Annotated in this window: 90 protein-coding genes and 4 tRNA genes; 61 read left to right on the top strand and 33 right to left on the bottom strand. The window is 35.0% G+C overall.

What is annotated here, in order from left to right:
- Positions 1-206 precede the first annotated feature (206 nt).
- From ruvX to JF259_RS12435, 7 genes are all read left to right on the top strand, one after another.
- Positions 207-617, top strand: a complete 411-nt coding sequence (ruvX, locus tag JF259_RS12465; RefSeq protein ID WP_199115662.1) for a Holliday junction resolvase RuvX — start codon at positions 207-209, stop codon at positions 615-617.
- A gap of 64 nt (positions 618-681) precedes the next feature.
- Complete coding sequence (locus JF259_RS12460; protein WP_199115661.1) at positions 682-1278, top strand: T9SS type A sorting domain-containing protein; 597 nt, start codon at positions 682-684, stop codon at positions 1276-1278.
- 119 nt (positions 1279-1397) lie between these two features.
- Positions 1398-1988, top strand: a complete 591-nt coding sequence (def, locus tag JF259_RS12455) for a peptide deformylase (protein WP_199115660.1) — start codon at positions 1398-1400, stop codon at positions 1986-1988.
- Positions 1989-2045: 57 nt separating this feature from the next.
- On the top strand, positions 2046-2471 hold the full coding sequence (locus tag JF259_RS12450) for a DUF5606 family protein (protein WP_199115659.1): 426 nt from the start codon (positions 2046-2048) through the stop codon (positions 2469-2471).
- 298 nt (positions 2472-2769) lie between these two features.
- Complete coding sequence (locus JF259_RS12445) at positions 2770-3450, top strand: Crp/Fnr family transcriptional regulator (RefSeq protein WP_199115658.1); 681 nt, start codon at positions 2770-2772, stop codon at positions 3448-3450.
- A 65-nt stretch (positions 3451-3515) separates the two neighbouring features.
- The gene (locus tag JF259_RS12440; protein ID WP_199115657.1) at positions 3516-4382 is read left to right on the top strand and encodes an anti-sigma factor; all 867 of its coding nucleotides are present in this window, start codon (positions 3516-3518) and stop codon (positions 4380-4382) included.
- Positions 4383-4497: 115 nt separating this feature from the next.
- Complete coding sequence (locus tag JF259_RS12435; RefSeq protein ID WP_199115656.1) at positions 4498-5070, top strand: TlpA family protein disulfide reductase; 573 nt, start codon at positions 4498-4500, stop codon at positions 5068-5070.
- 9 nt (positions 5071-5079) lie between these two features.
- Here the strand turns inward: JF259_RS12435 and JF259_RS12430 are convergent, their stop codons facing one another.
- Genes JF259_RS12430 through JF259_RS12410 form a run of 5 tightly spaced genes read right to left on the bottom strand, consistent with a single transcriptional unit; the run spans position 5080 to position 9484 of the window.
- Positions 5080-5769, bottom strand: coding sequence for a lycopene cyclase domain-containing protein (locus tag JF259_RS12430; RefSeq protein WP_199115655.1), 690 nt, complete (start codon positions 5767-5769; stop codon positions 5080-5082).
- Positions 5770-5772: 3 nt separating this feature from the next.
- Positions 5773-6222 (bottom strand): sterol desaturase family protein, encoded by a 450-nt coding sequence (locus JF259_RS12425; RefSeq protein WP_199115654.1) that lies wholly within the window; start codon positions 6220-6222, stop codon positions 5773-5775.
- 9 nt (positions 6223-6231) lie between these two features.
- The gene (locus JF259_RS12420; RefSeq protein WP_199115653.1) at positions 6232-7071 is read right to left on the bottom strand and encodes a phytoene/squalene synthase family protein; all 840 of its coding nucleotides are present in this window, start codon (positions 7069-7071) and stop codon (positions 6232-6234) included.
- A 4-nt stretch (positions 7072-7075) separates the two neighbouring features.
- Positions 7076-8539 (bottom strand): phytoene desaturase family protein, encoded by a 1464-nt coding sequence (locus tag JF259_RS12415; protein ID WP_199115652.1) that lies wholly within the window; start codon positions 8537-8539, stop codon positions 7076-7078.
- Positions 8540-8584: 45 nt separating this feature from the next.
- A complete protein-coding gene (locus JF259_RS12410; RefSeq protein WP_199115651.1) occupies positions 8585-9484 on the bottom strand; it encodes a MerR family transcriptional regulator in 900 nt (299 codons plus the stop codon).
- A 201-nt stretch (positions 9485-9685) separates the two neighbouring features.
- Here JF259_RS12410 and JF259_RS12405 point away from each other — a divergent pair, with 201 nt between their 5' ends.
- The 12 genes from JF259_RS12405 to JF259_RS12350 all read left to right on the top strand — a co-directional run bounded on the left by JF259_RS12405 (position 9686) and on the right by JF259_RS12350 (position 25700).
- On the top strand, positions 9686-11959 hold the full coding sequence (locus JF259_RS12405; RefSeq protein ID WP_199115650.1) for a tetratricopeptide repeat protein: 2274 nt from the start codon (positions 9686-9688) through the stop codon (positions 11957-11959).
- A gap of 403 nt (positions 11960-12362) precedes the next feature.
- Positions 12363-13433 (top strand): endonuclease/exonuclease/phosphatase family protein, encoded by a 1071-nt coding sequence (locus JF259_RS12400; RefSeq protein ID WP_199115649.1) that lies wholly within the window; start codon positions 12363-12365, stop codon positions 13431-13433.
- 213 nt (positions 13434-13646) lie between these two features.
- Positions 13647-14723 (top strand): endonuclease/exonuclease/phosphatase family protein, encoded by a 1077-nt coding sequence (locus JF259_RS12395; RefSeq protein ID WP_199115648.1) that lies wholly within the window; start codon positions 13647-13649, stop codon positions 14721-14723.
- A 259-nt stretch (positions 14724-14982) separates the two neighbouring features.
- Positions 14983-16053: an endonuclease/exonuclease/phosphatase family protein gene (locus tag JF259_RS12390; protein WP_199115647.1), complete on the top strand. Its 1071-nt coding sequence runs from the start codon at positions 14983-14985 to the stop codon at positions 16051-16053.
- Between the two features lie 181 nt (positions 16054-16234).
- Positions 16235-18619, top strand: coding sequence for a glycoside hydrolase family 95 protein (locus tag JF259_RS12385; protein ID WP_199115646.1), 2385 nt, complete (start codon positions 16235-16237; stop codon positions 18617-18619).
- 569 nt (positions 18620-19188) lie between these two features.
- Positions 19189-20091 carry a sugar phosphate isomerase/epimerase family protein gene (locus JF259_RS12380; RefSeq protein ID WP_199115645.1) on the top strand — a complete coding sequence of 301 codons (903 nt, stop codon included), beginning with the start codon at positions 19189-19191 and terminating at the stop codon, positions 20089-20091.
- A 23-nt stretch (positions 20092-20114) separates the two neighbouring features.
- A complete protein-coding gene (locus JF259_RS12375; protein ID WP_199115644.1) occupies positions 20115-20381 on the top strand; it encodes a hypothetical protein in 267 nt (88 codons plus the stop codon).
- A 131-nt stretch (positions 20382-20512) separates the two neighbouring features.
- Complete coding sequence (locus JF259_RS12370) at positions 20513-21247, top strand: ankyrin repeat domain-containing protein (protein ID WP_199115643.1); 735 nt, start codon at positions 20513-20515, stop codon at positions 21245-21247.
- Positions 21248-21429: 182 nt separating this feature from the next.
- Positions 21430-21678: a transposase gene (locus tag JF259_RS12365; RefSeq protein ID WP_199115642.1), complete on the top strand. Its 249-nt coding sequence runs from the start codon at positions 21430-21432 to the stop codon at positions 21676-21678.
- Positions 21679-21882: 204 nt separating this feature from the next.
- Positions 21883-22659, top strand: coding sequence for a sugar phosphate isomerase/epimerase family protein (locus JF259_RS12360; RefSeq protein ID WP_199115641.1), 777 nt, complete (start codon positions 21883-21885; stop codon positions 22657-22659).
- Between the two features lie 332 nt (positions 22660-22991).
- Positions 22992-24068 carry a metallophosphoesterase gene (locus JF259_RS12355; RefSeq protein WP_199115640.1) on the top strand — a complete coding sequence of 359 codons (1077 nt, stop codon included), beginning with the start codon at positions 22992-22994 and terminating at the stop codon, positions 24066-24068.
- A 402-nt stretch (positions 24069-24470) separates the two neighbouring features.
- Complete coding sequence (locus tag JF259_RS12350) at positions 24471-25700, top strand: class I SAM-dependent rRNA methyltransferase (RefSeq protein ID WP_199115639.1); 1230 nt, start codon at positions 24471-24473, stop codon at positions 25698-25700.
- Positions 25701-25736: 36 nt separating this feature from the next.
- Here the strand turns inward: JF259_RS12350 and JF259_RS12345 are convergent, their stop codons facing one another.
- Positions 25737-26201, bottom strand: a complete 465-nt coding sequence (locus tag JF259_RS12345; protein WP_199115638.1) for an Lrp/AsnC family transcriptional regulator — start codon at positions 26199-26201, stop codon at positions 25737-25739.
- Positions 26202-26582: 381 nt separating this feature from the next.
- Here JF259_RS12345 and JF259_RS12340 point away from each other — a divergent pair, with 381 nt between their 5' ends.
- The 12 genes from JF259_RS12340 (at position 26583) to JF259_RS12285 (ending at position 45086) form a co-directional block, all read left to right on the top strand.
- Positions 26583-27125 (top strand): RNA polymerase sigma factor, encoded by a 543-nt coding sequence (locus JF259_RS12340; RefSeq protein WP_199115637.1) that lies wholly within the window; start codon positions 26583-26585, stop codon positions 27123-27125.
- Positions 27126-27397: 272 nt separating this feature from the next.
- The gene (locus tag JF259_RS12335) at positions 27398-28339 is read left to right on the top strand and encodes a FecR family protein (RefSeq protein ID WP_199115636.1); all 942 of its coding nucleotides are present in this window, start codon (positions 27398-27400) and stop codon (positions 28337-28339) included.
- Positions 28340-28413: 74 nt separating this feature from the next.
- On the top strand, positions 28414-31854 hold the full coding sequence (locus JF259_RS12330; protein ID WP_199115635.1) for a SusC/RagA family TonB-linked outer membrane protein: 3441 nt from the start codon (positions 28414-28416) through the stop codon (positions 31852-31854).
- Positions 31855-31874: 20 nt separating this feature from the next.
- Positions 31875-33356, top strand: coding sequence for a SusD/RagB family nutrient-binding outer membrane lipoprotein (locus tag JF259_RS12325; protein ID WP_199115634.1), 1482 nt, complete (start codon positions 31875-31877; stop codon positions 33354-33356).
- A gap of 230 nt (positions 33357-33586) precedes the next feature.
- Entirely contained in the window at positions 33587-36133 is a 2547-nt protein-coding gene (locus JF259_RS12320; RefSeq protein ID WP_199115633.1) for a phosphocholine-specific phospholipase C, read from the top strand.
- A 627-nt stretch (positions 36134-36760) separates the two neighbouring features.
- On the top strand, positions 36761-38080 hold the full coding sequence (eat, locus tag JF259_RS12315; protein WP_199115632.1) for an ethanolamine permease: 1320 nt from the start codon (positions 36761-36763) through the stop codon (positions 38078-38080).
- A 3-nt stretch (positions 38081-38083) separates the two neighbouring features.
- Positions 38084-39442: a glutamine synthetase family protein gene (locus JF259_RS12310; RefSeq protein WP_199115631.1), complete on the top strand. Its 1359-nt coding sequence runs from the start codon at positions 38084-38086 to the stop codon at positions 39440-39442.
- Between the two features lie 8 nt (positions 39443-39450).
- The gene (locus JF259_RS12305; protein ID WP_199115630.1) at positions 39451-40602 is read left to right on the top strand and encodes an iron-containing alcohol dehydrogenase; all 1152 of its coding nucleotides are present in this window, start codon (positions 39451-39453) and stop codon (positions 40600-40602) included.
- A 10-nt stretch (positions 40603-40612) separates the two neighbouring features.
- On the top strand, positions 40613-41350 hold the full coding sequence (locus JF259_RS12300; protein ID WP_199115629.1) for a gamma-glutamyl-gamma-aminobutyrate hydrolase family protein: 738 nt from the start codon (positions 40613-40615) through the stop codon (positions 41348-41350).
- Positions 41351-41394: 44 nt separating this feature from the next.
- Positions 41395-42768 carry an aldehyde dehydrogenase family protein gene (locus JF259_RS12295; RefSeq protein WP_199115628.1) on the top strand — a complete coding sequence of 458 codons (1374 nt, stop codon included), beginning with the start codon at positions 41395-41397 and terminating at the stop codon, positions 42766-42768.
- A gap of 190 nt (positions 42769-42958) precedes the next feature.
- Complete coding sequence (locus tag JF259_RS12290; RefSeq protein ID WP_199115627.1) at positions 42959-43906, top strand: NAD(P)H-dependent flavin oxidoreductase; 948 nt, start codon at positions 42959-42961, stop codon at positions 43904-43906.
- Positions 43907-44069: 163 nt separating this feature from the next.
- Entirely contained in the window at positions 44070-45086 is a 1017-nt protein-coding gene (locus JF259_RS12285) for a fasciclin domain-containing protein (protein ID WP_199115626.1), read from the top strand.
- A gap of 94 nt (positions 45087-45180) precedes the next feature.
- Here JF259_RS12285 and JF259_RS12280 read toward each other — a convergent pair whose 3' ends face one another.
- A complete protein-coding gene (locus tag JF259_RS12280) occupies positions 45181-45561 on the bottom strand; it encodes a RidA family protein (protein ID WP_199115625.1) in 381 nt (126 codons plus the stop codon).
- 123 nt (positions 45562-45684) lie between these two features.
- Complete coding sequence (locus JF259_RS12275; RefSeq protein WP_199115624.1) at positions 45685-48435, bottom strand: putative LPS assembly protein LptD; 2751 nt, start codon at positions 48433-48435, stop codon at positions 45685-45687.
- Between the two features lie 173 nt (positions 48436-48608).
- Here JF259_RS12275 and JF259_RS12270 point away from each other — a divergent pair, with 173 nt between their 5' ends.
- The 7 genes from JF259_RS12270 (at position 48609) to bshA (ending at position 58367) form a co-directional block, all read left to right on the top strand.
- A complete protein-coding gene (locus JF259_RS12270; protein ID WP_199115623.1) occupies positions 48609-49721 on the top strand; it encodes an N-acetylmuramoyl-L-alanine amidase family protein in 1113 nt (370 codons plus the stop codon).
- A 50-nt stretch (positions 49722-49771) separates the two neighbouring features.
- On the top strand, positions 49772-50713 hold the full coding sequence (locus tag JF259_RS12265; RefSeq protein ID WP_199115622.1) for an MlaD family protein: 942 nt from the start codon (positions 49772-49774) through the stop codon (positions 50711-50713).
- A gap of 6 nt (positions 50714-50719) precedes the next feature.
- Positions 50720-52027 (top strand): (Fe-S)-binding protein, encoded by a 1308-nt coding sequence (locus JF259_RS12260; RefSeq protein ID WP_199115621.1) that lies wholly within the window; start codon positions 50720-50722, stop codon positions 52025-52027.
- A 112-nt stretch (positions 52028-52139) separates the two neighbouring features.
- Positions 52140-52934, top strand: coding sequence for a (Fe-S)-binding protein (locus JF259_RS12255; protein WP_199115620.1), 795 nt, complete (start codon positions 52140-52142; stop codon positions 52932-52934).
- A 52-nt stretch (positions 52935-52986) separates the two neighbouring features.
- Positions 52987-53472: an ABC transporter ATPase gene (locus JF259_RS12250; protein WP_199115619.1), complete on the top strand. Its 486-nt coding sequence runs from the start codon at positions 52987-52989 to the stop codon at positions 53470-53472.
- Between the two features lie 359 nt (positions 53473-53831).
- A complete protein-coding gene (locus JF259_RS12245; RefSeq protein WP_199115618.1) occupies positions 53832-56750 on the top strand; it encodes a glycoside hydrolase family 3 N-terminal domain-containing protein in 2919 nt (972 codons plus the stop codon).
- A gap of 480 nt (positions 56751-57230) precedes the next feature.
- Entirely contained in the window at positions 57231-58367 is a 1137-nt protein-coding gene (gene bshA, locus JF259_RS12240) for an N-acetyl-alpha-D-glucosaminyl L-malate synthase BshA (protein ID WP_199115617.1), read from the top strand.
- Positions 58368-58383: 16 nt separating this feature from the next.
- Here the strand turns inward: bshA and JF259_RS12235 are convergent, their stop codons facing one another.
- A complete protein-coding gene (locus JF259_RS12235) occupies positions 58384-58755 on the bottom strand; it encodes a TfoX/Sxy family protein (RefSeq protein WP_199115616.1) in 372 nt (123 codons plus the stop codon).
- Between the two features lie 69 nt (positions 58756-58824).
- Between JF259_RS12235 and JF259_RS12230 the strand changes: the two genes are divergently transcribed.
- Genes JF259_RS12230 through JF259_RS12220 form a run of 3 tightly spaced genes read left to right on the top strand, consistent with a single transcriptional unit; the run spans position 58825 to position 62177 of the window.
- Entirely contained in the window at positions 58825-60192 is a 1368-nt protein-coding gene (locus JF259_RS12230) for an alanine/glycine:cation symporter family protein (RefSeq protein ID WP_199115615.1), read from the top strand.
- A gap of 7 nt (positions 60193-60199) precedes the next feature.
- Positions 60200-60457, top strand: a complete 258-nt coding sequence (locus tag JF259_RS12225; RefSeq protein WP_199115614.1) for a DUF4212 domain-containing protein — start codon at positions 60200-60202, stop codon at positions 60455-60457.
- Between the two features lie 19 nt (positions 60458-60476).
- Entirely contained in the window at positions 60477-62177 is a 1701-nt protein-coding gene (locus tag JF259_RS12220) for a sodium:solute symporter family protein (RefSeq protein ID WP_199115665.1), read from the top strand.
- A gap of 165 nt (positions 62178-62342) precedes the next feature.
- On the opposite strand, the gene JF259_RS12215 is transcribed toward JF259_RS12220, so the two are convergent.
- The 5 genes from JF259_RS12215 to JF259_RS12195 all read right to left on the bottom strand — a co-directional run bounded on the left by JF259_RS12215 (position 62343) and on the right by JF259_RS12195 (position 66017).
- Positions 62343-62774 carry a hypothetical protein gene (locus tag JF259_RS12215; RefSeq protein WP_199115613.1) on the bottom strand — a complete coding sequence of 144 codons (432 nt, stop codon included), beginning with the start codon at positions 62772-62774 and terminating at the stop codon, positions 62343-62345.
- Between the two features lie 49 nt (positions 62775-62823).
- On the bottom strand, positions 62824-63444 hold the full coding sequence (locus JF259_RS12210) for a hypothetical protein (RefSeq protein ID WP_199115612.1): 621 nt from the start codon (positions 63442-63444) through the stop codon (positions 62824-62826).
- A gap of 243 nt (positions 63445-63687) precedes the next feature.
- The gene (gene murA / locus JF259_RS12205) at positions 63688-64995 is read right to left on the bottom strand and encodes a UDP-N-acetylglucosamine 1-carboxyvinyltransferase (protein WP_199115611.1); all 1308 of its coding nucleotides are present in this window, start codon (positions 64993-64995) and stop codon (positions 63688-63690) included.
- An 8-nt stretch (positions 64996-65003) separates the two neighbouring features.
- Entirely contained in the window at positions 65004-65654 is a 651-nt protein-coding gene (locus JF259_RS12200; protein WP_233164252.1) for a DUF4290 domain-containing protein, read from the bottom strand.
- A gap of 69 nt (positions 65655-65723) precedes the next feature.
- On the bottom strand, positions 65724-66017 hold the full coding sequence (locus JF259_RS12195; protein WP_199115610.1) for a DUF493 family protein: 294 nt from the start codon (positions 66015-66017) through the stop codon (positions 65724-65726).
- 224 nt (positions 66018-66241) lie between these two features.
- Here JF259_RS12195 and JF259_RS12190 point away from each other — a divergent pair, with 224 nt between their 5' ends.
- From JF259_RS12190 to JF259_RS12170, 5 genes are all read left to right on the top strand, one after another.
- Entirely contained in the window at positions 66242-66784 is a 543-nt protein-coding gene (locus JF259_RS12190; RefSeq protein WP_199115609.1) for an AAA family ATPase, read from the top strand.
- Complete coding sequence (locus JF259_RS12185; protein ID WP_199115608.1) at positions 66784-68688, top strand: RecQ family ATP-dependent DNA helicase; 1905 nt, start codon at positions 66784-66786, stop codon at positions 68686-68688. Before JF259_RS12190 ends, JF259_RS12185 begins: the two co-directional genes overlap by 1 nt.
- A gap of 84 nt (positions 68689-68772) precedes the next feature.
- Positions 68773-69720, top strand: a complete 948-nt coding sequence (gene fmt / locus JF259_RS12180; RefSeq protein WP_199115607.1) for a methionyl-tRNA formyltransferase — start codon at positions 68773-68775, stop codon at positions 69718-69720.
- Between the two features lie 189 nt (positions 69721-69909).
- Positions 69910-70182 carry an HU family DNA-binding protein gene (locus JF259_RS12175; RefSeq protein WP_199115606.1) on the top strand — a complete coding sequence of 91 codons (273 nt, stop codon included), beginning with the start codon at positions 69910-69912 and terminating at the stop codon, positions 70180-70182.
- Positions 70183-70305: 123 nt separating this feature from the next.
- The gene (locus JF259_RS12170; protein WP_199115605.1) at positions 70306-70866 is read left to right on the top strand and encodes a YqgE/AlgH family protein; all 561 of its coding nucleotides are present in this window, start codon (positions 70306-70308) and stop codon (positions 70864-70866) included.
- On the opposite strand, the gene JF259_RS12165 is transcribed toward JF259_RS12170, so the two are convergent.
- Positions 70863-71705, bottom strand: coding sequence for an aminotransferase class IV (locus JF259_RS12165; protein ID WP_199115604.1), 843 nt, complete (start codon positions 71703-71705; stop codon positions 70863-70865). The genes JF259_RS12170 and JF259_RS12165 overlap by 4 nt on opposite strands.
- Positions 71706-71773: 68 nt before the next feature.
- Positions 71774-72163 (bottom strand): START-like domain-containing protein, encoded by a 390-nt coding sequence (locus tag JF259_RS12160; RefSeq protein ID WP_199115603.1) that lies wholly within the window; start codon positions 72161-72163, stop codon positions 71774-71776.
- A gap of 146 nt (positions 72164-72309) precedes the next feature.
- On the opposite strand from JF259_RS12160, the gene JF259_RS12155 reads away from it, so the two are divergent.
- Positions 72310-72383: transfer RNA gene (locus tag JF259_RS12155), tRNA-Met, on the top strand.
- Positions 72384-72420: 37 nt separating this feature from the next.
- Here JF259_RS12155 and JF259_RS12150 read toward each other — a convergent pair.
- A complete protein-coding gene (locus JF259_RS12150) occupies positions 72421-72756 on the bottom strand; it encodes an ISAon1 family transposase N-terminal region protein (RefSeq protein ID WP_199115602.1) in 336 nt (111 codons plus the stop codon).
- A gap of 777 nt (positions 72757-73533) precedes the next feature.
- Here JF259_RS12150 and JF259_RS12145 point away from each other — a divergent pair.
- Both JF259_RS12145 and JF259_RS12140 read left to right on the top strand, forming a co-directional pair.
- Entirely contained in the window at positions 73534-74100 is a 567-nt protein-coding gene (locus JF259_RS12145) for a hypothetical protein (protein ID WP_199115601.1), read from the top strand.
- Positions 74079-75896 carry a hypothetical protein gene (locus JF259_RS12140; protein ID WP_199115600.1) on the top strand — a complete coding sequence of 606 codons (1818 nt, stop codon included), beginning with the start codon at positions 74079-74081 and terminating at the stop codon, positions 75894-75896. The genes JF259_RS12145 and JF259_RS12140 overlap by 22 nt, the downstream gene beginning before the upstream one ends.
- 214 nt (positions 75897-76110) lie before the next feature.
- Here the strand turns inward: JF259_RS12140 and JF259_RS12135 are convergent, their stop codons facing one another.
- The 4 genes from JF259_RS12135 to JF259_RS12120 form a co-directional block, all read right to left on the bottom strand.
- Complete coding sequence (locus tag JF259_RS12135; RefSeq protein ID WP_199115599.1) at positions 76111-76332, bottom strand: Arm DNA-binding domain-containing protein; 222 nt, start codon at positions 76330-76332, stop codon at positions 76111-76113.
- Between the two features lie 244 nt (positions 76333-76576).
- A tRNA-Lys gene (locus JF259_RS12130) sits at positions 76577-76649 on the bottom strand.
- Positions 76650-76882: 233 nt separating this feature from the next.
- Positions 76883-76967: transfer RNA gene (locus tag JF259_RS12125), tRNA-Leu, on the bottom strand.
- A 52-nt stretch (positions 76968-77019) separates the two neighbouring features.
- Positions 77020-77092 (bottom strand) — tRNA-Lys (locus JF259_RS12120).
- Positions 77093-77225: 133 nt separating this feature from the next.
- Between JF259_RS12120 and JF259_RS12115 the strand changes: the two genes are divergently transcribed.
- The gene (locus JF259_RS12115) at positions 77226-77750 is read left to right on the top strand and encodes a shikimate kinase (protein ID WP_199115598.1); all 525 of its coding nucleotides are present in this window, start codon (positions 77226-77228) and stop codon (positions 77748-77750) included.
- Here JF259_RS12115 and JF259_RS12110 read toward each other — a convergent pair.
- Together JF259_RS12110 and JF259_RS12105 are read right to left on the bottom strand one after the other, a co-directional pair.
- Positions 77739-78242 (bottom strand): phosphoribosyltransferase family protein, encoded by a 504-nt coding sequence (locus tag JF259_RS12110; RefSeq protein ID WP_199115597.1) that lies wholly within the window; start codon positions 78240-78242, stop codon positions 77739-77741. The two genes, JF259_RS12115 and JF259_RS12110, sit on opposite strands and share 12 nt — an antisense overlap.
- A gap of 30 nt (positions 78243-78272) precedes the next feature.
- A complete protein-coding gene (locus JF259_RS12105) occupies positions 78273-78644 on the bottom strand; it encodes an RNA-binding S4 domain-containing protein (RefSeq protein WP_199115596.1) in 372 nt (123 codons plus the stop codon).
- A gap of 167 nt (positions 78645-78811) precedes the next feature.
- Here JF259_RS12105 and JF259_RS12100 point away from each other — a divergent pair, with 167 nt between their 5' ends.
- Positions 78812-79846 (top strand): FKBP-type peptidyl-prolyl cis-trans isomerase, encoded by a 1035-nt coding sequence (locus JF259_RS12100; RefSeq protein WP_199115595.1) that lies wholly within the window; start codon positions 78812-78814, stop codon positions 79844-79846.
- Positions 79847-80497: 651 nt separating this feature from the next.
- Here JF259_RS12100 and JF259_RS12095 read toward each other — a convergent pair.
- The 4 genes from JF259_RS12095 to prfB form a co-directional block, all read right to left on the bottom strand.
- On the bottom strand, positions 80498-82939 hold the full coding sequence (locus JF259_RS12095; RefSeq protein WP_199115594.1) for a TonB-dependent receptor domain-containing protein: 2442 nt from the start codon (positions 82937-82939) through the stop codon (positions 80498-80500).
- Positions 82940-83315: 376 nt separating this feature from the next.
- Positions 83316-83657 (bottom strand): arsenate reductase (glutaredoxin), encoded by a 342-nt coding sequence (arsC, locus tag JF259_RS12090; protein WP_199115593.1) that lies wholly within the window; start codon positions 83655-83657, stop codon positions 83316-83318.
- Positions 83654-84274 (bottom strand): HAD family hydrolase, encoded by a 621-nt coding sequence (locus tag JF259_RS12085; protein ID WP_199115592.1) that lies wholly within the window; start codon positions 84272-84274, stop codon positions 83654-83656. The genes arsC and JF259_RS12085 overlap by 4 nt, the downstream gene beginning before the upstream one ends.
- Positions 84271-85381, bottom strand: a protein-coding gene (gene prfB, locus JF259_RS12080; protein WP_199115591.1) for a peptide chain release factor 2 whose coding sequence is annotated in 2 segments (ribosomal slippage) — positions 84271-85317 and positions 85319-85381 — 1110 coding nt in all. Because the reading frame shifts where the segments join, the coding sequence is not laid out codon by codon here. Before prfB ends, JF259_RS12085 begins: the two co-directional genes overlap by 4 nt.
- Positions 85382-85533: 152 nt before the next feature.
- On the opposite strand from prfB, the gene JF259_RS12075 reads away from it, so the two are divergent.
- Positions 85534-86565 (top strand): threonine aldolase family protein, encoded by a 1032-nt coding sequence (locus JF259_RS12075; protein WP_199115590.1) that lies wholly within the window; start codon positions 85534-85536, stop codon positions 86563-86565.
- A gap of 290 nt (positions 86566-86855) precedes the next feature.
- On the opposite strand, the gene JF259_RS12070 is transcribed toward JF259_RS12075, so the two are convergent.
- Positions 86856-87179 (bottom strand): YbaB/EbfC family nucleoid-associated protein, encoded by a 324-nt coding sequence (locus tag JF259_RS12070; protein ID WP_199115589.1) that lies wholly within the window; start codon positions 87177-87179, stop codon positions 86856-86858.
- 143 nt (positions 87180-87322) lie between these two features.
- On the opposite strand from JF259_RS12070, the gene JF259_RS12065 reads away from it, so the two are divergent.
- The 3 genes from JF259_RS12065 to JF259_RS12055 all read left to right on the top strand — a co-directional run bounded on the left by JF259_RS12065 (position 87323) and on the right by JF259_RS12055 (position 92034).
- Complete coding sequence (locus JF259_RS12065) at positions 87323-89392, top strand: S9 family peptidase (protein WP_233164250.1); 2070 nt, start codon at positions 87323-87325, stop codon at positions 89390-89392.
- A gap of 81 nt (positions 89393-89473) precedes the next feature.
- A complete protein-coding gene (locus JF259_RS12060) occupies positions 89474-90514 on the top strand; it encodes a PLP-dependent cysteine synthase family protein (RefSeq protein ID WP_199115587.1) in 1041 nt (346 codons plus the stop codon).
- Positions 90515-90774: 260 nt separating this feature from the next.
- Positions 90775-92034 carry an aminotransferase class I/II-fold pyridoxal phosphate-dependent enzyme gene (locus JF259_RS12055; RefSeq protein ID WP_199115586.1) on the top strand — a complete coding sequence of 420 codons (1260 nt, stop codon included), beginning with the start codon at positions 90775-90777 and terminating at the stop codon, positions 92032-92034.
- A gap of 61 nt (positions 92035-92095) precedes the next feature.
- On the opposite strand, the gene JF259_RS12050 is transcribed toward JF259_RS12055, so the two are convergent.
- Entirely contained in the window at positions 92096-93217 is a 1122-nt protein-coding gene (locus JF259_RS12050; RefSeq protein WP_199115585.1) for a GTP cyclohydrolase, read from the bottom strand.
- A gap of 30 nt (positions 93218-93247) precedes the next feature.
- Positions 93248-94228, bottom strand: coding sequence for a transporter (locus tag JF259_RS12045; RefSeq protein WP_199115584.1), 981 nt, complete (start codon positions 94226-94228; stop codon positions 93248-93250).
- Between the two features lie 49 nt (positions 94229-94277).
- Between JF259_RS12045 and JF259_RS12040 the strand changes: the two genes are divergently transcribed.
- The 4 genes from JF259_RS12040 (at position 94278) to JF259_RS12025 (ending at position 99944) form a co-directional block, all read left to right on the top strand.
- Positions 94278-94670, top strand: coding sequence for a DUF4834 family protein (locus JF259_RS12040; protein WP_317192082.1), 393 nt, complete (start codon positions 94278-94280; stop codon positions 94668-94670).
- Between the two features lie 30 nt (positions 94671-94700).
- Positions 94701-97127 carry a YfhO family protein gene (locus JF259_RS12035; protein WP_199115583.1) on the top strand — a complete coding sequence of 809 codons (2427 nt, stop codon included), beginning with the start codon at positions 94701-94703 and terminating at the stop codon, positions 97125-97127.
- 79 nt (positions 97128-97206) lie between these two features.
- On the top strand, positions 97207-98487 hold the full coding sequence (locus tag JF259_RS12030; protein ID WP_199115582.1) for a glycosyltransferase: 1281 nt from the start codon (positions 97207-97209) through the stop codon (positions 98485-98487).
- Positions 98487-99944, top strand: a complete 1458-nt coding sequence (locus JF259_RS12025; RefSeq protein ID WP_199115581.1) for an oligosaccharide flippase family protein — start codon at positions 98487-98489, stop codon at positions 99942-99944. Before JF259_RS12030 ends, JF259_RS12025 begins: the two co-directional genes overlap by 1 nt.
- A 196-nt stretch (positions 99945-100140) precedes the next feature.
- Here JF259_RS12025 and JF259_RS12020 read toward each other — a convergent pair whose 3' ends face one another.
- Positions 100141-101373, bottom strand: coding sequence for a hypothetical protein (locus JF259_RS12020; protein ID WP_199115580.1), 1233 nt, complete (start codon positions 101371-101373; stop codon positions 100141-100143).
- Between the two features lie 216 nt (positions 101374-101589).
- Here JF259_RS12020 and JF259_RS12015 point away from each other — a divergent pair, with 216 nt between their 5' ends.
- Complete coding sequence (locus tag JF259_RS12015; protein ID WP_199115579.1) at positions 101590-102645, top strand: bestrophin family protein; 1056 nt, start codon at positions 101590-101592, stop codon at positions 102643-102645.
- Between the two features lie 83 nt (positions 102646-102728).
- Here the strand turns inward: JF259_RS12015 and JF259_RS12010 are convergent, their stop codons facing one another.
- Entirely contained in the window at positions 102729-103421 is a 693-nt protein-coding gene (locus JF259_RS12010; protein ID WP_199115578.1) for a hypothetical protein, read from the bottom strand.
- Between the two features lie 211 nt (positions 103422-103632).
- On the opposite strand from JF259_RS12010, the gene JF259_RS12005 reads away from it, so the two are divergent.
- Positions 103633-104706: a DUF3667 domain-containing protein gene (locus JF259_RS12005; protein ID WP_199115577.1), complete on the top strand. Its 1074-nt coding sequence runs from the start codon at positions 103633-103635 to the stop codon at positions 104704-104706.
- Between the two features lie 23 nt (positions 104707-104729).
- Here the strand turns inward: JF259_RS12005 and uvrA are convergent, their stop codons facing one another.
- Positions 104730-107525, bottom strand: coding sequence for an excinuclease ABC subunit UvrA (uvrA, locus tag JF259_RS12000; protein WP_199115576.1), 2796 nt, complete (start codon positions 107523-107525; stop codon positions 104730-104732).
- Positions 107526-107726 lie beyond the last annotated feature (201 nt).

Here is a 107726-nt window from a genome sequence, read left to right as displayed (position 1 = left end):
CACTTTTGACAAAACACCTATAAATGAGTTGTTTATGGAAAATAAAATCAATCAAAAATTCAAAGAACAACCTAATTTATTCAATAACAATGAATTATAAACGCATCACTACTAATTGACCATAATAAATTTTAGGATTTTGAATTTGAAGAGGCTGCCTTAAGGGCAGTCTTTTTTATTTCCCTATTTTTGCTTAAAAATTATATATGGGGCGCATTTTAGCGATTGACTATGGTATGAAACGCACAGGTATTGCGGTAACTGATGAATTGCAAATTATTGCGTCTGGGCTTACTACGGTGCCTACAAAAGAGCTGATTTCTTTTTTAAAGGATTATACGGCTAAAGAAGCAGTGGAGTTGTTTTTGGTAGGAGAGCCTAAACAAATGGATAATACAGCTTCGGAAAGCGAAGTGTTGATCGTTCCTTTTTTGGCTAAACTGGAAAAGCAATTCCCAAAGATTCCTGTAAAACGAGTTGATGAGCGCTTTACGTCCAAGATGGCATTTCAAACAATGATTGATAGCGGATTAAGGAAGAAGCAACGAAAGAATAAAGCATTAATTGATGAAATTAGCGCAACACTTATCTTACAAAGTTATTTGTATTCAAAATAATACGAAAAAAATATTTATTGGTAAGAAAAATGCTTATTTTTAATGCAGTTAAAATCAATCCACTATGAAACAAATTTACTTATTACTTATTGTTGTTTTTTTTTGCATTACAGAGGTTAATGCACAGTTCTGTCCGCCTGAAGGCTATATTAATGGCAGTGGTGATAGAATTATATTTTATTACGAACCGAGTACAGAATTTTGTGGGAATAGACCCAATGAAATTACTGTTGAAGGAAGGACTTTTGAAAAAGATGGTAATTGTTATGATACAACCCAACAATACGATTTAGCTAGTGGAGAAACGCCATTATCAGGAGCCGAGTTGGATAACTTTACAGTAACTAGCGGGTTTAATAATGATTGTACCTATGATAGCTATGGGACATTACCAACTGAAGATTTTGAGTATCTAAGTAAAAGGCTTAGGGCATACCCTAACCCTTTAAAACAAGGAGATAAAATAGAATTTGGCTTTGGTAAAAGAATAGATGCTAAAGTTGGTGTTTACACAGTTACGGGAAAAAAAGTGTTGTCTGCCAATGTAAATAATGAAGCTATAAAAGCTATTGATGTATCTGGCTTATCGAATGGTTTGTACATGGTTAAGTTTACAACAGACAAGTTTTCTGTAGTGCGTAAAGTAGCTATTTCTAGATAAACCATTAAATAACAAAATTAAAGCTCCTTAACTGTTTAAGGAGTTTTTTATGTTTTGTAGTGATACTAAATAATTATAGTATTGTATTTTTGCAATCTGAAATTTGATAATACACAGAAATGATTTTACCTATAGTTGCCTACGGTGATCCGGTTTTAAAGAAACAAGGAGCAGATATAACAAAAGATTACCCCAATTTTGATACGCTTTTATCTAATATGTTCGATACCATGTATAATGCCTGTGGTGTTGGTTTGGCTGCGCCACAAATAGGTTTGCCTATACGGGTGTTTTTAGTAGATACAGCGCCTTTTTCTGAAGATGACGACCTCTCGCAAGATGAACAAGAAATTTTAAGGGATTTTAAACGTGTTTTTATTAATGCTAAAATATTAGAAGAAGAAGGTGATGAATGGGCGTTTAGTGAAGGTTGCCTAAGTATACCAGACGTTAGGGAAGATGTTTTTAGGAAGCCCACAATAACAATGGAATATTTAGATGAGAACTTTAATAAACATACGGAAGTGTTTGAAGGTCTCATAGCCAGGGTAATACAGCATGAATACGATCATATAGAAGGTATATTGTTTACCGATAAATTGTCTTCGTTAAAGAAGCGTTTAATTAAGGGGAAATTGACTAATATCTCCAAGGGGAAGATTAATGTGGATTATAAAATGCGCTTTCCAAACCAAAAAAAGAAGCGATAATGCTTGCAATGCATTTGGAAACAAATGATATTTGTGCCTTTCAAAAAAAAGTAAATTATGAGTTTAGATACTGTATTGTCGATATCTGGAAAACCAGGACTGTATAAGTTGATTACGCAAACACGTGGTGGTTTTGTTGCTGAATCATTAATTGATAATAAGCGCATTTCGGTTAATGCACAACAAAATGTTAGTGTTTTAAGCGAGATTGCTATTTATACGCTAACAGAAGAAGTGCCTTTAAAACAGGTTTTTCTGAATATTAAAAATAAGGAAAATGGAGCTCTGGCAAGTGTGGGGCCAAAAGATAGCAAGGATAAGTTAGAAGAATACTTTTTTGATGTTTTACCAGATTATGATGAAGATAGGGTATATGCCAGTGATATTAAAAAGGTAATTCAATGGTACAATTTATTACAAAAGCACAATATGTTGGATCAGTTGGAAGACAACGATGAACAAGAAACGTCGGAAGAAGAATAATTATAAGTGAAGTCATTTGGACTTTTCTATAGATACTATTTTAAAACCTCTTTTTTAAGAGGTTTTTTTATGCTTTTTAGTAAGATTTTTTATAATTTACGACTTTACCTTAACGAACTCATCTTGACTTTTTTGATTGAAGTGAAAATTAGCCATTTTGAGCTTGATGGAAGGCATTTTTAAGTTGCATAGCAGGGCTACGGAATGAGAAAATGACGAAAAGCAGGCTCAAAAGAGTATTTTTTTAACCAATTGGAAAAAGTCAAGATGAGTTCAACTAATAATAATCGAGTTTTTAATGAATTCTCTTTGGTTTTTTGAAGATGTAAACCTCTTTAATATACTTTGTCCGCATAAATTCAAAGCGTATAAGGCCAGTCATGATTTTGATGTTTACAGAAAAAAAGATTATATCTATTTTGAGGAAGATTCGGCTAACAAAGTGTATTTGATAGAAAAGGGTAAAGTTAAAATTGGCTACTACAGTGAAGAGGGGGAAGAGGTTGTAAAAGCGATTTTAACACGAGGGGAATTGTTTGGTGAAACTGCTATTCTTGGAGAATCCAAGCGAAATGAATTTGCGCAATCTATAGATAATACAACCTGTATTTGTCCTATTGGAGTTGAAACGATGTATGATTTAATGCGTAATAATCAATCGTTTAGTTTTAAAGTATATAAGTTTATAGGTTTCAAGTTTAAAAGGCTTGAAAGACGCCTTAAACTACTGTTATTTAAAGACACCAAGACCCGATTGATTGAATTTTTGGAAGATTTATGTGCCGATTATGGTTATGACTGTGAAAAAACTGGCGTTAAGATTATCAAGCACCCTTATACCCAAAAAGATATAGCTTCACTAATTGGTACTTCTCGACCTACACTAAACGTTTTGCTAAACGAATTAAAAGATGAAAAGCTAATTGAGTTTAGCAGAAAAGAAATAAAAGTACATAAAGAAGCTTTTAATGTAAGCTAGCTAACATTTTAAAAATGATAGATCATTTATTTTTGAATTAGAAATAATTTTAAAAAATAAATGTTATGATAAAAAAAATGTTTTTAGCTGTAATGGTTGTAAGTGCTTTGGTTTCTTGTACAAAGGGGAATATTGGGAATCCGAGTTCAAATCTAACCTTACAGCTTTCAGGTTTAGAATCATTGGGAGACGATTTTGTTTATGAAGGTTGGTTAATTGTCAATGGGGCACCTGTGTCAACAGGAGTTTTTTCTAGCGTAGAGTTCCCTCAAACTTTTTCGGTAAAGCCAAGCACGTTGCATAGAGCGACAAAATTTGTACTATCCATTGAACCGGCAAATGATGTCGATCCAGCACCTTCCATGACTAAAATTTTAGTGGGAGATTTTACTGGTAATGTTGCTTCTGTTAGTTCTAATGGTGTTGTGGGCGATTTTACAAATGCTTCGGGGCAATATATTTTGGCAACGCCAACAAATGGAGGTGACACAGACGAACTAAGTGGTATTTGGTTTCTGGATTTATCAAGTGGAGCCCCAGAAGCTGGATTAGATTTGCCTGTTTTGGAAAGCGGATGGAAGTATGAAGGTTGGGTGGTTATTGATGGAATACCTGTAAGTACGGGAACTTTTAGTGACGTAGCCGATTTTGATGATAATGCGATGACATCACCATTTAAAGGAGATATGGGAGATGGCCCTGCTTTTCCGGGTGAAGATTTTCTTCAAAATGCACCATTAGGGCTTACCTTTCCATTGGATTTAAGAGGCTATGCAACAGTTATTTCGGTAGAGCCTTATCCGGATAATAGTCCAGCGCCATTTACTTTAAAACCGCTATTGCACATAATACCCGAAAATACTGATGATCATGTTACAATACCTATGGGGGATGGCCCTTTAGCAGAGTTAACAGGGACAGTTGTTAGGTGATTTTAAGTAAGTAATGTATAAGAGAGCCTAACATTGAAAAATTGTTAGGCTTTTATGTTTGTATCTAGAAATGTTTTGTTATCATTATCTAGGGAATAATTAGTTTATAAATAAAATGTTTAAAAGGATAAAAGGGCAGTTAAAAGTTAGTAATGTCATTTTTTTTATAGTAATCGCATTATTGGTAATTCCGGTAACAAGACAGCCAATACAAGTTTTTATAAATAAAGGATTGGCTTTGTTTAGTCCATCGACAATCAAAAAAGAAAAGAGGAGGCAATTAAAAAATTACGATTGGCAATTAAGGGATACGAATGGACGTATGTACGACTTTGAATCAGCCAAAGGGCGTGTGGTTTTTGTAAACTTTTGGGCAACTTGGTGTCCGCCATGTATTGCTGAAATGCCTAGTGTACAAGCCTTGTATAAAGATTATAAAGACAGGGTATCGTTTGTTTTGGTATCTAATGAAGCAGTAGGTGATATAGTTCCTTTTTTAGATAAGTACAACTACGATTTTATAGTGTATAACCCTATTACGGACTTTCCAGAGTTGTTTGATGTTACAAGCATTCCGAGAACATTTTTAATCGATAAGGGAGGGAATGTGGTAATGGATAAAGCGGGAGCTGCCAATTGGAATAGCGATAATGTTAGAGAAGTTATTGAAAAGCTGCTGTTGGAATGACAAAGTATGTCATTTAACAGAATGTTTGCGAAGTAGTTCTATAACGAATAAGTTTACAAGTATAAGTGAGAAGGCATAGGCTACATCTTCTATTGGAATTGTGAATAAGCGAATGTTTAGGTTTTCTAAATTGTTGTACCAAACCACTTCATGGGTTATAAAGCTACCTGTTAGTATACCATTTACAACAAAAAAAGGAATTAGCATCACAAGAAAAGTAAGGTAATAGCTTCTCAGGAGTTCTGGGGTTTTCAATAGGGCAATACCACTTATAATTGATGCAAGTAAAAAGTTTATAAGTGTATACCATTTGTCTAAGTTGTTAAAAGCTATGAATAGAAAGAATGGAACTAAGAAATAACTAATAGTTCTAGTTGCTTTTATTGATAGTTTTTTTTCTGGAAAATATTCAAGTAAGGCATAGTGGGTAAATACACAGGCATACGGTATACAAATAAAAAAGAGCCATTCTTCTAATGGTAAATAAAATAGTCTGATATTAAAAAAATAATCAGCATTAAAGCCCCAAATACCATTTGCTGTAAAAATGATATCCCAAGGAATGAATATAAGAAAGCTTATAAAAAGTCCAACACTTAAGGGTTTCCAGTAGTTGTAAAATTTTAATCTAGGGTGAAAACTGAATATTAAGGGAATGAACAAAGAACCTAAATTGAGTAGAAGGTATAGGCTTTGCATGGCTTATTTTTTAAAATATTTAAAAGGCACCAATAGCATGCCGAAACATTCTCCATCTTCTTTGTCTAGATGTTTATGATGTATTTTGTGAGCACGCCGCAAGCCTTTTGCATACCAGTTGTTAGTATTTCTTAAAAGCTTAAATCGCTGATGGATAAATATGTCGTGTACTATAAAATAGGATAGTCCATAAGCAAAAATACCTAAGCCTATGGGTAAACCGGGCCAAAAGTTTGTGTATTTCCATAATAAGAAACAGCCAATACTTACAAGGGCGTAGAAGATGAAAAACGTATCGTTACGTTCAAACCAGCTATCATGATCTTTTTTATGATGGTCCTTGTGAAGCGTCCATAAAAAGCCATGCATAATATATTTGTGGGTAAACCAAGCCATAAACTCCATTGTACAAAAGGAGCCAATAAAGACGAATATCCATAAAGCGGTTTGCATAACTTAAAATTACATTAAATTTAATTGATACTTGATATAACTACGCATTAAAAGTTCTATCTTTTTTGGGTTAGACACGCGTATTCTGGTTCGTTTAATTTGTAGAGCAGGCGTTTTTTTTAGTTTCTTCAATAGTTGTTTATAGTAGCGGTAAGCCACAAAAACACCAAATTTTGCTTCTATAGGCAGTTTTTTTATGCCATTTCTTCCTATTTCAAAATCCCTTTCAATAGCATCGATAATTTGTTTTTTTGATATCTCGTTTAAGTTGTTTAAATCAATATTGGGGAAGTAACTTCTGTTTAGTACATCATGATCGGTTTTTAGGTCTCTCAAGAAATTAACTTTTTGAAATGCAGATCCCAAAGCCATTGCAGAATCCTTTAAATTGTTAAATCTTTGTTGGTCACCTTTTACAAATACTTTTAAGCACATGAGTCCAACCACATCGGCAGATCCATATATGTAAGTTTTAAAATCTTCTTCGGTCAGATAAGTTGTTTTATAAAGGTCTAGGCGCATACTTCTCATGAAAGCATTTACGAATTCTTTGTCAATAGCATATTTATGAAAAGTATATTGAAATGAATTGAGTATCGGATTAAGACTTATTTTGTCTTGAAGCGCTTGTTCTAAATCATTTGAAAATTTGTTAAAAAGTGTCTCTTTGTCGTAATCATGAAAGGAATCTACTATTTCATCTGCAAAACGTACAAAACCATATATGTTGTATATGTCACTTCTAATAGATTTGTATAACAACCTTGTGGCTAGCGAGAATGAAGTGCTATAAATGTTTGTTACAAGTTTACTACATTGGTATGAAGCCGTATCAAAATGTGCTTTCATGATTCTAACGATTGTGTTTGATTACTAAATCTGCTACTAATTTCCCAGATATCAATGCTGGAGGTACTCCAGGACCAGGAACAGTTAATTGTCCGGTAAAGAATAGATTTTTTACTTTTTTACTTTTTAGCTTAGGCCTAAGAAAGGCTGTTTGCTTTAGGGTATTGGCAAGTCCATAAGCATTTCCTTTATATGAATTGTAATCTTTAATAAAGTCTGTGATGCAAAATGATTCTTTAAAAAGTACGACGTCTTTAACTTTTTGGTTGGTAAGGAGTTCAAAACGGTCTAATACTTTGTTGAAATAGGTTGCCCTAAGTTCGGCAGTGTCCGTTAGCCCTGGAGCTATCGGAATCAGAAATATGCCAGCTTCTTTTCCTTCAGGAGCGGCATGGCTATCTGTTATGCTTGGGAAACTTGCATAAAAGAGTGGTGCTTCTGGCCATTTAGGATGGTTGTAGATTGCTTTGGAATGTATGTCAAAATCTACATCAAAGAATAGTGTATGATGGTTTACATGCTTTAATTTTTTGTCAAAGCCCACATAAAATAGGAGGGCAGAAGGAGCAAACGTTTTTTTGTTCCAGTAGTTTTCGGAATATTGTCTAAAAGGCTGTTTTAATAATGTTTCGGTATGATGGTAATCGGCTCCACTAACTACAATATTTGAAAGGTATGTGTCTCCGTTAACCTTTAACCCTTTTACAGTTCGCTTGTCAACTATAATTTCTTCTACAGCAGCATTCGTTTCAATTTTTACACCAAGGGATTTTGCTAATTTCTCTAATGCGAGAATGATTTGGTACATGCCCTTTTGGGGGTGGAATGTTCCCAGTCCAAAATCGGCATAATTCATAAAACTGTAAAAAGATGGCGTGTCACTGGGTTTGGCGCCTAAAAACAACACGGGGAATTCAAGTATTTTAGCCAGTCGGTTATTTTTAAATTCCTTTCTAATATCTCTTTTAATAGAGCTAAAGAATAGATTTAATTTTGTTATAGTTGTAGGTGTAATAAGTTCAAGAGGGGAAACACCAGGGTTATACACCAGATCCTTTATTGCAATATTGTAATGGTTTTCAGCTTTTTTAATAAATTTTTTTAGCTTTATACCAGCCCCGGGTTCTTCTTTTTCAAACGTAGTAGCTATTTTATCTAAGGAGTTTTCAATGCTTATAAAATCATTTTTACCAAAATATACGCTATAAGCCGGATTTAATTTTTCAAGCGTGTAATAATCTGAAGGAGATTTGTCGAAATCAGAAAAAAAACGCTCAAATACGTCGGGCATCCAATACCATGTTGGGCCAATGTCAAAAGTAAAACCGTCTTTAATTAATTGTCTTGCCCTACCACCTATGGTATTATTTTTTTCAAATATTGTAACGGAATAACCAGCTTGTGCTAAATAGCAAGAAGCAGATAATGATGCTATTCCCGAACCTATTATAGTTATGTTTGATTTCATGATGTTTAACAAATATATTAAAAAATTAAACAAAATAAAAATCAATTATACTTCCTGAGCCAATCTTTTTATTGAAGTATAAATTTTTACTTGTTTAGGAAGGTTGGTAGCATTATAGTTTAATAGTTTTTTTCCTAGTAAAAACAGGTTGGTGCTTTCCTTTTGTAACAACAGTTTATTAAAATCGTTAATGTAGTTGCTAATGCTAGTTTCTTCTGGGTAAATTGTAAAATAGGAAATAAAGGTTATTTCTTGAAAGAAAGAAAGTAAGTCTGTTAAGCTTTCCATTGGCACACTTTCTCCAAGAAATATGGTATGATATCCTTTACTTCTTAATTCGTAGTTAATGTAGAGTAAGCCAATATCGTGTATTTCATTCTCTGGTAAAAACAGTATATATGTCCTAGAAACAGGTTTTGGCTCTAGTATTTGCAACCTTTCAATGTTTAAAAGTATTTTTTGTTTTATATGAATCGATAAGAAGTGTTCGTGTGCTGGTGTAATGGTATTGGTTTGCCATAATAACCCAATCTCATTTAGCAAAGGAAGGAAGACCGAATAGAATATTTCGTTAAAGCTTTTGTTTTCAAGAAGGGTATTATACGTATTATAAAAAAGGACTTGATCAAAATTAACCATAGCTATTTTTAAAGCATTTATAGCATGGTCTTCTACTTTGGATCGAGATACTATTTCCCTAACTTTAATAGGTATTTCATCCTCTTTAAGTGCTGCTATTTTGGATATTTTAAAGCCATTGTTGTTTAAAAAAGCAATATTTAATAGCTTTTGTAAGCTAGTTAAACTGTAACTTCTAATATTGGTGTCAGACCTGTTAGGGCTTAATAAATTATAGCGTTTTTCCCATATTCTTATAGTATGTGCTTTAATACCCGAAAGATTTTCTAGGTCTTTAATACTAAAATCAACTTTAATATTGTTCATTTAAATTTAATTTATGTTAAACAAAAATATGTAATTTATTGGTAATTTGCTAATTTATTGATTTTGCTTTCTTAAAGTCTTTTGCAAATTAAACTTAGGAGAAAGTTTTTTACGAACTACTTTATTGGTGTTTTTAAAGGTTGGTATTGTGTGAATATCAACTATATTAGCACAGCTATTTATTTGAAAAAAAGAAGAAAATTGAACTATTTACCTTTCGGACTAAAAGCGAATCGCATATTGTTCTTGTTATTGACATTGGTTTTCATTTCATGCAATAAAAAAGAAGCTAAGTACATTTCAATAACGGAAGAAAATAAAAATATTTTTACTTCAACAGAAATCATCCCAGATAGTTTGTTTGTTGGTGATCAAGCTTGTAAAGAGTGCCATAAAGAGGCATTTAAAGACTGGAAAGGGTCACATCATGATAAGGCAATGCAGGTTGTGTCGGATTCAAGTGTTTTAGGGGATTTTAATAATGTAAAGTTCAGGAGTCAAGGTGTTACTTCTCATTTTTATAAAAAAGGAGGTGATTTTTACGTGAATACTGAAGGACCTGATGGAGAGAACCATGATTATAAAATAGAGTATACTTTTGGCGTTAAGCCGCTACAACAGTACATTGTCAAATTTCCCAATGGGCATTATCAATGTCTAAGAACAGCATGGGACACCGAAAAGAAGGTTTGGTTCGATTTGTATCCCGATTTTAAAGTGGTGCATTCCGAATGGTTGCATTGGTCTAGAGGTGGTTTAAACTGGAATAATATGTGCGCAGATTGTCATTCGACAAACGTTAGAAAAAATTATAATGTGAAATCCCATAGCTACGATACAAAGTATGCCATTATTAATGTTAGTTGTGAAGCATGTCATGGACCTGGTAAAGAGCATGTAGATGAAGCAACCAAACTAGGAGAACGTTATATAGCTAAAGGAGATATGAAGATGACTTCAAGGGTAGCTCCCAAAGCATTGGTAGATCAATGTGCCAGGTGTCATATGCGAAGAGAACAAATATCCGAGCATTATAATTTTGAAGGCACAATGTTAGATCACTATTTCCCCCAATTAATTACGGAAGGAATATACCATCCAGATGGGCAGATTTTGGATGAGGATTACGTATATGGTTCGTTTGTGCAAAGTAAAATGTATCATAATAATGTAACCTGTATCCATTGTCATAACCCACATTCCTTACAATTAAAATTTGAGGACAACAAACTGTGCACACAATGTCATGAACCAAAACAATTTGATACACCCTCGCACCATTTTCATTTAGAGAATACAGAAGGCGCAAAGTGCATTAATTGTCATATGACAGGTAAATTTTATATGGGTAATGATTTTAGACGCGATCATAGTTTTAGGATACCCCGACCAGATTTAAGTTTAAAATACGGAACGCCCAACGCTTGTACCCAATGCCATACCGATAAAGACGATACATGGGCTTGGGAAAGCTTTAAAGAACGACATGGTATGCCAAAAAATAAACATTTCTCGGAGTTATTAGCACCTGGATTAACAGGTGAAGATAATGGATTGGAGGCCTTGCTTAGTTTGGCAAAGGATACAGCTTATCCAGCTATTGCAAGGGCATCGGCTGTGCGGGGAATGAGTATGTATTTAGATGCTAATGTTATAGATAAAACATTGGTTTTTTTACTAGACCATGAACCTTTGGTAAGAGGTGCTGCTTTAGATGTGTTAGGGGAAGTTAACAGTAATGCCTATGCTAATTACTTTTTACCACTCTTAAAGGATGATAAGCGTTCGGTAAGAGTAAAGGCTTTTTTTGCACTTGGAGGTTTAGACGAACTGCAAATACCAGAAGCTTATAAGTCCGCTTATAAAAAGGTGAAAACGGAGTTTAATACAAACTTGGCCATCAACGCCGATTTTGTTGGAGGCAGGGTAAAAAAGGCTAATTTTTATTTAAAGAAAGAAAATCTGTTAGAAGCTATTAAAGGCTATGAAAGTGCTTTGGAAATAGATGCAATGAATAATGTGGTTAGAACAAACTTGGCTAACCTATATTATAGAAATGGTGATATGGATAAAGCCGAAGCAGCATTTAAAACCATTATAGAGCAAGAACCCAAATACGGTGATACCTATTATTCTTATGCGTTGTTATTAGCAGAACGCAACAGACAAGAAGAAGCTATAGAGCAAATAAAAAAGGCTATTCATTATATGCCAGATAACATTAGATTGTATTATAACTTAGGTTTAATGTATACAAAGGTAGGCGATTTTATTAAAGCAGAAGAGACTGCTGTAAGTGGCCTAAAAAGAGCTCCAAAAAATGATAGGTTGCTGTATATATTGGCCTATGTGTATTCGGAAGGTGGGCAAAATGAAAAGGCAAATAACATTGCAGCTAGATTGGTGGAATTGTATCCTAATAATTCCGAGTACCAAACATTTTTTAATCAGTTAAAGCTTCAAGTGAATAAGTAAACAACCTTCTATTTTAACAGCAATTCTTTTTCAAATAATAGAAAAAAAGCTATACCAAGTTGGCTCTCAACTGTTTTCACAGAAACGTTAAGGTATTTGGTTATTTCAGTGTAGGTTAAACCTTCTTTTTTGCTTAATAAAATACCTCTTTGCATTTGGGAGGTAGTTTTCAATTACTTTTTTATCAAGTCCATCACCCAATCCAATTCCACTATAATAAAGTTAACAAATTAGAACCCATATTGATGAAACGTCACCACTTCGTCAATGACTTAAGTTAAAGAAGCATATAATTCGTAAAATATCTACCTTCATTGCTAAAAATATCCCCATAGTTATTAATAAAAAATACTTTACTTGCTCTTTTAAATTAAATATAAAAAAATATACAAGACTTATTATTATGAATAAAAAATTCAAACAAACAAAAGTCCCTATTCTATTATTATTGATAGCATTTTCCTTGGTGTTATTTTCTTGTAAAAATAATAGTAATAAAGATGGTCAGCCTGACAGTTTATCGGACACCTCGTTGAAAAGCATGTCTGACCTTTCTCCAGACGGTAAGTTTAGAGTACTGGCTTACAATACATTTTGTGGCAGTATGTTTCCTCTAGATAATGGTGGCGCCCCAAGCCCAGGTAATTCTAGTCAGAATGTTAAAAACAGGATCCCAAATTTTGTGAGACTGTATAACGCATTTAAACCAGATATCATGTCCATACAAGAGGCATGGGTTCACCGCGACAGTACATTGGCAACCGAAGCTGGTATAGTGAGGTATATTGATAAAATGACTTCGGGAAAATGGTATTCTGCTTCCAACAAAGTCCAAAGGCAACTGGTGCTTAGTAAGTATCCAATTAAATGGTCTCAGAAATTATCTCTCTCACTAGCCGTTTTGATTGATCTTCCTGATAACATATCAAAAGAAGATCTATTAATGTTCAATGTGCACTTGCCATCCTCACCTCGGGAAGGACGCGCTGAGAACGCCAAACTTGTGGTAGACCTCATAAACAAAGTTAAGAGGGGAGAAGTGCCCGAGGTTCCTTCAAACTCGATGGTTTTGGTAGCTGGTGATTATAATACCTCATACAACGGCCATCCTTATAAAATCCTTAGCTCCCTTGACCCAACAATCGGAGAATCTGATTTGTACGAGCCAAAATTAAAGGATCTAAGACCCTATCAATTAGAGGGAGATAATCGTATTACTTGTGGTTCTGCAACGTTCCAAGGTGATTCAATAAATAATATTTTAGGAGAGTCAATTGATCATATGCTGTTTTCTGGGGGTGCATTTGAAATGACCAATAGTTTTATATTGAACACCCTGATTTTAGACCAAAAAACACTCGATGAATTTGGTTTAAAACGCAATGATGTTGCTAAGGATCCCAATCAACCACTTGATGGCGAAGTGGATTTTGACCATTTGCCCGTGGTATCTGATTTTGAAATTAAAAATTAATTAATGGTTAAGTTGACTCAACTTAAAACTAGTGAAGTTTATGTATTTACTCGGACGTAAATCTAAGACTATTTAATAGAAAGAATTTCTTGGTACTCGGTATTGGAGGTTCCTTTAAAATGGATTTTTGTAAAAGCAGAAATCTAAATAACGGAATTTCGATGACTTTTGCAGGGGAGTTCATTTAAAATAACTTATAAAAACTTATTTATTATGAATAAAAAAAACACACATTTAAAAGGTTCTGTTCTATTATTAATTTTAATAGCATTTTCTTTATTTTTATCATCTTATCAAAAAAGCGATAATAAAGATAAAGATAGCCAATTAGACAATTCATCGAACATCTCATTGGAAAGCTTATCTGAACTACCTCCAGACGGTAAGTTTAGAGTACTGGCTTACAATACATTTTGTGGCAGTATGTTTCCCCTAGATAATGGTGGCGCCCCAAGCCCTGGTAATTCTAGACAGAATGTTAAAAACAGGATCCCTAATTTTGTAAGACTGTACAACGCATTTAAGCCAGATATCATGTCCATACAAGAGGCATGGGTTCACCGCGACAGTACATTGGCAACCGAAGCTGGTATAGTGAAGTATATTGATGAAATGACTTCGGGAAAATGGTATTCTGCTTCCAACAAAGTCCAAAGGCAACTGGTGCTTAGTAAGTATCCAATTAAATGGTCTAAGAAGCTGTCTCTCTCTTTAGCCGTTTTGATTGACCTTCCTGATAACATATCAAACGAAGATTTGTTAATGTTCAATGTGCACTTGCCATCCTCACCTCGGGAAGGACGCGCTGAGAACGCCAAACTTGTGGTAGACCTCATAAACAAAGTTAAGAGGGGAGAAGTGCCCGAGGTTCCTTCAAATGCAATGGTTTTGGTAGCAGGTGATTATAATACCTCATACAATGGCCATTCCTACAAAATCCTTAGCTCCCTTGACCCAACAATCGGGGCATCTGATTCATACGAGCCAAAATTAAAAGATCTAAGACCGTATCAATTAGGGGGTGATAATCGTATTACTTGTGGCTCTGCAACAATCCAAGGTGAATCAATAAGCATTTCAGGAGGGTCAATTGATCATATGCTGTTTTCTGGGGGCGCATTTGAAATGACCAATAGTTTTATATTGAACACCCTGATTTTAGATCAAAAAACACTCGATAAATTTGGTTTAAAGCGCTATGATGTTGTTAAGGATCCAAATCAACCACTTGATGGTAGAGTATCTTTTGACCATTTGCCCGTAGTGTCTGATTTCGAAATTAAAAATTGAAAGTGGTTTTTAAAAGTATTACAATAAGGCAATGAGTTCAAAGATTTCCAGATGTTAAGGTAATATGATATAAGTTTTGTTTTGTGGCTTTTATGTAAATACAGTTGGACAATATTCAAAACAAGGGTGTAATTAGAGAATATGTAAAAAATCAAGGTATAAAAAATGCATTCAGATTTATTAACATTGTTTTGATACCTCGATGGTTACTCGTCCTCGTGAGATTTAATTAGAGTTACTCAATAAAAACATATTTCTTATGAATAAAAAAAACAATCATTTAGAAGGTTCTGTTCTATTATTATTTTTAATAGCATTTTCCTTGGTGTTATTTTCTTGTAAAAATAACAATAATAAAGATGGTCAGCCCAGCAATTTATCGAACACCTCATTGAAAAGCACGTCTGACCTTTCTCCAGACGGCAAGTTAAGGGTACTGGCTTACAATACATTTTGTGGCAGTATGTTTCCACTGGATAATGGCGCCCCCCCAAGCCCAGGTAATTCTAGGCAAAATGTTAAAAACAGGATCCCTAATTTTGTGAGATTGTACAATGCATTAAAACCAGATATCATGTCCATTCAAGAGGCATGGGTTCACCGCGACAGTACATTGGCAACCGAAGCTGGTATAGTGAGGTATATTGATGAAATGACTTCAGGAAAATGGTATTCTGCTTCCAACAAAGTCCAACGGCAACTGGTGCTTAGTAAGTATCCAATTAAATGGTCTCAGAAATTAGCTCTCTCTTTGGCTGTTTTGATTGATCTTCCTGATAACATATCAAACGAAGACCTATTAATGTTCAATGTGCACTTGCCATCCTCACCTATTGAAGGACGCGCTGAGAACGCCAAACTTGTAGTAGACCTTATCAACAAAGTTAAGAGGGGAGAAGTGCCCGAGGTTCCTTCAAATGCAATGGTTTTGGTAGCAGGTGATTATAATACCTTATACGATGGCCATCCCTACAAAATCCTTAGCTCCCTTGACCCAACAATCGGGGCATCTGATTCGTACGAGCCAAAATTAAAGGACAGAAGACCCTATCAATTAGAGGGTGATAATCGTATTACTCGGGGATCTGTAATATTTCAAGGTGATTCAATAAGTATTTCAGGGCGTTCAATTGATCATATGCTGTTTTCTGGTGGCACATTAGAAATGACCAATAGCTTTATATTGAACACCCTGATTTTAGATCAAAAAATACTCGATGGTTTTGGATTAAAACGCAATGATGTTGCTAAGGATCCCAATCAACCACTTGATGGCGAAGTGTCTTTTGATCATTTACCTGTAGTATCTGACTTCGAAGTTAAAAATTAGAAGTTGTTGTACGCACGCAATAATATTAGTTAGAAATTAACAAAGATTAAAGAGGCTATTATGTGGCTAGTAAATTTAACAGATTTGAACTGTTCATATTGAACCCCCTTATCGTTTATAATGGTATTGATACCCTCTAAAAATTACCGTTTATTAAAATACTAGAAATATATTATCTAATATGAAATATTTTCAATTATTTCTATTCTCACTTTTTTTTGCATCAAGTTTTGCTCAAGAGAACCTATTATGGTACAATACACCTGCTAGTAATGAAGGAAAAGCTAGTTGGTTAAAAGAAAGTCTTAACAGAAGGCATAAAAATAATCCTGATAAAGCTTGGGAGAATTTTGCCTTGCCAATTGGAAATGGTTCTATTGGAGCAATGATATTTGGAGGTATAGAAGAGGAGCGAATTCAATTTAATGAAAAAACCGTTTGGGAGGGCGGTCCTCGTGTTAGAGGGTATCATCCTTCTGACAAAACAGGTGGTTGGGAACACTTACGAGCCATAAGGAAATTGGTTTTCGAAAAAAAATACGATGAAGCAGAAGCACTTGCTTCTGAGCATTTAAAAGGAACTTATGAGAATAGTGATATAGACAATCCATTTTATGGCAAGTATCAAACCTTTGGAGAATGCTATTTTAAAACCGGGATAGAGGAAAGTAAAGTAACAGACTACAAGCGGTTTCTAGATATTGGTAATGGTATATCTGGTGTCGATTTTAAATATAATGATGTCATTTTTTCACGAAGATATTTTGTTTCTTATCCAGACCAAGTCATGGTTCTAAAGTTTTCAGCAAATAAAGCGGGGCAACAAAACATCGTTTTTAGTATGGATTCCCCGCATAAGAATAAAACAACTTATTTAAAAGATGAGATCCTATTTGAAGGAAATTTAGAGCATAATAATATGCCTTTAGTATGTAGAATAAAGGTGAAAATAAAGGGAGGAAATGTAATAAGTGTTGGTGATGAAATACAAATAACACAAGCAGATGAAGTTGTCTTTATATTAAGTTCAGATACCGATTACCAATTAGCTCCTCCATCCTATTCTGGTGAAAATCCAATGAAGAATACAAGAAAAACAATCTCAAAAGCTACTAAAAAAACCTATCAAAAATTACTTGAAAATCACTTAGCAGATTACAGTAGAATATACAACAGAGTAAAGCTAAATTTAAATGGAGAAGATAAAAGTAATATACCTACAGATGAAAGATTAGAAGCCTATGAAAAAAATCCTATAGATAAAGGACTAGAGGAATTATACTATAATTATGGAAGATATTTGCTTATTAGCTCATCTAGAGAAGGCAATTTACCTGCAAATCTTCAAGGAATATGGAGTAACGAAATAGTTCCTGCATGGCAAGCAGATTATCATTTAAACATAAACCTTCAAATGAATTATTGGAATGCAGAACAAGCAAACCTAAGTGAATGTAATATACCAATGCTGAAATTTATTGAAAATTTGAGTAAAGAAGGAAGAAGAACTGCAAAAGCATATTTTAATGCAGATGGTTGGAACTCTAACATCACTACAAATGCTTATGGATTTACAGCCCCTAATAATGGCAATTATATGTTTTGGTCATATTTTCCGTTGAGTGGAGCGTGGTTAACGCAACATATTTGGGATCATTATGAATTTACAATGGACAAGAAGTATCTAAAAGAAATAGGGTATCCCATTTTAAAAGGTCAAGCACAATTTTTGTCTGATTATTTGGTAGAAGATCCTGAAGATGGCACTTTAGTTTCAAATCCATCTTGGTCTCCCGAACATGGTAAAGTTTCTGTTGGCGCAACCATGGATCACCAAATGGCAAGAGGGGCTTTACGATTTGCTTCTAAGGCAGCTTCCGTTTTAAAAGTAGATTTTGATCTTGCAAAACAATGGGAGAATATGTCTAAAAGGATTAGTCCAGACCGCATAGGACAATATGGACAGTTACAAGAATGGAAAGAAGATAGAGATGACCCAAAAAACCAGCATAGGCATGTTTCGCATCTATTTGGAGTATATCCAGGTAGACAAATAAATCCTACAATAACGCCTAAATTAGCAAATGCCGCTATTAAATCACTTGAGTTTAGAGGAGATAAAGCTACAGGATGGAGTATTGGTTGGAAAATAAACTTATGGGCTCGATTCTTAAAGGGTGATAGAGCACATAAATTGTTAGAAAATATGTTACGATACAGAACAGCAAAAAATTTATTTTGCCTTCACCCACCTTTTCAAATTGATGGAAATTTTGGGGCAGCAGCAGGAATAACCGAAATGCTATTGCAATCACAAAATGGAGAAGTTCATCTATTGCCAGCACTTCCTAAGATTTGGGATAAAGGTTCAGTAAAAGGTTTAAAAGCTAGAGGTAATTATACAATTGATATAGAATGGAATGAAGGGAAATTATTATCTGCCAAAATTAAATCAAACACTAGTGGTGTTTGTAAAATACGTTACAAAGATAAAATAGTACAGATTAAAATGAACTTTGATGAAGTAATAACACTAGATGAAAATTTAAATGGATTATCCAAATAACGTAGGTTCTCAATATAAAAACCAAAGACGCGAAATAGATATTTAGTATTTGTGTTATATAAAAAAAACTATATAGCATTAGCCTTTAAAAGGGATAACTTGTCATTGAGCATTTCTAAATACAATTTTAAATAAATAATAGCTCTAATCTTTGGATTACTTAAGTTACAAAAATTAAAACCTTGTGATTTGGTAACACACCGTACTGTGCCATAATCAAAATCAGAGAAGCTTAAAATTTCTACCCTTATTGCCAAAAAAGTCACCATAAATATTAGTGAAAAATATTTTACTTGGCTCTTAATTTAATTTAGTACTTGAATAGTAGGTATTATGTTATAAATCCTGATATCGGAATTACATTGTAGGAGAAGAGATTCGTGAATTTAAGGATAGAATAATTTTCAGAATGTGGTAAACCAAAACGGACAGATGGATAGTGGAAGATTTCAGCACTGATAAAGGGATTATGAGATATGGCAGTAAGTGATATTTAAAAAAATCCGATTGGCTTATAGTGAATTTAAATAATTTAATTAATAATAAATTTCAACTAAAAAAATGTAATTATGAATAAAAAAATATGTATTAAGGTGTTATTAGTGAGTGTTTTACTGTTTTCGTCATTTAGTTTTAAATCGGTAAACGATAAAATAAAAACTGTTGAAAGTTGGCGGCTTGGTACGTCTACAAGCCTAATGAAAATGGACGAAAAGACAGTAGCAGAGTTAAAAAATGCAGGATTTACAGATGTTGAGTTTGGTATTGGAAGGATTAGAAACGATGAAGAACTTCAAAAGATATTAGCTAAAATTGATTTTGTAGTGCCATTACTAAAAAAGTACAATATCAATGCATGGTCTGTACACATACCTTACGGAGATGGCATTGATGTTTCCCATACAGATGAGACTACAAGAAAAATAGCTATAGAAGAAGTCACTAGAATTATGGATGCCTGTAAGAAATTAGAGCTTGAAAAATTTGTTATGCACCCTGGTTTTGGAAATGTGTCCGATGAGGATAGGGATGCAAAATTAGCAGCCTGTAAAAAATCACTTAAAAAATTGGTAAAGCATGCCGCTAAATATAACGCCAGATACACCATTGAGTGCATGCCAAGGGAATGTCTCGGTAACACCAATCAGGATTTGTTATTTCTTTTAAAAGTTAAAGGCCTGCAAGTATGTATTGATACAAACCATTTACTGCATGATACCCATGAACAGTTTGTTGAAGAGATAGGACCTTATGTAGCTACCATGCATGCAGCAGATTATGACCGTGTCAACGAACGTCATTGGTTGCCAGGAAAGGGAGTTATAAATTGGAATGAGCTAATTGATGGTCTGGTCACTGTTGGCTATGACGGACCGTTCCTTTTTGAGTCGGCAGGTACCTTTAAGGAAAAAGCGGAATGTTGGAAAGGATTAAAAGCCAATTATAAGCGCTATTTAGAGCAAAAAAAGTAAGTTTTATAAAAAAGAATTAAATTATGAACACTAATAAAAAGGTGAAACATTTAAAAACGCTCTTTGATGCATTATTTTTAGTTGCCATCACCGTATTGCTATGTTTTTACTATCAAAAAAATGATATTTTAAATATAGTTGGCCAGGCCAACTCATTGTTGGGTAGCCAATTTGATAAAGAGCCTGACTTACCAACAAACGACAAGCTTAGAGTTATGGCCTACAATACATTTTGTGGAAGCACATTTCCTTTGAAACAATACGACCTGTTTCCGTCTACAGCAACATAACAATTTAAAAAACAATACAAAGCTCTTGGAATCGGTTTCGCATAATCTTAATCCAATAATAATTAAGAGTATTTTAAAACCTCAACCAGCGGTTGTATAAATATTAGCTTTAATAAACTAAATATATAAAAATGAGAAGTATACTTAAAATCCCTATTGTCTTACTATTTGTTAGTTCAAGCCTATTTGGCCAAGATATTTTTGAATTACTTGAGAAAAAAGACCACCAAAGATTAGAACAAGAAATCAAGAACGGCCTAGATATCGAAAAGCAAACCAGAAACGGGCTTACACCCCTTTGGATGGCTGTATTCAAAAATGACACTACTGCGGTCAACCTACTTTTGAGTAATGGCGTGGACGTAAACGTACCGAACAGATCTGGCGTGCCTGCCATAGTAGTGGGCTGTATGACAAACTCAGTAGAGAGTGTAAAGATTTTATTGGAAAAAGGTGCCGATGTAAATTGGAAATCAAAAGTAGTATGGGCGATAGACCGGCAACCTATAAGGTATGCTTCTCAAGGAGGTTCCGTAGAGTTGGTTAAATTATTGCTTAGCTATGGTGCCGACATGGAATCTACTCCTTACGATATGAAAACACCATTGTTGATTTCATTACGTGCCAGAAAATATGATATTGCCGAGTTTTATTTTAAAAATGGGGCAAATGTAAATGCCGTTGGCAAAAATGGAAAATGTGTAATCCATGAGGCTATCAAAACAAAGAATCCTCGCATGGTAGAACTTGCCTTGAAATACAATGCACCGCTTGATTTACTTGATCCTGAAGGAAGAACTACTTGGCAATTGGCAAAAAGAAGTAAGGTGCCTGAAATCAAGGCCATGATAAAGAATGCTTTATAAAGCACCAAGGCCAGCATAAGTTTTCCTATCTACCCTAAGGGTGTGTGATACCTTGATCGATAGGATGTGTCAAACACGTTTTAATTTTGAGGACAAAAAATCTTGGCGAAAAAAGTTGGACTTACTATATTTAACTGGACATTAGGTTAAGGGAATTATAGCACATAATTTACCTTTGAATTATGTCAAAACGCAAAAGAAATTACACCACAGACTTTAAGAAAAAAGCTATAGAATTAAGTTATTCTAGAGGCAGTATAGCCCAAGTATACAGAGAATTAGATATTCCTTCCTCCGTACTGAGTCGCTGGCGAAGAGAATTTAGTGAATATGGTAAAAACAGTTTTCCAGGACGCGGCAAGCCAAAATTAATAGAAGAACAACGTGAGATTGCAGCGTTGGAGAAAGAATTACGAGATATGACTATATAATATCTTAAAAGAGGTGATCGGACTCTAGTAAATTTAAATAATATACTAATATAATTTTAACTAAATAATGTAATTATAAATAAAAAAAATCAAATTAAGGTGTTGTTAGTGAGTGCTCTACTGTTTTAGTTGTTCGGTTTTAAATCGATAAAAGATAAAATAAAAACTGTTGAAAGTTGGCGGCTTGGTACGTCTACGAGCCTAATGAAAATGGACGAAAAGACAGTAGTAGAGTTAAAAAATGCAGGATTTACAGATGTTGAGTTTGGTATTGGAAGAATTAGAACTGATGAAGAACTTCATAAGGTACTAGCTAAAATTGATTATGTAGTGCCATTACTAAAAAACAATAATATTAATGTATGGTCAGTTCATATACCATACGGAAATGGGATTGACGTTTCCCATAAACGTAAATCAATAAGGAAAATAGCTATAGAAGAAGTAACTAGGATTATGGCGGCTTGTGAAAAGTTAGAACCACAAAAATTCGTTATGCATCCTGGTTTTGGAAATGTATCCGAAGAGGACAGAGGTGAAATATTGGTAGCATGTAAAAAATCACTTAAAAAATTGGTGAAGGTAGCTGCAAAATATAACGCTCAACTAGCTATTGAGTGTATGCCAAGACAATGTCTTGGAAATACCACGGTTGATATGTTGTTTCTTTTGGATGGTATTAAAGGTTTGGGAGTTTGTTTTGATACAAACCACTTACTTCATGATACTCATGAAAAATTTATTAAAGAAGTCGGTCCTTATGTAGTTACAAAGCATACAGCAGACTATGATCGTATTAATGAACGTCATTGGTTGCCTGGAGAAGGTATCATAGATTGGCCTGAGCTGATTGATGGATTGGTTACTGTTGGATATAACGGCCCATTCCTTTTTGAGTCAGCTGGTACCTTTGAGGAAAAAGCTAAGCGTTGGATTAAATTAAAAGCTGACTATAAATATTTTTTAGAGCAAAAAAAGTAAATTTTACAGTAGTGTCCGATAAATATTTTAAAAGCGGGATTCCTTATGGGCTTTCCCGCTTATTTTATTTTGGTTTTTTACACAAAACAGATATGTGAACAAAAATAACAACTTTAGCAGATAGCTAATTGTCAAGTAAGCTGAATTTGATTTAAAAATTATTGATTATCAGAATCTTACTTTTTTTTGTTGCAAATTTATGACACCCTGATCGTTGATGGTGTTTTGACAGGATCAAGTAAAAATAAACATACGGAATTATTGTTATTTCATTAGTAAGAAGCATCTTATTTTATATTTTTAAAGTGTAAAACTAAAATCATATAAAAAATATGAACATTCCAAAGGGTATTGTTGTGCTACTATGCATTCTTTTTATAAAGAATATAGCTAGTGCGCAAAATGGGTATATGGCACCTAAACTTTCAAATAAAGATTCATGGTCACTAATATTGTTGCCAGATCCACAAACTTATATGAAGTTTGGAAGAAACCAAGGCATCTTCGAACTCATGACGGGATGGATTGAGGAAAATATTGAAACTTTGAATATTAAAATGGTTTTATGTACGGGTGATTTGGTAGAACAGAATGAGTTGTTGGTGGCCGATAAGATTAATGGTAATAGACCAAGTAGGGAGCAGTGGCAGACCATCTCGAAAGCATTCGACAAGCTCGATGGAAAGGTGCCTTATATTTTAGCTGCCGGTAATCACGATTTTGGTTATAAAAACATTGAAAACAGAAAATCAAATTATAACACTTATTTTCCTGCGCATAGAAATTTATTAAATGCAAAACTACTTAAAGAAGTTACGAATAATATTGATGGTTTACCAACCCTTGAGAATGCCGCTTACGAATTTATTTCCCCTCATGGACGTAAATTCCTTTTTCTCAATTTAGAGTTTGCACCAAGGAATGCCGTTATAGATTGGGCAAAAAAGGTTTCCGAAAAAGAAGCATATAGTGATTATACTTTAGTGGTACTAACACATTCCTACTTAAACGCTAAGAATGAACATATCGAAAAAGAAAATTATCCTATTGATGATGGTAATTATGGAAAAGCCATATGGGAAAAACTGGTACACCCATCGTCAAATATTCAAATGGTGTTTTCAGGACATATTGGAGCCCCCAACGATTTTAAAAAGCATGTAGGATATCGTGTGGATGCAAATTCTGCAGACAAAAAGGTAAATCAGATAACGTTTAATGCACAGGCATTGGCAGGCGGTTGGCATGGCAACGGAGGTGATGGTTGGTTGCGAATCCTCGAATTTTTGCCTGACAAAAAGACTGTGAATATGCACACATTCTCCCCTTTATTCGCTATTTCTCCAGAAACACAAGAAAAAGCATGGAGCAAAGAACCTTATAATGATTTTTCATTTCAATTGGATTAACCGAAAGAGTTTCTCGAAGTGCAGCCTCGGGGTTTCGATTGGAGTTGTTATTCCCATGACTTCTGCTGAATTTATTTCAGTAAAACGCGAATCTAAATAACAGAATTTAATGAAACGAAATTCTTTATTTCGTATCGTTACTAATTTAAATGCCGAGCTTAGAAGGTTTTTTTACTAATGAAGTGATTTAAACTTTTACAAATTGGCTAAAAAATTGCCGTTTAGCACCCATATTTTGTCTTTTTATCGTCACGTAGCCCTGCTATGCGACTCAAAAAAGCCTTTATCTGGTCACAAACCCATCAATTTTCGCTTCAATCCAAAAAGTTTAAACTACTTCAATCTTAAAACGTTTATGATTAGGTATTAAAATCATACTTTTGAGCGATCATAAACAGTATCATGACATTTTCTCCGAAATTAAAATCAAATTATACTCCTAAACGTTTAGCCATTAAATTAACGGCAAAGGGAGAGCAGTCCGTTTTAAATGGACATCCCTGGGTGTTTTCAAATAGTATTTTAAAGATAAACGATGATGCAAAAACAGGGGATCTAGCTATTGTTTTCAGTAAGAACAAGAATAAGGTCATAGGCTTAGGACTGTACGATGCGCATTCACCTATACGGATTAAGATGTTGTATAGTGGATACAAAAGTGTTCAAATTAATTCAGATTTCTTTTTAGAAAAGATTCAAGAGGCATTTAAAAAAAGGCAACAGCTACTGCAAACCAATACCAATAGTTATCGTTTAATATTTGGTGAAAATGATGGGTTTCCCAGTTTGATAGCCGATGTGTATGCTTCTGTTTTGGTCGTCAAATTATATTCAGAAATATGGTTGCCCTATTTGGAAATTATCTTGCCACAATTGCGAGAAATTTCAAAAGTAGAAACTGTAGTTATTCGGTTGAGTAGAAGTTTACATAAAGCTTCACTGGACCATTTAAAGGATGGAGAAGTTGTTTATGGTAATTTAGAAGATGAGGTTGTACAATTTGTTGAACATGGCGTAAATTTTTCAGCAAATGTCATAAAAGGACATAAAACGGGGTATTTTTTAGATCATCGAGCTAACAGAAAACAAGTAGGTGAGTGGAGTAAAGGAAAAACGGTATTGGATGTGTTTTCCTATGCTGGTGGTTTTTCGGTTCATGCATTATACAATGGGGCTAAAGAAGTGATTAGCCTTGATATAAGTAAACAGGCATTAGAGATTGCCGTTCAAAATGGAAAACGCAATGCATATACTGGTAAGCATAAAATTATTATAGGTGATGCATTTAAGGAGCTTAAAGGCTTAGTAGACCAAAAGGTTACTTTTGATGTCGTTGTAATCGATCCGCCAAGCTTTGCTAAGAGTGCATCAGAAATAGAACTTGCTAAGAAAAAGTATGCCCAACTAGCAGTTTTAGGTGAAAAGCTAACCAGTAAAAAAGGTTTACTAGTTTTAGCTTCTTGTTCGTCTAGGGTCACTTCACAAGCCTTTTTTGATATTAACAGTCAAAGTTTAGGTGCTACAAAAAGAAATTATGCGATACTATTAAAAACACAGCATGATATAGATCATCCTATTGCATTTCCCGAAGGTGCCTATTTAAAATGTGGGTATTACCGGTTTTTAGATTAAATTCTGAAATTTATTTAGCCCAAAAATAAGCATGTTCTATATAAATAATGGTAAACTGGTAGTGTTTACCACTTCCTTCATAACAAAATGACTTTCCATATGTCTAATGTTCTTAATGGCAGCCAGTTTTTTGAAATTGAATTCATGATAATGATCAATGTCCCTGGCATATACTTTTAGCTGAAAGTCGAAAGCTCCCGTAACGTGAAGGCATTCAACGATCTCAGGTATTTTTTTTACTTCATTCATAAACATCAATGCATCCTCACCAGAGTGCTTATCTATACGTACCGATACCAGTACCATAACATTTAGTCCTAGCTTTTTTCTGTTTAATAAATACACCTTTTTTTTGAGTAGTGATAGCGCGTTCAATTTTTTGATACGTTCGTAAACAGGTGTAACAGAAAGGTTTGTGATAGAAGCGATAGCTTTGTTGCTTATGTTGGCATCCTCTTGTAACAGGTTGAGAATAGTTAAGTCTTTATCATCTAGTTTCATAATGCAGTAGTTTTTAACTATAAAAAATAATATTGCAATGATAAACAAAAAAAATATACTGTAATAATTTTAAAATGTGGATTTATTTTTTGAAATAATAAATTTTGCAGATAAATATGATTGTATAATTGTAAATTAAAGTAGCTTTATGTCAAATCGATTAAGGCTATCAGTAAGGTTTTATATGCCGGTGTTGGTTGTTTATTAGGCATTAAATATATGTAGAATAGTAATAATTGAGAACAAAGAAAACCAGAGTAAGGTCTGTCAGAGCATGGGTATGGTATAGTTGTTATTTAAAGTATACTTTACATAAAGATAATACAAAGTGTAAGGTATAAAGCTATGAAAGAAAATATTTTTGTAATGACATAAAAGAAAATGATTTTGGAATCAGATTGTAAATTACTAGACTCAATTAAAAAAGGCGATGCAGTTGCCTTTAATACATTATATACCAAATATTGGGAGCGTTTGTTTTCTTTTGTTTACAACATGTCAAAATCGGAAGCACTATCTAAGGATATTGTTCAGGAAGTTTTTATTTCCTTTTGGGAAAGACGTGAAACACTTAAGGTTGTTAATGCAGAAGCCTATTTGTTTCAATGTGCTAAGTTTTCTTTCTTTCAAGCTTATCGAAAGAAAAAGTTCAATACAGAAACCTTGCATAGCGCATTTGAAAATCACTTAATTGATTACGTTACTGAAGAAAATCCAGAAATGGTCAATTCCCTGATGCATTTTATAGAAGCATTACCAGAGCGAAGGAAAGAAATCCTGTATTTAAGTAAGTTCCAAAACTTTTCAATTAAAGAAATAGCTTCAGAGCTAAATATTTCAAACCAAACTGTTAAAAATCAAATGGGCTTGGCTATAAAGCAATTGAAAGCATCATTGAAAAAGGCAGCCTTAACTTTATTCTAATCTAAATTTTAGATTCCTAGCATTTGCAGAATGGTAATTTTATCGAATTAAGATAATTCTTTTAAGTTTGAGTCTTGATTGTCAAGTAGATTTCAAGTTTAAGGCCATCATGACTTATTCTTTCTAAAATTTAAAAACTCTTTTGTAGCCGGTCTTTATGAGGCTTTTGGGATCTGCTTTTATGCTTAGTTAACATAGTTTTAAAAATAATTAACAAATTAGAATGGTACTTTTTTTCATTTTCTACACTTATTAGTGAAAGAAACGTATAAATGAAGGAAAAAGAGATACATCCATTCGAATTATTGGTTAATAAATATTTAGATGGAACAATTACGCCTGAGGAAGAAAAGCTTTTATCAAGCTTTTTAGAGACGTATAAGGAGGAAGGACTTTGGGATTTGGAGTTAGGTAGCAAGTATGAAATTAGAGATGCCATAGCGAAATCTATAAATAGTAAGTTGTCACGTTCCAAGCCAAAATATGGGAAGTATTATATGGTAGCTGCGTCCTTAATTTTACTAATAGGGATCTTTTGGGGTTTAAAATGGCAAGATGGTATAAATGGCGATATGCAAATGGTGACAACCAAGTCTCAGCAAGACTCCCTTTTATTGGCAGATGGAAGTATGGTTTATCTTAACAGGCATACAACATTTAGATACCCTAAAACATTCAATGACAATCAACGTCAAGTAGAACTTAAAAAAGGAAGTGCCTTTTTTAAAGTCACAAAAAATCCAAATAAGCCTTTTATTGTTAAAACGGGAGCGTTAAAAACTAAAGTGTTGGGAACTTCCTTTAATGTAATTAATAAAGATACCCTAATAAATGTAAGTGTATCCACAGGAAAAGTAGGGGTTTGTTTGGGCGATCAGTCAGTTAATTTACTTCCTAATGAGCAAGCTAATTGGACTCAAGGCGGAAACATTGTAAAGAGAAAGGGAAATGCTAGTTTATATGATAATTGGATTCATAAAACCATCGATTTTGAAGATGTTTCATTAGGAGAATTGTCTACGCTTTTTGAATTGCGTTTTGGGTATAATTTTCATTTCACCCATTCTGAATTAAAGGATTACCGTGTTAGGATATCCATTCTTAAAGTAGATACTATTAAATCCTTAGTAGAAAAGTTAAACTATATAACCAACGTAAAATTTAAAATAAAAGACAACTATGAGATACAAATAACACTAGACCAACAAATGTAAACAAAACAGGCCTGCTGGCACAGGCCTGAATAATCAAAGCATTAAACTACAAATTATTAATCACATTTAACACTATGAAATTTTATAAACAAAAAAATCGAATACTACTTTTACTGGTGTTTTGTTTTAACACACTTATTTACGCTAGTCCAAATACCGGTTCAAAAATTTCCTCAAAAATAAGCATTAATGTTAATAGGGCGACTTTAAATGAAGTATTTTCCATTCTAGAGGATAAATCGGCATTGCATTTTAATTATGGAAGCGATATTTTAAATGATAAAAGAACATTTGATTTTCAATATGCAAATAAAGAAGTCAAAACTATTTTAGACGATATAGCTATAAAAGCTAAAATAGTATACAGTATTTCGGGAGAGACGGTACTTATAAAAAAAGAACTAGAAACAACTAAAAAAATACAACAACCTATAAAAGTTACAGGACAAGTAGTATCCTCAGTAGATGGAGAACCTTTACCAGGTGCTTCAATTGTTGAAAAGGGGACGACCAATGGTGTCTCAACAGATTTTGATGGTAATTTTAATATAACCGTATCTGGTTCAGATGCTATTTTGTTAGTTACTTATATTGGTTTTGTAAATCAAGAAGTTAAAATTCCAGCAAATGGCATGCTAACCGTTACTTTGTCTGAGAACATGCAAGGTTTGGATGAAGTAATTGTAACAGCTTTAGGTATCACCAGAGCAGAAAAAAAGGTGGGTTATGCTACGCAAGGTATTGAAACAGCTACTATCGAAGAAGTAAAGGCTCCTAACGTAGGAAGCTTGTTTTCAGGTCAGGTTGCCGGACTTACAGTAACAAACCCAACAGGACTTTTTCAATCTCCTTCTTTTTCTCTTAGAGGTAAAAAACCATTAATTGTTATTGATGGAATTCCTGTAGATACAGATTTTTACGATGTATCTTCTAACGATATAGCCGAGATAAACGTCTTAAAAGGAACTACCGCATCTGCTTTATATGGATCCAGAGGTAGGAATGGTGCTATATTAATAAATACCAAAAATGCAAAAACAGAAGGTTTAGAGGTAACACTTTCTCATAGTACCTTGTTTTCGGCAGGTTTTACAGTATATCCCGAGTATCAATCCGAATACGGTAACGGTTCCAATGGAAAATACGAATTTTGGGATGGTAAAGATGGTGGTATTTCTGATGGCGATATGATTTGGGGACCAAAATTTGAACCGGGTGTTATGATTCCTCAATGGAACAGTCCAATTTATGACAGCCAAACAGGAGAAACCATACCTTGGTGGGGTGATGTGGCAGGAACACAATATGATGATAAATCGCGTTATTCAAGAGTACCCATTCCATGGGAGCGTCATGATAATCTTCGAGATTTCTTAGAGTTGGGATATATTTCAACTACAGATTTTGCAATCGCCCATAAAGGCGAAAAAGGATCTTTTCGTATATCGGGTATGTTTACAGATCAAAAGGACAGAGTGCCTAATGCCAGTTTAAAAACAGGGAGCTTAAGCTTTAAAGGGACTACCTTTTTAACAGATAAGCTTACCTTAAACAGTAAGTTGGCATACAACAAAGTATACTCACCAAATTACCCCAGACACGGGTACGGGCCTAAAAACCACATGTATACTATTTTAGTATGGATGGGTGACGATGTAAATGGTAAAGACCAAAGAGCACATTTATATGTGCCAGGACAAGAAGGTTACAGACAAGCGAACTGGAATTATGCCTGGTATAATAACCCTTATTTTGCAGCCTATGAATTAAATCAAAAGTATGACTCCGATATCGTAAACGGACAGTTAAAATTAAACTATGCTGTAACAGAAGACTTGAATCTTCAAGCGCGCGGTTCGGCTGTTATAAAAGATAATTTTGAAGATAGGGAAAGCCCTAAGACGTATCTTAACTATGGAGACCCTAGAGAAGGAGACTATAAAACATGGAATAGAAACTGGACGACTATCGATTTAGATGTTTTAGCAAGTTACGACAAGGCTTTTAGCGATAATTTTGGGGTCAACATAAATGCAGGAGCTGCTACTTACTATCATAAGTTTCAGGAAGAGTACAATGCTACCGATGGATTAATAGTACCATTCGTTTACAGTCTCAACAATACTCAACGTAATGTAAAAGCTACCACGCTGTTAAGGGAAAAGGCAACGAATAGTGTGTATGCTACCCTGGGAGTAGATCTGTTTGATGCGGTTTTTTTAAACTTTGCAGCTAGAAATGACTGGTCATCAACCTTGCCGGTAGAAAACAGATCGTATTTTTATCCTTCTTTCTCAGCAAGTACCGTGGTGTCTAACTTAATAGAGATGCCGCGAGCAATAGACTTTTTAAAAGTTTATGGTTCTTGGGCTGAGGTTTCTAGTGATTTAGATCCGTATCAAATATCTTCTTATTATAATAACAATGGTAATTTTGGAGGTTTAACAAAGCTTACCTATCCCGAAGGAATTGTAAACCCCAATATCCAACCAGAAAACTCAACTTCCTACGAATTTGGGCTTAATTCTTCGTTCTTAAAGGGCAGGCTTAAATTTAACTTCACATACTATAATGTGGTGGATACAAACCAGATTATAGACTTACCAACTTCTATAGCTTCAGGTTTTGAGGATAGAAAAGTAAATGGTAATGAATATACAACAAACGGTTATGAAGTTGTAGTAGGAGCCATACCGATTCAAACAGCAGACTTTAAGTGGAACTTAACGGCTAACTGGAGTAAGTTTGAGAAGAAGATCACCGATATATATGGCGGACAAGAACGTTTTGGGGATTTATTCTTGAATGATAGGGCAGATAGTTATTATGCTACTGTTTGGCAAAAAGCACCAGACGGACAATTGATATTGAACAGTAATGGCCTACCAATAAGAGACAATTATAAGAAATTGTTAGGTAACAAGTTACCAGATTGGAGACTAGGTTTACAAAATAGTTTTAGGTATAAAAAGCTAAGTTTAGACATAGGCATTGATGGCTCATGGGGAGGTGTTATGCGATCGCTTACTGTAGAAAAAATGTGGTGGGGCGGTAAGCACCCTAACTCAACAGAATTCCGTGATGCAGAATATGCAGCAGGCCAACCAATATATGTGCCAGAAGGGGTTAATGTTGTTAGTGGAGAACTGGTGCAAGATGTCAATGGAAACATTGTTTCAGATACACGTGTTTTCCAACCCCATTCAACACCGGTAAGTTGGCAAACTTGGAGTCAGAACTATCCGTATAGAGCACAGGTAACAACCGAAGAAAATAAAAAGTTTGCCAATGTGTTTGACCGAAGCTTTTTTAAGCTACGCTCAGTAACTTTTAAATACAACTTGACCGAGTTGTTAAACATTAAAGGGATTAAGCACATCGACGCAGCTTTAAATGGATACAATCTTTTAGTGTGGAAAAAAGCAGATATCATTGATCCCGATTTTGGTGATGATAATAACCTTCAGGATCCTTCTACGAGATATATTGGAATGGGGTTAAACGTGAAATTTTAATCAAATAAAAAAATATAGACATGAAAATATTAATAAAGTTCTTTGTACTGCTACTTTTGGTCTCATTAAGTGCATGTAGCGATTTAACCAGTATTAATGAGAATCCGAATAATGTAAGTGAAACGCACCCACAACTATTATTGACACAAATAGCCCACAGTGCTTTTAGTGTGCAAGGGAGAAGTGCTATGTATGCATCTAGGATGATAGTCCAAACCGATGGAGAGAATGCAGAACAGTATTACAGATGGAACCGAGGCAGTTTTGGTGATTACAACAGGCTTCGCGATGTAACCAAAATGATGGAAGAAGCAAATCGAATCGATAATGACGTTTACAGAGCAATTGCCAAATTTTTTAGAGCCCATTATTTTTACGAATTAACTTTAACGTTTGGAGATATTCCTTATAGTGAAGCATTGCAAGGTGAGTTAACAGAATTGTATAATCCTAAGTATGATACTCAAAAAGAAGTGTTTAAAGGTATTTTAAACGAATTGGCTGAAGCTAATACATTGTTAGAAAGTAATAATGACCTTATCGCAGGAGATATTATTTATGGAGGCAATCCTGCCAAATGGAGAAAGTTGGTGAATTCCTTTAGGTTAAAGGTCTTAATTTCCCTGTCCAAAAAAGAAAGTGACACCGATCTTAATGTAAAATCGGCCTTTGCATCAATTTATAATAACCAACCAATATTTGAATCCAACGCAGATAACGGTCAATTGGTTTTTGTCGATCAAGATGGGAGCCGTTACAATGAATTTAATTCCAGTAGCTACGGTTCTGGTTTATATATGGATTCAACCTTTGTAAAACGATTACAAGATAGAAAAGATCCGAGACTATTTATCTTTTGTTCACAAACAAGAAATGCAAAAGAAGGTGGCTTAGCAGAAAGTGATTTTGATGCCTATGAAGGCGGTGACCCATTAGCACCATATGCAGAGGTTAATGATAAAGCAGCACAAGGAGATGCTTCAAAAGTAAACTTGCGCTATACTACAGATCCAACAACAGAGCCACATAATTTACTTAGCTATGCAGAGTTAGAGTTTATTTTAGCAGAAGCAGCATTAAGAGGATGGATTGCCGCAGATGCTAAAATGCTTTATGAAAATGGCGTTAAGGCTTCTTTTGAATTCTATAATATGCATGCAAAAGGTTATGAGGGCTATGTTACCCAAGCAGCAGCAGATACTTATTTGATGGAAAATCTGGTAGATTTAGACAATGCCTTAACCACAGAGGCAAAATTAGAACGCGTTATGACCCAAAAGTATTTTACTGCGTTCCTGCAATCAGGTTGGCGTATGTACTTTGACCAATTAAGAACAGGGTATCCCTATTTTGAACATAACGCTGGAGAAACGCCACCGACACGTTGGATCTACCCAGAGAGTGAATATTTGCAAAATTCAGAGAATGTTTCGGCTGCCATAACGAGTCAATTTGGAAGTGGTAACGATAAGATTCGCGAAATCCCATGGTGGTTACAGTAAAAAAAATAAATAAGATCGTTTTTGAAATACATACTTGGAATTATAAAAAGAACAGTTGATTTGTTTTGAGTTGAGTTAGTTTTTTTTCAATTTTGATTAGCAAAGGTGGGGAGTTTAACTTTATCACCTTTGCTTTTTCGCTTCATAGAAATGAGGCTATGCCAGGGTAAAAAACTTTAATAGATTTTGATGATATTAAATATTATTTTAGACAAACATTAATAGATAAAATGAGTACAAGAAGAGATTTTTTAAAACAAGCGGGCATGTTAACCGGAGGTCTTGGTGTTATGGGGACATTGCCAGCGTCCATTCAACGCGCATTGTCTATAGATCCAGAAGTAGGCAGTAGTTTTGAAGATGCCGAGCACATTGTATTGTTAATGCAGGAAAACCGATCGTTCGATCATTGTTTTGGAACCTTACAAGGTGTTAGGGGCTTTAATGATCCGAGGGCTATAACATTGCCAAATAAGAACCCAGTTTGGTTACAGTCCAATAAAAAAGGAGAAACATATGCGCCATTTCGGTTGAATATGAAAGAAACCAAGGCTACATGGATGGGAGATTTGCCCCATTCATGGGAGAACCAAGTGGATGCACGAAATAATGGCAAGTATGATAATTGGTTGGAAGCTAAAAAGATGCATCGTAAAGCCTATCAGCATGTACCTTTAACCATGGGCTACTACAACCGAGAAGACATTCCTTTTTATTATGCCTTTGCTGATGCCTTTACGGTATTCGATCAACATTTTTGTTCCAGTTTAACAGGTACAACATCTAACAGGCATTTTTTCTGGTCTGGAACAATTAGAGAGACTCCTACTTCAACACCTTGTGTGCGTAATTCTGAGAGCTATTACAATAACGAAGCTAAATGGAAAACATTTCCAGAACGCTTGGAAGAGCAGGGTATTTCTTGGCGCGTTTATCAAAATGAAATTAGTCTTCAAACCGATCTAGAAGGGGAAGATGCTTCGTTATTGGCTAATTTTACCGACAACAATTTGGAGTGGTTTTCACAATTTAATGTGCGTTATAGTAAAAGCCATCGAACTTTTTTGAAAAAGCGATTTACCGAACTTCCCGACGAAATAAGCGAATTAGAGCGCAATATTAAAGAGCAGCCTAAGCAATCCGTGCAGAAGTTAAAAAACAAATTAGAACAAAAGAAGCAGCAGCTCATAAAAATAGAGAGGGAATTAGAACTATGGAGTCCTGAGAATTATGAAAGGCTTAGTGAATTTCAAAAGAACCTACATAAAAAGGCCTTTACGACCAACAGTGGCGATCCACACTATCATGAAACAGAAACCATGACCTTTGATGATAATGGTGAAGTACGCAGCATGAAAGTGCCTAAAGGTGATATCCTCCATCAGTTTAGAGAAGACGTTAATAATAGTGAATTACCAACCGTTTCTTGGTTAGTAGCACCCCAAAAGTTTTCCGATCACCCTAGTGCCCCATGGTTCGGAGCGTGGTATGTATCAGAAGTATTGGATATCCTAACGAAGAATCCCGAGGTATGGAAAAAAACAATATTTATCCTTACTTACGACGAAAATGATGGTTATTTTGATCATGTACCACCATTTGTAGCCCCAAGTCCAAAGCAGAAGAATAAGGTGTCAAAAGGTATCGATACTACTTCAGAATACGTAACTTTAGAAGAAGAACTCAAAAAAGAAGGTATGAAGTCAGAAAATGCTAGGGAGAGTACCGTAGGCTTAGGATATCGTGTTCCTATGGTCGTGGCATCACCATGGACTCGAGGAGGCTGGGTGAATTCCGAAGTCTGTGACCTTACCTCGACCTTGCAATTTATGGAAACCTTTTTAAGAAAGAAAACAGGAAAGGTGCTTAAGGAAACCAATATTAGTAGTTGGCGAAGAACAGTAACAAGTGATTTAACATCGGCTTTTAGGCCATTTGAAGGTTCAAACTTTAATTTTTCGGAGTTTGTAAACAGAAATGAGTTAATGCAAGACATCTTTAAGGCGAGTTTTAAAGAGCCACCCGTAAATTTTAAACCATTGATCGATGAAGAAGTAGGACAAGTGCGTAAAGGAAACGATATACTTTCCTTTATGCCTAAACAGGAACCGGGTATTAAGGATTCCTGTGCTTTGCCCTATGAATTGTACATACACGATACTTTAGACAAAAACAGTGGTTCAATACAATTGTCCTTTCAAGCTTCCAATGCCGTTTTTGGTGATAAAACGTCCGGAGCCCCTTTTAATGTGTATGCACCTGGAAATTATTTACAAGAAGATGCCGCTGGCATAAAGAGTTTTCAACCGGTGAAAACATGGTCGTTTGCAGTAGCAGCCGGAGATACAATATCCGATACATGGCCTTTAGGTCGTTTTGAGGACAATAATTACCATTTACGAGCTTACGGGCCTAACGGTTTCTATAGGGAGTATAAAGGAAGCTATACAGATCCAGAATTAAAGATTGTTTGTCATTACGAAAAAGCAGGACGCTTTTTAAAGAAGCTATCAGGGAATATTGAGTTAGAAATAACCAATAGTTCAGCAGAGGATTATATCGTAGAGATTGTCGACCACGCCTACAATGCCCCCGAAGTGAACAAAAGCGTAGCTAAGGGAGCTATAAGTCGTATAGTGTTGAAGACAAGTGAGAGCTATGGTTGGTACGATTTTTCTGTGAAGGTAAAAGGAGTTAAAAACTTTGAAAGACGTTTTGCAGGCAGGGTAGAAACGGGCAAGGCATCGAAAACAGATCCATTTATGGGACGTGTTTAGTGGAAGAATCTTCGAGGTGCTGACTGGGGGGGCTATTAAACTGTTATGACATGAAACGAGCATTAAGAAATTTTAAAAATTACTTCACAAAAGGAAATGTTTAAAATTTTTAATGTGAGAACACGTGTAAGGAGTGGTTGCACACGTTCTTAATTTTATTATTACAATAAAATCAATTAATTACTAAAATTTAAACGTGTGAAACATAACGATAATTTTTGATCTAGTAGATTTTGACTATAAATAATAATATCATAATCATAAACCATAAAATAAAACTGTTTATATTTTATTTAGTGTATTTATTTATTGAAAACATAAATTTGATAGGTTTTTATGATTAAATAATTATTATTTACAATAATTTTATACCAAAGTGGTTTAGGCTTTTTGGATTGAAGCGAAAATTGATGGGTTGGTGACCAGATAAAGTTTTTTTTGAGTCGCATAGCAGAGCTACGTGACGATAAAAAGACAAAATATGGATGCAAACCGACAATTTTTTAGCCAATTTGTAAAAGTTTAAATCACTTCATCAAATGAAAGGTTCGGATTGTCAATTTTTGAAGCTGTTTTTATAATAGCATAGAGATAAATAAATAACTGAAGTAAAATAAAGAATAAATTATGAGTGATGATAAATTAAAAAAAGTACTTAGCCCTTTAATGCTATGGGGCTTAGGAGTAGGTTACGTAATATCCGGGATGTATTTTGGGTGGAATTTAGGACTGGCAGAAGGCGGAACCTATGGCTTGGCAATCGCAACTTTTTTTATTATTATCATGTATGTTACTTTTACTTTTAGTTATACCGAGATGGCTTGTGCCATACCTAAGGCTGGAGGTGCTTTCGAATACGCAAACAAAGGATTGGGAAAACATTTGGGGTTTATTGCTGGAATTGCCCAAAACATCGAATTTGTATTTGCCCCTCCGGCTATAGCAGCTGCCATTGGAGCTTATTTAAATTTGTTGTACCCAACCATAAACCTTATGGTCTTTGCTATAGGAGCGTATGTTATTTTTACCGGCATTAATATTTTAGGTGTCAAGCTAGCTGCCTCATTTGAATTGGTTGTTACCGTTTTAGCTGTTATAGAGCTTCTTATTTTTGCCGGGGTAACCCTTCCTGAATTTGAGTTTAATAATTTGCAGTTAAATCCAATGCCTAATGGTATTTCGGGGATATTCGCTGCCATTCCGTTTGCCATTTGGTTTTTTCTGGCCATCGAAGGGGTGGCCAATGTAGCAGAAGAAGCAATAAATCCGCAACGCAGTGTACTTATTGGTTTTGGATCGGCGATTTTAACTTTGGTCATTTTATGTATTTTAACCTTTGTATCTGCAGTAGGTGTAGCGGGATGGGAAGCCGTTGTGTATCCTGTAGGTAGTACAGTTGCATCCGATTCGCCATTACCGTTAGCACTATCAAAAATTATTGATAGTGGGCATGTGCTTTATAAGTTATTGATTGGGATAGGACTTTTAGGTTTGGTCGCTTCCTTTCATGGAATAATCCTTGCAGGGGGACGGGCTACTTTTGAATTCGGTAGAGTAGGTTATGCCCCGAAATTATTAGGAAAAGTACATCATAAGTTTAGTACACCAGCAAATTCGCTTGTTGTTAATATGTTAGTAGGTATAGTCGCTTTAATAACAGGAAAAACAAGTGAAATTATTACTATAGCTTGTTTTGGAGCCTTATCATTATACATTGTTTCTATGCTATCCTTTTTTGCATTACGAAAAAAGAACCCCGAAATGGAACGCCCTTTTAAAGTACCTATGTACCCATTATTTCCAATGGTTGCACTTATAATAGCAACAATTGCACTTATTTCGATGTGCTATTACAATCCAATGATCGCTTTAATATTTATAACTATTGTTGGATTGTCTTATTTATACTTTTTAGTATTCCTTAATAAAAAACATAACATTCAATAACCTATGGACAAACAAGAAGTAATTAAAAAATTAAAAGAAAGTAAGCACACCAAGGTAAAAGTAGCTGTTACGGATATAGATGGAGTCCTTAGGGGTAAACTAATGCATGTGGATAAGCTTATTGCAGCATTAGAAAGTGGTTTTGGGTTTTGTTCGGTTGTATTTGGATGGGATGTAGGTGATTTTGCTTATGATAACACAAAATTAGTAGGTTGGCATACTGGATATGGTGATTTTGATTCGTATCTCGATACCAATACTTTTAGAGTCATCCCTTGGGAAAACGATACCCCATTTTTGTTGGGAGATTTTAGTAATAAAGCATCAAAAGATGTTCCGGTATGTCCACGAAGTTTATTAAAAAGAACCATTGCCAAAGCTAACGATATGGGATATAACCCCATGTTTTCACAAGAATTTGAATGGTTTAATTTTAGAGAAACATCGCAATCCTTGGATGATAAAAACTTTCAAAATCTAGAAGCATTAACGCCAGGTATGTTTGGATACTCTATTCTTAGAATGTCTGAAAACAGTGATTTTTTTCAAGATCTGTTTGAACTTTTGGAGGCATTCGGTGTGCCGTTAGAAGGTTTACATACCGAGACAGGCCCAGGTGTTACCGAAGCAGCTATTCAGTATAGTGCTATATTGGAAGCGGCAGATAGGGCAACTTTATTTAAATCAGCCGTAAAAGAAATTGCTTGTAAACATGGTATTATTTCTAGTTTTATGGCAAAACAAACAAGTAAGCTTCCTGGATGTAGCGGACATGTACATCAAAGTCTTTGGGATTTGGAAAATAAGAAAAACTTATTTTTTGACTCTGAAGCCTCCGATAATATGAGTAGCATAATGAGAAGTTATGTAGCCGGTCAGCTTTATTGCTTACCTTATATATTGCCCATGTTTGCTCCAACAATCAATAGTTACAAGCGATTGGTTGAGGGGGCTTGGGCACCTACAACGCTTACTTGGGGACATGATAACAGAACCACAGCGTTACGAATTTTAGCTTCATCAAGCAAAGCTGCCCGTATAGAGCATAGAGTAGTTGGATCCGATGTTAATCCCTATTTAGCAATGGCAGCCTGTTTGGCAAGTGGTTTATATGGTATAGAACATGGCTTGGAACTTGAAACATCAGAAACCATTGGTAATGGTTATGAAGATTTGAGTAATGGAGTATTACCAGCTAACTTATTAGAAGCATCTAACAAAATGAAAACTTCAGATGTTGCCAAAAAACTTTTTGGAGAAGCCTTTATTGAGCATTTTACAAAGACCAGAGAGTGGGAATGGCGACAGTTTTCCACAGCAGTAACCGATTGGGAAACAAAACGATATTTTGAAATTATTTAATACAAACAATGATAGACATAACAAAAATCTATGGGTTTAATTTCCCGACACCTATTCGGTTTGGTGCTGGCGTAATTAATGAATTGGTCGGTTATTTAAAAGCAAACGACCTTAAAAGACCATTGTTGGTAACCGATCCCAATGTGGCAGAATTAGCGTTTTTTAAAAAAATTAAAAACGATATTGAACAAAGCGGGTTGAGTGCAGAAGTATTTAAGGACATGCATAAAAACCCAGTTAAGTCGGATGTTATTAATGGAGGGGACATTTACCATCAAACTAATAGAGATTGTGTTATCGGAATTGGTGGTGGTGTAGCTTTGGATGTGGCCAGGGCTATTGTTTTACGTATTAACCATACAAGGGACCTTTTTGATTATGATGATTTAATTGGAGGTGATAAATATGTAACTGAGGATGTGCCGCATTTTATAACCGTTCCAACCACGGCAGGCACAGGAAGTGAAGTAGGGAGGAGTGCTATCATATCTGAAGATGATTCAAAGAAGAAAAGAATACTTTTTAGCCCAAAACTAATGGCTAAAATTGTATTTGCAGACCCATTATTAACTATGGAGTTACCACCTTTTATTACAGCAGCAACCGGTATGGATGCCTTAACGCATAATCTGGAGGCCTATTTGGCTAAAGGGTTTCATCCAATGTGCGATGGCATTGCACTAGAGGGGATGGCTCTCATAGCACAGTCTATAGAAAAAGCAACCCACAACCCCAATGTAGAATCACGGGCAAAGATGTTATTGGCCTCACTAATGGGAGCAGTAGCTTTTCAAAAAGGACTAGGCGTTGTACATAGTTTAGCCCACCCATTGTCTAGTATGTTGGACACGCATCATGGTTTGGCAAATGCAGTAAATCTTCCTTATGGAATGAAATTTAACTACAACGGATTTGAAGATCGATTTGATAGCATGGCAATGGCTCTGGGATTAGGAAATGATGCTGGAGATAAAGTAATTGATTATTTATTTGATATGAATACCCGATTAGAGCTTCCTTGTAAGCTATCAGATATCGGTGTAAAGGCATCACATGTAGAGGCGCTTTCAGCTTTGGCAGAAGCCGATTTTTGTCACCCTTCCAATCCGAAACCCGTGAGCAGGGCAGATTTTAAAAAGTTATACGAAGAAGCATTATAGTTATAAGATTATGATAAAAATAGGTATATCATCTTGTTTTATGTATCCCGATAAGAATCGTACCGTTTTTGGACCGAAAACCTTGAGTTATCTCGAAAACGATATGGCTAATTATGTAACCAGAAAAGGTATTTTACCCGTATTGATCCCTGATGTTAACGCCGATTGTTTAAATGATATTTTAGCCGAAATGGATGGTTTTGTGCTTCAAGGAGGCACCGATCTAGCACCAGAAACATATGGGGAAAAACCTATTGGAATCTGGAGCGGAGACCCATATAGAGATCAATACGAATTAAAGATTTTAGATTATGCCATCAAAAACAAAAAACCTGTATTGGGAATATGTAGAGGATTTCAGTTAATGAACGTTTATTTTGGAGGAACCCTTTTTCAAGATACACTTACACAAAAAACAGATGCCGAAGATCACCGCTCGGCAGAATTGTACGATACCATTAAACACCCTATACAGTTTGTAAAGGATAGTTATTTTGACAAACTGTACGGACATGAGGAACAACCACAGGTAAACTCTGTACATCATCAAGCTATAAAGGACTTAGGAAAAGATTTGGAAGTTTATGCGCTGTCTGATGACGGACTTATAGAGGCCTTTGGGTATACCAAAGAACCACAGGGCAAGGTAATGGCGGTACAATGGCATCCGGAGTTTTTTCATACCATTAAGGATCATTTGATTGATGCCGATGTGCTATACGAGGCCTTTTTACAGCATTTAAAATGAGACGTGCTATGTGTGACAATTAAAAAGCAATTATACAGAAACAGATGGAACTAAAAATAAAAAACCCTGCAACGGGGAAAACTATAACAGAATTGCAGGCAGATACGAAGCTTGATGTGCAAGTAAAGTTAAATACTTTGCGAAAAGGACAAAAGGAATGGGCTAGAAAACCATTGAAGGCACGTTTGGATTGTATTGTTAAGTTTGGAGAGCTAATTAAAGAAAATAGTGAAGCATTGGCGGCTATTTTAACAGAAGAAACAGGTAAGCCAATTCAGCAGTCACGTAACGAAATAAATGGAGCGCAAAATAGAATTGACCATTTAAGTCAATATGCAGCGCGATGGCTTTCTGATGAGGTTCTTGTTGATTCAGGAGCTACACATGAGAAAATAAGTTATGAGCCGCTTGGCGTTATAGCCAACATATCGGCATGGAATTTTCCATATAATGTAGGTTATAATGTGTTTTTATATGCTTTGGTTGCAGGTAATTCGGTCATGTACAAACCTTCAGAATATGCAGCCTTAACCGGAAAGCAGTTTGAAAAGTATTTGCACCTGGCAGGTGTTCCAGAAAATGTATTCCAATGTGTTATTGGTGATGGTAGTTTGGGACAAACACTTTTAGAAAATAATTTTGATGGTTACTTTTTTACGGGATCCTATGCAACGGGGAAGCATATAGCCCAATCGGTTGCACATAAGTTGGTACCGGTACAATTAGAACTAGGAGGTAAAGATCCTTTGTTTGTTACAGACGATGTCTTAGATATTAAACAGGCAGCTATTAATGTGGCCGAAGGAGCCTTCTATAATAACGGACAAAGCTGTTGTGCTGTTGAGCGTATTTATGTGTCCGAAAGTATTTATGACGCTTTTGTCGATGCCTTTGTAGAAGAAGTAGTATCCTATAAAATAGGAAACCCTATGCATGATGCTACCTTTATTGGACCATTAACACGCGGGCAGCAGATAGAATTTTTAGATAAGCAGGTAGCTGATGCTGTATCCAAAGGAGCCGTCTTAAAATTAGGAGGCCAGTCATTGGAAGAAGAAGGTAATTATTATAAACCAACAGTACTCGTTGATTGTAACCATGACATGAATGTTATGGTAGACGAGTCCTTTGGACCTATTATAGGTATCCAAAAAGTAGGATCAGATCAAGAAGCTATAGCTTTAATGAAAGATACAGCATACGGATTAACAGCAGCGGTGTTTTCTACTAGTGAACAACGTGCTATGGATATCTTACGTGACATGGATACGGGTACTGTTTATTGGAACTGTTGCGATCGGGTAAGCCCTAACGTACCTTGGTCGGGAAGAAAGAGTTCAGGTTTGGGCAGTACCTTGTCCTCACAAGGAATTAGGGCATTTGTACAGCCTAAGGCATATCACTTAAGAGTATTATAAATAGAGAACAAGTTACAATATTAACCTCAATACTACTTTTGTTTAAAATGTTGTGTTGGGGTTTTGTTAAAAATACAACTGCTCTACTCCAAAACGAAGGAATAAATTAAAGTATGTAATACCTAAGGTATTATATTTATTTTCTATGCACGCATAATAAATTTGGCTATATTTGAAAAAATATAGTAAAATGGAAACAGCTCTCACTCGGTTATTAAATATTAAGTATCCCATTATTCAAGCTCCCATGTTCCTGGTATCAAATACAGCCATGGTTATAGAAGCAATGAAAAGTGGGATTGCAGGCTGCATTCCAGCATTGAATTATAGAACATTGGAGGAATTAAGGGCATCCATTAGAGAACTTAAAGCAGCAAAAGTAGAAGGAGGTGCTTATGGCTATAATTTAATAGTTAATAAGTCTAATTTGAAATATAAAGATCAGTTACAGGTACTTTGTGAAGAAGGTTGTGATTTTATTATTACGTCTTTGGGAAGCCCACAAGAAACCATTAAAAAAGCCCATAAAGCAGGAATTAAAGTATTTTGTGATGTTACCGATTTACATTTTGCCCAAAAAGTGGAAGGTTTAGGAGCCGATGCAGCAATAGCTGTAAATAACAAGGCAGGAGGACATAGAGGGGAGTATTCACCAGAGGAATTAATTACACTATTAAAAAATAATTTATCCATACCAATTATTTCGGCTGGAGGCGTAGGCTGTAAGGCAGATGTAGATGAAATGTTACGTTATGGAGCAGCCGGTGTATCGGTTGGCAGTCCTTTTATAGCCTCTGTTGAAGCTGCCGTTACAGACGAATATAAACAAGCTTGTGTCGATTATGGAGCTGATGATATTGTTATGACCGAACGTATCTCAGGAACACCCTGTACGGTTATTAATACCCCTTACGTTCAAAAGGTAGGAACAAAGCAAACATGGTTGGAGTCCATTCTAAATAAAAATAGAAAGCTTAAAAAATGGGTAAAGATGATTCGATTTGCTATTGGAATGAATGCTACAAAGCAGGCTGCAACTAAAGTTACCTACAAAACAGTTTGGGTTGCAGGGCCAAGTATTGAGTACACTAAATCTATTTTACCTGTAAAGGATATTGTACGGCGCTTAATAAGTTAAACTTCTTATTTTTAATTTTTTACACTATTTTGATTACTATTTAACGTATTTCAACGGTATTTTTATGCATTTAATCGTTTTGTTTAAGTTTTTTACTAAATAATTAAACAAAAACATTATGTTTGATAAAAATAAAAATAAGTTAAACAAAAAAACGAATATCATGAGAACAAGAACTAAAAGCCCCCAAATTAGTATTGTAACAAATTTGAGAATCATAGCATTCCTTGTTTTGTCATTAATTGTTTTATCTTGTAGCACAGATGAAGCGGTTAATATTGAGCCTAGTAGTAGCGATATGTCTATAGTGGAAGTCCTTAAGAATTTTAATTCGGTAGACGTTACTTCTTCAAATGCTATTGTCAATAAGAATTCCAATAAAGGAAATAAACCTACTTTTAGGACACTAAGTGTAGCTTTAGCTCGAACAGGTTTGGCGGGCACTGTATCATCTAACATGTTAACAGTGTTTGCACCAAGTGATGCCGCTTTTGCTAAGTATGATCTCGATCAAACTAATATCGCATCAGTTCCAAATTTAGAGGCAATTTTGTTATATCATGTATTGGCCGGAAAAATTTATAGTAACCAATTGGCTAATGGTTTCTTTCCAACTTTGAATGAAGCTGCTATAGAAGTGAATTTGGATCAAGGTGTTATGGTTAATAGTGCTAATGTTGATGTTAATTTCGTCGATATTAAAGCTAGAAATGGTGTTATACATGTTATTGATGATATTTTATTTCCTCCAACTTCAAATTTGGTTGCGTTAGCTATAGAAAGTTTTGGAATGGAATCATCTATTGTTAAGGCTGTGATTAAGGCTGATTTAACCAGTACACTGGCCGAGGGCGGTCCCTTCACCGTTTTTGTGCCAACAGAACAGGCATTTACCGACTTAATAATGGAACTTAATGATCCAGCTATAAATTCAGTTGACGATCTTCCGGCGGATTTACTGGGAGCAGTTTTAATGTATCACGTGGTAGAAGGTCGTGTTTTTTCAAGTGATTTGTCTAGTGGGGCGATAGAAACCTTAAATGGAACATTTGATTTAAACCTTGGTACATTAACCATTACAGATGCCAATGGCAGGGAATCTATGTTGGTTGCCAACGGCTTAAACATACAGGCTACAAATGGCGTAGTACACTTGATTGATAAAGTGCTTTTGCCATAAGGGATTTTAAACAGTCTCTTAGGTTAAAGGTTGGTTGGTTTGTAAGAAGGCCCGGTACATATGTTCATGTATCGGGCCTTTTTTAAAAACGCACTTATTTTACTGCAATCATACTAATTTCCACATTTACATTTTTTGGCAAACGGGCTACTTGTACTGTTTCTCTAGCAGGCGCATTAACTTCATTGAAGTAACTGCCATAAATAGCATTTATTTGGGAAAAATCATCCATGTTGCTTATAAATATAGATGATTTTATAACGTTATCGAAAGTCATATCAGCAGCTTCTAAAACCGCTTTTAAATTAGACATTACCTGAGTGGTTTCGGCTTTTATAGAGTCTAGGACAAGATCTCCCGTTTCAGGATTTAGTGCTATTTGACCAGAGGTATATAAGGTATTTCCGCTTAGTATAGCCTGACTATAAGGTCCAATTGGAGCGGGCGCATTTACTGTTGTAATAACTTTTTTCATCTGTTTAAATTTTATTGTTTTTCATAGGTCAGATGTAATTCGCCAATAATCATCTCGGTGGGTATCAAGATTTGTTATGGCTCATTTCATATTATAGGATTTTATGCTTAAGAGCGAACGTTTTTAAAGTCGTTGATCGGGTTGTCTACGTTTCTCATATTTAAGATCTTTTAAGATGCTCGACTTAATACCAATAAAGAAATTCCATGATGATCGGCTGCTAAAAGGTATCCAGCTAAAATTCATGCGCCAACTCAATAGGTCGCGTTCAAAACGCAATTGCGTATAGGTAAAACCAGCATTTTTTAAATCGTAACCAGATGACGCACCAACAGACCATTTGGGTGATAACTCTAATTCTCCAGAAAACATCAACGAATGCGAAGATATTTCATTCTGGCGTCTGGAGTTGGAATAATTAACCGCATAGGCAATGCGCAAACTCCAAGGAATTGGACTATTGTAAAGCGCGCTAGGGGTCTCTTCTTCCTTATCATCTTCATTAAGCTTGCTATTGGCAAAATCTTCAGAAACCCCAAATAAATCATCATCACGACCACCACTTCTTACGTTTTCTTCAATACCCTTTGATTTCTTATCTTTTTTGTCTCCTTTCTTACTGGAAAGAGACCAAATTGTTGTTAGATTGGCACTGGTTAATCTAAACAAGCTACCGCCATTGTCAATATTGAATTTATCAATTCTATTATTGTTGTTGTCCAATGCATACGGATCCATTGTAGCACCAAAATTAACGTTCATCTTGTTGTTAAAGAGCTGTGTGCCACCACTCATTCTAACAGGGCTCCATTGGAGTGAATCCCCTGCAAAATTGTAGGATGTCGAAAAATTCAGGTTGTTAAGGATGGTAATCTTTTTAGGTTTTGTAGCAGTACTATCCCTGTCACGAACTTTAGCTTCAATGTTATTAGAAACCGAAATCCCCATTGAGCTGGAGAAATTTTTATTAGGAGTTCCAAATACACCACTTTCAAAGCGGCTATATTCCACATCACTGGTAGTAAGACCGTCGGCACTTATAACTTCATAACTGTCATAATACTTGTCGAAGGCTGGGTTAATATTATAACTTATAGAAGGTCTTATAACATGGCGAATAGCCTGTATCTTACGGTCTTTTCCCTCCTTTTGAAAATCGAACATACCATAAATAGTTGTCCCTAAGCTCGTACTAAAATTATAAGTTCTAAAAGAATCAAAACCGTTAACATCTTCAACGACCTCCCTTCTTTCAATTGGGTCAAAGGATTTATTGATGGTTTTAAAAGTCCAAACCTCATTATAGTTAGTACTAGCACTTAAACTAAAATACTTAAACAGTTTAAAGTTAGTACTCAAAGGTATACTGTGTTGGAAACCTGCCCGGGCATCGTCAAACATTTCCTTTTTAAAGAAAAGGGAATCGGTTGTTTGTATTCTGTTTTCCCCTCTTACATTGTACTGGAGGTTTACGTTTTGAATGATTCCTTTTTTAGAACCGGTTTTTGATGCAAAAGGGTACATTCTACCAACGCTTCCCTGAAACGTAGGGAGTGTCATATTTATTTGTTCCGTATTGGTATTCTGTGAGTGCGTGGCCGTTAGGCTAAAGTTAACTTGAGGTTCTCCATGAAAGGTTTTTGAATACGAAACAGATGACGATAACGTGTTATTTAAAAAAGCCCCCGTATTAATTTGGTTAATGGACGAGCGGTAATAAGTACTACTACCTAAGTTAACCGATGCCGAAAAACGCGAGTTCGGATTGGATTTAGAATCCTGACTATGCGACCAACGGATGTTGTAAATCGTGTTTTTTGAATAATCGGGGAATCCACGTTCACTGTTTATCAAATTTTCATAACGAAAACCGATATTTCCCCTAAACTTATAGCGCTTGGAATAGGTGCTTTCCATACGCATACCATAACTGCCATTGGTATAATAATCACCCAATACAGCCAAATCTATATAATCATTTATGGCAAAATAGTAACCTCCATTTTGTAAAAAATAACCCCGATCGTTTTGTTCCCCAAAACTAGGTATAATCACACCTGAAGTATGTTTTTCCGTTTGAGGAAAAAAACCAAACGGTAAGCCTAAAGGGGTTGGTACATCATAAAAAAACAAGTTAGCCAATCCGGTAACAATTTTTTTACCAGGTACAATTTTGGCTTTTCTTAGTTTGATATAATACTCAGGGTCTTCAAGGTCTTCCGCTGTAGTGTATTTGGCATTTTTTAAAAAATAAACAGAATCGTTTTCTTTTTTTGTAATGTTGGCTATTACAGTCCCTTCACCTTGTTCGGTCTTAGAATTGTATATAAGTGCCTTTTGTGATTTAGTGTTAAAAACAATGGAATCGGGCTCTACCACATTACTGCCCTGCGTAAATACCGGGGCTTGTGTATAAGTGCCAACAGTGTCTACAATACCTCTAGCATATACGGTATTGGTATTGTAGTCTACAATAATGCTTCCAGCTTTTATGTTCATATCCCCATAATCAATAACAGCTTCGTTGTAGAGATAAAGTTTGTGCTTTTTTTGGTTGAATTTGGTTGTGTCTGTGGCACTATACTTCACAATGTACTCCAACAATTCTTTTTTAGGTTTTATAGAATCTGTTTGGATGGAGTCCTGTTCCTTTTCGCTTATTTGGGGAGCCAGTAGGCTATCATTTACCTTGATAACCTTTGTATCTCTAACACGCGGTTTTATAGAATCTTGCTTTGTCGGAATATCTTGGGCAAAGCTTAACGTGTTAATAAACACTGTAAAACTTAATGCAAAAAGTATTTTAAAGTTGTTTGTATGCAACGCTTTTAAATGTATTTTTGTAAAAGTATGGCTCGGTTTTTGAAAAGCCAAAATTACATATATTTTTCTGGGATTGATTTATTATTTAACGAAAAATTTAAAATTAAAATAAACCTATATTTTAAGTCGTTAAGAATGTTTATGGAAATCCATTTATGTAGCATTTGTTCATTTTGGAGCTTGATTTACAGTTTTAATTGGCTTAAATATTTTTGATATACCTCATGAAAACGCACAAAGCATTACGTTTCGTATCTCTTATCTCATTATTAACATTTTTAATCTTTATTAATGTTGGTTATGGACAGGACAGTGACAAGTTTATTGTTGTACTGGATGCAGGTCATGGTGGAGATGATCCAGGTAATTTGGGAAACGGTTTTAAAGAAAAAGATATAGCCCTAAAGATTGTTTTGGAAGTTGGTAAACAGCTAGAGCAAACTCCAGGTGTAAAAGTGATATATACGCGTAAATCCGATGTATTTATAGGATTGAAAGATAGAGGTAAAATTGCAAACAAAGCAAATGCCGATTTATTTGTTTCTGTACATTGTAATGCACACGGCTCTCAGGCTCATGGAACCGAAACATTTGTTTTGGGAACGCATAGGAATCAAACAAATTTTGAAGTAGCCAAGCGGGAGAATTCAGTAATTTTTTTAGAAGACAATTATGAAGAAAACTATGGTGGTTTTGACCCAAACTCTCCCGAATCTGTGATGAGTATATTATTGAGCCAAGAGGAGTTTTTGGATCAAAGTATTATGCTGGCTAGTTTGATCCAAAAAAAGTTTACTGAAAAGTTGAAACGAAAAAACAGAGGTGTTAAACAGGCAGGTTTTGTGGTTTTACATCAAACAGTCATGCCCAGTGTTTTAGTAGAAACAGGGTTTTTAACGTATAAGAACGAAGGAAGTTATCTAAATTCAAAAAAAGGGCAATCGGAAATCTCTGCCGCAATAAGCAAAGCTGTTTTGGAATATAAAAAGTCATTGGACAATAATGTAGGTGATGTGACTTTTGTTGAAACACCTGAAACAGAAGAAACTGGGCTGCAAAGCGAAATTTTGAGTGATATCATTTTTAAAGTGCAAATAGCAACAGGATCGAAAGCTTTGGAACCTAAAGCCTACAATTTTAAAGGCTTGCAGGATGTGTCTCGGGTTAAAGAAGGCACTTTGTATAAATATTATTACGGAGAAACTTCCGACTACAATAAAACAAAAACCCTGTTAGAAGTAGCTAAAAAGAAAGGCTATGCTTCTAGTTTTGTTGTCGCTTTTAAAAATGGTAAAAAAGTGGCTTTAACCGAAGCGATAAAAACAGCTACAAATTAGGCTTATTCTTGTTAAAATTATTTTAAATTTGTGGCTTAAACATATGTATTTTGAAAATATCAAAAGAAGTTAAAACCGGCGTATTAGTATTATCAGGCATTCTCCTTTTTATTTTTGGGTTTAATTATTTAAAAGGCCAAAATTTACTCGGTACCACCCGAACGTATCTGGTCGTTTACGATAATGTGGAAGGCTTAACATCTTCGGCTCCAGTCACAATCAATGGATTAACTGTTGGAAAAATTACCGAAATTAATTTTAAAGGTGATGGTTCTGGAAAGTTACAAGTAAAATTACTGATTGATAGCGACTTTCAATTTTCTAAAAATAGCAAGGCAGAGCTGTATGAAACAGGACTAATAGGAGGTAAGGCTATTGCTATTGTACCAGCATTCGACGGTGCCGAAGAAGCCCAAAACGGCTCTTATTTGGACGGAACAATGAAGGCAGGTTTAACCGAATTAGTTAACCAGCGACTAACACCACTTCAAGAAAAAATAGAACGGGTCATGGCAAGTACAGATGTGCTGTTAGCTAATTTGAATGACGTTTTTGACGAAGAAACTAAAGGAAATTTAAAAACAGGTATAGCGGGTTTAAGCGAAGTAATAACTAATTTTAAAGCAACATCAAAGTCTATAGATAGGCTTGTTGTTAGTAGTGAGGACAAATTAAAGAATACCTTGTCTAATGTCGATAGCATTTCAGGTAATTTGTCGAAAGTAACAGAGGCTTTAGCAGATGCAGACTTAAAGCAAATCACAAATAATTTGGAAACGACCCTTAAAAGTTTTGATGTCATATTGGCTGGTTTGGAAAAAGGAGAAGGCTCGATGGGCAAGTTGTTAAAGGACGACGCTTTATATAATAACCTTACAGGAGCATCCAAAGAAATGGAAGCACTTTTAGAAGATATTAAACTGCACCCTAAGCGTTATTTTAGAATTTTGTCAAAAAAAGAAATTCCTTATACAGCGCCACAAACCAATTAATTGATCATGGGATATTTACCTAATATATTTTTCGTAATTGTACTAGTTGTTGGTATAGGTTACTTTGCAAGAAATGTAAAAAAGCTTATTCGAAATATTAAATTAGGGCAAAAAGTAGATGTTAGTGATAACAAGCCGCAGCGGTGGAAAAATATGATAAACATTGCGTTGGGACAGGGCAAAATGGTACGCCGTCCCATTGCTGGTATATTGCACATAATAGTTTATTTGGGCTTTATAATCATTAACATTGAAGTTTTAGAGATTATTATAGATGGTGTACTGGGGACGCATCGTATTTTTTCGGTCTTGGGACTGTTTTATGGGGTTTTAATAGCCTCTTTCGAAATATTGGCAGTACTAGTCTTAGTAGCCGTTATTGTTTTCTGGATACGAAGAAACATTATTAAACTACGACGCTTTTGGAGTTTAGAAATGACTAGTTGGCCAAAGCAGGATGCCAACTACATTTTGTATTTCGAAATGGTACTTATGTGCTTGTTTTTAGTTATGAATGCTACCGATGTCATGTTTCAAGAAGCGGGTTCCGGTAATCTAATCAGCCAGCATATTGCAGCTTGGTTTAGTGGGCTCCCAGAAAGCACACTGCACATAATAGAACGAAGTGCTTGGTGGCTACATATTATAGGTATTTTGGTCTTCTTGAATTATTTATATTTCTCTAAACATTTACATATTCTATTGGCATTTCCTAATACCTACTACGGAAAGTTAGCCCCAAAGGGCCAGTTCAATAATTTAGAGGCCGTAACAAAAGAGGTAAAGATGATGATGGATCCCAATGTCGATCCATTTGCAGCTCCCGAGAATGGTGAAGAAGAGGATATGCCTGCTAAATTTGGCGCCAGTGATGTACAGGACTTAAGTTGGGTACAATTATTGAGTGCATATACATGTACCGAGTGCGGACGTTGTACAAGTGAGTGTCCCGCAAATCTAACGGGTAAAAAGTTATCGCCTCGCAAAATAATGATGGACACCCGCGATCGCTTAGAGGAAGTAGGCAAAAATATCGATGCTAATAATGGTGAATTTAAGGACGATGGGAAGCAGTTGTTGGGTGATTATATTTCGACAGAAGAGCTTTGGGCATGTACAACATGTAACGCTTGCGTAGAGGCTTGCCCTGTAAGCATCGACCCGTTATCAATTATTTTAGAAATGCGCCGTTACTTGGTAATGGAGCAAAGTGCAGCGCCAATAGAACTAAATAATATGATGACTAATATAGAAAATAACGGAGCACCATGGCCTTATAACCAAATGGATAGGCTAAAGTGGAAAGACGAATAACATATCTGGGCGTTACCCTAACGGGTCGGGCTTTCGGCAGTCGCTCTCTACGAGTAGCTCCAACAAAGCCTTAATCCCTAACGCAAAACCTAAAAATTAATAAACGCACGACATGAGCGAAACCTTAAAAGTACCAACCATGGCAGAATGTATGGCCGAAGGCAGACAGCCGGAAATTTTATTCTGGGTGGGTTCTGCAGGAAGTTATGACGATAGAGCTAAAAAAATAACCAAGGCCTTCGTTAAAATCCTTAATAAGGCAAATGTCGATTTTGCGGTTTTAGGTACAGAAGAAAGCTGTACGGGAGATGTGGCTAAACGTGCAGGTAATGAATTCTTATTCCAAATGCAGGCAGTAAGCAATATAGAAGTGCTAAATGCCTACGAGGTCAAGAACATTGTAACCGCCTGTCCGCACTCTTATAATACCTTAAAAAATGAGTATCCACAGTTAGGAGGGCATTATCAAGTACAGCATCATACCCAATTTATTAATAAATTAATAAAAACGGGGCGATTAAAAGTTAAAGCAGAGAATGCGCTTAAAGGAAAACGTATCACGTTTCATGACCCTTGTTATTTAGGTCGTGCAAATAATGTATACGAAGCACCAAGAGAATTATTAAAAACCTTAGGTGTGGAATTGGTAGAAATGAAGCGTAACCGACAAACAGCTCTTTGCTGTGGAGCAGGAGGAGCACAAATGTTTAAAGAACCCGAAAAAGGAGATAAGGATGTTAATGTGCTACGAACAGAGGACGCTCTGGAAACACAACCTGGTATTATCGCAACCGGCTGCCCGTATTGCAATACCATGATGACCGATGGTGTAAAAGCTAAAGAAAAAGAAACCGAAATTGCGGTTTTAGATGTTGCCGAGTTAATTGCTGATGCCCAAGAAGCATAAATGTTATATTGAGGAGGTGTAGCATCTTTTAAATTAATTTTTATTTAAAAAAATGTTAGTAGATTTTAATACATTACCAGAAGAATCACGTGTTTGGGTTTACCAAGCCAATAGATCGTTTACCGATGTAGAAATAGAAGAAATAAGTGCTAAGTTAGATCAGTTTATCGAAAACTGGACAGCACACGGTGGAGACTTGCAAGCTGGTTATCTTGTTAAATATAAGCGATTTATCGTTTTAGGGCTTAATCAAAACTTGAATAAAGCTACAGGATGCTCTATCGATGCCTCGGTTCATTTTATTCAACAATTGGAAAAAGAGTATAAAGTCGATTTAATGGATAAAATGAATGTGTCTTATAAACAAGGACAATTTATAGCCTATAAGTCACTTATCGATTTTAAAAAAATGGCAAAGGACAAAGCAGTTTCCAAAAATACCATTGTCTTTAATAATTTGGTTACCAATATTGCGGAATTTAATACTAATTGGGAAGTACCAGCAAGCGACAGTTGGCACAGTCGGTTTTTAAAGTAAACCGAAGTGTTTTTACAAAAGCGGTTTAAGCTTTTTGGATTGAAATGAAAATGGATTGATTTGTGCCCAGATAAAGGTTTTTTTGAATCGCATAGATGGGCTTCGTGATGATAAAAGGACAAGATATGTGGGCAAAATGGCAAAATTTCAGCCAATTTTTAAAACTTGAATCACTTCATACATTTTAAATCTATCTTAAAGTTTTTTATCTTTTTTTTAAAAGTGTTATTTTGGCATGATTATTACGGCTAAAACCTGTCGTACCTAATTACTGTTTAAAATTTGTACACAAAAGAGTAGCATTTACTAAGGTGAGTTTTAAGCGGTGAGTGGTATTGTAACGTAATTAATCCATACCTATGCGTCAAATCTATATTTTAATACTTTTTATATCCGTTTACGTTTCTTCTTTTTCTCAAAGAGGTCTAAACCCATTATTGGCAGAAAATGAAGCATTACAAAAAAAATGGGTTGATAGTGTTTACAATACATTGACCCTGGCCGAAAAAGTAGGACAGTTGTATATGGTTCAAGTGATGTCGAATCAAGATACAGCAACCAAAAATAAGATCAAAGCTTTAATTAAAGAGCATCGTATTGGCGGCGTGATTTATTCACTTGGTGGACCGGTTAGGCAAGCTAAGTTGAATAATCAATTACAATCTCTTTCCAAATTACCATTACTTATAGGTATGGATGCAGAATGGGGCTTAAGTATGCGATTGGATTCTACATACGCTTTTCCTTGGAATATGACGTTGGGAGCTATTAAGGATAATAAGTTAATAGAACAAACCGGTAGACAAATAGGAGAACACTGTAAGCGTTTGGGAGTCCATTTTAATTTTGCGCCGGTTGTAGATATTAATACCAATCCATTAAACCCCATTATAGGAAATCGTTCCTTTGGTGAAGACAGGGATAATGTCACCGAGAAAGCACTTGCTTTTATGAAAGGGATGCAAAGTGCTGGTGTTTTGGCTAACGCCAAGCATTTTCCGGGGCACGGTGATACCGATCAAGACTCGCACAAAACTTTACCTACCATTAGCTTTAACGAAAAAAGAATAGACTCTATAGAGCTGTACCCTTATAGAAAACTCATCAATGAAGGTTTGTCTAGTGTAATGGTAGCACATTTAAATGTACCTAGTTTGGAACCACGATCGGGTTACCCGTCGTCCTTATCCAAGCACATCGTTACCGATATCCTTAAAGAGCGATTAAAGTTTCAGGGACTTATATTTACCGATGCACTAACAATGAAGGGAGCGTCTAATTTTAGTGAATCAGGCGATATTGATCTGGCAGCGTTTATGGCAGGTAATGATGTTATGTTGATGTCGGAAGATGTGGGTGTAGGTATTGCCAAAATAGTTGAAGCATACAATCAAGGCGTTATTTCTGAAGCACGGTTGGCACATTCTGTAAAAAAAGTTTTAAATGCTAAATATAAAGTAGGGTTGCACAACTATAAACCTACTGAGGTTTCTAATTTGCTAGCAGATCTAAATAGAATTCAAGACGATGTTTTGTGTGAGGAACTCATGGAGCATGCAATAACATTGGTAAAGAACAAAAATAATGTACTGCCATTACGAGATCTTGAAACAAAAGCAATAGCGTATGTTAAATTGGGAGATGATAGTGGTTCAACATTTTTCAAAGAACTAAAAAAATATGCTAAAGTTCATGAGGTTAAAGCCGATAAGCTCAACGAACTTATGAATAAATTACATCCCTATAATACGGTTATTGTAGGGTTTCACCGCTCGAATGCTACACCGTGGAAAGGCTATAAATTTACAAACCAGGAATTGGTATGGTTATACGAATTGGCAAGAACGCATCGTGTTATTTTAGATGTTTTTGTTAAACCCTATGCGCTTCTCGATTTAAAAACAATTGAGAATATTGAAAGTATTGTTGTTAGTTACCAGAATAGTACTGTTGCCCAACAAAAATCCGCACAACTCATTTTTGGAGCGATCCCATCAAAAGGTAACCTACCTGTTTCTGCTGGACCCTTTTTTAAGGCTGGCGATGGTATAGCGATCAATGCTATAAAAAGATTGAGCTACGGACTCCCAGAGCAAGTGGATATGAGTTCAGAAAAACTTAAGAAAATAGATTCGGTTGCCCAATATGCCATAAGAAAAAAAATGACTCCAGGTATTCAACTGTTGGTAGCGAGAAAAGGAAAAGTAATCTATAATAAGAATTTTGGAAAGCATACTTATAAAGGAAAGGAAAAAGTAGGCTTTGAAGATATATATGATGTGGCTTCCCTTACCAAAATATTGGGAACCTTACCTTTGTTAATGGAGTTGGAGGAACAAGGAGAGGTGTCGTTGGATAGTAAGCTTTCGGAGATCTTACCAGAGTATGAAAACTCAAATAAGGCAGATGTGACCATTAAAAGTATGCTGTCGCACTATGCACGCCTTAAACCGTGGATTCCGTTTTATTATGCCACTTTAGACTCTGTTACCAAAAAGCCCAGTCCAGAATATTATAGAACATCTTATAGTGATACGTTTAATATTGAGGTGGCTAAGAATTTATATTTAAAGCGCGATTATCAAGATACAATTCAAAAGATAATAAAGGAAACGGATTTATTAGAGCGTTTAAGGTATCGCTATAGTGATCTTCCCTATTATATCCTAAAGAAATTTATAGAGAACCATTACGATAGAACGCTTGATTTCCTTGTGCAAGAACACTTTTATAAGCCTTTAGGAGCCAATTATACTATGTATAACCCCTATCATAGGATAAGTAACAAAAAAATTGTGCCTACCGAGGAAGATGATTATTATCGATACCAAAAGGTACATGGTTACGTGCATGATATGGGAGCAGCCATGCAGAATGGGGTAGGAGGCCATGCGGGAATTTTTAGCAATGCTAACGATGTGGCCAAGATCATGCAAATGTATTTACAAAAAGGGTTTTACGGAGGAAAACGTTATTTTAAACAAGAAACCATCGATAAGTTTAATACTTGCTATTATTGCGATAATCATAACAGGCGCGGTGTAGGATTTGACAAACCCCAATTGGAAGAAGAAGGACCAACCTGTGGTTGTGTATCTATGACCAGCTTTGGACATTCCGGATTTACGGGAACCTATGCATGGGCTGATCCTGATTATGAAATTGTATATGTGTTTCTTGCTAATAGAACTTATCCTAATGCCGGTAAAAACTTATTGCTAAGAGAAAATATTAGAACAGAAATACAGCGTTTAATTTACGAAGCTATCGAAGATTAAGTTTATTCGGTATCATAGTAAGTTTTGGGCTAAAAGTGCTACAAATAGTTCAGTTGATCTAGGATCATTTAAAGAATGTAGAGGAAAAGGTAAAAGATTAAAATTTGATACAAAGCATCCATAACTATATATCTAGTCACACAAAGAAACCATAATGTGGATGTTTAAAAAAGAGTAATAAAGAAAGACATATGAAATGCCCATTAACAAAAAGTTGCAAAACCAACCGAAATCGAAGATTCACGAACTCCTATTTTCAAAATAAGAACACGTGAGTATATGATAATTTAGGCATCGCATCTGACCACTAAAAAACAATAAAATTTAAACAGATGAAACGAGCATTAAGAAATTTTAAAAATTACTTCACAAAAGGGAATGTTTAAAATTTTTAATGAGAGAACGAGTGTAAGGAGTGGTTGCACACGTTCTTAATTTTATAATTACAATAAAATCAATTAATTACTAAAATTTAAACGTGTGAAAATAGGAATCGTTTGTTATCCAACGTTTGGAGGGAGTGGTGTTGTAGCGACAGAGCTTGGTTTAGAACTCTCTAAACGAGGACATGAAATCCATTTTATAACATACAATCAGCCAGTACGACTGGAATTGTTAAGTAACAATGTGCATTATCACGAAGTTAATGTGCCAGAATACCCTTTGTTTCATTACCAGCCCTACGAATTGGCTTTGTCCAGTAAGTTGGTAGATATGGTTAAGCTGCATAAAATTGAAATTTTACACGTGCATTATGCGATCCCCCATGCCTATGCAGCATATATGGCTAAAAAAATATTGCTAGAATCAGGTATTTATGTGCCTATTGTTACCACCTTGCACGGTACCGATATTACACTTGTGGGAAGCCACCCTTTCTATAAACCCGCAGTAACCTTTAGTATCAATAAATCGGATGCCGTTACTACGGTCTCAAAAAGTTTAAAAGACGATACTTTACGGTTATTCGATATTAAAAACGACATAAGTGTTGTGCCTAATTTTATCGATTTGGATAAATATAACCATAGTTTTACAGATTGTCAGCGTGCTATGTTGGCTAAAGACGAGGAAAAAATAATTACCCACATTAGTAATTTAAGGGCAGTAAAGCGCGTACAGGATGTTATTAGTATCTTTTATAATATTCAAAAGAAAATGCCGGCAAAACTCATGCTTGTTGGAGAAGGGCCAGAACGGGAAAAGATAGAACGGCACTGCCAGGAATTAGGAATAACAGATAAAGTGGTGTTTTTTGGTAGAAGCAATGAAATAGATAAAATACTCTGTTTTAGTGATCTGTTTTTACTGCCTTCAAAAACAGAAAGTTTTGGATTGGCCGCATTAGAAGCTATGGCCTCTGGTGTTCCGGTAATATCTAGTAATACTGGTGGCATTCCAGAAGTGAACATACATGGGGTTTCGGGATATTTGAGCAATGTTGGTGATGTTGAGGATATGACCAAGAATGCTCTGTATATTTTGAGTGATGAAGAACACTTAAAGCAGTTTAAGGACAACGCAAGAAAAGAGTCTTTAAAATTTGATCTTCATAAAATTGTGCCTCAATACGAAGCTATCTATGAAGATACCCTTGCCAAATGTTTGGTGATGTAACTATTAGTAAACGTTACTATTTAGATTTCTTTTTAGGTTTACTTGCTTTTGCCAAGGGGTTGAAAGAAAGACATAAGCTTAACCAATAAGCTAAGTCTTCATCGGTATCAAAGCCCTCTGGGGTAACAAAAATATAGCCTTTCATGGGGCGTCCCGTAAAGTCCATTGGTAAACATTGCGGTTTTACAAGTTCTTCTTCATAAGCCTCGGGTCCAATACGGGCCATTAACAGGTTATCACCGTATTTTTTATCGGTATGAATGCCACAAAGCATTTTGTTGTCTACTTTAAAGCACAATCCCCCCATCATTTTAAGTTCAGAAAAGGGAACATGCATTTCATGCAAGTGTTGTCTAATTCTATCTGCTAAATATGCGTCGTAGGCCATTCTATTTGCAATTAAGTGTTTGTACTACAAGTAAATTTAATACATTTATAACATTAACCAGCAAACCATATGAACCAAATTGATACGATTATTGCAGATTTTGCTTCGGCTGTCTGGGATTTACCGTTATTAATTTTGTTGATTGGAGGTGGTTTGTATTTGTTGTTGCTTTCTAAATTCCTGCCCTTTCGCTTTATTGGGCATGCCATTGAGATATTACGAGGAAAATATGATGACCCAAATGATCCCGGACAAATTAGCCATTTTCAAGCTCTAACAACAGCCCTATCGGCTACAGTAGGCATGGGGAATATAGCGGGTGTTGCAGTAGCGATTTCTATTGGTGGTCCAGGTGCTGTTTTTTGGATGTGGGTTAGTGCCATCATTGGCATGTCTACAAAATTTTATACCTCAACTTTAGCCATTATGTATCGGGGTAAAGATAGTCACGGTGAACTACAGGGAGGGCCTATGTATTTTATTACCGAAGGTTTGGGGAAGTCATGGAAACCATTGGCTGTTATGTTCAGTATTTGTGGATTGGTTGGTGCCTTACCTGTTTTTAATGTAAACCAGTTAACGCAAGCTGTTAATGATATCTTGTTGATATCTAATGGTATAGAGGTAGGGCTGTATTCTAGTTTAATAATCGGATTTGTTTTGGTAGCTGTTACCGCTTTGGTTATTCTAGGAGGTTTACAGCGTATAAGTAAAACCGCATCAAGGTTAGTGCCAGCAATGGTAGTGCTTTATTTTGTATTAGTATTGATTGTTCTTGGTGTTAACATTGATGTGCTTCCAAAATATATCATATTGATTTTTACTGATGCTTTTGCTGCCGAAAATTTTATGGGCGATGCTTTTTTAGGCGGTATGTTAGGTGGTTTAATTTTATTAGGAATCCGACGTGGGGCTTTTTCTAATGAAGCAGGTATAGGAACAGCACCTATGGCTCATGGTGCGGCAAGAACCGATGAACCTGTACGGGAAGGCTTGGTAGCCATGTTAGGACCTGCTATCGATACTTTGATAGTATGTACACTAACGGCTTTAGCAATTTTGGTTACCGGGGTTTGGCAAACGACAGATGCCAATGGTGTTACTTTAACGGCTTCAGCTTTTTCTGAAGCCATGCCGGGAATAGGTAAATATCTACTGCTTTTATGTATAAGTATTTTTAGTATGTCATCCTTGTTCTCATATGCCTATTATGGCACTAAATGCATGGGTTTTTTGTTTGGAGCCAGTAAAAAATATTACTATAATTATTTTTATATTGTTAGCATATTGCTAGGTGCAACCACATCATTGAATATGATGATAAACCTTATCGATGCCTTTTTTGCTTTAATGGCCATACCAACCATGGTAGCAACTATTATTATGGCACCACGAGTCACTAAAGAAATAAAGAGCTATATTAAACAACTAAAATGAATAAACTATGAAGAAAAACGATCATGCAATTGCTTATTGGAAAGAAAATATCAGGTATGTTCTTATCCTATTGACCATATGGTTTTTGGTTTCCTATGGAGCAGGTATTCTTTTTAAGGATGCCCTAAATCATATAAGGTTAGGCGGATTTAAATTAGGATTTTGGTTTGCTCAACAAGGATCCATGTATGTGTTTGTTGTACTCATATTTGTTTACGTACGCTTAATGAACAAACTTGATAAAAAATATGGTTATGATAAGTAATGTGATATTGTTTGATGCGATAAGCGTTCAGAACTGGACGTATATTTTGGTTGGTTTAACATTTGCTTTATATATTGGTATTGCTATTTGGTCGAGAGCGGGGTCTACTAAAGATTTCTACGTAGCTGGGGGCGGGGTGTCACCATTGGCGAACGGTATGGCAACTGCAGCCGATTGGATGAGTGCGGCATCTTTTATATCGATGGCGGGAATCATTTCGTTTGCTGGTTACGATGGTGCTGTATATTTAATGGGATGGACCGGTGGTTATGTACTTTTAGCCTTGTTGCTCGCGCCTTACCTGCGTAAATTTGGGAAATTTACGGTACCCGACTTTATAGGTGATCGTTATTATTCTAAAACAGCGCGCATTGTGGCTGTATTTTGCGCTTTATTGGTATCCTTTACCTATGTTGCAGGTCAGATGCGGGGCGTTGGAATCGTGTTTTCACGGTTTTTGGAAGTAGACATTAACACTGGTGTAATTATAGGTATGTTAATTGTTCTGTTCTATGCCGTTTTAGGAGGTATGAAAGGGATAACCTATACACAAGTGGCACAGTACTGCGTGCTTATTTTTGCATTCATGGTACCCGCTATTTTTATTTCCATACAAATGACAGGGAATCCTATTCCACAGTTTGGTTTTGGGGGCAAATTGAGTGATGGTACCGGTACTTATTTATTAGACAAGCTTGACGGACTTAGTACAGCCTTAGGTTTTTCAGAATATACCGAGGGCTCTAAATCGATGATGGATGTATTTGCCATAACGTTGGCCCTTATGGTTGGAACGGCAGGATTACCTCATGTAATTGTACGGTTCTTTACGGTTAAGCGCGTTAGGGACGCACGTAAATCGGCTGGTATAGCCTTATTGTTAATTGTTATTTTATATTCAACCGCACCTGCGGTGGCCGTATTTGCCAGAACCAATATGATAGAAACAGTTTCCAATAAACGTTACGATGCCGTACCAAAATGGTTTAAGAAATGGGAAACAACCGGACTTATTGAGTTTACGGATAAAAATAATGATGGAACAATTCAATATGTTGCTGATGCTTCCCAAAATGAATTAACGGTAGATCGCGATATTATGGTTTTAGCGAACCCCGAAATAGCCAACTTGCCCAATTGGGTTATTGCCTTAGTGGCAGCTGGTGGATTGGCAGCAGCTTTATCTACCGCGGCTGGTTTACTATTGGTGATTTCGGCTTCCATATCGCATGATTTGATTAAAAAGATCATTAAGCCTTCCATTTCTGAAAAGGGTGAATTGGTAGCTGCGCGTTTATCGGCAGTAGGCGCTGTTTGTGTTGCCGGTTATTTTGGGATTAATCCGCCTGGTTTTGTTGCAGCGGTGGTTGCTTTGGCCTTTGGTTTGGCAGCAGCTTCTTTTTTTCCGGCAATCATCTTAGGAATCTTTTACAAACGTATGAATAAAGAAGGCGCCATTGCAGGTATGGTTGTAGGGATTACGGCAATGTTGCTGTACATGGTAAAATATAAATTAGGATGGTTCGATGACACTTTGCCAGATAAAAGCGAATGGTGGTTTGGTATATCACCAGAAGGCTTTGGAACCATCGCCATGCTCTTAAACTTTGTAGTTTCTATTGTTATAATGAAGTTTACGCCACAGCCGCCTGAAAATGTGCAAGAGATCGTAGAAAGAATAAGAATACCAAGTGGGGCAGGAGAAGCGGTAGGGCATTGATGATCTGAAAGGATCATTAATGTTCCTTGGTCTTTTATGTTAACGATTGGTTTTTGCTGTTATTAGGTAGTTTGTAACAATTGATTTTTTTAAGCAATGTTAGTTTCTTAGGTAAATCAAAAAGGAAATTATATCATTAGGATAGGCATTGCTGATTTTGACGTTTTAATCAAATCCAATTTCAGAATAATACCATCTTTCGTCTATCCGTACAATTTTATATGAAGCATGTATGATATTATCACTCCCAAAATTTCTTGGATATTTTTTTAAGTCATAAATAATCCTTCGTTCTAGATCCAGTATGTTATCTGCCTTGTCGATAAAAATAATCAAGCTGTCATTTTCTTCAACAAATCCCGAATAACTGGGATTTTTGTTGATATCATTTATAACAACAAAATCAATACCCATTTTACGAATATCAGCTATGATAAATTCATCTATTTCATCTCTACCATAAGTTCCTTCTTCATATTCTTTAAATTTTGATATCAAATAGGTTAAATCATCTTTATACTTTAAAACCTTATGCTCGCCAAAAGGATTACAAGAAACAAAGATTAGGGATAAAACAATTATGCTTGTTCTCTTCATTTGGACTCAAAAACGACTAATGCGGCTAAATTATTTTATATAAAAGCTTTTATTCCACTTTTAGCTTTAGGGATTCAAAGGAATTTGTTCTTATGCCTATAAGTCCGTATTTAACTTCCTCTTTTTTAATTATAGTTCCGTTAAGATTATAGTTTAATAGTTCGGATTCAAATTTTTTATTAGCAGAGCCGGCAGCAATCATATTACCTCCAGCCAAACCAGGGCCAATGATAAGACCAATTGGAGTTGAACTGTTTGTTTCTTGTACGCCATAATTGTTTGTCTTGTATGTGTATAAGTTCATTGGGGTTAATAACAAATAAAACAAATAAGACGCTGTACTTTGTTTTAGTGTTTTAAAGACAGTTTCATTTTCCATCACAAAAGCTTCAGAACCATTTAAATAAGTCAGTTTAATATCTTTGCCAAATACCAAGTCCCTCGTTGTATTGTTAGATATTTTAACAGCAACTAGTTTAACGCCTTTTTTCAATTCTTTTTTGGCATACTTTTTATCAAGCAAGTTATATTTATACTCTAGTTTTACATTCTCTGTTTCGATTTTTGAAATATAGTTTATGGACTTAGGAGCAATTATTTCGTAACCCGAAGCACAGTTTAATAAAAGGGTAACGGAAAAACATAAAAGAACCTTTTTAAAAAGTGTCATAAAAAATTGATTTTTAATTGTTTAGAATTTTAATTTAACGTTTAGATTAGTTTTTAAATCTAAAGCGAGGCCAAATGTAAGTAAATACGTGTATTTAAGGCGTTTTTTTTTGAGTAAGAATTATTATTTTTCTTTCATATTGATGTAGTTGATAATTTAAGAATGAAAGAATTAGATTTTTAGAAAAAAAAAGGTGTATTGAAATAACGCCAATACACCTTTTACTATTTTTATGAGTTTGGTTTAAACCCGTTCAATTTTGGCACCGATGGCACGCAAACGTTCATCGATACGTTCGTAGCCTCGGTCAATTTGTTCTATGTTTTGGATTGTAGAAGTACCTTTTGCAGATAAGGCCGCAATAAGCAATGCTACTCCAGCACGAATGTCTGGAGAGGTCATGGTCATAGCTTTTAAAGTCGATTTATAGTCATGGCCAATAACCGTTGCGCGATGCGGATCGCAAAGTATGATTTTTGCTCCCATATCAATAAGTTTATCAACAAAGAACAAACGGCTTTCAAACATTTTTTGATGGATTAAAACACTACCTCTTGCTTGTGTAGCAACTACCAGTATAATACTTAGTAAGTCTGGAGTGAATCCGGGCCACGGAGCATCGGATATTGTTAAAATAGATCCATCTATAAAACTTTGTATCTCATAACCATCGGTATGTGCAGGGATATGAATATTGTCTCCTTGTCTTTCAACGGTAATTCCCAATTTTCTAAAGACATTAGGAATAACTCCCAAATCGTCCCAGCTTACATTTGTAATGGTTAATTCACTTTTGGTCATGGCGGCTAGGCCTATCCAACTACCAATCTCAATCATATCAGGAAGCATGGTATGGGTAGTGCCCCCCAAACTTTTAACGCCTTCAATGGTCAAGAGGTTAGAGCCAACACCAGAAATTTTGGCTCCCATTCTGTTTAGCATTTTACATAGTTGCTGTAAATAAGGTTCGCAGGCAGCGTTGTATATTGTTGTTGTGCCTTCGGCTAAAGTGGCAGCCATTACAATATTGGCTGTCCCTGTTACCGAAGCTTCTTCCAAAAGCATGTAGGTGCCCTTAAGGACATTGGCCTCCACACCATAAAATTGATCTTCTCTACTATATCTAAACTTAGCCCCCAATTTAATTAAGCCCTCAAAATGCGTATCCAATCGACGGCGACCAATTTTATCGCCTCCCGGTTTTGGGATATAGCCTTTGCCAAAACGAGCCAACAATGGACCAACAATCATGATAGAACCGCGGAGTCCTTTGCCATCTTCTTTAAAATCGGGAGATTCTAAATATTCCAAGTTAATATTGTCTGCTTGAAAGGTATAAGTGCCGTGGGCAAGTTTTTCTATTTTTACGCCTAACTTTTTTAAAAGGCTAATAAGCTTATTAACATCAACAATGTCCGGAATGTTATTTAGGGTGATTTTTTCGGGAGTTAATAGAACGGCACATAAAATTTGTAATGCTTCATTTTTGGCTCCCTGAGGCTGAATACGGCCTTTTAGTTGGTGCCCACCTTCAATTTTAAATGATTCCATAGGTAATTTTAGTAACGTTTTCTTGAACGGCCACCTGAGCTCTTTTTGTGATGATGAGCACTTTTTTTGCTTTTGGATTTAGAACGCATTAAACTTGATGCATCCGAAAGATCTTCTTCAGAACTTCTCAAATCAATTTTCCCACTGGAAAGTTCGTATAAATGGTCATATATAACAGCGTCCTCTACAGTGTCTTTATTCCAATTTAAAAAACACTTTTTCATGTGGTTGGCAATAGTGTAGACCAGAGCATCTTTAAGGTCTCCTTTATCCCATGTATTGGCAACATCTATCATGGTTTTTATGTTATTACCATAAAAACGGTACTTAGGAAAGTTTTGAGGATATCTTAATGGTTGTGGCCGTTCTTCTAGTAATTCCTTGGTTGGTTTTTCGAAAGGAGAATCGGCGTCCAATTCGAAATTGGACATGATAAACAACTGATCCCAAAGTTTATGTTGAAAATCGGGAACGTCTCGTAAATGAGGTTGCATGTTGCCCATTACCGATATAATGGCTTTGGCCAATTTGTTACGTTCTTCTTTAGTTTCTCGTGATTTCGCATAGTTAATCATTTTCTGTAAATGGCGTCCATATTCAGGAATGATTAAAAGCTCACGCTCGGTGTTATATTCTAAATTATAAATAGCGTCTGTCAAAATATAAAAGTGTAGTATTAATGTAAAAAGTGCATGTAGTTGTATGCAAGCGCAAAATACAAAAAAAAATTAAAGACTGATCACGCCTTCAATTTTTTCTGCTACTTCTTTGTATTTTTTAATAACAGTTTCTGGGCTTTTCATCACAACGTTAATAGAGACGCTGGTGTATTTTCCGTTTTTGGATTCTTTGGTACGAATTACGGCTCCCATATTATTAAAAATAGCTTCTACTTGATCTATTTTGGCTAGATCAGACTTAATTATAAATTTATAAAGATATTCAGTAGGCCAAGTAGCTGTTTCGTATAATTGGCCTCTCAATTTATTGTAAAATTCCTCTGAGTTTGAAGGTGTGTTCATGGTCATTTTATATGGTGCAAATATACAGTTTCATTTGTTTAAATGATATTTTTAGGTGGTACATATATCAATGATTTTATTCGAAAATAAGATTTAAATGCTCCGTGGCTAACAACGAGATAGTTTATTTTATGGCTTGACTTAAGCTCAAAGGGCGAATGTGTCTTGTTGTATTTTTTTTATAGCCGTTAAATTCCGATTTTTACAATCAAAATTTTGCTAATTTGAAGACTAAAAGAATAATTATAACGGGAGGCCCCGGAACTGGAAAGTCTACTATTATAAATGAATTGACAAATAGAGGATATGCTTGCCTTGAAGAAATTTCAAGGAACCTGACACAAGAGGCTAAAAAACAAGGGGTCGATCAACTATTTTTAAGTGATCCGTTGCTGTTTAGCGAACGTCTTTTGCAAGGCAGGTCCCGACAATATGAGGAAGCCGAAAGTCTTAGAAGTGAGATGGTTTTTTTTGACAGGGGGATTCCAGATGTATTGGCCTATATGGATTATATAGGAAGTGATTACCCAAAGCATTTTGTCGAAGCATGTAAAAGAAGTATATACGACGAGGTTTTTATTTTAAAACCATGGAAAGCGATTTATATTAGTGACAAGGAACGTTATGAAAATTTTGATCAAGCATTGGTTATTCATGAACATTTGATCAATACGTATAACGTTTATAATTATAAGTTGCACAACGTCCCATTTGATACGGTAGCTTTGCGAACCGATTACATATTAAATACTTTAGATAGCTTATAATGGATCACCCTATTAATATATTAGAGCGTTATTGGAACCATACAGCTTTTAGGGGACCTCAGGAAGCTATTATTGAAGCGGCAATAGAAGGAGAAGATGTTTTGGTGTTGTTGCCTACTGGTGGCGGTAAGTCTTTATGTTTTCAAATACCGGCTTTGGCAAAACCAGGGATTTGTATCGTTATTTCTCCTTTAATAGCATTAATGAAAGATCAGGTGCAGGCATTAAACGACAAGGGGATTAAGGGCATGGCATTGACCAGTGGCTTGTCGTTGGATAGGTTAGATAAACTTTTGGATAACTGTATTTATGGGAATTATAAGTTTTTGTATATCTCTCCGGAACGCCTTCAGCAGGAACTGGTTCAGGAACGTATCAAGCAAATGCCAGTTAATTTAATTGCAGTAGATGAAGCACATTGTATTTCGCAATGGGGTAATGATTTCAGACCTGCTTATAAAAATATTACACTTTTAAGACAATTACAGCCAGCAGTAAATGTCATGGCTTTAACTGCATCGGCTACTCCTGTGGTCGTTAATGACATTGTGAAGGAGCTTGATTTTATTAATCCAAAGGTGTTTAAGCAATCGTTTTATCGGTCTAATCTGGCTTATATGGTTTTTCATGAAGAAGATAAGTTGTATCGTGTGGAAACCATTTTAAAGAAATATAAAAACCCGTCTATTATTTATGTTAGAAACAGAAAGGCAACACTCGAGGTCAGTGCCTTTTTAGAATCCAAAGGTGTTTCGGCGACCCATTACCATGGCGGACTTTCTAACGATAATAAAGAAGTTAATATGCAGCGTTGGTTAAGTAATAAAAGCCAAGTTATGGTAGCAACCAATGCTTTTGGAATGGGAATTGATAAGCCAGATGTTAAAACGGTGATTCACTTAAATTTACCAGAAAGTATAGAAAGTTATTTTCAGGAAGCCGGTCGTGCGGGTAGGAACGGAGAAAAAGCTTTTGCTGTATTACTTAAAAATAATAGCGATCAGGCTATGGTAGAGAACCAATTTTTAAAGGTTTTGCCAACCGTTGATTTTGTAAAACAAGTTTATAAAAAATTATGTAATTATTTTCAGGTACCTTATGGAGAAGGCGAGTACCTAACTTTTGATTTTGATTTTAATTCTTTTTGTAAAACCTACAAATTCCCTGGCACACTTTGCTATAACGCCTTATTGCTATTAGATAGGAATAGTGTTATTAATTTATCGAAGCAATTTAAAAATAAAGTAACAGTTCAGTTCGTGATACCTAATGCATCATTGTTTAATTATTTGGATACACATAAAGATCTTGGTATTATAGTAAAATCGATGTTGCGTATGTATGGAGGAATTATGGATCATGAAACACAAGTAAATGTTGGGCGTATTGCCGAAAAAACATCGCTTAATGAAGTGACCTTAATAACGGGGCTACAACGTTTGGAAACAGACGGAATTATAAGCCTAAGTTTGAGCCATACCGATGCCCAAGTAACTTTTATAGAGCCGCGCGAAGACAATAAAACAATTAATCGCATAGCATCTGTTATTGAGCAGCAAAACAAATTGAAGCAAAAACAAGTTAAGGCCATGCTTGATTATGTTGAAAATGATTTGGTTTGTAAGAGTGTACAGTTGCTTTCCTATTTTGGAGAAGAAAATGTTGCTCCCTGTGGTATTTGTTCGGTTTGTATAAAGACTAATAAAAAATCAGGATCAAAGCATCCAATTAATTTAAAAAAGCATATTATTGAGTTGTTACAAAATGGCGATTTGTCTTCAAGGGACATCGCTAAAGCATTAAACAGTACAGACGAGGTGGTAAAAGATACATTGCGGCTACTGTTAGAACATCAAATTATAAGTATAACGCAAACAAACACATATAAGTTGAGTCATTTATAATATGAGAGCAAATGGAAGTATTCAACTTGTTTTGAATAGCCATTGCATGATTGTATCTGAAATAACAAATTAAAGAAATAGCAGATGAGAGATTTAAGAATTGTATTTATGGGCACTCCAGATTTTGCAGTTGCTACATTAAAGGCATTGGTAGATAATAATTATAATATAGTAGGTGTTATTACAGCACCAGATAAACCAGCTGGGCGTGGTAGAAAACTTCATGAGAGTGCTGTAAAGCATTATGCCAAAGGACAAGGTTTGTGTATACTCCAACCTACCAATTTGAAGGATGAAGCTTTTTTAGAGGCCTTAAAAGCATGCAATGCAAACCTTCAAATTGTAGTAGCTTTTAGAATGTTGCCTAAAGCCGTTTGGCAAATGCCTGCTTATGGGACATTTAACCTGCATGCTTCTTTATTGCCCAACTATCGCGGTGCTGCACCCATTAACTGGGCCATTATCAATGGTGAAACCGAAACAGGCGTTTCTACATTTTTTATTGACGATAAAATTGATACTGGGGCTATGATTTTACAGGAGGCCGTAGCCATCGATCCAGACGAGAATGTTGGAAGCCTTCATGACAGGTTAATGCATGTAGGAAGCCAATTGGTTTTAAAAACTGTGGCACTGATAAAAGAAGGTGATGTTAAAACGTATCCGCAAATCGATACCCCCAATATTAAGACGGCTTATAAATTGAATAGGGATAATTGTAAAATCGATTGGAACGATACCTTAGAAGGGATTCATAATAAAGTACGTGGCTTGAGCCCGTATCCCGGTGCTTGGTGTATATTGGAGAATGGGGAAGATGTTTTGGATATAAAAATATATAAGGCTGATAAAGAGGTTAGGGAACATAACCATAATATTGGCAATGTCTTTACAACTAAAAAAGAACTACGCGTTGCAGTTACTGGTGGTTATTTATTGGTACAGGAAATTAAATTACCAGGTAAGCGTTTAATGGATATAAAATCCCTATTAAATGGTTATGTTATTAGTGAAGATGCCAAAATGCTGTAAAGCCTTATTATTACTGATATCGTAAAAAAGCCGATAAAATGCATATCCTTTATTAACAAAAGCCGTAAGTTATTAACAATGCAGTGTATTTCCCTTGTCATTACTTGCATGATTGCATAATCCGTATAAATTTGTAGTAGAATTTAACAAAAATGTTTAACCAATTTATTAATAATTAAATTTTATATTATGAACAAATCAGATTTAATCGACGGTATGGCAGAAAATGCTGGAATCACTAAAGCAGCAGCAAAAAAAGCATTAGACTCTTTATTAATTGATATCGAAGGTGCTTTACAAAAAGGAAAGCGAGTTTCCTTAGTAGGGTTTGGTTCTTGGTCAGTTTCTAAAAGAGCGTCAAGAGAAGGTAGAAATCCTCAAACAGGAGAAACTATTAAAATCAAAGCTAAAAACGTTGTAAAGTTTAAAGCTGGATCAGATTTATCAAATGCAGTAAACTAATTTTTACTTCAAACATATTTAAAAAGCCTTCAGTTTTTGAAGGCTTTTTTGTTTAATAATCCGTCAAACAGTTGCTTTTTTAATAAATAAATATTAGATTTAGTTAATTAATTCTTCAGAGGCATGGTAACAATTAAACCCAAAAAAGGCAATTTGTTAATTGCTGAACCAGCAATAATTGGAGATGTAGCTTTTAATCGATCTATTGTGTTATTGGCAGATCATACCCAAGAGGGGTCCATAGGCTTTATTTTAAACAAACCTTTAGATTATACAATCAAAGATCTCATTCCCGAGATTGAAGCTTCGTTTAGAATATACAATGGGGGCCCTGTAGAGCAAGACAACTTATATTTTATTCATAAAGTACCTAAGTTAATACCAGATAGTATAGAAATTTCTTTAGGTATTTATTGGGGAGGCGATTTTAATATAGTGGCAGACTTAATTGCCAATAAATCTATAAAAGAGGGGGACATCCGATTCTTTTTGGGATACTCAGGCTGGGAATCCAATCAATTGGAAAGCGAATTAAAAGGGAGCTCCTGGGTTGTTATAGAAAATGTTTATAAAAACAGTATCATAGAGAAAAACTACGAATCCTTTTGGAAAGAAAAGATGCTGGAATTTGGGGGGGAATATAGTATATGGTCTAATGCCCCAGAAAACCCTAATTACAATTAACCAAGCCTTAGTTTAACATTTAACTTTTGTAGAAGCATTTTGGCTACCGTTGTATTAAATGCCTTTTTTCTATACTTTGTTATAGGCTGAATACCAATTATTACATTGCTAATAAATAGCTCATCGGCTTTTTGAAGTTCAAAAGGAGAAATAGATGCTTCTACAAGTTCGTAATCAGGAAGTAGTTTTAGAATATCCATGAGTTGTTTTCTCATAACACCTTTTAAACAGCCATCGGTAACTGGAGGCGTTTTGATTTGGTTGTCTTTCACTAAAAAAACATTACCATTAAGTGCTTCTATAACATGCTTGTTGGTATTTAATACCAAGCAATTGTTTAAATTGTTCTCTTTGGCATAAATACTGCCTATTACATTAAGTGCCTTATTATTGGTTTTTAAAGTAGATAGTAGGCTTGGTGACATATAGTAATCTTTGAACAAGTCAACTTCATAGAACGATTCATTAAGCTGATAAAGATCCTCTTCCGTTTTTTGAACCGAAATAATAAAGCTAACATCATTGTTTTCGGGTAAATATAAACCACCTTCATTTCTATAGACCGTTAGTTTTACTCGGGCTGATGCATTTTGTAATGTATTTGCAGTTAGGGTGTTTTGTATTTGTTCTTCTAGGTATTCCATAGTATAATGCATTGGAATTTCCATGCGCATAATACGCATGGAGGCCATTAACCTAAAATAATGATCTTCCCAGAATAAAACTTTACCAGATAATACTTTTATAGTTTCAAATAAGGCGTCGCCATAGCTGTAACCTCTATTTTTAATAGATAGTTTAGTTGTATCTTCTAAAATCGTAGCGTTAAAATTTGTCATAAAAAAAATCCCGCACTCTTGATTTTTGAGTGCAGGGCAAAGATAATTTAAAAATATAGGAATTTATATTAAGCTGAACCTAATACTTGTTTCAAACTGGAAATTTGATTTTCCCAAAGCATTTTAGCTTCTTCTATTTCATCCTCTTCCGCAAAATCGGTTATCATGAGAGAAACATCTTTGGTAATATCATCTACTTGAATTCTTAATTCGAAATAGGATGTTTGGTCGTCTTCATCATTTAGCCATCTAAACTTTATGCGTTCCCCACTTTTTTTACTTAGCAGTTTGGCTTGTTCTTCACTGTCGTCCCAAATGAAGGTAAACAGTTCACCTCTTGAATTTACGTTATCTGAAAACCATTCCGATAAGCCAGATGGTGTAGAAATATATTGATATAATAATTGAGGAGAAGCGTGAATTGGAAATTCAATGTCAAATTTTATTTTATCGTCCATAGGTATTGTTGAAAATTTTTCTTGCTCAATATATACATTAATTGATAAGTTTTATAATATTTTTCGATATTATTTTTTAATAACATTTTACACAATTAATGTTTGTTTCAAATAATATTGTTTTTATATTTGCAGCCACAAAATTAGGCGAGGTAGCTCAGCTGGTTAGAGCGTCGGATTCATAACCCGGAGGTCGCGGGATCGTGCCCCGCTCTCGCTACAAGTAAAAAGGATTTCAAGAAATTGAAGTCCTTTTTTTATTCCACAACAATTAGCCTTGATCCCATTCGAGTTCCCTGTGCTACTAGATTCCAATCTCTTTGCACAACTTCTTTACTGGGTTTATCTAGCCATCTACGACGTTTAATATGCAGGAACACCTTTTTTCCTCGAACAGGGAAATCTTGTATCGTAATTTCTTTATGGAATCCGTGAGAAATAATCATGCTAGACGAAAACTCTTTGGGAATCTCCTTCTTTTCTTCAAAATATAAGTGAAGTACTTCTTTATTACTGTCGTGTTTTACAATGTCAAAATGGGTAATCAATAGTTCTGGCAACAGAACTTTCAGTATATCTATATATGAATCCAAAGGTTTTTTTCTGCAAAAAGATCATTCCTTAGCAAATCCACACACAACTTTTGAGATTGATCCCTTTCTTGCTTGATCCAATTAAAGGATTGTCTAAAAAACATAAAACCTCGCTAATTTTATAATTAGCGAGGTTTTGATTTTAATTGATATACTTATCAGTGACCGGGCTGGGTTCTGAACCTTTTGTTCTAATCCTAGCAGTCATCGCTCTTTTATTAGTTTATCAAATCGATGTTGACGATTTGTGAACCTTGCTTAATTATAAGTATGTCAAATTAACTCTCGTTGTTACAAATATAAATATATAAGTTTATGAATAAAAATAATTGTAAACTTTAAGGTTTATATTGAGCCTATATAAATAGATGTATTTTTATTATAAAACTAAGAAATTTGTGGTTCAGTTTCCAATCATTCTAATGGAATAGAATGATTCTGGGATATTTTACATAATATAGAATTATAGCTATCAAATGGAAACAATGGCTTAAACAACATAATAAATATTTGTACTATAATGGTCAGCATTATGTTACTTTGCTTTGGTAAAAGCAATAGTTTCATTTGCTGATTTTTCTTTTAAAAGTTTTCTTCTCCAAAGTTTCTTTTACAAAAGTTAATGGAACACTTTTTACACGACGACGTAGGAGGGAAGTGTAATGTGTGTGGAATGATTAAATTGTTGTAATAACTTAAGTAGTTTATTACTTGTTAAAATGAGTATATTTACATATTAATAATATTGATATTTAAGACCTAATATATAAATATAAATTGAAGAGAATATTTGTGTTTTTTAAAAGTATTATTCCAAGTAAAAAAAAATGGAATAGTTGGAAAATGCCAACTAGGGTAGGCTATGTTGCTTCCTTAGTAGTAATAATAACCTTTATTGTGAGTCTATTTAACTTTAATAGTAAAGCAAAACCAATACAAGACATTAACAATGATGCAGGAGACGTCATTTATGTAGAAGAAAGCAAAGAAAATTTTGAAGGTTTTAATTATGAGGTTATGGGAAGATTGAGAAATGCAGGAAAAAGAATATTTGAGTTTGACACTGATAAATTTGAAAGAAATTTATTCATTAAAATTGATTACACTGGTAGTTATATAGCACTTATTAATAACTCTGATGTGGCAAACTATACTGGAGGTAAATTGATTATTGAAATTGAAAATTGCAACCTTGAATTTTTAGAATTTTCTATTCCTGCCTTAGGTCCGGCACCAAAAAATATTTTAAAACAACAAGTTGAAGAACAATTTAAAACGCTAATTTTTAAAAATAAAGACCTTATTTTAAAAAGAACTAAATTATGCTTAAAAGACTTTCTATAATAATCTTAGTTTTTAGTCAAGGATTATTATTTTCTCAAAATAATGAGGTTTCTGATATTAATAAAAAAGAATTACTCTACTATTTTCAAGAACCAGGATTTCTAGTCCCATATATCGAATCAGAGCTAAAAGAAATGACAACTTCAAGTATTAATAAGAAAAATGCCATTGAGACATATTTTAAAGAGGTTGAGAGCTTTAACAGATTAAAAGAGGATAGTAAATTACAATCCGAAATGGCTAACATTGTTTGGAATAAATATAATGCTAAATCATTAATAAATTTAGAATTAATTGATAACAAAGTAAATAGTGAAATAATCAATACTATACTTAGCTACAATTATTTCTTAACAATTAAAACAAATACATTAGGAGAGTTAATTGAATTTCAATTTGAATTATTTGAAACAAAGCCCTTAATTGACCGTGAAAGTAAAGGTAATATTAGAAGTGGTACATTTAAAAAAGTTAAAAAGGTTGAAAATTTTTTTATAAACCCAAAAAATACAGATTACTTGAAGAAAATAAAAAATGCCTTATATCGGCTATTTGATGAAAATAATGACCCTCCAGTTGCTATAATTGAAATGTATAATAAATCATATTCTAAAAGTTTTGAATCCTTTGTATCTAAAGGAGATACAATTGAGGTTTCAGGGTCTAAGTCATATGATATTGATACAGAAGAAATAAGTTATAATTGGAAAAATATACCTGTAGAAAATCAATATTATCAACATATAAATAAAGTTAATTTATCACCAAATAGTCCTAATCAGAAAATTGTTATTTCGAATGATTCCATTTATTACTTAAGTTTTAATGTATCAGATGGAATTAATGATTCTAATCCAATTAATATTAAATTAATACCAACTGATAAACCCAAGTCAATAACTCCATTATATAAGGATTCTAATAGTGTTGACTATCTAACTGGGAAATCTATTCCTAAAAATGAGGATAATGAAGGGCAAATTTATTTTGATAATGAAGAAGTTGTTTCAAATAATAAAATTATAATTTCAAAAAAGAAAATTGGTCAAAAATTTATTAGAAATCTACATCAAAATGATACAATAGGCTACTCATATAGTGACTCTGTTGGTGTACGTAGTATCAAATTTAAAAGTGATTTCACTGAAACCAATGAAGAAGGATTCTTAAAAAAGAAACAAAATAAAAGCTATTATTTATATCAAATCAATGATAAAGATTTGTTAAGTAATCCAGTAAAATTTAATCATAAATATGTTAAAAGAGGAGCCTTTTCTGTTAGAACAGGTTTTTCTACGACATTTTTTGGAGATAATAATGATTTTCAATTAACATCAAATGATTCTTTACCTTTAAGTTCCGTCTCAATATTGTTAGAAGTAGCAGTAGATATATCTCGTAAAACTAGGCTGTCTGGTTTTTTAGATTTGGGCAAAAGTATTAATTATACGGGGTATAATTTTTCTCCTCAACCAGAAATAGGTGGCGCATTCGAATATTTTTTATTAAAAAGATATTCAAAAAATCATCGAATATATCCGTTTATAGGGATAGAGTTTGGGGCAACAACTTTCTATACTGATGAAGAATTGTCAAATCCAAATAATAATTCTGAAGAAGGGTCAACAAATTGGATATATACATACGGCCTTAGGGCAGGTTTAGAAGTTGAATATGAAACTAAATGGTTTTTATTTAGTCCAGGGTTTCTATTTAAATATGGCCAATACAATAAAGATTTTCTGAGAAATAATCATTTTAGTAATATGAGCTTTATTTTAAATTTTAAGTTTTAGTTTATTGACCTCATAAAATTTTGGTTAAAACAATAGGTGAGTGGAGCGACCCTATTTTAGGGGTTTAGTTACTATTTCTCTTGGTGTTTCTACGTTTTAAGGCGTTATCTTTAGTAATCTTGGTTAGTTACAAAGCTTCCTAAAATATAGCGTAATGAACCGTTAATTGTTTCCAAAGTTTTATGCAGTCTTGATTTTTTTGTTTCTTTTTTTATCAAGAAAAAAAGATATATGAAACCTTAACTCTAGCTGTTATTCCATTGCCTTTCACCTTTTGGCGATTGGCATCCCAAGTACTTATATCAATTTTTTTCTTTAAGCTGATATTTACTCGTTTTTTGTTGACAGTTATTCTGGCGTAAATGTCAGTTTGATTGTTTTTTGCACGAGTGGCATATATCCAAAAAAGGATAGAAAATGTTGAAGAAGTTCGCATAGTTGATGTCTTTTAATTGTTAAACAATGTTTGAGACGAAAATCAATTCAACTAGCTTAAAATTAATGGTTGTAATTAATTTTGGATTGATGTTGACAGTTATAGGTCAATTTTTAAAATATGTTGACGATTTGTGAACCTGATAAAACTAAATAACATCAAATAAAATTAATGCCCAAAAACTATAAAACCTTGCTAATCATATAATTAGCAAGGTTTTGTTTTCTATTGATATTCCTATCAGTGACCGGGCTGGGGCTCGAACCCAGGACCCTCTCCTTAAAAGGGAGATGCTCTACCAACTGAGCTACCCGGTCTTTGTATTACCTTTCGTAATGCGGGTGCAAATATACAGGCTTTTATTAGAAAAACAAGCCCTTTTTTAAATGCAATAAGGAAAATGTAAATAACCCTTTTTAAATCAGTAAACTACAGGGAGAAATATTTTTTAAATGAAAAAAATAAGGAAATATATAAGTTAAGTTAAGTGCAAGGTATAGGGGGAGGGAATGCCCTTTTTAGTGGTTAGTCTTTAAGTAAATTATTTTAGTGCGCACGAGAAGACTCGAACTTCCACATCCTAAACGGATACTAGCCCCTCAAGCTAGCGCGTCTACCAATTCCGCCACGTGCGCATAATGATGTTGGTAAAAATAAAAAAAGTTAAGCAATTTGCTTAACCTTTTGTGACCGGGCTGGGGCTCGAACCCAGGACCCTCTCCTTAAAAGGGAGATGCTCTACCAACTGAGCTACCCGGTCTTTGTATTACCTCTCGTAATGCGGGTGCAAATATAATGGCTTTAATTAAAAAAACAATGCTTTTTTTAGGTTTTTTTTGTTTTTTTGTGGGATCAAATAAGTATACTTTTAATAATCAATTTATAGCAAGAAAATGATAATCACTTTAATTGGATATATGGCTTCAGGGAAGTCGACTTTGGGCAAGGAATTGGCAGTAAAATTGGATTATGATTTTATAGACCTTGATGATTATATAGAAGTAAAGGAAAATACTTCGGTTAGTAATATATTCAAAACAAAGGGGGAGATTTATTTTAGGACTATTGAAACAAAATATTTAAAGACTTTAATAGAAAGTAAAAGCAATCTCATCTTGTCATTAGGAGGTGGTACACCGTGCTATGGAAATAATATGAATGTGTTGTTAAACGCACCATATGTAAAGAGTATTTACCTAAAGGCTAGCATACCAACGTTGGTAGCCAGATTGAAAAACGAGAAACGGAAACGTCCCCTTATTGCTCATCTTGAAACAGATGAACAGCTAACCGAGTTTATCGGGAAACATTTGTTTGAGCGAACACAGTTTTATACTCAGGCGCAGCTAACATTATTGACCGATAATAAAGATAGTACTACTATTGTTAATGAAATAGTTGGTCAATTAATCCAATAAAACTTCAAAGGAGTCACCTTCTAGATTTACATTTACATGCTCATGTAAGGATGTAGATAGAGAAATGCCCTTAAAATCGGCTTTAACGGGATATTTTTTATGGTTTCTATTTACCAAAACAGCCGTTTTAAATTGTTTTAAGGGAACGTCTAAAAAGTGTTTTACCCCATATATTAATGTTGTACCGGAATTCAAAACATCGTCTATTAAAACTAACGATTTATTCGTGTACACTTTGGCATCAATAGACGTTTTTATGGGGTGTGTAGGGTTTTTTTTGTCGATGTTTACCTGGCACAATATAGGAGTGATATCAGAAATTTTTAGAAGTTCATCTCTTAGCTTTTCGGCTATAAGGTAACCATTAGAGACAATTCCGGCCAAAACCACTTCCTTTTCATTAACATTGCTTTCATAGATTTGAAATGCAATGCGTCTAATTTTATGGTTAATTTCTTTATGGGACAGTATGATATTATTTTTAACATTCATAGGGAGTATGTTTAAAATTTGAGGATAAAATTACTCATTTTCATTAGTAAAATCATCAATATTCCTGCGATCTTTTTTGGTAGGACGTCCAATTCCTTTTTTTCTATAGTAATCTTTCGAATACTTTAAAAGCTCTAGGGCTTCAAATTGTTCCTTTGGAGTTGTATCGGTTCTATAAATATCTACCAATTTAGCGCCAACGCGACTTTCGGGAATATCATTAACGGTTAGCCTATAGTTTATTTGGTTTTTTCTTAGTTCAATAATATCTTGGGCATAAACTTCCCGGCTGGGCTTAACAATTTCTTGATTTACCCGTACCTGACCTTTCTTGCATGCGGTTGTTGCCAGTGTTCTGGTTTTATAATATCTAACGCACCATAAAAACTTATCTATACGCATATAATTATTGTGAAAACTACGTTAATGTTATTGTGCAAGATTGTATTAAAATTGTATCTTGCGACCTCAAAAATAAACATTAATGTTGCATGTTGTAGTGAAAAAATACTTTTTAGTATTACCACTTAAATAAGTGTAACATTTTGCCTTAAAGAAACAAATAAATTATGCTAGTGAAATTAGAAAAAGTAAGTTTATTTATACTATGCTTAACCATTGGGTTTGTATCCTGTAAAAAGGATGATGATGCAAATGAGCCTACCCCTGTAGAGATACGAGACCGAGGTGAACAGCAAATTGCAGATAATGATTCTATCCTTAAATATTTTAAGAGCCATTACTATAATTCGAGTGCTTTTGTGGATAATCCAGATCCTAGTATAAACGATCTGCTAATAAGTAAGCTTCCTGAAAGCGGTGAGTTGCCCGATCCTGATAACAATACTCTTTTATGGGATGCCTTACAAGAAGAAAATGGGCTATTGGTTAAGAAAAGTTTGGTATTCGCTGAAACCGATTATGAGGTTTATTATCTTGTATTGAATGAGGGAGGCGGTAAGGCACCTAAGTTTTGTGATGATGTATTGGTGACTTACGAAGGCTTTAAGCTAAATGATGATGTTTTCGATAGTGCGGTCACACCGGTAGAATTTGATTTAACGTCTTTAGTTCCAGGTTGGAGAAAGGTATTTCCTCACTTTAAGGCTTCCGAAAGTTATGTTGATTCAGGGGATGGTACCATTGATTTTGTGAATCATGGTGTTGGTGTGATGTTTATACCTTCGGGTTTAGGCTATTTTTCCAGTGCTACTGCTGGGATTCCCGCGTATTCTCCTATTATTTTTAAGTTTGAATTATTACAAACCTATCAAAACGACCACGATGGAGATGGAATTCCTTCGTATCTGGAAGATCTTAATGGGGATGGAGAATTTACATTAGAAGATGATGATACCGATGATGATGACACCCCTGATTTTGTTGATACCAATGATGATGGCGATTTGAAGTTAACAAAAGATGAAATTGAACTTACTACTCATAACAAACCAACAAGGGAAGAGCTTGAAAGCCTAGCCTCTGGAGATTTTAAAGTACTAATAGCGGTTATAGAAGAGGAAGATGGGACGTTTACGGGTACCATATTGAACTTGGATCCCGATGGGAATGGTAAAGCTGCGTATCTAGATAGTACATTATAAGCTTAAGCCAGCTTAAATAAATTATAAATAACAGAGCAGTGTCTTGTCTTCAAGACGCTGCTTTTTTGTTTAATAGCATTTAAACGGAGTAATAGAGCACAACTTACCTGAATTATATAACTTTTACAGCTTCGAATGTTTTTCGATCTAAGGAGAATAATGTATCGAGAAGTTGTCTACGAATAGTTCTCGATACAGATTTGTCGTCCCTCACAAAATCACTCGAACTTGGCCATCAGTTTGTTAGATCAATAAGGGCAGATTTATTAACTGAACTCATATAACTTGTTGTTAATGTGAGGCTTATCTGGTGAATTGTTGTCTGTAAGTGTGTAAAATCTGTGATTTGGTGTAATAAATTTACAGTAAAGCTATTTCAAGACGAGACATGTAGACATAAATTAAGAGGTTTGAAAAGTGTGTCATCCTGAATGAAATGAAAGAATCTGTTAAAAACAAATTGAATATTCGTTATGTGACATAAAGCAAAAAAACAATACTTTGTCATCCCGATATATCAACAAGCTCAGCACAGGATTTGGAGGGATCTCTTACACAATATTATATGATTCAAAGATTCTTCACTTCGCTACGCTCCGTTCTGAATGACACACTTTTCGGGCCTCTATTTTGTCCTGAAAACATAAATATTTACATTTCCATTTCACCGCCACCATCGAAATCTCCTCTGGAGCGTTGTGGTTTTTTCTTCTGATTAAAGCGATAGGTAAACGACATGTTTAAGCTACGTTTACGCCATTGGAATTCGGAATAACCGGTATAAGTAGGGGTTGTTGTATTGGTCTTTCTTATGCTTGAGTTAAATAAATCGCTAACAGAAAGTGCTAGTGATGCTTTTTCCTTAAACAAGTCCTTACTAAAAGCTATGTTTGAGTATAGCCTGCCTTTGTTTTTGTTTTGTGCATCTTCAGAAGGGCCACTATAATAAAAAGTTGTTTGCCAATCTACTTCACCAGGCAATGTATACTTATTGTTTAAACGAGCAAACCAACTGGTATTTTTTTTATCTAATATTAAACCGTTTGGAGTAGTGCCTTTAGTCGACCTATTAAATAAGTTAAAGTTGGTGTTTAAATTCCATTTTTTAGTAGGTCGGAACATAAAGGTGAATTCAAAGCCAACACGGTCTTCGGTAGCTAAGTTGATGGGGCCACGCTGAATGACATTTACCCATTCTCCGTTTATTAATACATCTTCCCCTGTGTCAAAACTTACAAAAGAAAAAGCATCTGTTTCGTGTTGGTAATACGCTGATGTCGTAAAGGTTAATTTTCCAAACTTTTTATAATATCCCAAATCAACTTTGCCAGAATAGCTAGGGTCTAAATCAGGATTCCCTTGAAACACACTGGTTAAGCTAGCCCTAGAAGGAAAAGGGTTTAAGAAAAAGGAACGTGGTCTGCTCAAACGTCGATTATAACCTAAAGTTATATTTTCATCTTCACTAAACTCATAGTTTAAGTTAACGGTGGGGAATAAACCAGTATAATTCTTTTTGTTAAAATCACCACTGGTCGGTTGATCTATGGTGATTTGTGTATTTTCCATGCGCAGTCCTAAAAGAAAAGAAAACTTGTTTATTTTGCTTCCAAATTGCGTATATGCCGCATTAACATATTGCTTGAAGTTTAACAGGTTGGATAAATCGGTGTTCTTTTCAAAGTTATTGGTGTCATCATTTAATATTTCAACGATATAGTCGGTACTAGTATTGTCAAAATTACCGCGATACCCCATTTCAAATTGACTGTTTTCTCCAATAGGTAATACATAGTCTGTTTGTAACAGTATTTGGGTTTGATCCTCTAGTGTTGCTACCATTTCACTAAGTTCATTATTGACAATGATCAATGAATTTTCATCTTCGGTATTGTCTTCATATTGAAAATCGAAAGTGAATTTATGCCCACTTTTATCGAATTGCTTATCAAAATTTACAGCATATTGTATACGTTTATCGTCTTCTAATTCGGGGTCGCGTCGCATGCCAGTGCTTATTAATTCCAGATTTGCATCGTATTGATTAATAGTATTGGTTGTATTCCGTTGGTTATCGCCATTACTCCATGTAATAGACCCGGTTAATGAAGCGGAATCTGTGATATACCATTCGGTACCAAAGTTTGTTGTTAGCCCTTTACGTATTCTTTCTGTTTCCTGATTTTCTTCTAGGGTAATTTGAGAGTCCTTTGTATAGTTTCTACTATAGGAATACCCAGGGCTTTCGCTGTAGCGGTAACTAGTAGTATTAAATATATTGATGTCACCAGTTCTATGGTTAATATTGGTAGAAATACCACCAGATTTAGGCAGTCCGCCATTAACGGTTATGGCACCATTGGTTCCCAACAGTTTACTGCGCCTTAAAATGATGTTTAATATACCAGCAGTTCCTTCTGCATCATAACGTGCTGAAGGCGATGTAATAACTTCGACGCGTTCTATGGATTCGGCGGGTAACTGGCGAAGGGCATTGGTAGAATTAAGTCCAACCAAACCAGATGGCTTTCCGTTTATTAATATGCGAACATTTCCTTGCCCTCGTAACGATACATTGCCTTCAACATCTACAGAAACAGAAGGGACATTGTCAAGAACATCGCTTACGGTGCCTCCTCTAACAGTAAGGTCTTTGCCTACGTTATATATCTTTTTATCTAATTTTAATTCAACAGTCGTACGTTCTGCTATAATTTCGACTTCACCAAGGCTTTCGGTATTTAACTCAAGTGAAAAGGTACCGATATTAGAAGACGAATTAAGTTTTTTATTGGTAAGTGTTATTGTTTTAAATGAAATGTACTCTATAGAGATATCGTAAGTGCCGGAACGTACGGGAATACTAAAGTCGCCATTAGCATCTGTAATGCCTCCTGTTTCAATTTTATTTTCCTTTTTGCTGAAAAACGAAATGGTTGCATACTCTAAAGGTTCCTGGGTTTCTTTGTCGATGACTTTTCCAGTAATTATAACCTTTTTTAAGGGTGTGCTTTCTAAAGGATTTTTAGGTTGTGCATCTGTTTTATGGAAACATAAGACAATAGAAAAAATACCTAGTAATAGTTTGTACATAATTTGCTTTTAGGAATTAGATCGCAAAAGTAGATTATGGTTTAAGCCTTATGGGTTAATAATTTGTTAAAAAAAATGGAGCGATATTTCCTATGTAATGTCCAGGATTAGCTCAGGTGGTCTGCCAATAATGGCCTTGTTCCCATTGATGATTATAGGGCTTTTGATTGGATTTGAATATTTGATGTAAAATAGCTACAAGATCGTCATCAGAAAAACTAATATTTTTTAGTTGCGTCTTCCATAAAAAGTGTCTCGTTTTAATGATGTTTAAGGGCTTGAGGTTTAACAGCAATAAAATACACTTGAGCCTTTCATTAGTTAGTGGAAAACCAATGACTCTTGAAGGAAAATTAATAAAACCTTTAAAAGAAGATTATAAAATATTCTTTATAAGCTCAGGAGGTCTACCAATTACTGCCTCATTGCCATTTATAACTATAGGTCGCTCAATGAGTTTAGGATTCTCGACCATTGCTTTTATAATCTCATCGTCACTTAGTTGTTTGCCTTTAAAATTTGTTTTCCAAATGGCTTCGTTTTTCCTTACGAGATCTATGGGAGCTATATTGAGTAGATTAATAATATTTTTGAGTTCGTCCATAGAGGGCGTGTCTTCAATATATTTTACAATTTCAAAAGGCTTTCCAGATTGCTCTAAAATTTGCAAGCCGTTACGTGATTTGCTACACCTATTATTATGGAATATTTTTATCATGGTATGTAGATATTATATGATTTTAATGTTTCTATAAGTTGTTTAGGACTTTTAAAATGAATGCCATTGATATGTAACTTTTTGGCCGCTTCAATATTTCTTAAACTGTCATCAATAAAAATAGCATTTTTTGCTTTAATGTTGTAACGGTCTAAAGTTGTCGTGTAGATCTTAGCAAAAGGTTTTCTTGTTTTTTCTTCACCCGAAACAACAATACCATCAAACCAACTCAAAAAATTAAAACGTTTTAAAGCTATTGGGAAAGTTTCGTGGCTCCAGTTTGTTAATGCTACTATTTTGTACTTGTTTAATTTAACGAGGGTTTCTAAAATGTGAACCGTTTCATCGATACTTCCCCCTAGCATGTTTTCCCAATCACCATAATACATTTTTATTAAGTTCTCATACTCTGGAAAACGCACAATCAGGTCTTCAGTTGCTTGATCTAACGGATAACCAGCATCCTGGTTTTCATTCCAAGCACTTGTGCATACGTTATCTAGGAACCATTGCATTTTATTACGGTCACCATGAAAGGCTTTTAAAAAGACATATTCAGGGTTCCAGTCAATTAAAACACCACCTAGATCAAATATAATGGTGTCAATTGTAGTCATAATGTGTTTTTATCTTCTTCTTTTTGTCCCATCATCATGAGATAGGATTTTAAAAAGGCATCTATATTGCCATCCATCACGGCATCTACGTTACCAGTTTCATGCGCTGTTCTAACATCTTTAACCAATTTATAAGGATGCATTACGTAATTACGGATTTGGCTACCCCATTCAATTTTCATTTTACCGGCTTCAATATCGTCACGTTGTGCCAATTGTTTTTGCAATTCGATTTCATACAATTGGGATTTAAGCATTTGTAGAGCCCTGGCACGGTTATCGTGTTGTGATCGCGTTTCTGAACAGGATATCTGTATGCCCGTTGGTTTATGGGTTAGCTGTACTTTTGTCTCAACTTTATTAACGTTTTGACCTCCCGCACCACTAGATCGGGCAGTGGTTATTTCTAAATCGGCAGGATTAAGCTCAATTTCTATGGTATCGTCTACAAGTGGGTAGACATACACAGAAGCAAAACTGGTATGGCGTTTAGCATTGCTGTCAAATGGTGAAATACGCACCAATCGGTGTACACCGTTCTCACCCTTTAACCAACCAAAGGCAAAATCACCTTCAATTTCAAGTGTTACCGTTTTTATACCGGCAACATCACCTTCCTGAAAGTTAAGTTCTTTAATTTTAAAGCCGTTTTTTTCGGCATACATTAAATACATACGCATTAACATACTTGCCCAATCGCAGCTTTCGGTACCGCCAGCTCCTGCAGTAATTTGTAATACAGCACTTAAATTGTCACCCTCTTCAGACAACATATTCTTAAACTCAATATGTTCCAGTAAGGTCGTGGCTTTTTCGAATTGTGTTTCAACGTCTTCTTCAGAAGACTCACCTTCTTTATAGAATTCGTAGATAACCTCTAAATCTTCAATAAGGGTTTTAATTTTATCGTAATCTTCAATCCATTTTTTCTTAACGCGAAGTGATTTCATAACAACTTCGGCTGTTTTAGGATTGTCCCAGAAATCTGGAGCGAATGTTTGTTCTTCTTCGTTTTGTATTTCTATAAGCTTGGCATCAACGTCAAAGATAGTGCCTTAGTTTGTCAAGGCGGGTATTAAGATCTTTAATTTGATCTGATGTTATCATAATTCTCGTTTATTTTCAACAAAAATATAATTTAAAGCATCAGCAGAAAATAATTATTAATATAATTTTATAGATTTAGCTAGAAAAGAAATAGTACTTGGATACGTTGAAAGAAGAGTGCTGTTTTCTCTTAAATACTTAAATTGAATTAAATGAAGATAGATTTAAGGAGTGATACCGTAACAAAGCCATCACAAGGCATGTTGGAAGCCATGATGCTAGCTGAAGTTGGCGATGATGTTTTTAGAGAGGATGCTACTGTTTTACAATTAGAAAAGAAATTAGCCGATATGTTTGGAAAAGACAGTGCCCTTTTCTTCCCTAGTGGTACTATGGCCAACCAAACTGCTGTTAAATTACATACAAACCCAGGAGAACAGGTTATTTGCGATAAATATGCGCACATATATAATTATGAATCTGGTGGAGTTGCCTTTAATAGTGGTGTGTCCTGTAAATTAGTTGATGGAAATAAAGGTATGTTTACTGCCCAACAGGTTATCGAGGCCATTAACCCTTCTGATTATTGGTATGCTAAAACAAGCCTTGTTGAGATTGAAAACACTACAAATAAAGGTGGTGGTGCTTGTTGGGATTTTGAAGAGATATTAAAAATAAAAAAGGTTTGTGATGAACATGAGCTTGGTTTTCATTTAGACGGTGCCCGTTTGTGGAATGCTTTGGTAGCTAAAAATGAAGCTCCCAAGGATTATGGGGCAATTTTCGATACTATTTCAGTTTGTTTAAGCAAAGGACTGGGGTGTCCTATTGGTTCGGTATTGATTGGTGATGCCCATACTATGGGGCAAGCCATGCGCATACGTAAAATTTTTGGAGGTAATATGAGACAAGTTGGTTATTTGGCTGCAGCTGGTTTATATGCATTGGACAATCATATAGAGCGGTTAGTAGAAGATCATAAAAAGGCAAAAGAAATAGGGGAGGCGCTAGAAAAATTATCAGTTATAAAAATTATTGAACCCATCGAAACCAATATTGTTATTTTTGAATTAAACAACGATGTTGACGAAGCAACTTTTAAACAACGCCTAGCGAATAAGGATATTCATATAATAGGCATGGGAGGAGGTAAATTAAGAATGGTCACGCATTTAGATTACACCGATGCCATGCATGATAAACTAGTACAGGTTTTAAAAAATAGTAATTTTACTAGCAACTAGCAACTAGCAACTAGCAACCAATAACCAGTAATCAGTAATCAGTAACCAGTAACCAGTAACCAGTAACCAGTAACCAGTAATCAGTAATCAGTAATCAGTAACCAGTAATCAGTAATCAGTAATCAGTAATCAGTAATCAGTAACCAGTAATCAGTAACCAGTAATCAGTAATCAGTAATCAGTAACCAGTAATCAGTAATCAGTAACCAGTAACCAGTAACCAGTAACCAGTAATCAGTAATCAGTAACCAGTAATCAGTAACCAACAACCAACAACCAACAACCAACAACTATTTAAACATATCCATCCCCGGAATATTGGGCATCCCCTCTTTGGCAACAGCAGCGAGCTCGGTTTCATTGACTTGTGTAGCCCTTTCAATAGCTTTGTTTGAGGTTAAAATAAGATAATCTTCTAATTCTTCCTTATCCTTCAGTAGCGTTTCGTCTATTTCTATAGCTTTAATTTTTCTGTTGGCAGTAAGCGTAACTTTTACCTTGCCATCATGACTGTTTTCGTCAATTAAAACAGTATCTAGGCGCTTTTTTGTGTCTTCTACTTTTCTTTGGGTTTCTTTGAGTTTGCCCATCATATTCATCATGTCTCCAAACATAGCCTGTATTTTGAGTTTTTCAGCTGCAAAATTATTAAATTTAAGAGGTTATTTTATATGTAACATGTATTAAAATGAAAAATGGAGCAATTATTTTGATCTTAAGCTTTATTTTTGCCCTCTCCTGTAAAAAAGAAAGGCAAATGACAGACAAAATAGTGAGCATTGATGCTCCCAGTGCAAAGAAGATACCTCAAGAATTACAAATTCACGGTGACATTAGAATAGATAATTATTATTGGTTAAATAACAGAGAAAATCCAGAGGTTATCGATTATTTGAATGCTGAAAACGCTTATACAAAACAGGAAATGAAGCATACAGAGCGTTTTCAGGAGGCGCTCTTTGAAGAGATGAAAGGGAGGATTAAGGAAGATGATACAACCGTCCCATATAAGTTTAACGGCTATTGGTATATAACGCGGTATGAAAAAGGAAAGGATTACCCTGTCTATGTACGCAAAAAGGAAACCCTTGAGGCTCCCGAAGAAATTTTGTTCGATTGTAATGAAATGGCTAAAGATCATGCTTATTTTAATTTAGGCCGTATCGTTATTAGTCCAGACAATAAACTAGCCTGTTTTTCTGTAGATACGGTTAGTAGGCGTCAGTATACCATTCAAATCAAGAACCTGGAGACGGGAGAGGTTTATCCCGATAAAATATTAAATACCACCGGCGGAGCCACCTGGGCAAATGATAATAAGACCTTGTTTTATACGATGAAGGATGAAGTGACACTTAGGTCACATAAGATATTTAAACATAGGTTGCACACCAGTACAGAGCAAGATATTGAGGTATACCATGAAACCGACGAAACTTTCAATACGTTTGTATATAAGACAAAGTCTAAAAAGTATATTGTTATTGGCTCTGGCAGTACCTTAAGTTCAGAATATCGCTTTTTGAATGCCGATACGCCAGATGAAGATTTTAAAGTATTTCAAGAACGTACAAGTAATTTAGAATACAGTATCTCGCATTATGGTAATAGTTTTTATATAATAGCAAATTGCGACGGAGCTACCAATTTTAAATTGCTCAAAACAAGCGAAAACAATACGGAAAAGTCTTTTTGGGAAGATGTTATTCCGCATAGAGACAATGTGCTTCTGGAAGATATAGAAATATTTAAGGACTATTTGGTAGTTAATGAACGTGAAAATGGTTTAAACAACTTACGCATTATAAGTTGGGATAAGACCGAAGATTATTATTTGCCTTTCGATTCGGAAACTTATACAGCCTATATTGGTAACAACCCTGATTTTGATAGTGATATATTGCGCTATGGTTTTAATTCCCTTACGTCTCCAAGTGCTGTAATCGACTATAATTTTAAAACAAAGCAAAGCGAAATAAAAAAGGAACAAGAAGTCCTGGGAGGGAAGTTTGATAAAGCCAATTATGTGTCCGAACGTATTTGGGCAACAGCAAGAGATGGTGTTCAGGTTCCTATTTCTTTAGTGTATAGAAAAGGTATTAAGTTGGATGGAACAAATCCTTTGTTACAATACGCATATGGTTCTTATGGCTCTACCATAGATCCGTCGTTTTCCAGTATCCGATTGAGTTTGTTGGATAGAGGTTTCATTTATGCCATTGCGCATATTCGTGGTGGCGAATATTTAGGAAGAAACTGGTATGAAAAAGGAAAACTATTAACTAAAAAGAATACGTTTTACGATTTTATAGATTGCTCTAAGCACCTTATCAATTTAAAATACACATCGAGTAAGCATTTGTATGCCTATGGCGGATCTGCAGGAGGGTTGTTAATGGGTGCCATTATAAATATGAACCCTGAATTATATCATGGTGTTATTGCCGCCGTACCATTTGTAGACGTGGTCACAACCATGTTGGATGATTCAATTCCATTAACGACCGGTGAGTATGACGAATGGGGGAATCCCAACCAACAGGAATACTATGACTATATGAAGTCTTATTCTCCTTACGATAATATTGAACCTAAACATTATCCGCATATGTTGGTAACTACTGGTTTGCATGATTCCCAAGTGCAATATTGGGAGCCCGCTAAATGGGTAGCTAAGCTTAGGGAACTAAAAAAAGACAACAATAAACTCCTGCTTTTTATTGATATGGACTCGGGACACGGAGGTGCATCGGGACGTTTTGAAAGTTTAAAAGAAGTAGCTTTAGAATATGCGTTTTTATTAGATTTGGAGGGAATTCATTCATAGAATAAAAAAAATGTTTACTTTTGCATGGTTTTGAGTTACATTTATTTTTAGTAATATTACCGTAGCTTATAAAAAGCATTTATGAAACACAGAAATCAAGTTTTTGATAATGTATTAGATTTGGTAGGCAAAACTCCGCTTATTAAACTTAACAAAATTGCTTCGGAGTTTGAAGGTAATTTCTTTGCAAAAGTAGAGTCCTTCAATCCAGGTAATTCTTCGAAAGATAGAATAGCGCTTTACATTATAGAACAAGCAGAAAAGAAAGGCATATTAAAGCCTGGTGATACGATTATAGAAACTACCTCTGGTAACACAGGTTTTAGTATTGCTATGGTAAGTATCATAAAAGGGTACGAGTGTGTTTTAGCTGTGAGTTCTAAATCTTCAGCCGATAAAATAGATATGCTCAAAACAATGGGCGCTAAAGTTTATGTTTGTCCGGCGCATGTAAGTGCCGATGATCCTAGATCATATTATCAGGTAGCAAAGCGTTTACATGAAGAAATGAAAGGGTCGGTTTATATCAATCAATATTTTAATCAGTTAAATATTGATGCACATTACAATAGTACTGGTCCAGAAATTTGGAAACAAACCGAAGGAAAAATAACCCACCTTGTTGCCTGTAGTGGGACAGGAGGTACCATTTCTGGTACAGCTAAGTATTTGAAAGAGCAAAATCCAGATGTTAAAATTATTGGGGTTGATGCTTTTGGATCTGTTATAAAAAAGTACCATGAAACGCGTGAGTTTGATGAGAAAGAGATTTATCCTTATCGCATTGAAGGCTTAGGAAAAAACTTAATCCCTAGTGCTACGGATTTTGATATCATTGACGAATTTGTAAAAGTAACAGACGAAGATAGTGCCCACACTGCTAGAATGATAGCAAAAGAAGAAGGTTTGTTTGTGGGGTATACTTCAGGAGCAGCCATGCAAGCTATCAAACAATTAGGAGAACAGGGAACGTTCAAGAAAGACGATACAGTTGTTGTTATTTTTCCAGATCACGGATCACGCTATATGAGTAAGATTTATAGTGATAAATGGATGAATGAGCAAGGCTTTTTTGATAGTGTTAATGTAGAAGCTGCCCAAAATATAGAGTATATAAAATAAACGATATAATAAAGTATTTAAAAGAGATAACAATTTTGAAAATGCAAAATGTTGTCTCTTTTTTTATTTTATAAATAATTGGAGGCAAAAATTATGGTCAAACCATATAAATATTTAATTTTGCATCAATTAACCAAGGACTAAAAACTTTTTCATGAAGCTTACCAGAACGTTTTAGTTATGTTTTTGTTTTTCAATGAAGCAATTACAGAGGTGGTTTTATGACTTAAATTTTTTAATAGCAATAAGATTTGTAATAAATGAAGGATTTATTTGAAAAGATTTATAAAGACAAGGGACCGTTAGGAAAATGGGCTTCTCATGCTGAAGGATATTTTGTGTTTCCTAAACTAGAAGGTCAAATTTCCAATAGAATGAAGTTCCAGGGAAAGGATGTAATTACTTGGAGTATTAATGACTATTTGGGTCTGGCAAACCATCCAGAAGTCCGTAAGGTGGATGCGCAAGCAGCAGCCGATCATGGCTCGGCTTATCCAATGGGAGCAAGAATGATGTCTGGACATACCGCTTTGCATGAGAAATTACAAAATGAACTTGCTTCATTTGTAAATAAAGAGGCTGCTTATCTTTTAAATTTTGGTTACCAAGGTATGGTGTCTACCATAGATGCCTTAGTTTCTAAAGACGATATTATTGTTTATGATGTTGATGCACATGCCTGTATTATAGACGGCGTGCGTTTGCATATGGGTAAACGATTCACTTATAAGCATAATGATGTTGACAGCTTAGAGAAAAATTTAGCTCGAGCTACTAAAATGGCAGAACAAACTGGTGGCGGTATTTTGGTGATTTCAGAAGGCGTTTTTGGTATGAGAGGAGAGCAAGGGCGCTTAAAGGAAATCGTTGCTTTAAAAGAGAAATACAATTTCCGATTTTTGGTAGATGATGCTCATGGTTTTGGAACCTTGGGGAAAACAGGAGCTGGAGCAGGTGAAGAGCAAGGAGTACAGGATGGTATTGACGTATATTTTGCAACTTTTGCAAAATCTTTGGCCAGTACGGGTGCATTTATAGCGGCCGATCAAGAAATTATAGATTATCTAAAGTACAATTTACGATCCCAAATGTTTGCAAAATCTTTGCAAATGCAGTTAGTTGTTGGTGCTTTAAAGCGTTTGGACATGCTAAAAACAATGCCAGAGTTAAAAAATAAACTTTGGGAGAATACAAGAGCATTACAAAGTGGATTAAAGGATCGAGGTTTTGACATTGGGACAACACAAAGTTGTGTGACACCAGTATATCTTGAAGGAAGTATTCCTGAAGCGATGGCATTGGTAAAAGACTTACGCGAAAATTATGGGATTTTCTGTTCCATAGTTGTGTATCCTGTAATACCAAAAGGCTTAATATTATTACGATTAATACCTACTGCGACACATACACTTGAAGATGTGACTAGAACATTAGATGCTTTCGATGCAATAAGGGAACGTTTAAAAAATGGAACATATCAACGCCTATCAGCTGCTGTAATGGCAGCAATGGGAAGTTAGTTGAAATGGACTATGCAATATAAAAAGCGGTGCGACTCAAGTGAGTCGCACCGCTTTTGTTTTATGCTATATCTTTTTTGTAGGTTTTTCGGCGTCTTATAACCTCTGGGTTAAAATGCTTCCAAATTTGTTTTATGGCAATATTATCTTCCAGTTCTGGAGTTCTAAGACATGTTTCGATACCTTTTTTAGTGAAAATATCGTAGTATTCATTAAAAATAAGAGCGTGAATGCCTTTGTTTTGATAATCCGGATGAATACCTATCAAGTAAAAAATAACATCTTTACTGTGTTTTTTTGCCTGCAGAATGTGTTTAAAACCAAGAGGGAATAGTTTGCCTTTAGCTTTTTGTAAGGCTTTAGCAAAAGATGGCATTACTATGGCAAAAGCAATGAGGTTATCTTTTGAGTCTACAACAAATTTGATATATTCAGGATTGATAAAACTTATAAATTTATTTTTAAAATATTCCTTTTGTATATCTGTAATGGCTACAAACGAAGATAGACCAGCATAGCTATCATTAAACAGATCAAACATCTTATTAACATAGGGCATTACATCTTCTGTTTTTGTGAAGTTAAGAGCGGTGAGCTGGTAACGCTTTTTTATAAGTATTTGAGCTTTTTTGAAAAATTCAGGTTTTACATTACTAAATGGGAAACTACTTTCGGAATACGATTTTTCTATTGTGTAATTTGCAGCTTCGTAATGTTTAACATAGTATGGATGATTGTACCATGTTATCATCGTGGAAAGTGTGTTAAAGCCTTCGGTCATAACACCAACTTTATCCAAATTGGAAAAACCAACGGGGCCTTCGGCATAGGAAAGGCCGTGGGCTTTACCAATAGCCTCTACTTTGTTAAAGAGTGCTTGGGATACTTCTAGGTCATCAATAAAATCAAACCAACCAAACCGCATTTTCTTTATATTTTGCCCGTTTACCTCCAACCAATTTATTATGGCAGCAACACGACCTACAATTTCGTTATTTTTATAAGCAAGAAACATCGTTGCTTCCGCATCCATAAAGACCGGGTTTTCCTTTTTGTCAAAAGTTTTCATCTCTTGACTAATAATAGGTGGTACCCAATAGGGGGAACCTTTATATAATTTAAAAGGAAATTTGACAAACGCCTTTAATTCCTTTTTTGTTTTTACTTCTTTTAATGTAACCATATTAAAATAATAACTCCAGAGGTTAAATATTTAATTAAAATCCTGAGACTTCTTTTTTCTTTTATTTGTTTTTCTACTATTTAATTGACGGGTTCTTTCTTCTTTGGCAGAAGTACCGTTATTAATGTCCTTAGGTTCTTTGTCTGTATGGAAATCCAGTCTATAAGACATGCCAAAGTTAACGCTAAATACAGAAGGTGTGTCCTTGGTGTTAAATGTTAATGCAGTGTCTAACTGAAAATCTTTGCCCCATAAATAAGCGCCACCAAAACGAAACAGGTTGTCTGCATAAAAATCACTTTTAATACCTTGTGTTTCTCCAAACACGACCCATTTCGGGCTAAACGAGTGGGTAAGCGTAAGGATGTACTGGAAATCGGATTGATCTGTGCCAATTCTATCCTTAATAAAATTCATAACAAACACCCAGCCACCAGCAAAGTTGTTTTGAGTAGCGATCATAACTTTTGGACTAAAACCTTCAATGCCCGGAGCTGTATAAGGATTGGTTTTTGTGTCGTAATTAGCACCTGCGTAAACTGAAACAGCAGGTATTAAAGAACGCCATTTAAAACTATGGTTTGCCTTCCAGCTGTATAGGTTGGGTTTGTCTGCTTCAGAATTTTTATAGGGGTCAAAAACAAGGTATTTAGCGCCCAAGGTTAAATGTTTAAAATTGGAGCGTTTGTCTTCGGAGGCAATATTAGAGGTATAGGTTTTAGTGTCATTTTGGTAAGTGCCCTCAAAATTTAGTTCCAACTCTTCAAAAAGCAAACCGTATCTGGCGGCAAAATCAATTCCAAATCCTGAAACTTCGTAAGCAGCAGCAGGAGTCCTTTCTTCTTTTAGAATATAAGGGCCTACTTCAAATTGAGCCACATTGGTGCCGACAGAAAAAGCACTTCGGGATACCCCGGGTCTATTGGAGTTTATAACTTCTGTGTATTGACAATAGGCTGGTGCTGAAACAATAAAGCTAAAAAGAATTAAGGCAGATTTGATAGGGTTCATAATTTAAAGTTTTAAAAATAAAACAGAGCGAATTTTAGAAGTATACAGGATGAATGCACACAAATTGGAATCAAATATAGATATTTTATACTTTTTTTATCATTTTTCATCGATTTTTAAACATATAGAATTGTATTTTTGCAAAAAAGATGTTTCTATGTTACAATATGCTTCAGCAGTTGGGTTATTAAGAACGATATTGATCATTCTAATGGTGTATTTTGGTGTTAAAATTTTGGCACGCTTGTTTATGCCGTTTCTAGCTAAGTATGTAGTAAAAAAAGCGGAGCAACGCTTTGGAGGTCAATTTGATCAATCTCAAAATAGACCTAAGCAAGAACAACCTAAAAAAGAAGGAGAGGTTAGTATAGATAAAATTCCAAATACCAAAACTTCAAATAAAGATGTAGGAGATTATGTAGATTACGAAGAAATTGATTAATTTCACGACCATTGTTTTTAATCACTTTTCATGCAATTTTCAACTAAAAGAGTACTTCCGCACTTACTTGTTCTATTAGGTTTTGTTATACTTTCTTTAGGCTATTTTAGTCCAGTTTTAAAAGGGAAACAACTGTTTCAAAGCGATATCATGCAGTACATTGGTATGGCTAAGCAACAAAATGATTTTAGAACCCATATCGGTGAAGAAACCTATTGGACTAACAGTGCCTTTGGCGGTATGCCTACCTATCAACTAGGAGCCAAGTATCCACATAATTATATCAAAAAGCTAGACTTAACGCTTCGGTTTTTGCCACGTCCAGCTGATTATTTATTTCTTTATTTTTTAGGGTTTTATATGCTCTTATTAGTCTTAAAAGTCGATTTTAAGCTTGCTGCCTTGGGAGCGTTGGCCTTTGGTTTTTCTACGTATCTTATCATTATATTGGGAGTAGGGCATAACAGTAAAGCCCACGCTATTGCCTATATGCCGTTAGTGCTTAGTGGTATATTGCTGACGTTTCAGCGGAAATACATTGGTGGATTTTTACTGACTACCGTTGCAATGGGGTTGGAACTTGTGGCTAATCATTTCCAAATGACTTATTACTTATTGTTATTGGTAATTATTTTAGGGATTGCTTATTTGGTGGATGCTTATAGAACCAAGCAGTTGCTCCATTATTTTAAATCAATAGGTACTTTGGGGTTTGCAGTATTATTGTCTATAGCTTTAAATGCCACCAGTATTTTGGCAACTCAAGAGTACGTAAAGGAAAGCTCTCGAAGTAAAAGCGAATTAACCGTAAATCCAGATGGAACACCTAAGGAGGTGACTACTGGGCTGGATCGAGATTATATTACGCAGTTTAGTTACGGAATAGCAGAGACATTTAACCTTTTTATACCACGATTTATGGGTGGGGGAAATGGAGAAGATGTTGGCAAAGATTCGGCTACATACAATGCATATAGAAAGATAGGGGCTACAACAGCCCAAGCTGCTGAAGGAGCTAAGCATGCTCCAATGTATTGGGGCGATCAGCCTATTGTAGAGGCGCCAGCTTATATAGGTGCGGTTGTCTTGTTTTTATTTGTATTTGCATTGTTTTTAGTTAAAGGCCGTTTAAAATGGTGGCTTGTTGGCGGAACGATCTTGTCATTACTATTATCTTATGGGAAAAATTTTGGAGCATTGACAGATTTCTTTATCGATTATGTACCACTGTATAATAAGTTTAGAGCAGTAAGTTCCATTCAGGTTATTTTAGAATTGTGTGTTCCTGTATTAGCTGTTTTTGGATTACATACGCTATTAAAAAAGGAAAGGGACCACGAAGAAATATTAAAAAATTTAAAATACAGTCTGGGTATTACAGGGGGTATTGCACTAATATTTTTACTTTTCAAAAATTCATTGTTTGATTTCTCAGGAATCAATGATGGTTTCTATAGGCAAAACTATGGCCAGGCTTTTATTGATGCTGTAAAGGAAGACAGGCGTACCCTTTTCGTTGAGGATAGCATTAGAACACTACTGCTAGTGTTGCTTTCTGCTGGTATAATGTTTATGTTTTTAAAAGAGAAGATAAAAGAGCAATGGTTGATTGTTGGTTTTGGAGTACTTATTCTTTTTGATTTAGTTGGTGTTGATAGGCGTTATGTAAATAACGATGATTTTGTGTCGGCTAGGCAAGTAAGTACACCCTATCAGGCTAATGAAGTGGATAAGGAGATATTGAAGGACACAACATATTTTAGAGTGTTTGATGTAACATCTTCTGGTGCTAGAGCTTCTTATTTTCATAATTCCTTGAATGGTTATCATGCAGCTAAATTAAAGCGTTATGAAGATGTTTTTGATTTTTATGTAACAACGAATAATATGAATGTACTTAATATGCTAAATACCAAGTATATTATTGCACAAGGGGAAAAGGGGCAGCTTTTTAAGTATACCAATACAGAAGCTAATGGAAATGCTTGGTTTATTAAAGATTTTAAAGTTGTAAGTTCTGCTAATGAAGAAATAAAGGCTTTGGATAGTCTAAATAACAAACAAGTAGCCGTGCTTAACACCGTCGATTTCGGAAGCCGATTCAAGTCTGGTGGCATTCCGAGTTTTAAGGTAGATTCCGTAGCTTCAATTCAACTGGTAGACCATAAGCCCAATTACTTAAAATATAAATCGGAGAATGCTAACGATGGCTTTGCTGTATTTTCAGAAGTGTATTACCCCAAAGGCTGGAAAGCTTTTATAGATGGTAAAGCAGCCGATCATATACGTGTTAATTATGTATTGAGAGGAATGGAAATACCAGCAGGATCCCATACCATAGAGTTTAAGTTTGATCCCCAAGTCGTTAAGACAGGTAGTCGTATTGCTTTTGCAAGTTCCATAGTTTTTGTTTTGTTGCTCTTGGGAGGATTATTTTATGGGATTAAGAAAAAGTAGTTTGATATTCTTGAGAGGATAGGGCTTAAATTGAAACGAGATTACCATTAAGTTCCCGCATTTTGTTGAAACAATAGGAATGGATAAAAAAAAAGTACTCATAGTTACTTATTATTGGCCACCAGCAGGAGGGCCAGGAGTACAACGCTGGTTAAAATTTGTTAAGTATTTGCCAGATTTTGATATAGAACCCATTGTTTATACCCCAGAAAACCCTAATTACCCCATACAAGATGATAGTTTAACTTCCGATGTTTCAGATAAACTTACAGTTTTAAAACAGCCTATTAAGGAGCCTTACAAGCTTGCTGGACTGTTTTCAAAAAAATCATCATATACAATAAGTAAAGGCATAATTCCTGAAACCAAAAGGCAATCGTTAATCGAAAGGCTAATGCTTTACGTGCGAGGAAATTTCTTTATCCCAGATGCAAGGAAAGCTTGGGTAAAACCATCAGTAGGATTTCTTTTAAATTATTTAAAAGGTAACAATATTGATACCATTATAACTACGGGGCCTCCTCATAGCTTGCACCTCATTGGTTTACAATTAAAGGAACAATTAGGACTGCAATGGATCGCCGACTTTAGGGATCCATGGACTACTATTGGGTATCACAAACAATTAAAGTTAACACAACGGTCAAAGCAAAAGCACAAAGAATTAGAACTTAAGGTTTTAAATACAGCCGATAGGATTATCGTAACAAGCTCGGTTACCAAAAAAGAATTCGAAGGGCTTACTTCACAGCCTATTGAGGTTATTACTAATGGTTATGATGTGGAAACGGTAGGGGAGACTGTGCTTGATGCTAAGTTTACTTTGGCGCACATAGGGTCTTTATTGTCCAAACGTAATCCAGAGGTTTTATGGCAGGTTTTAAGTGATTTGGTTATTGAAAACAAACAGTTTGCTAGAGGTTTTCAGTTAAACCTAGTTGGTTATGTTAGCGATAATGTATTAAAAGAGATTAACAAGTATGGTTTAATAGGGTATACTAATGAAGTTGGTTACGTTTCCCATAGTGAGTCGGTTAAATATCAAAAACAATCACAGGTTTTGTTACTTATTGAAATAGATTCCGAGGACACCAAATGTATTATTCCCGGAAAACTGTTTGAATATATGGTATCGGATAGGCCAATAATTGCTTTAGGTCCAAAGGGGTCGGATGTGGAAAGCATTTTAAAAGAAACTAATACAGGTGCCTATTTCTATTATGATGCTTATGGCATGTTAAAAACTACTATTTTAGATCATTACAAAGCTTATAGAGAAGGTAGCTTACAACCATATCCCATAGGTTTAAAAAAATATAGCCGAAAGGCATTAACAGAATCTTTATCTAAATTAATATAATGGGCATCGTTGTTTCTCAATCTATTAAAAATACCTTGACCACTTATTTGGGATTTGGAGTAGGAGCCATTAACGTATTATTTTTATTTACTAATTTTATTAGTGATGTCTATTTTGGATTGATAACATTTATTTTTTCTACAGCCAATGTTATGATGCCCTTAATGGCATTTGGGGTTCATAATACCATTATTAAATTTTATTCGTCTTTTAAAACAAGGCAATCACAAAATAGCTTTTTAACCATGATGTTAATACTGCCCCTGGTAGTTATTCTTCCTTTTGGGCTTATTGGTTATGTTGCTTTCGATACCATAAGTAATTGGCTGACTAAGGAAAACCCAATAATAGAAGATTATATTTTGCTGATTTATATCTCGGCCATAGCATTTGCTTATTTCGAGATATTTTATGCTTGGAGCCGCGTACAAATGCAAAGTGTGTTGGGCAACTTTATGAAGGAATTATTTCATAGAATAGCGACTACCATTTTATTGTTTTGTCTGTATTTTGAAATGTTAAATGTCGATCAGCTAATTTATAGTATCGTTGGTGTTTATATAATACGTTTAGTTGTAATGGCCTTATATGCGTTTAGTATAAGGCGCCCTGTCTTTAAGTTTACCAAACTATTGGGCATAAGGAATATTTTAAACTATTCGGCATTGATTATTATTGCTGGATCGGTGGCTAATGTTATCTTGGAAATAGATAAGTTTATGCTAGGACATTATATTCAAATTGAAAATGTAGCTTACTATGGGGTTGCTATTTATATTGCCAGTGTTATTGGGGTGCCGTCACGTGCAATGCACCAAATAACCAGTCCTTTAACCGCAAAGCTGCTAAATGAAAAGGATATGATAGAACTTAAAAACTTGTATCAAAAGAGCTCTTTAAACCTATTTATAGTTAGCGGACTCATCTTTCTATTAATTGTTTTGAACATAAATGAACTCTACCATTTAATACCAGAAAAGTTTAGTGGCGGACTACTAATAGTTATTTTGATAGGTGTTGCCAAACTTACGGATAACCTGTTGGGAAACAATAATGCTATATTGTTTAATAGTGATTATTATAGAATGGTACTATTGTTAGGTGCTTTGTTGGTAATTGTTACCGTGGTGCTCAATACATTGTTTATACCTGCATTTGGAATTAACGGGGCTGCTTATGCTACTTTTATATCAGTTATGTTTTATAACCTATCTAAGGTGTTATTTGTGAAGCATTCTTTTAAAATGCAGCCATTTACTAAGGCTACATTGAGCATGTTACTACTAATTGTATTATGCTTTTTTATTTTTTATTTTTGGGACTTTCCTTTTCATCCAGTTATAAACATCGGTCTTAAATCATTAATGGTTTCATTTATTTATGGCTATGTCGTATATTATTTTAAAATTTCCAAGATAGTTAATTCTCTTTTAGACAGGTTTTTAAGAAGAAACTAAGAAAATAAGAAGCGGTTTAATTTTAAGACGTGTTATTGCTCACTTAATCGTAGAAAGTATGCCATCTGAAAGCCTTGTTGTTGAGTATATTTAATGGCTGGAGGCATTCAGAAAGTTACTTCAAAAGAGAAAACCCTGCAATGTTGCTTTGAGGCATACATATTGCAGGGCTTTCCAACTAACCAACCAAATTTATTTACCGTCTTCTATTTTTAGACGATTGTATATTATTACTTTTCGAAACACTTCTATTGTTTGCTATTTTACCTCTACTTTGCGTTGACCTTGATTGTACGCGTTGCGTTGTTCTAGGCTTACTTTTTGAATAGTTAGAAGTCGCTTGTTTTGTGTTTCTTACATTGTTGCTTTTAGTATATGTACGTGTATTATTGCTTTTTGGATTTTGTATGCTCCGCGTGTTTCTGTGTTTAATGTTAGTGTTTTCGCGAGTATTACTCACATTTGGCCTAGTAGACCTGTTAACATTATGGGTTGATCGGGTGTTTCTATTTACCCTGTTAACGACATTGTTATCTCGTTTCACATAATCTCTATTTGAACTCGCAATACGAGAAGTTCTACTAATAGAGGTATTGTTTCTATTGGGGGCGGTACTTTGCGAGGCATAACGTCTTGTGTTAGTAGTTGAGTGTCTTGCATTTCTATTGGGGGCTGAACTTTGCGAGGTATAACGTCTGGTGCTATTAGTTGAATGTCTTGCTATTTCTGTTCTGTTTCGCGTGCTTCTATATGCAGTTGCATAGTTTCTGCTTCTTGTTATACTATGTCCGCGTCTACTAGCTACAGCTGTTCTAGGTCTGTAGTTGTTGTAAAAAGGTCTTTTGTATACGTAACGTACGGGACGATAATATTGTCTATACGGACGATTGTAAACTACACAGTGATTAATATGTGGTGTACGATAGTATCTGTGCCAAGGGCGATATACATAATGCCTGTTGTAAACATTTATAAAACCAGTGCAGTGTGAAAATACACGGTGCCTGTTATAATGTACATATAAACCACCAACACGCGTTATGTATCCAAAATTGTTGTAATGTATGTTTACATTGCCAGCTTGGATAATACGCCCATAGTAATCATAATAAATAGGGACATTCTCTACTTGGATTATTGCACCAAATTCGTCGTATTGAACATAAGCGTTATAGTCGTATCCCGAGTTAAAACTAAAATCGAAGTGCGGGCCACCAATCGACACATTTACTTTGGGACCGTAATGAGGCATATAAAAGTCGAATTGTCCATCGGGAAAAACAGAGAACTCAATTCCACCTTCTATAAAAATGAAAGAATTACTGTAACCTTTAACTAAAGTAGTTGCGTTAAGGTTAGTGTTGTTTGTAGTAGAGCCGTAAGTAAGTCCAAAGACTAAAGCTCCAAAGATGATTATTAACTTTTTCATAATTATAGAATTTAATGTGATATGCTTTAGAAATTACAAACAACGTGCCAAAAAACTGTTTACGTGTTATTGTGCAGTAAATCAATGAATTGTATTTTGTGTTTAGTTAACCTTATATTTGTTTATATGAGAATAAAAAGTGAAGCTTGCTTTTATATCAGAATATATTAAAGTATATCGGCTATTTTTCTTAATAATTAATCTAAAGTAATATCTATGTATATAAGGAAGATTTTTGGATTTAAGGACATGTTTTTATGGACGCGAATCGAGGCTTTACAGTTCATTGGCATTGCCATAATAGAAGTTTTGCTATTTGTGTTTAGTGATGGTCTTTTACAAATACCGTTTACACCTATTGCGTTGGTTGGTACAGCTGTAGCATTTATTATTGGTTTTCAAAGTAATGCCGCTTATGGTCGTATATGGGAAGCCAGGCAAATTTGGGGAGCCATAGTTAACTCCTCAAGAACCTTTGGTATGATGGTGCAAGATTATGTGAACAACGACCATACACGGAATCCGTTAAGTGAAGAAGCGATAGAGAAGGAAGTAAAAATAATAACTTACAGACACATAGCTTGGTTGACGGCTTTGCGTTACGCAATGAGAGAACCCAAACCTTGGGAATATATTATGAAAGAACGTACCAATAAAGAATGGGCAAAAAAAATTCATGTACCTGAGTTTCATATGTCTTTTAATGAAGCAGTGCAGCCCTACCTTTCTGAAAAAGAAATACAGTATATAGAAAATAAGACGAATAAACAGACAGCCATTCTTTATCTGCAATCCCACCACTTAAGAGCACTGAAAGAACGTGGTTTGATTTGGGAGTTTTCATTTTTAGAACTTGAAAATGTAATAGAGGAGTTATTTACACATCAAGGAAAATCGGAAAGGATCAAGAATTTTCCGTATCCCAGACAGTTTGCTTCTATTCTGCATTACTTTACCTGGATCTTTATTTTTACACTTCCTATTGCTATAGTAGGTCAGTTTCATGAATTGGGGATAAAGCTTACCGAAAGGCTTTCAGGAGCTGAACATTGGTTTTTATGGTTGGCTGTGCCTTTTTCGGTAATTGTAATGTGGATATTCCACACAATGAATAGAATTGGTAGAGTGGGAGAAAATCCGTTTGAAGGTTCGGCTAACGATGTTCCTATTTCTGCTATTTCGAGAGGAATAGAAATAGATTTAAGGCAGAACCTTGGAGAACAGGATAGTGTGCCAAAGCCGTTTGAAATTAAAAATCACACGCAAATGTAAACTTGAATTTTAAATAAGAAAAGCCCGAAAGTTCATTTGTTTTCGGGCTTTTCGATTTACTAACTAAAATAAAATATAAAGATCTATCGTTTATTCTTCTTGTGCTTTTTCACTTTACCATTTTGTTTGTAGTAATAATAATGATCATCAGCATCATAATTATCATTCCAATTACTGTTGTTGTAGTAGCCATGATCATGATTATGATCTGTTGTACATGATAACATGCCACAAGCATTGCAGTTATTGTTATAATGGTTTACTTGACCTCTAATATTTACGATTTCACCCCAGTGATTGTATCTAACATGTAGGTTTCCGACTTGTTTTAATAATCCGTTTCCACGATTATATTTTAAAAACACATTGCCTACCCGCGTTATTTTTCCATTTCTACTATAGTTTAAGTAGACATTACCAATACGTCTAATTTTCCCGTATCTGTCACGCGATATAAATACTCCTCTAGTATTTGTTGAACTATAATTAATGTTTACATGAGGCCCTCTATAGGTAGCGTTTATAACATTTCTTCTGGTGTTGTTTCTATAGTAGTCATTATAGAAATGTTCATCGCTATGGGTATTAAAATCAAAACTTCCATCAGGAAATATTAAAAACGCTATGCCACGTTCCATAAACGCAATAGGTTGTGCATAGCTATAGCGTTTTGAAATATCCGAAGGCTTCTCATGATTTAAATTGGTTGTTTCCAATGCTGTTATGGTAGTTATGCTCATTAGCAAACCACTAAAAAAAAGTACTAGTTTTTTCATAGTCATAGGATTTAATATTATGCCTACTCTTTAGCGTTTCGGCTTTCGCTTATATCCCTAAACTTTCAAGATGCGTGCCAAAAAAATAGAATAGTTGATTGTAAGACATTTTAAACCCGTGTAAAATAATGGTTTATAAGGCGTTAAATAAAGGCGGAATTATTTTTTATAATCATAACAATTGGTATTTTTATAGGAATAATTACCATTGATGTTGGATAAACAAATTACTTGCAAGAACTGTGAAAAGAAATTCGAGTCTAATTTTCAATTTTGCCCTTATTGTGGTCAGAAGGCTAATGACGAGTTAACCTTAGGTGTTTTATTTTATAATACTATAAGCAATTATTTTTCTTTTGATGCCCGTTTTTTTAAGAGTTTTATTCCACTTATGGTTAAACCAGGGTATTTGGCTAAGCGTTTTATTGAAGGAAAGCGTTTATTGTATATTCACCCAGCACAAGTCTATCTGTTTATTTCGGTGGTGTTTTTCTTTTTGTTTTCCTTTATAAGTAGAGATCAAGTGGAGAGCATGGATAAGAATTTTAAAGAGACTATGCATAAAGCCGATGTGATTGACAGTCTTGACGTTAAGGACTCCATTGATTCTTTGGAAACAAAAGAGATAGCAGAGAGCAATAAGCTTAAAAACGTTGTAACGGGTGTAGTTGAAAAGGAAGGAATTGGTGCTTCAGATACTTTGGTAAATTCTATTACAGGAAAAAAGGTTGAACCCAAAACGGTTTTAGGGTTTAATAAGAGGATTGTGGATTCTTTAACTAATATCGGTGCAGAGGAAGATCGAATTTTAGAGGCTATGGGGATGTCTGAAGATCCAAGTGCCTTTCAACACAAATTATACAGCCAATTATTAAAGTTGTATAGACAACGTAATGGTGGTGCACTTGTTCAGGCTTTTTATGATAGTATTCCACTTGCTATGTTTATTTTACTACCCATTTTCGCAGTTATTTTAAAGTTATTATTTTACAAACGTGGTAGTTTTTCACACCACTTGGTATTTACCTTTTACTTTTTTGCGTTCTTATTTATGGTGTTTAGTTTGCTAATAATCGCAGAATTCCTTGTGGAGGTGCCTGGTTTTATTGTGACACTCCTTATGTTGTCTACATTTTTCTATTTGTTTTTGGCCGTTAAACGGTTCTATGGCCAAGGGTGGGGAATAAGCTTTTTTAAGGCAAATATAGTAGCATTTACATTTCTGTTATTTGTGTTACCGTTGGCTGCAATAATAGTTGGAATTGGAGCTTTTATGTTTTACTGACCAAACTTTACCAATAAATACTCCTAATCAAATAATTTGTCCTTCAAATATTTTCCCGTTTCAGAAGCCTCTATGTTAACAATAGCTTCTGGCGTGCCACTGGCAACTACATAACCTCCATGTTCACCTCCAGTTGGACCCAAGTCAATAATATGGTCAGCGCACTTTATAAGTTCCACATTGTGTTCTACTACAATTATAGAATGCCCCTTTTTGATAAGAGCCGTAAACGATGTCAATAACTTTTGAATGTCGTGGAAGTGCAAACCAGTCGTTGGTTCGTCAAAAATAAAAAGGGCTTTATCTTTGTTGTTACCTTTGCCTAGGAATGACGCTAATTTTATACGTTGGGCCTCTCCACCAGAAAGCGTCGAAGAGCTTTGTCCCAGAGTAACATAACCTAGACCTACATCTTGTAGGGGCTTTAGTTTATTTTTTATTTTGGGCTGGTTGTGAGCTTCAAAGAAAGCAATGGCATTGTCTATGGTCATATTTAGAATATCATCAATATTCTTTTCGGCAAAATTCACTTCCAAAACTTCCTTTTTAAAACGCTTGCCTTTGCATGTTTCACATTCTAGGTGCACATCGGCCATGAATTGCATTTCTATAGTTACTTCGCCCTCACCTTTACATGTTTCACAGCGTCCGCCATCTACATTAAAAGAGAAGTGTTTGGCTTGGTATCCTCTTATAGCACTTAATTTTTGTTTTGCAAACAAAGAACGAATATCATCGTAGGCTTTAATGTAGGTGACTGGATTGGATCTGGAGGAACGTCCGATAGGATTTTGATCAACAAACTCAATATGTTTGATGTTACTAAAATGACCCTCCAGTTTTGAAAACTGTCCCGGTCTATCACTAAAATCTGTTAGCTTTTTTTGTAATGCAGGGAACAGTATTTTTTTTACTAAAGTACTCTTACCACTTCCAGAAACGCCGGTAATAACCGTTAGCATTCCCAAAGGGAAACGCACATCGATATTCTTTAAGTTATTTTCACGAGCACCAATAATATCCACATAAAAGCTTGATGTTCTGCGTGTTTTGGGAACTTCTATTTTTAGTGTTTCGTTTAAGTATTTTGCTGTTAAAGAGTTAGAAGCTAAAATATCTGTATAGGTACCATAAGCAACCACTTGTCCACCGTAAGTGCCCGCCTCAGGGCCAATATCAATAATGCAATCGGCAGCTTTCATAATATCTTCATCGTGTTCAACAACAATAACCGTATTACCTAGATCGCGTAATGATTTTAAAACCGAGGTTAGGCGTTCGGTGTCTTTTGGGTGCAGGCCAATACTAGGTTCATCCAATATATACATGGAACCCACCAAACTACTGCCCAAGGAAGTCGCCAGATTAATTCGTTGACTTTCGCCCCCCGATAAGGTGTTTGACTTCCTGTTTAATGTTAAATAGTCCAATCCGACATTAGAAAGAAAAGACAGTCTATTACTAATTTCTTTTAATAAGCGACTGGCAATTTTTGTATCATGATCATTTAATTCCAGTTGTTTAAAGAAAACAGCTAATTTGTTTACGGGCATTTCTACCAAATCGGTGATTGTTGCACCTCCAATTTTTACATAATTGGCCTCTGCACGTAAGCGTTTTCCTTTGCAGTTCTTGCATGTTGTTTTACCGCGGTAACGGGATAACATAACGCGATTTTGAATTTTATAAGCTTTCGATTCCAGCTCTGCAAAGAAATCATTTAACCCTTCAAAGTATTGATTTCCTTCCCAAATAAGTTGTTTGTACGTTTCGTTAAGCTCGAAGTAAGGTTTGTGGATTGGAAAATCAAATTTGTGTGAATTGTTTACTAGTTGATCGCGATACCAACTCATACTTTCTCCACGCCACGGAAAAATAGCATTTTCATATATGGAAAGTCCGGTATTGGGAATAACCAAGTCCTCGTCAATACCAATAATATCACCATATCCTTCACATTTAGGACAAGCACCGTATGGATTGTTAAAGCTGAATAAATGCACATTGGGTTCTAGGAAATTCATTCCGTCCAATTCAAATTTATTACTAAAAAGGCGTTGTTCCCCATTAGAAAGTATTTCAATAATACAAGCTCCCTTGCCTTCAAAAAATGCAATTTGAATCGCATCGGCCAAACGGTTATGAAAATCTTCTTCTTCTTTTAATATAATTCTATCTACTACTAAGTAAATGTCATTAGGCGGTATTTTGGATATATCTTCAATGCCATCTATTCTAATAACAGAACCATTTACCTTAATGCGGGCATAACCTTGTTGTTGCAAGGTTTTGATCTTATCGGCCATAGAACGACCCTCTTCTAAATGAATTGGAGATAGGAGCAGTAACTTTTCGCCTTCAGGGAATGTTTTTAAATAGTCTAAAACATCTGAAACAGTATCCTTTTTAACCTCATTGCCCGATTTGGGAGAGTATGTTTTACCAATTCTGGCAAATAATAGTTTTAAATAATCGTAAATCTCTGTGGTAGTCCCAACTGTGGAACGGGGGTTGGTAGAGTTTACTTTTTGTTCGATGGCAATTGCAGGAGCAATTCCTTTTATATAGTCAACTTTGGGTTTGTTAAGTCGGCCTAAAAACTGGCGAGCATAACTGGATAAACTCTCGACATAGCGTCTTTGGCCTTCGGCATATAATGTGTCGAAGGCCAAGCTAGATTTTCCGGAACCCGATAAGCCGGTAATGACCACTAACTTATTTCTGGGAATAACAACATCAATATTTTTTAGATTGTGGAGTTTTGCTCCTTTTATAATGATATTATGCTTTGGGCTAACTTCAGAAATGGTAGTGTTCATAAGCTTTAAAACGAATAATCTTGCAAAGATACTATAAGTATTTATCTTGTGTAAATTTATTGCTCTACAAAGCTGTTTTTGGTCATAGCCGTCCGAAAGTTTTTTCCAAACATTTAAAAAAAGCTCAGCATCTCTTTGTTTATAGGGCTATTCTCAGTTGGCTACCATAATTATCTCTATCGAAGAGTGTTTTATCAGGAG

This window comes from Snuella sedimenti (genome assembly GCF_016428595.1).
GTDB classification, from domain to species: Bacteria; Bacteroidota; Bacteroidia; order Flavobacteriales; family Flavobacteriaceae; genus Snuella; species Snuella sedimenti.
Note: the sequence above shows the minus strand (reverse complement) of the source record. Positions and strands in the feature narration are given on the sequence as shown.

Excerpts from the sequence above, each read along its gene's own strand:
- ruvX (WP_199115662.1), top strand. The coding sequence starts at position 207 with ATGGGGCGCATTTTAGCGATTGACTATGGTATGAAACGCACAGGTATT.
- JF259_RS12460 (WP_199115661.1), top strand. The coding sequence starts at position 682 with ATGAAACAAATTTACTTATTACTTATTGTTGTTTTTTTTTGCATTACA.
- def (WP_199115660.1), top strand. The coding sequence starts at position 1,398 with ATGATTTTACCTATAGTTGCCTACGGTGATCCGGTTTTAAAGAAACAA.
- JF259_RS12450 (WP_199115659.1), top strand. The coding sequence starts at position 2,046 with ATGAGTTTAGATACTGTATTGTCGATATCTGGAAAACCAGGACTGTAT.
- JF259_RS12445 (WP_199115658.1), top strand. The coding sequence starts at position 2,770 with ATGAATTCTCTTTGGTTTTTTGAAGATGTAAACCTCTTTAATATACTT.
- JF259_RS12440 (WP_199115657.1), top strand. The coding sequence starts at position 3,516 with ATGATAAAAAAAATGTTTTTAGCTGTAATGGTTGTAAGTGCTTTGGTT.
- JF259_RS12435 (WP_199115656.1), top strand. The coding sequence starts at position 4,498 with ATGTTTAAAAGGATAAAAGGGCAGTTAAAAGTTAGTAATGTCATTTTT.
- JF259_RS12430 (WP_199115655.1), bottom strand. The coding sequence starts at position 5,769 with ATGCAAAGCCTATACCTTCTACTCAATTTAGGTTCTTTGTTCATTCCC.
- JF259_RS12425 (WP_199115654.1), bottom strand. The coding sequence starts at position 6,222 with ATGCAAACCGCTTTATGGATATTCGTCTTTATTGGCTCCTTTTGTACA.
- JF259_RS12420 (WP_199115653.1), bottom strand. The coding sequence starts at position 7,071 with ATGAAAGCACATTTTGATACGGCTTCATACCAATGTAGTAAACTTGTA.
- JF259_RS12415 (WP_199115652.1), bottom strand. The coding sequence starts at position 8,539 with ATGAAATCAAACATAACTATAATAGGTTCGGGAATAGCATCATTATCT.
- JF259_RS12410 (WP_199115651.1), bottom strand. The coding sequence starts at position 9,484 with ATGAACAATATTAAAGTTGATTTTAGTATTAAAGACCTAGAAAATCTT.
- JF259_RS12400 (WP_199115649.1), top strand. The coding sequence starts at position 12,363 with ATGAATAAAAAATTCAAACAAACAAAAGTCCCTATTCTATTATTATTG.
- JF259_RS12395 (WP_199115648.1), top strand. The coding sequence starts at position 13,647 with ATGAATAAAAAAAACACACATTTAAAAGGTTCTGTTCTATTATTAATT.
- JF259_RS12390 (WP_199115647.1), top strand. The coding sequence starts at position 14,983 with ATGAATAAAAAAAACAATCATTTAGAAGGTTCTGTTCTATTATTATTT.
- JF259_RS12385 (WP_199115646.1), top strand. The coding sequence starts at position 16,235 with ATGAAATATTTTCAATTATTTCTATTCTCACTTTTTTTTGCATCAAGT.
- JF259_RS12380 (WP_199115645.1), top strand. The coding sequence starts at position 19,189 with ATGAATAAAAAAATATGTATTAAGGTGTTATTAGTGAGTGTTTTACTG.
- JF259_RS12375 (WP_199115644.1), top strand. The coding sequence starts at position 20,115 with ATGAACACTAATAAAAAGGTGAAACATTTAAAAACGCTCTTTGATGCA.
- JF259_RS12370 (WP_199115643.1), top strand. The coding sequence starts at position 20,513 with ATGAGAAGTATACTTAAAATCCCTATTGTCTTACTATTTGTTAGTTCA.
- JF259_RS12365 (WP_199115642.1), top strand. The coding sequence starts at position 21,430 with ATGTCAAAACGCAAAAGAAATTACACCACAGACTTTAAGAAAAAAGCT.
- JF259_RS12360 (WP_199115641.1), top strand. The coding sequence starts at position 21,883 with ATGAAAATGGACGAAAAGACAGTAGTAGAGTTAAAAAATGCAGGATTT.
- JF259_RS12355 (WP_199115640.1), top strand. The coding sequence starts at position 22,992 with ATGAACATTCCAAAGGGTATTGTTGTGCTACTATGCATTCTTTTTATA.
- JF259_RS12350 (WP_199115639.1), top strand. The coding sequence starts at position 24,471 with ATGACATTTTCTCCGAAATTAAAATCAAATTATACTCCTAAACGTTTA.
- JF259_RS12345 (WP_199115638.1), bottom strand. The coding sequence starts at position 26,201 with ATGAAACTAGATGATAAAGACTTAACTATTCTCAACCTGTTACAAGAG.
- JF259_RS12340 (WP_199115637.1), top strand. The coding sequence starts at position 26,583 with ATGATTTTGGAATCAGATTGTAAATTACTAGACTCAATTAAAAAAGGC.
- JF259_RS12335 (WP_199115636.1), top strand. The coding sequence starts at position 27,398 with ATGAAGGAAAAAGAGATACATCCATTCGAATTATTGGTTAATAAATAT.
- JF259_RS12330 (WP_199115635.1), top strand. The coding sequence starts at position 28,414 with ATGAAATTTTATAAACAAAAAAATCGAATACTACTTTTACTGGTGTTT.
- JF259_RS12325 (WP_199115634.1), top strand. The coding sequence starts at position 31,875 with ATGAAAATATTAATAAAGTTCTTTGTACTGCTACTTTTGGTCTCATTA.
- JF259_RS12320 (WP_199115633.1), top strand. The coding sequence starts at position 33,587 with ATGAGTACAAGAAGAGATTTTTTAAAACAAGCGGGCATGTTAACCGGA.
- eat (WP_199115632.1), top strand. The coding sequence starts at position 36,761 with ATGAGTGATGATAAATTAAAAAAAGTACTTAGCCCTTTAATGCTATGG.
- JF259_RS12310 (WP_199115631.1), top strand. The coding sequence starts at position 38,084 with ATGGACAAACAAGAAGTAATTAAAAAATTAAAAGAAAGTAAGCACACC.
- JF259_RS12305 (WP_199115630.1), top strand. The coding sequence starts at position 39,451 with ATGATAGACATAACAAAAATCTATGGGTTTAATTTCCCGACACCTATT.
- JF259_RS12300 (WP_199115629.1), top strand. The coding sequence starts at position 40,613 with ATGATAAAAATAGGTATATCATCTTGTTTTATGTATCCCGATAAGAAT.
- JF259_RS12295 (WP_199115628.1), top strand. The coding sequence starts at position 41,395 with ATGGAACTAAAAATAAAAAACCCTGCAACGGGGAAAACTATAACAGAA.
- JF259_RS12290 (WP_199115627.1), top strand. The coding sequence starts at position 42,959 with ATGGAAACAGCTCTCACTCGGTTATTAAATATTAAGTATCCCATTATT.
- JF259_RS12285 (WP_199115626.1), top strand. The coding sequence starts at position 44,070 with ATGAGAACAAGAACTAAAAGCCCCCAAATTAGTATTGTAACAAATTTG.
- JF259_RS12280 (WP_199115625.1), bottom strand. The coding sequence starts at position 45,561 with ATGAAAAAAGTTATTACAACAGTAAATGCGCCCGCTCCAATTGGACCT.
- JF259_RS12270 (WP_199115623.1), top strand. The coding sequence starts at position 48,609 with ATGAAAACGCACAAAGCATTACGTTTCGTATCTCTTATCTCATTATTA.
- JF259_RS12260 (WP_199115621.1), top strand. The coding sequence starts at position 50,720 with ATGGGATATTTACCTAATATATTTTTCGTAATTGTACTAGTTGTTGGT.
- JF259_RS12255 (WP_199115620.1), top strand. The coding sequence starts at position 52,140 with ATGAGCGAAACCTTAAAAGTACCAACCATGGCAGAATGTATGGCCGAA.
- JF259_RS12250 (WP_199115619.1), top strand. The coding sequence starts at position 52,987 with ATGTTAGTAGATTTTAATACATTACCAGAAGAATCACGTGTTTGGGTT.
- JF259_RS12245 (WP_199115618.1), top strand. The coding sequence starts at position 53,832 with ATGCGTCAAATCTATATTTTAATACTTTTTATATCCGTTTACGTTTCT.
- JF259_RS12235 (WP_199115616.1), bottom strand. The coding sequence starts at position 58,755 with ATGGCCTACGACGCATATTTAGCAGATAGAATTAGACAACACTTGCAT.
- JF259_RS12230 (WP_199115615.1), top strand. The coding sequence starts at position 58,825 with ATGAACCAAATTGATACGATTATTGCAGATTTTGCTTCGGCTGTCTGG.
- JF259_RS12225 (WP_199115614.1), top strand. The coding sequence starts at position 60,200 with ATGAAGAAAAACGATCATGCAATTGCTTATTGGAAAGAAAATATCAGG.
- JF259_RS12215 (WP_199115613.1), bottom strand. The coding sequence starts at position 62,774 with ATGAAGAGAACAAGCATAATTGTTTTATCCCTAATCTTTGTTTCTTGT.
- JF259_RS12210 (WP_199115612.1), bottom strand. The coding sequence starts at position 63,444 with ATGACACTTTTTAAAAAGGTTCTTTTATGTTTTTCCGTTACCCTTTTA.
- murA (WP_199115611.1), bottom strand. The coding sequence starts at position 64,995 with ATGGAATCATTTAAAATTGAAGGTGGGCACCAACTAAAAGGCCGTATT.
- JF259_RS12195 (WP_199115610.1), bottom strand. The coding sequence starts at position 66,017 with ATGAACACACCTTCAAACTCAGAGGAATTTTACAATAAATTGAGAGGC.
- JF259_RS12185 (WP_199115608.1), top strand. The coding sequence starts at position 66,784 with ATGGATCACCCTATTAATATATTAGAGCGTTATTGGAACCATACAGCT.
- fmt (WP_199115607.1), top strand. The coding sequence starts at position 68,773 with ATGAGAGATTTAAGAATTGTATTTATGGGCACTCCAGATTTTGCAGTT.
- JF259_RS12175 (WP_199115606.1), top strand. The coding sequence starts at position 69,910 with ATGAACAAATCAGATTTAATCGACGGTATGGCAGAAAATGCTGGAATC.
- JF259_RS12170 (WP_199115605.1), top strand. The coding sequence starts at position 70,306 with ATGGTAACAATTAAACCCAAAAAAGGCAATTTGTTAATTGCTGAACCA.
- JF259_RS12165 (WP_199115604.1), bottom strand. The coding sequence starts at position 71,705 with ATGACAAATTTTAACGCTACGATTTTAGAAGATACAACTAAACTATCT.
- JF259_RS12160 (WP_199115603.1), bottom strand. The coding sequence starts at position 72,163 with ATGGACGATAAAATAAAATTTGACATTGAATTTCCAATTCACGCTTCT.
- JF259_RS12140 (WP_199115600.1), top strand. The coding sequence starts at position 74,079 with ATGCTTAAAAGACTTTCTATAATAATCTTAGTTTTTAGTCAAGGATTA.
- JF259_RS12135 (WP_199115599.1), bottom strand. The coding sequence starts at position 76,332 with ATGCGAACTTCTTCAACATTTTCTATCCTTTTTTGGATATATGCCACT.
- JF259_RS12115 (WP_199115598.1), top strand. The coding sequence starts at position 77,226 with ATGATAATCACTTTAATTGGATATATGGCTTCAGGGAAGTCGACTTTG.
- JF259_RS12110 (WP_199115597.1), bottom strand. The coding sequence starts at position 78,242 with ATGAATGTTAAAAATAATATCATACTGTCCCATAAAGAAATTAACCAT.
- JF259_RS12105 (WP_199115596.1), bottom strand. The coding sequence starts at position 78,644 with ATGCGTATAGATAAGTTTTTATGGTGCGTTAGATATTATAAAACCAGA.
- JF259_RS12100 (WP_199115595.1), top strand. The coding sequence starts at position 78,812 with ATGCTAGTGAAATTAGAAAAAGTAAGTTTATTTATACTATGCTTAACC.
- JF259_RS12095 (WP_199115594.1), bottom strand. The coding sequence starts at position 82,939 with ATGTACAAACTATTACTAGGTATTTTTTCTATTGTCTTATGTTTCCAT.
- arsC (WP_199115593.1), bottom strand. The coding sequence starts at position 83,657 with ATGATAAAAATATTCCATAATAATAGGTGTAGCAAATCACGTAACGGC.
- JF259_RS12085 (WP_199115592.1), bottom strand. The coding sequence starts at position 84,274 with ATGACTACAATTGACACCATTATATTTGATCTAGGTGGTGTTTTAATT.
- JF259_RS12075 (WP_199115590.1), top strand. The coding sequence starts at position 85,534 with ATGAAGATAGATTTAAGGAGTGATACCGTAACAAAGCCATCACAAGGC.
- JF259_RS12070 (WP_199115589.1), bottom strand. The coding sequence starts at position 87,179 with ATGTTTGGAGACATGATGAATATGATGGGCAAACTCAAAGAAACCCAA.
- JF259_RS12065 (WP_233164250.1), top strand. The coding sequence starts at position 87,323 with ATGACAGACAAAATAGTGAGCATTGATGCTCCCAGTGCAAAGAAGATA.
- JF259_RS12060 (WP_199115587.1), top strand. The coding sequence starts at position 89,474 with ATGAAACACAGAAATCAAGTTTTTGATAATGTATTAGATTTGGTAGGC.
- JF259_RS12055 (WP_199115586.1), top strand. The coding sequence starts at position 90,775 with ATGAAGGATTTATTTGAAAAGATTTATAAAGACAAGGGACCGTTAGGA.
- JF259_RS12050 (WP_199115585.1), bottom strand. The coding sequence starts at position 93,217 with ATGGTTACATTAAAAGAAGTAAAAACAAAAAAGGAATTAAAGGCGTTT.
- JF259_RS12045 (WP_199115584.1), bottom strand. The coding sequence starts at position 94,228 with ATGAACCCTATCAAATCTGCCTTAATTCTTTTTAGCTTTATTGTTTCA.
- JF259_RS12040 (WP_317192082.1), top strand. The coding sequence starts at position 94,278 with ATGAATGCACACAAATTGGAATCAAATATAGATATTTTATACTTTTTT.
- JF259_RS12035 (WP_199115583.1), top strand. The coding sequence starts at position 94,701 with ATGCAATTTTCAACTAAAAGAGTACTTCCGCACTTACTTGTTCTATTA.
- JF259_RS12030 (WP_199115582.1), top strand. The coding sequence starts at position 97,207 with ATGGATAAAAAAAAAGTACTCATAGTTACTTATTATTGGCCACCAGCA.
- JF259_RS12025 (WP_199115581.1), top strand. The coding sequence starts at position 98,487 with ATGGGCATCGTTGTTTCTCAATCTATTAAAAATACCTTGACCACTTAT.
- JF259_RS12020 (WP_199115580.1), bottom strand. The coding sequence starts at position 101,373 with ATGAAAAAGTTAATAATCATCTTTGGAGCTTTAGTCTTTGGACTTACT.
- JF259_RS12015 (WP_199115579.1), top strand. The coding sequence starts at position 101,590 with ATGTATATAAGGAAGATTTTTGGATTTAAGGACATGTTTTTATGGACG.
- JF259_RS12010 (WP_199115578.1), bottom strand. The coding sequence starts at position 103,421 with ATGAAAAAACTAGTACTTTTTTTTAGTGGTTTGCTAATGAGCATAACT.
- JF259_RS12005 (WP_199115577.1), top strand. The coding sequence starts at position 103,633 with ATGTTGGATAAACAAATTACTTGCAAGAACTGTGAAAAGAAATTCGAG.
- uvrA (WP_199115576.1), bottom strand. The coding sequence starts at position 107,525 with ATGAACACTACCATTTCTGAAGTTAGCCCAAAGCATAATATCATTATA.